The sequence below is a fragment of the Caballeronia sp. ATUFL_M2_KS44 genome (assembly GCF_023630965.1).
Lineage (GTDB): Bacteria > Pseudomonadota > Gammaproteobacteria > Burkholderiales > Burkholderiaceae > Caballeronia > Caballeronia concitans.
Map to the genome: position 1 here is coordinate 453,348 of NZ_JALQEA010000006.1, position 115,343 is coordinate 568,690.

General features: G+C 64.0%; 95 protein-coding genes and 1 pseudogene (2 of these 96 cut by a window edge). 45 read left to right on the plus strand and 51 right to left on the minus strand.

The features are described 5' to 3' along the window. The 4 genes from NCR39_RS02160 to NCR39_RS02175 form a co-directional block, all read left to right on the plus strand. A protein-coding gene (locus tag NCR39_RS02160; protein ID WP_250450440.1) for a phosphoribosylaminoimidazolesuccinocarboxamide synthase crosses the window boundary here: on the plus strand, nt 1-493 show its 3' portion. 398 nt of this gene lie to the left of the window's left edge; only the last 493 of its 891 coding nucleotides appear in the window; the start codon falls outside the window, past its left edge; its stop codon occupies nt 491-493. A gap of 72 nt (nt 494-565) precedes the next feature. Further along, nucleotides 566-1,087, plus strand: a complete 522-nt coding sequence (purE, locus tag NCR39_RS02165) for a 5-(carboxyamino)imidazole ribonucleotide mutase (protein ID WP_250450441.1) — start codon at nt 566-568, stop codon at nt 1,085-1,087. Nucleotides 1,088-1,117: 30 nt separating this feature from the next. Next, on the plus strand, nt 1,118-2,314 hold the full coding sequence (locus NCR39_RS02170) for a 5-(carboxyamino)imidazole ribonucleotide synthase (RefSeq protein WP_250450442.1): 1,197 nt from the start codon (nt 1,118-1,120) through the stop codon (nt 2,312-2,314). Nucleotides 2,315-2,334: 20 nt separating this feature from the next. Then, nucleotides 2,335-3,366: an L-threonylcarbamoyladenylate synthase gene (locus tag NCR39_RS02175; RefSeq protein ID WP_250450443.1), complete on the plus strand. Its 1,032-nt coding sequence runs from the start codon at nt 2,335-2,337 to the stop codon at nt 3,364-3,366. Nucleotides 3,367-3,446: 80 nt separating this feature from the next. Here the strand turns inward: NCR39_RS02175 and NCR39_RS02180 are convergent, their stop codons facing one another. Together NCR39_RS02180 and dacB are read right to left on the minus strand one after the other, a co-directional pair. Further along, on the minus strand, nt 3,447-4,553 hold the full coding sequence (locus tag NCR39_RS02180) for an SGNH/GDSL hydrolase family protein (protein WP_250450444.1): 1,107 nt from the start codon (nt 4,551-4,553) through the stop codon (nt 3,447-3,449). Between the two features lie 297 nt (nt 4,554-4,850). Then, entirely contained in the window at nt 4,851-6,449 is a 1,599-nt protein-coding gene (gene dacB, locus NCR39_RS02185; RefSeq protein ID WP_250450445.1) for a D-alanyl-D-alanine carboxypeptidase/D-alanyl-D-alanine endopeptidase, read from the minus strand. A gap of 221 nt (nt 6,450-6,670) precedes the next feature. Here dacB and NCR39_RS02190 point away from each other — a divergent pair, with 221 nt between their 5' ends. The 8 genes from NCR39_RS02190 (at nt 6,671) to NCR39_RS02225 (ending at nt 14,951) form a co-directional block, all read left to right on the plus strand. Further along, entirely contained in the window at nt 6,671-7,333 is a 663-nt protein-coding gene (locus NCR39_RS02190) for a response regulator (protein ID WP_040051669.1), read from the plus strand. Beyond that, nucleotides 7,333-8,634, plus strand: a complete 1,302-nt coding sequence (locus NCR39_RS02195; protein ID WP_250450447.1) for an ATP-binding protein — start codon at nt 7,333-7,335, stop codon at nt 8,632-8,634. Before NCR39_RS02190 ends, NCR39_RS02195 begins: the two co-directional genes overlap by 1 nt. 669 nt (nt 8,635-9,303) lie before the next feature. Further along, nucleotides 9,304-10,542 (plus strand): YadA family autotransporter adhesin, encoded by a 1,239-nt coding sequence (locus NCR39_RS02200; RefSeq protein WP_250450449.1) that lies wholly within the window; start codon nt 9,304-9,306, stop codon nt 10,540-10,542. 169 nt (nt 10,543-10,711) lie between these two features. After that, entirely contained in the window at nt 10,712-12,220 is a 1,509-nt protein-coding gene (locus tag NCR39_RS02205; protein ID WP_250450451.1) for a DegQ family serine endoprotease, read from the plus strand. 138 nt (nt 12,221-12,358) lie between these two features. Then, entirely contained in the window at nt 12,359-12,865 is a 507-nt protein-coding gene (locus NCR39_RS02210; RefSeq protein ID WP_250451442.1) for a carboxypeptidase regulatory-like domain-containing protein, read from the plus strand. Nucleotides 12,866-13,023: 158 nt separating this feature from the next. After that, nucleotides 13,024-13,398, plus strand: coding sequence for a DUF427 domain-containing protein (locus NCR39_RS02215; RefSeq protein WP_250450452.1), 375 nt, complete (start codon nt 13,024-13,026; stop codon nt 13,396-13,398). 86 nt (nt 13,399-13,484) lie between these two features. Then, complete coding sequence (locus tag NCR39_RS02220; protein ID WP_250450454.1) at nt 13,485-14,282, plus strand: SRPBCC family protein; 798 nt, start codon at nt 13,485-13,487, stop codon at nt 14,280-14,282. Nucleotides 14,283-14,330: 48 nt separating this feature from the next. Beyond that, a complete protein-coding gene (locus tag NCR39_RS02225) occupies nt 14,331-14,951 on the plus strand; it encodes a cysteine hydrolase family protein (protein ID WP_250450456.1) in 621 nt (206 codons plus the stop codon). Between the two features lie 17 nt (nt 14,952-14,968). On the opposite strand, the gene NCR39_RS02230 is transcribed toward NCR39_RS02225, so the two are convergent. Beyond that, entirely contained in the window at nt 14,969-15,610 is a 642-nt protein-coding gene (locus NCR39_RS02230) for a TetR family transcriptional regulator (RefSeq protein ID WP_250450458.1), read from the minus strand. A gap of 383 nt (nt 15,611-15,993) precedes the next feature. Between NCR39_RS02230 and NCR39_RS02235 the strand changes: the two genes are divergently transcribed. The 6 genes from NCR39_RS02235 to NCR39_RS02260 all read left to right on the plus strand — a co-directional run bounded on the left by NCR39_RS02235 (nt 15,994) and on the right by NCR39_RS02260 (nt 28,251). Beyond that, nucleotides 15,994-17,223, plus strand: coding sequence for an efflux RND transporter periplasmic adaptor subunit (locus NCR39_RS02235; protein WP_250450460.1), 1,230 nt, complete (start codon nt 15,994-15,996; stop codon nt 17,221-17,223). A gap of 17 nt (nt 17,224-17,240) precedes the next feature. Next, a complete protein-coding gene (locus tag NCR39_RS02240; protein ID WP_250450462.1) occupies nt 17,241-20,432 on the plus strand; it encodes an efflux RND transporter permease subunit in 3,192 nt (1,063 codons plus the stop codon). A 1-nt stretch (nt 20,433) separates the two neighbouring features. Next, on the plus strand, nt 20,434-21,957 hold the full coding sequence (locus NCR39_RS02245) for an efflux transporter outer membrane subunit (RefSeq protein ID WP_250450463.1): 1,524 nt from the start codon (nt 20,434-20,436) through the stop codon (nt 21,955-21,957). Between the two features lie 417 nt (nt 21,958-22,374). Further along, nucleotides 22,375-23,577 (plus strand): efflux RND transporter periplasmic adaptor subunit, encoded by a 1,203-nt coding sequence (locus tag NCR39_RS02250; protein WP_250450464.1) that lies wholly within the window; start codon nt 22,375-22,377, stop codon nt 23,575-23,577. Between the two features lie 17 nt (nt 23,578-23,594). Beyond that, on the plus strand, nt 23,595-26,783 hold the full coding sequence (locus tag NCR39_RS02255; RefSeq protein WP_250450465.1) for an efflux RND transporter permease subunit: 3,189 nt from the start codon (nt 23,595-23,597) through the stop codon (nt 26,781-26,783). Between the two features lies 1 nt (nt 26,784). After that, a complete protein-coding gene (locus tag NCR39_RS02260) occupies nt 26,785-28,251 on the plus strand; it encodes an efflux transporter outer membrane subunit (RefSeq protein ID WP_250450466.1) in 1,467 nt (488 codons plus the stop codon). Between the two features lie 66 nt (nt 28,252-28,317). Here the strand turns inward: NCR39_RS02260 and NCR39_RS02265 are convergent, their stop codons facing one another. Next, nucleotides 28,318-29,721 carry a nucleobase:cation symporter-2 family protein gene (locus tag NCR39_RS02265; protein ID WP_040051681.1) on the minus strand — a complete coding sequence of 468 codons (1,404 nt, stop codon included), beginning with the start codon at nt 29,719-29,721 and terminating at the stop codon, nt 28,318-28,320. Between the two features lie 345 nt (nt 29,722-30,066). Between NCR39_RS02265 and NCR39_RS02270 the strand changes: the two genes are divergently transcribed. The 4 genes from NCR39_RS02270 to fghA all read left to right on the plus strand — a co-directional run bounded on the left by NCR39_RS02270 (nt 30,067) and on the right by fghA (nt 34,815). Continuing rightward, complete coding sequence (locus tag NCR39_RS02270; RefSeq protein ID WP_250450467.1) at nt 30,067-31,479, plus strand: xylulokinase; 1,413 nt, start codon at nt 30,067-30,069, stop codon at nt 31,477-31,479. A gap of 122 nt (nt 31,480-31,601) precedes the next feature. Then, entirely contained in the window at nt 31,602-32,816 is a 1,215-nt protein-coding gene (locus NCR39_RS02275) for an AGE family epimerase/isomerase (RefSeq protein ID WP_250450468.1), read from the plus strand. Between the two features lie 34 nt (nt 32,817-32,850). After that, complete coding sequence (locus NCR39_RS02280) at nt 32,851-33,957, plus strand: S-(hydroxymethyl)glutathione dehydrogenase/class III alcohol dehydrogenase (RefSeq protein WP_035961252.1); 1,107 nt, start codon at nt 32,851-32,853, stop codon at nt 33,955-33,957. A gap of 15 nt (nt 33,958-33,972) precedes the next feature. Beyond that, a complete protein-coding gene (gene fghA, locus NCR39_RS02285; RefSeq protein WP_250450469.1) occupies nt 33,973-34,815 on the plus strand; it encodes an S-formylglutathione hydrolase in 843 nt (280 codons plus the stop codon). 61 nt (nt 34,816-34,876) lie between these two features. Here fghA and NCR39_RS02290 read toward each other — a convergent pair whose 3' ends face one another. The 13 genes and pseudogenes from NCR39_RS02290 to NCR39_RS02350 all read right to left on the minus strand — a co-directional run bounded on the left by NCR39_RS02290 (nt 34,877) and on the right by NCR39_RS02350 (nt 47,546). Further along, a complete protein-coding gene (locus NCR39_RS02290; RefSeq protein ID WP_250450470.1) occupies nt 34,877-35,665 on the minus strand; it encodes a metal ABC transporter permease in 789 nt (262 codons plus the stop codon). An 8-nt stretch (nt 35,666-35,673) separates the two neighbouring features. Further along, on the minus strand, nt 35,674-36,561 hold the full coding sequence (locus NCR39_RS02295; protein ID WP_502800151.1) for a metal ABC transporter ATP-binding protein: 888 nt from the start codon (nt 36,559-36,561) through the stop codon (nt 35,674-35,676). Beyond that, on the minus strand, nt 36,558-37,463 hold the full coding sequence (locus NCR39_RS02300) for a metal ABC transporter solute-binding protein (protein WP_250450474.1): 906 nt from the start codon (nt 37,461-37,463) through the stop codon (nt 36,558-36,560). The genes NCR39_RS02295 and NCR39_RS02300 overlap by 4 nt, the downstream gene beginning before the upstream one ends. Before the next feature lie 26 nt (nt 37,464-37,489). Beyond that, complete coding sequence (locus NCR39_RS02305) at nt 37,490-37,954, minus strand: Fur family transcriptional regulator (protein WP_250450476.1); 465 nt, start codon at nt 37,952-37,954, stop codon at nt 37,490-37,492. Between the two features lie 115 nt (nt 37,955-38,069). After that, nucleotides 38,070-38,324: a hypothetical protein gene (locus NCR39_RS02310; RefSeq protein WP_250450477.1), complete on the minus strand. Its 255-nt coding sequence runs from the start codon at nt 38,322-38,324 to the stop codon at nt 38,070-38,072. 197 nt (nt 38,325-38,521) lie between these two features. Continuing rightward, a complete protein-coding gene (locus NCR39_RS02315; RefSeq protein ID WP_250450479.1) occupies nt 38,522-39,331 on the minus strand; it encodes a hypothetical protein in 810 nt (269 codons plus the stop codon). 162 nt (nt 39,332-39,493) lie between these two features. Further along, nucleotides 39,494-40,204: an enoyl-CoA hydratase/isomerase family protein gene (locus NCR39_RS02320; protein ID WP_250450481.1), complete on the minus strand. Its 711-nt coding sequence runs from the start codon at nt 40,202-40,204 to the stop codon at nt 39,494-39,496. Between the two features lie 230 nt (nt 40,205-40,434). Continuing rightward, a complete protein-coding gene (locus NCR39_RS02325) occupies nt 40,435-41,301 on the minus strand; it encodes a TauD/TfdA dioxygenase family protein (RefSeq protein ID WP_250450483.1) in 867 nt (288 codons plus the stop codon). 85 nt (nt 41,302-41,386) lie between these two features. Beyond that, nucleotides 41,387-42,580 (minus strand): bifunctional glutamate N-acetyltransferase/amino-acid acetyltransferase ArgJ, encoded by a 1,194-nt coding sequence (argJ, locus tag NCR39_RS02330; protein WP_250450485.1) that lies wholly within the window; start codon nt 42,578-42,580, stop codon nt 41,387-41,389. Then, nucleotides 42,577-43,461, minus strand: a complete 885-nt coding sequence (locus NCR39_RS02335) for an enoyl-CoA hydratase/isomerase family protein (RefSeq protein WP_350029647.1) — start codon at nt 43,459-43,461, stop codon at nt 42,577-42,579. Before NCR39_RS02335 ends, argJ begins: the two co-directional genes overlap by 4 nt. Beyond that, nucleotides 43,376-44,872 (minus strand): asparagine synthase C-terminal domain-containing protein, encoded by a 1,497-nt coding sequence (locus NCR39_RS02340; protein WP_250450489.1) that lies wholly within the window; start codon nt 44,870-44,872, stop codon nt 43,376-43,378. The genes NCR39_RS02335 and NCR39_RS02340 overlap by 86 nt, the downstream gene beginning before the upstream one ends. A 748-nt stretch (nt 44,873-45,620) precedes the next feature. Beyond that, a pseudogene (locus NCR39_RS02345) lies at nt 45,621-46,788 on the minus strand (transposase); the annotation flags it as partial. Between the two features lie 224 nt (nt 46,789-47,012). Then, nucleotides 47,013-47,546: an Lcl C-terminal domain-containing protein gene (locus NCR39_RS02350; RefSeq protein ID WP_350029648.1), complete on the minus strand. Its 534-nt coding sequence runs from the start codon at nt 47,544-47,546 to the stop codon at nt 47,013-47,015. A gap of 262 nt (nt 47,547-47,808) precedes the next feature. Between NCR39_RS02350 and NCR39_RS02355 the strand changes: the two genes are divergently transcribed. The 7 genes from NCR39_RS02355 to NCR39_RS02385 all read left to right on the plus strand — a co-directional run bounded on the left by NCR39_RS02355 (nt 47,809) and on the right by NCR39_RS02385 (nt 54,910). Beyond that, nucleotides 47,809-48,591, plus strand: a complete 783-nt coding sequence (locus NCR39_RS02355; RefSeq protein ID WP_250450491.1) for an L-iditol 2-dehydrogenase — start codon at nt 47,809-47,811, stop codon at nt 48,589-48,591. Nucleotides 48,592-48,829: 238 nt separating this feature from the next. Next, the gene (locus NCR39_RS02360) at nt 48,830-50,128 is read left to right on the plus strand and encodes an ABC transporter substrate-binding protein (protein WP_250451443.1); all 1,299 of its coding nucleotides are present in this window, start codon (nt 48,830-48,832) and stop codon (nt 50,126-50,128) included. A 104-nt stretch (nt 50,129-50,232) separates the two neighbouring features. Beyond that, complete coding sequence (locus tag NCR39_RS02365; RefSeq protein WP_244285534.1) at nt 50,233-51,135, plus strand: carbohydrate ABC transporter permease; 903 nt, start codon at nt 50,233-50,235, stop codon at nt 51,133-51,135. A gap of 56 nt (nt 51,136-51,191) precedes the next feature. Further along, nucleotides 51,192-51,983, plus strand: a complete 792-nt coding sequence (locus NCR39_RS02370) for a carbohydrate ABC transporter permease (protein WP_502800171.1) — start codon at nt 51,192-51,194, stop codon at nt 51,981-51,983. Nucleotides 51,984-52,038: 55 nt separating this feature from the next. Continuing rightward, nucleotides 52,039-52,707 (plus strand): HAD family hydrolase, encoded by a 669-nt coding sequence (locus NCR39_RS02375; RefSeq protein ID WP_250451444.1) that lies wholly within the window; start codon nt 52,039-52,041, stop codon nt 52,705-52,707. Between the two features lie 46 nt (nt 52,708-52,753). Continuing rightward, entirely contained in the window at nt 52,754-53,905 is a 1,152-nt protein-coding gene (locus NCR39_RS02380; RefSeq protein ID WP_250450493.1) for an ABC transporter ATP-binding protein, read from the plus strand. 141 nt (nt 53,906-54,046) lie between these two features. Then, the gene (locus tag NCR39_RS02385) at nt 54,047-54,910 is read left to right on the plus strand and encodes an MOSC domain-containing protein (RefSeq protein WP_250450494.1); all 864 of its coding nucleotides are present in this window, start codon (nt 54,047-54,049) and stop codon (nt 54,908-54,910) included. Nucleotides 54,911-54,931: 21 nt separating this feature from the next. Here NCR39_RS02385 and NCR39_RS02390 read toward each other — a convergent pair whose 3' ends face one another. The 4 genes from NCR39_RS02390 to NCR39_RS02405 form a co-directional block, all read right to left on the minus strand. Beyond that, the gene (locus NCR39_RS02390) at nt 54,932-55,879 is read right to left on the minus strand and encodes a sugar-binding transcriptional regulator (protein WP_250450495.1); all 948 of its coding nucleotides are present in this window, start codon (nt 55,877-55,879) and stop codon (nt 54,932-54,934) included. Nucleotides 55,880-56,592: 713 nt separating this feature from the next. Continuing rightward, the gene (xylB, locus tag NCR39_RS02395; protein ID WP_250450496.1) at nt 56,593-58,074 is read right to left on the minus strand and encodes a xylulokinase; all 1,482 of its coding nucleotides are present in this window, start codon (nt 58,072-58,074) and stop codon (nt 56,593-56,595) included. A 114-nt stretch (nt 58,075-58,188) separates the two neighbouring features. Beyond that, a complete protein-coding gene (gene dalD / locus NCR39_RS02400; protein ID WP_250450498.1) occupies nt 58,189-59,589 on the minus strand; it encodes a D-arabinitol 4-dehydrogenase in 1,401 nt (466 codons plus the stop codon). A 444-nt stretch (nt 59,590-60,033) separates the two neighbouring features. After that, nucleotides 60,034-60,855 carry an EAL domain-containing protein gene (locus NCR39_RS02405; protein WP_250450499.1) on the minus strand — a complete coding sequence of 274 codons (822 nt, stop codon included), beginning with the start codon at nt 60,853-60,855 and terminating at the stop codon, nt 60,034-60,036. Nucleotides 60,856-61,046: 191 nt separating this feature from the next. Here NCR39_RS02405 and hmgA point away from each other — a divergent pair, with 191 nt between their 5' ends. Continuing rightward, on the plus strand, nt 61,047-62,384 hold the full coding sequence (gene hmgA, locus NCR39_RS02410) for a homogentisate 1,2-dioxygenase (protein WP_250450501.1): 1,338 nt from the start codon (nt 61,047-61,049) through the stop codon (nt 62,382-62,384). Continuing rightward, complete coding sequence (fahA, locus tag NCR39_RS02415) at nt 62,381-63,667, plus strand: fumarylacetoacetase (protein ID WP_250450503.1); 1,287 nt, start codon at nt 62,381-62,383, stop codon at nt 63,665-63,667. Before hmgA ends, fahA begins: the two co-directional genes overlap by 4 nt. A 16-nt stretch (nt 63,668-63,683) precedes the next feature. On the opposite strand, the gene NCR39_RS02420 is transcribed toward fahA, so the two are convergent. Then, on the minus strand, nt 63,684-64,874 hold the full coding sequence (locus NCR39_RS02420; RefSeq protein WP_250450505.1) for an MFS transporter: 1,191 nt from the start codon (nt 64,872-64,874) through the stop codon (nt 63,684-63,686). A 28-nt stretch (nt 64,875-64,902) separates the two neighbouring features. Next, nucleotides 64,903-66,075: an MFS transporter gene (locus tag NCR39_RS02425; RefSeq protein WP_250450507.1), complete on the minus strand. Its 1,173-nt coding sequence runs from the start codon at nt 66,073-66,075 to the stop codon at nt 64,903-64,905. 277 nt (nt 66,076-66,352) lie between these two features. Between NCR39_RS02425 and NCR39_RS02430 the strand changes: the two genes are divergently transcribed. Then, complete coding sequence (locus NCR39_RS02430) at nt 66,353-66,802, plus strand: hypothetical protein (RefSeq protein WP_250450509.1); 450 nt, start codon at nt 66,353-66,355, stop codon at nt 66,800-66,802. A 15-nt stretch (nt 66,803-66,817) separates the two neighbouring features. Here the strand turns inward: NCR39_RS02430 and pdeM are convergent, their stop codons facing one another. The 5 genes from pdeM to NCR39_RS02455 all read right to left on the minus strand — a co-directional run bounded on the left by pdeM (nt 66,818) and on the right by NCR39_RS02455 (nt 73,605). After that, on the minus strand, nt 66,818-67,486 hold the full coding sequence (gene pdeM, locus NCR39_RS02435; RefSeq protein ID WP_250450510.1) for a ligase-associated DNA damage response endonuclease PdeM: 669 nt from the start codon (nt 67,484-67,486) through the stop codon (nt 66,818-66,820). A 2-nt stretch (nt 67,487-67,488) separates the two neighbouring features. After that, nucleotides 67,489-68,088, minus strand: coding sequence for a hypothetical protein (locus NCR39_RS02440; RefSeq protein WP_250450511.1), 600 nt, complete (start codon nt 68,086-68,088; stop codon nt 67,489-67,491). 113 nt (nt 68,089-68,201) lie between these two features. Next, the gene (locus NCR39_RS02445; RefSeq protein ID WP_250450512.1) at nt 68,202-70,892 is read right to left on the minus strand and encodes a ligase-associated DNA damage response DEXH box helicase; all 2,691 of its coding nucleotides are present in this window, start codon (nt 70,890-70,892) and stop codon (nt 68,202-68,204) included. Then, nucleotides 70,889-72,544 carry an ATP-dependent DNA ligase gene (locus tag NCR39_RS02450; protein WP_250450513.1) on the minus strand — a complete coding sequence of 552 codons (1,656 nt, stop codon included), beginning with the start codon at nt 72,542-72,544 and terminating at the stop codon, nt 70,889-70,891. The genes NCR39_RS02445 and NCR39_RS02450 overlap by 4 nt, the downstream gene beginning before the upstream one ends. Then, the gene (locus tag NCR39_RS02455; RefSeq protein WP_250450514.1) at nt 72,541-73,605 is read right to left on the minus strand and encodes a ligase-associated DNA damage response exonuclease; all 1,065 of its coding nucleotides are present in this window, start codon (nt 73,603-73,605) and stop codon (nt 72,541-72,543) included. The genes NCR39_RS02450 and NCR39_RS02455 overlap by 4 nt, the downstream gene beginning before the upstream one ends. Nucleotides 73,606-73,815: 210 nt before the next feature. Here NCR39_RS02455 and NCR39_RS02460 point away from each other — a divergent pair, with 210 nt between their 5' ends. After that, nucleotides 73,816-74,313: a plasmid fertility inhibition factor family protein gene (locus NCR39_RS02460; RefSeq protein ID WP_250450515.1), complete on the plus strand. Its 498-nt coding sequence runs from the start codon at nt 73,816-73,818 to the stop codon at nt 74,311-74,313. Nucleotides 74,314-74,375: 62 nt separating this feature from the next. On the opposite strand, the gene NCR39_RS02465 is transcribed toward NCR39_RS02460, so the two are convergent. Further along, a complete protein-coding gene (locus NCR39_RS02465) occupies nt 74,376-75,383 on the minus strand; it encodes a LysR family transcriptional regulator (protein WP_250450516.1) in 1,008 nt (335 codons plus the stop codon). A 513-nt stretch (nt 75,384-75,896) separates the two neighbouring features. Here NCR39_RS02465 and aspT (NCR39_RS02470) point away from each other — a divergent pair. From aspT (NCR39_RS02470) to NCR39_RS02480, 3 genes are read left to right on the plus strand one after another with little or no spacing between them, the layout of a single operon-like run. Further along, nucleotides 75,897-77,579, plus strand: a complete 1,683-nt coding sequence (gene aspT / locus NCR39_RS02470) for an aspartate-alanine antiporter (RefSeq protein ID WP_250450517.1) — start codon at nt 75,897-75,899, stop codon at nt 77,577-77,579. Nucleotides 77,580-77,608: 29 nt separating this feature from the next. Further along, the gene (gene aspT, locus NCR39_RS02475) at nt 77,609-79,300 is read left to right on the plus strand and encodes an aspartate-alanine antiporter (protein ID WP_250450519.1); all 1,692 of its coding nucleotides are present in this window, start codon (nt 77,609-77,611) and stop codon (nt 79,298-79,300) included. Between the two features lie 54 nt (nt 79,301-79,354). Continuing rightward, nucleotides 79,355-80,200, plus strand: a complete 846-nt coding sequence (locus NCR39_RS02480) for an aldo/keto reductase (RefSeq protein WP_250450521.1) — start codon at nt 79,355-79,357, stop codon at nt 80,198-80,200. 13 nt (nt 80,201-80,213) lie between these two features. On the opposite strand, the gene NCR39_RS02485 is transcribed toward NCR39_RS02480, so the two are convergent. From NCR39_RS02485 to NCR39_RS02530, 10 genes are all read right to left on the minus strand, one after another. Further along, nucleotides 80,214-80,645: a hypothetical protein gene (locus NCR39_RS02485; protein ID WP_250450523.1), complete on the minus strand. Its 432-nt coding sequence runs from the start codon at nt 80,643-80,645 to the stop codon at nt 80,214-80,216. A 79-nt stretch (nt 80,646-80,724) separates the two neighbouring features. Beyond that, nucleotides 80,725-82,809, minus strand: coding sequence for an ABC transporter ATP-binding protein (locus NCR39_RS02490; protein WP_250450524.1), 2,085 nt, complete (start codon nt 82,807-82,809; stop codon nt 80,725-80,727). Then, nucleotides 82,806-83,663 (minus strand): ABC transporter permease, encoded by an 858-nt coding sequence (locus tag NCR39_RS02495; protein WP_250450525.1) that lies wholly within the window; start codon nt 83,661-83,663, stop codon nt 82,806-82,808. Before NCR39_RS02495 ends, NCR39_RS02490 begins: the two co-directional genes overlap by 4 nt. Next, nucleotides 83,660-84,667, minus strand: a complete 1,008-nt coding sequence (locus NCR39_RS02500) for an ABC transporter permease (RefSeq protein WP_250450526.1) — start codon at nt 84,665-84,667, stop codon at nt 83,660-83,662. Before NCR39_RS02500 ends, NCR39_RS02495 begins: the two co-directional genes overlap by 4 nt. Next, entirely contained in the window at nt 84,668-86,329 is a 1,662-nt protein-coding gene (locus NCR39_RS02505; RefSeq protein ID WP_250450527.1) for an ABC transporter substrate-binding protein, read from the minus strand. A gap of 116 nt (nt 86,330-86,445) precedes the next feature. Then, nucleotides 86,446-86,937 carry a cupin domain-containing protein gene (locus NCR39_RS02510; protein ID WP_250450528.1) on the minus strand — a complete coding sequence of 164 codons (492 nt, stop codon included), beginning with the start codon at nt 86,935-86,937 and terminating at the stop codon, nt 86,446-86,448. A 99-nt stretch (nt 86,938-87,036) separates the two neighbouring features. After that, nucleotides 87,037-89,142, minus strand: a complete 2,106-nt coding sequence (gene fusA, locus NCR39_RS02515) for an elongation factor G (RefSeq protein ID WP_250450529.1) — start codon at nt 89,140-89,142, stop codon at nt 87,037-87,039. 261 nt (nt 89,143-89,403) lie between these two features. Continuing rightward, nucleotides 89,404-89,877 (minus strand): DUF192 domain-containing protein, encoded by a 474-nt coding sequence (locus NCR39_RS02520; protein WP_502800152.1) that lies wholly within the window; start codon nt 89,875-89,877, stop codon nt 89,404-89,406. A gap of 263 nt (nt 89,878-90,140) precedes the next feature. Next, nucleotides 90,141-90,356, minus strand: coding sequence for a hypothetical protein (locus NCR39_RS02525; RefSeq protein ID WP_084593006.1), 216 nt, complete (start codon nt 90,354-90,356; stop codon nt 90,141-90,143). A gap of 367 nt (nt 90,357-90,723) precedes the next feature. Further along, the gene (locus NCR39_RS02530; protein WP_250450530.1) at nt 90,724-91,299 is read right to left on the minus strand and encodes a pseudouridine synthase; all 576 of its coding nucleotides are present in this window, start codon (nt 91,297-91,299) and stop codon (nt 90,724-90,726) included. Between the two features lie 213 nt (nt 91,300-91,512). On the opposite strand from NCR39_RS02530, the gene icd reads away from it, so the two are divergent. Next, nucleotides 91,513-92,769, plus strand: a complete 1,257-nt coding sequence (gene icd, locus NCR39_RS02535) for an NADP-dependent isocitrate dehydrogenase (RefSeq protein ID WP_250450531.1) — start codon at nt 91,513-91,515, stop codon at nt 92,767-92,769. 189 nt (nt 92,770-92,958) lie between these two features. On the opposite strand, the gene cspD is transcribed toward icd, so the two are convergent. Further along, complete coding sequence (gene cspD, locus NCR39_RS02540) at nt 92,959-93,165, minus strand: cold shock domain-containing protein CspD (protein WP_008351201.1); 207 nt, start codon at nt 93,163-93,165, stop codon at nt 92,959-92,961. A gap of 515 nt (nt 93,166-93,680) precedes the next feature. Here cspD and clpS point away from each other — a divergent pair. Beyond that, nucleotides 93,681-93,995 carry an ATP-dependent Clp protease adapter ClpS gene (clpS, locus tag NCR39_RS02545; protein ID WP_040051721.1) on the plus strand — a complete coding sequence of 105 codons (315 nt, stop codon included), beginning with the start codon at nt 93,681-93,683 and terminating at the stop codon, nt 93,993-93,995. Then, nucleotides 93,992-96,295 carry an ATP-dependent Clp protease ATP-binding subunit ClpA gene (gene clpA / locus NCR39_RS02550; RefSeq protein WP_040051722.1) on the plus strand — a complete coding sequence of 768 codons (2,304 nt, stop codon included), beginning with the start codon at nt 93,992-93,994 and terminating at the stop codon, nt 96,293-96,295. The genes clpS and clpA overlap by 4 nt, the downstream gene beginning before the upstream one ends. 70 nt (nt 96,296-96,365) lie before the next feature. Here the strand turns inward: clpA and NCR39_RS02555 are convergent, their stop codons facing one another. The 7 genes from NCR39_RS02555 to NCR39_RS02585 form a co-directional block, all read right to left on the minus strand. Further along, nucleotides 96,366-97,757, minus strand: coding sequence for a DUF3472 domain-containing protein (locus NCR39_RS02555; RefSeq protein WP_250450532.1), 1,392 nt, complete (start codon nt 97,755-97,757; stop codon nt 96,366-96,368). Nucleotides 97,758-97,940: 183 nt separating this feature from the next. Beyond that, nucleotides 97,941-98,387 carry a dUTP diphosphatase gene (dut, locus tag NCR39_RS02560; RefSeq protein WP_250450534.1) on the minus strand — a complete coding sequence of 149 codons (447 nt, stop codon included), beginning with the start codon at nt 98,385-98,387 and terminating at the stop codon, nt 97,941-97,943. 3 nt (nt 98,388-98,390) lie between these two features. Next, nucleotides 98,391-99,398, minus strand: a complete 1,008-nt coding sequence (locus tag NCR39_RS02565; protein ID WP_250450535.1) for an LLM class flavin-dependent oxidoreductase — start codon at nt 99,396-99,398, stop codon at nt 98,391-98,393. A 4-nt stretch (nt 99,399-99,402) separates the two neighbouring features. Beyond that, complete coding sequence (coaBC, locus tag NCR39_RS02570) at nt 99,403-100,614, minus strand: bifunctional phosphopantothenoylcysteine decarboxylase/phosphopantothenate--cysteine ligase CoaBC (protein ID WP_250450536.1); 1,212 nt, start codon at nt 100,612-100,614, stop codon at nt 99,403-99,405. A gap of 54 nt (nt 100,615-100,668) precedes the next feature. After that, entirely contained in the window at nt 100,669-101,163 is a 495-nt protein-coding gene (gene lspA / locus NCR39_RS02575) for a signal peptidase II (protein WP_502800153.1), read from the minus strand. A 14-nt stretch (nt 101,164-101,177) separates the two neighbouring features. After that, the gene (gene ileS, locus NCR39_RS02580) at nt 101,178-104,009 is read right to left on the minus strand and encodes an isoleucine--tRNA ligase (protein WP_250450538.1); all 2,832 of its coding nucleotides are present in this window, start codon (nt 104,007-104,009) and stop codon (nt 101,178-101,180) included. Nucleotides 104,010-104,112: 103 nt separating this feature from the next. Continuing rightward, complete coding sequence (locus NCR39_RS02585) at nt 104,113-105,108, minus strand: bifunctional riboflavin kinase/FAD synthetase (RefSeq protein ID WP_250450539.1); 996 nt, start codon at nt 105,106-105,108, stop codon at nt 104,113-104,115. Between the two features lie 178 nt (nt 105,109-105,286). On the opposite strand from NCR39_RS02585, the gene purN reads away from it, so the two are divergent. The 6 genes from purN (at nt 105,287) to nadC (ending at nt 112,171) form a co-directional block, all read left to right on the plus strand. After that, nucleotides 105,287-105,937 carry a phosphoribosylglycinamide formyltransferase gene (gene purN / locus NCR39_RS02590; RefSeq protein WP_250450540.1) on the plus strand — a complete coding sequence of 217 codons (651 nt, stop codon included), beginning with the start codon at nt 105,287-105,289 and terminating at the stop codon, nt 105,935-105,937. Then, nucleotides 105,934-107,229, plus strand: coding sequence for an RsmB/NOP family class I SAM-dependent RNA methyltransferase (locus NCR39_RS02595; protein WP_250450541.1), 1,296 nt, complete (start codon nt 105,934-105,936; stop codon nt 107,227-107,229). The genes purN and NCR39_RS02595 overlap by 4 nt, the downstream gene beginning before the upstream one ends. A gap of 12 nt (nt 107,230-107,241) precedes the next feature. Next, on the plus strand, nt 107,242-108,597 hold the full coding sequence (locus tag NCR39_RS02600; protein ID WP_250450542.1) for a mechanosensitive ion channel family protein: 1,356 nt from the start codon (nt 107,242-107,244) through the stop codon (nt 108,595-108,597). A 272-nt stretch (nt 108,598-108,869) separates the two neighbouring features. Then, nucleotides 108,870-110,069 carry a DesA family fatty acid desaturase gene (locus NCR39_RS02605; protein ID WP_250450543.1) on the plus strand — a complete coding sequence of 400 codons (1,200 nt, stop codon included), beginning with the start codon at nt 108,870-108,872 and terminating at the stop codon, nt 110,067-110,069. Nucleotides 110,070-110,180: 111 nt separating this feature from the next. Then, nucleotides 110,181-111,308: a quinolinate synthase NadA gene (gene nadA / locus NCR39_RS02610; RefSeq protein WP_250450544.1), complete on the plus strand. Its 1,128-nt coding sequence runs from the start codon at nt 110,181-110,183 to the stop codon at nt 111,306-111,308. Beyond that, nucleotides 111,308-112,171 carry a carboxylating nicotinate-nucleotide diphosphorylase gene (gene nadC / locus NCR39_RS02615; RefSeq protein ID WP_250450545.1) on the plus strand — a complete coding sequence of 288 codons (864 nt, stop codon included), beginning with the start codon at nt 111,308-111,310 and terminating at the stop codon, nt 112,169-112,171. Before nadA ends, nadC begins: the two co-directional genes overlap by 1 nt. 9 nt (nt 112,172-112,180) lie before the next feature. Here the strand turns inward: nadC and nadB are convergent, their stop codons facing one another. The 4 genes from nadB to radC all read right to left on the minus strand — a co-directional run. Continuing rightward, complete coding sequence (gene nadB / locus NCR39_RS02620) at nt 112,181-113,779, minus strand: L-aspartate oxidase (RefSeq protein WP_250450546.1); 1,599 nt, start codon at nt 113,777-113,779, stop codon at nt 112,181-112,183. A gap of 241 nt (nt 113,780-114,020) precedes the next feature. Continuing rightward, nucleotides 114,021-114,188 carry a 50S ribosomal protein L33 gene (gene rpmG / locus NCR39_RS02625; protein ID WP_006050116.1) on the minus strand — a complete coding sequence of 56 codons (168 nt, stop codon included), beginning with the start codon at nt 114,186-114,188 and terminating at the stop codon, nt 114,021-114,023. An 11-nt stretch (nt 114,189-114,199) separates the two neighbouring features. Beyond that, nucleotides 114,200-114,433: a 50S ribosomal protein L28 gene (rpmB, locus tag NCR39_RS02630; protein WP_008351171.1), complete on the minus strand. Its 234-nt coding sequence runs from the start codon at nt 114,431-114,433 to the stop codon at nt 114,200-114,202. A gap of 234 nt (nt 114,434-114,667) precedes the next feature. Beyond that, nucleotides 114,668-115,343: the 3' portion of a RadC family protein gene (gene radC / locus NCR39_RS02635; RefSeq protein WP_250450547.1), read on the minus strand. It continues 53 nt past the right edge of the window; the window shows 676 of its 729 coding nt (coding positions 54-729); its start codon lies off the right edge, out of view; the stop codon is at nt 114,668-114,670.

The window sequence follows — 115,343 nt, forward strand, 5'->3', positions numbered from 1 at the left end:
GGAACTGCCGCCGGGCCTGCAAAACGCGCAGAAGCTGCCCGAGCCGATCTTCACGCCGGCGGCGAAGGCCGAAATGGGCCATCACGACGAAAACATCACCTACGATGACATGGAGCGCCGCATCGGCACGGAGCTGTCGGCCACGATCCGCCGCATCTCCATCCAGTTGTACAAGGAAGCCGCCGAGTACGCGGCGACGCGCGGCATCATCATCGCGGATACGAAGTTCGAATTCGGCCTCGACAACAAGGGCGAGCTGTATTTGATGGACGAAGTGCTCACCGCCGATTCGTCGCGCTTTTGGCCCGCCGACGGCTATCAGGTCGGCACGAATCCGCCGTCGTTCGACAAGCAGTTCGTGCGCGACTGGCTCGAAACGCAGCCGTGGAAGAAGGAGCCGCCCGCGCCGAAGCTGCCGGACGACGTGATCGCGAAGACATCGGAAAAGTATCAGGAAGCGCTGCAACGCCTGACGGGGCAGACGCTCGCGTAAGTTGGCATCGCGCGTTTTCGTCCGTTGGGCGACACGCGCGCGTTCGATAGAAAGCACAAGGAAAGCAGCGAAATGAGCGAAGTACAGACCGGAGCGCACGCGCACGACGCGCCGCTCGTCGGCGTGCTGATGGGTTCCAGTTCCGACTGGGACGTGATGAAGAACGCGGTCGCGATCCTGCAGGAATTCGGCGTGCCGTACGAGGCGAAGGTCGTGTCCGCGCACCGCATGCCCGACGAGATGTTCGACTACGCCGAGCGCGCGCGCGAACGCGGCGTGCGGGCGATCATCGCGGGCGCGGGCGGCGCGGCGCATCTGCCGGGCATGCTGGCGGCCAAGACCACGGTGCCGGTGCTGGGCGTGCCGGTGGCGAGCAAGTATCTGAAGGGCGTCGATTCGCTGCATTCGATCGTGCAGATGCCGAAGGGCGTGCCCGTCGCGACATTCGCGATCGGCGAGGCGGGCGCGGCGAACGCGGCGCTGTTCGCGGTATCCATTTTGAGCGTCACCGATGCGCGTTTCGCCGACGCGCTCGCCGCCTTCCGCGTGAAGCAGAACCAGGCGGCGCGCGACATGGCGCTGCCGCCGCTTTGATCCGGCTTTCTCCGACACACGCACGCATCGATGAATCCACAATCTTCCCCAATCTCTCCCATCCTGCCGGGCGCGTGGCTCGGCATGGTCGGCGGCGGCCAGCTCGGCCGCATGTTCTGCTTCGCCGCGCAGTCGATGGGCTATCGCGTCGCCGTCCTCGATCCCGATGACACGAGCCCGGCGGGCGCCGTCGCGGATCGCCATATCCGCGCCGCCTACGACGACAAAGCCGCGCTCACCGAACTCGGCCGGCTGTGCGCGGCGGTATCGACGGAATTCGAGAACGTGCCCGCCGCGAGCCTCGAATTGCTCGCCGGCTGCACGTTCGTCAGCCCCGCCGCGAGTTGCGTGGCGATTGCGCAGGATCGCGTCGCGGAGAAGCGCTTCATCGCGCAGGCGGGCGTGCCGGTCGCGCCGCACGTGGTGATCGAATCGCCCGAGGCGCTCGCCGCGCTTCCCGACGACGAAATCGCCGCCGTGCTGCCTGGCATTCTCAAGACCGCGCGCCTCGGCTACGACGGCAAGGGGCAGTTGAGCGTGCGCAACGTGCAGGAAGTGCGGACCGCGTATGCGTCGCTGTCGGGCGTGCCGTGCGTGCTGGAAAAGCGCATGCCGCTGAAGTACGAAGTGTCGGTGCTGATCGCGCGCGGCGGCGACGGCAAGTCGGCCGTGTTCCCGCTCGCGCAGAACACGCACGTCAACGGCATTCTCGCGAAGACCATCGTGCCCGCGCCGGATGCGTCCGCTGCGCTCGTCGCGCAGGCGCAGGACGCGGCGCTGACCATCGCGGCGAAGCTGGGCTACGTGGGCGTGCTGTGCGTCGAATTTTTCGTGCTGGAAGACGGCTCGCTCATCGCGAACGAAATGGCGCCGCGCCCGCACAATTCCGGCCACTATACGGTCGATGCCTGCGCCACCAGCCAGTTCGAGCAGCAAGTCCGCACGATGACCGGCATGCCGCTCGGCGACACGCGCCAGCATTCGCCGGCCGCGATGCTGAATCTGCTCGGCGATATCTGGTTCGACGGCCCGCAAAAGGACAAGGCGCGCGCGCCCGCTTGGATCGAGGTCGCGGCGATGCCGTCGGCGCGGCTGCATCTGTATGGCAAGGAAGAAGCGCGTCCGGGCCGCAAGATGGGCCACATCAATTTCACGGCGGCGACGCTCGAGGAAGCGCGCACGGCGGCGCGCGACTGTGCGCGCATGCTGCACATTCCGCTGGATTGAGTTTTTAAGCAGTAGAAGCGATGACCATCATTTATCCGAGCGCCGCGCAGATCGACGAGGCCGCGGCCCTGCTCGATGCGGGCGAACTCGTCGCGTTCCCGACCGAAACGGTGTATGGCCTGGGCGGCGATGCCGAGAATCCCGAGGCGATCGCGCGCATTTACGCGGCGAAGGGACGGCCGGCGAATCATCCGGTGATCGTGCATCTCGCGCCCGAAGCCGATCCCGGCTACTGGGTGCGCGAGTTGCCCGCCGACGCGCAGAAGCTCATCGATGCGTTCTGGCCCGGGCCGCTCACGCTCATTCTCAAGCGCGCATCGCATATTCCGGCGGCGGTGAGCGGCGGGCAGGATTCGGTGGGCATTCGTTGTCCTTCGCATCCGGTCGCGCAGCAGCTGCTGTCGGCGTTTCATGCGCGCCGGCTGGGCACTGGCAGGCAGGGCGGCGTGGCGGGGCCGTCGGCGAACCGGTTCGGTCATGTGAGCCCGACCACGGCGCAGCATGTCCGCGATGAATTCGGCGGCGCGGTGCATGTGCTCGATGGCGGCGCGGCGGACGTGGGCATCGAATCGACGATTCTGGATTTATCGCGCGGCTTTCCGGCGTTGCTGCGCCCGGGGCATGTGAGTCCGCAGGAGATCGCGGATGTGATCGGGCAAGCGCCGCGTCTGCCCGATGGCAGCGATGCCACCGCGCCGCGCGCATCGGGCACGCTGAAGGCGCATTACGCGCCGCGCACGCCGCTCGCGTTGCTGCCGTTCGCATCGATCGAGCCGATGCTTGCCGCGCGTCATGCCGCCGGCGGCAAGAAGATCGCGCTGGTGGCGCGGGCGTCAAGCGCGGGCGAATGGGCGCGCGCGCCGCATGTGCATTTCATCGCCGCGCCGGAAGATCCGCAGGGTTACGCGCGGGCGCTTTATGGATTGCTGCGGGCGCTGGATCGCGCGGATGTCGAGCGGATTCTCGTCGAGAAGCTGCCGGAATCGGTGGAGTGGATCGCGGTGAACGATCGGCTGGGACGGGCGGCGGCGGCGTTCGAGGGCGAGGGCTGATCGGCTCGCGCTCGCATGCCGCAGACGCAAAAAGCCCCGCTGAAGCGGGGCTTTTCAAATTCCAGCGGCTACGTTCGACCTTACTTCCCCAACCCCGTCTTCGCGATCAACTGCTCCGTCGCCTGCGCCCAGACCGCGTGCAGATGCGTCGTCGGATGCACGGTGTCCGCATACATATACGTCTGATCCGCGCCGGCGACCGTCAACGTCTGCGGCGAGCAGAACAGCGACGTGGCGAACGCACTCGGATTCGGCTCGCCGAACTTCGCGGCCGCCGTCGCCATCGCCTGAAGATTGCACGCCGTCCCGGTGTTCGACACCGCAAAGCCGTACTGCCCGTAATTCGCGGTCACGTTGGCCAGGAGCGGCACCACGTCGAAATAAATGACCTTCGACATCAATCCCGCCTGCGTCAGCGCGCCAGCCAGCACCTGATTGAAGCCCGCCGATGCCTGCGTGAGCAGCGCGCGATTCGCGGCCGAACTCATCAAACCCTGCGGCGTCGTTCCGATGTCCGGCACATTCGACACCAGCACGTGCGTCGCGCCATGCTGCACGATCGTGCCGATGATGCCCGTCAGATCGATCGCCGCCTTGCCGATCGCCGCGCTCGCCTGCGCGGGCGTGATCGCGCCGGCCACCGCCTGCTGGAAGTTGTACAGGATGTCGTTCGCGCCGCCGTTGATGATGACGAGCTGGTTCGAATTGAAGCTGCCGTGCGCGGTCAGATAGTTCTGCACCTGCGTGACGACCGGCACCGTCAGCGCGCCCGCGTAGTTCGCCGGATCGGTCGATACGTGGTTGATGCCGATCGGACTCGTCACCAGCGCGCCGCCCTGCGCGTAGCCCAGGCCGGATTGCGCGACGGGCGGCGAGCCGAAGCCGCCGGTCATCGCCGGGGTGAGCGTGTCGCCGTAATACTGCGCGATGTTCTGCACCCACACTTGTCCGGGATTCGTCGTGAAGCGTCCGCCGCCGAAGTTGGCCGCGGCCACGGGCGAATACGTGCCGACATCCGAAAGACTGTCGCCGAACGAAACGACTTGCAGCTTGATGCCGCCGGCCGGCGTCGAATTGTTGTTGTCTGAACCGCCGCCGCATGCGGCGAGCAGCGCGAACGCCGCGCTGGCAGTGGCGATGCGGGCGTGGCGCACCAGGGCGGCGCGCGTCGAGCGATGCTTCTTCATGGACCTCGTCTCCGTTCTTCGGTGTTTTCTATTTGTTTCGCGGCGCGTCGGGGCGTCGCGTGTGCTGCTGCATCGAATTGTGCCGCAAGCGGTGCGAATGTCGAGCGACGCGATGCATTCGCGACCGCCGCGTTCGACAGCGTACACGGCGCGCGCGCCTTATCGGGCGCGGCGCGGTAGAAGAAATCTTCGGTCGCGGGCACGCGGTTCGTGCCCACAACGCGGGTTTTGCTCGATTGCCGCCCGCGCGCCGCCGTGCTCGACCGCACGCGCTCAGGCTCGCCCTCACCCTCGCGCTTACTGTTCGCGCGCCGCCGTGCCCGCGCCTTCGTAGACCCATTCGAGGAGCGCATCGTGGGCGGCGCGGGCCGCTTCGGCGCGCGGATCGTTGATGAAGCTCACGACGACATAGCTTTGCCCGTCCGCCGCGCCGACATAGCCCGCGATCGCGCGCACGTCGCGCAGCGTGCCGGTCTTGATGTGCGCGTTGCCGCCCGCGCCCGCGTTGGCGAGACGGTTGCGCATGGTGCCGTCGACGCCCGCGATCGGCAGCGATTCGACGAACACCTGCGCGACCGGACTCGCGTTCGCCGCCTGTAGAAGATCGGCGAGCGATGCCGCCGCGATGGTTTCGTCGCGCGAAAGCCCCGAGCCGTTGTCGAGCGACAGGCCGTTCATCGGCAGGGCACTGCGGCGCAGGAACGTCTGGATGGCCTGCGCGGATTTCGCGGTCGTCGCGGGCGGTTTCAGTTGCGCCGCGCCGACGGTCAGGAACAGGTTGCGCGCCATCACGTTGTTGCTGTACTTGTTGATGTCGCGCACGATGTCCGACAGCACCGGGCTGCGATGCGTGCCGACGAGCCGCGCGCCGGAAGGCGTCGGGCCTTCGCGCGTCGCGCCCTGGAACGTGCCGCCCGCCTGCTTCCACAACGCGAGGAAGCCGCCCGCGAAGAACGTCGAGTGATCGAGCGCTGCGACGTTGATCGTGCGCGCGCCGCAGCGCAGCGGATAGTCGCCGATGAACGACGCCTGCACGAAGCCGCCCTGCGTCTGCGCCACGCTCGGCGACGCAGCCGGCAGCGTGCCCGCGCATGCGCCGCGCGTCACGCGCAGTTCGTTGTCGATCTGCAATTGCGCGAGTTGCGGCAACACGTCGATCGACACCTGCCCGTCCGGGTTCGGCGTCAGCGTGAACGAGAGCGACTTGAACGCGTACAGCAGCGGATCGGGACCGACGTTGTAGGGCGCGGCGTCGTCGTTGTCGAAGGCGGGAAGATCGCGCGTGGAGGCGTCGAAATAGCGCTTGTCGAGCACGAGCGCGCCGTCGATGCCGGTGATGCCGCTCTTGCGGATCTGGTCGACGAGGTCGATCAATTCCTCGGGCACGAGCTTCGGGTCGCCGGTGCCCTGAATGTACAGATTGCCGTGCAGCGTGCCTTGCGTGTCGACGTCGCCGTCGGCGTAAGCGGTCGTTTTCCAGCGATAGTCCGGCCCGAGCATCGAGAGCGCGGAGTACGTGGTGACGAGCTTCATCGTCGAGGCGGGAAGCATCGGGCGTTCGGCGTTGATCGACACGAGCGGCGTCGGCGCGCCGATGCGCTGCACGACCACGCTCATCGACGAAAGCGGCACGTGCGCACGCGCGAGCGCCGTCATGACCGATGCCGGCAGCGGTCCGGCCGGCGCCACGACGCGCGCAGGCTTGGCCGCCTTCTTCGACTTCGCGCCGCCGAAAGCCGCGCGCTCCGGTGCGTGCTTCTGCGACTCGGAGCGCGTGCCGCCGCGCGCTTGCGCATCCGGTGCATGGGAGAGGGCGGCGCAGGCGAGCGCCGTGGCGAGCGCGAACGTCGAAAGACGCGCGGAAACGGAACTGAACAGCGGAGAAAAAACCAGCATACGAGCTTGCGTTCTTGGAATGAGTTCTGGACTGCACCGCGATGCCGGGCCGGGGCCGCCGCGGGCGAAGCGGCTATTGTAGACAAGCTGGCTTGCGGGAATCGTACGGATCGCCGGATCGCCGGAACGCGCCGCGCGGTTAAGTCCGGTTTAAGCCTGCCGCGTGGCCGCGCGGCTAAAATGGACCGGATCCCATGTCCTAACCATTCATACACGATGCCATGCGTATCCTGTTAGTCGAAGATGACCGGATGATCGCCGAGGGCGTGCGCAAGGCGCTGCGCGCGGACGGCTTCGCGGTCGATTGGGTGCAGGACGGCGAGGCCGCGCTCACGGCGGTGTCCGGCGAAGCGTACGACCTGATGCTGCTCGATCTCGGCCTGCCCAAGCGCGACGGCCTCGACGTGCTGAAGACGCTGCGCGCCCGCGCGAATGCGCTGCCGGTGCTGATCGTGACCGCGCGCGATGCCATCGCGGATCGCGTGAAGGGCCTCGACGCCGGCGCGGACGATTATCTCGTCAAGCCCTTCGATCTCGACGAACTCGGCGCCCGCATGCGCGCGCTGATCCGCCGTCACGCGGGACGCGGCGAATCGCTCGTGCGCCACGGCAACCTGACGCTCGATCCCGTCGGCCATCAGGTGACGCTCGCGGGTGCGCCCGTCGCGTTGTCGGCGCGCGAATTCGCGCTGCTCGAAGCGCTGATGGCGCGGCCCGGCGCGGTGCTGTCGAAGAGCCAGCTCGAAGAAAAAATCTACGGCTGGGGCGAGGAAATCGGCAGCAACACCGTCGAGGTGTATATCCATTCGCTGAGAAAGAAGCTCGGCGCCGACCTCATCCGCAACGTGCGCGGCCTCGGCTACATGGTCGCGAAGGACGCCTGATGCGGTCGATCCGCCGCCAATTGCTTATTTGGCTGCTCGCGCTCGTGATCGTCGGCGTGGGCTTCGCCGGATGGCTCATCTACCGGCAGGCGCTCGCCGAAGCCAACGAACTCTTCGATTACCAGCTTCAGCAAATCGCGGCGGCGCTGCCGTCGGAACCGTTTTCGTCGGTGCTGACCTCGCGCAGCGAGAGCGACGAAGGCGTCGTCATCCAGATATGGAATCGCAACGGCGTGCTGATGTACTACTCGCATCCGCGCGTGCCGCTCGCGCCGCATGCCGAACTCGGCTTCTCCACGGAAATGACCGCGCGCGGCGAATGGCGCGTGTACAGCGCGATCGTCGGCGATAACGTCGTGCAGCTCGCGCAGCCGCTGTCGATCCGCAATCGCGTGGCGGCGGGCGTCGCGTGGCGCACGCTGTGGCCGCTCGTGCTGCTCTTGCCGCTGCTCGGGCTCGCGATCTGGCTGATCGTCGGGCAAGGGCTCGCGCCGTTGCAGCGCGTCGCGCGCGCGCTCGACACGCGGCATCCGGAGGCGCTCGATCCGCTGTCCGATCAGCGTTTGCCGCAGGAAGTGCGGCCGCTCGTGCGGGCGCTGAACGCGCTGCTTTCGCGGCTGTCGACTGCGCTCGACACGCAAAAAGCCTTCGTCGCCGATGCCGCGCACGAATTGCGCACGCCGCTCGCCGCCGTGAAGATCCAGGCGCAGCTCGTCGGACGCGCACAGGACGACGCGACGCGGCGCGAGGCGCTGTCCGATCTGAACGAAGGCATCGCGCGCGCCACGCGGCTCGCGGAGCAATTGCTCGCGCTCGCGCGGTCGGAACCGGATGGCAAGGCGGTCGCGAAGGCCGTCGATCTGCGCGCGCTGCTCGACGACTGCGTGCGCGCCTACGTGCTCGTGGCCGAGGAGCGCGGCGTGGATCTGGGCATCGAGGCGAGCGAGGCGGCGACGGTCATCGGCGATCCGGATTCGTTGCGCGTGATGTTCAACAATCTCATCGACAACGCCACGAAATACACGCCGAAGGGCGGACGGGTGGACGTCTGCCTCAAGCTGCACGACGGGCATCCGGTCGTGGAAATCGCGGACACGGGGCCGGGCATTCCGGCGGAAGAGCGCGAGCGCGTGTTCGACCGGTTCTATCGCGTGGGCGAAGGCGCGCATCGCGCGCGTACCGATGTCGCGGGGAGCGGGCTGGGGCTCGCGATCGTGAAGCGCATCGCGGATCAGCATGGGGCGAGCGTCGAACTGGCGGAATCGGCGGCGGGCGGGTTGAAGGTGACCGTTCGGCTTTGAGTCGCGTGATTCGCTTGAAACCGGTCGGTAAGGAATAAGAAAGGAAGGCTTTCTCTGCGCGATGCAGGGATTAACTGCGTCCGCTCGATTTGAAACTTGTCGAATCGAATATAAGGAATGCGATTCGATGGCGTCAGACAATTTAAATGCGAGTCAAAAGCCGCTGTTTCGTCGAACCGATTGCCGCATGTCTATTGGTATTGGGGTAAAAATCCGAGAAGTTACTGTTGCCTATGAGTTTCGGATTAATCGCGTACGTTTGATTTGGATCGCTGAATAACCTACGCCGTTTCACGTTTTCCAAAAGGAGATGGCGTAATGAACAACGCGAGGCGTGTGCTCAGAAAATATGGCCGTAATGATTTGCGATCGATGGTCGCAGGCCGCTTGAAAATAATCGTCGCGGCAGTCGTCGTGATGATGGGAAGTACGGCGGCGCTGGCTGGGTCTCCGCAGATCACGTTGTGCGATACGTCGGGGTTCAGCAGCGCATACACCTACACGGGGCCGGCAACTGGACTGCCATCAACAAACGGATGCAGCACCGGCACAACGAACTTCGTGCATATCACGAGCGATGGTACAAACCCGCAAGATCAAATCAGCCTCAGCAACGGCTCGGTCACCATTCAGGCCACCAGCGGCATCCAGATGAAAGGCGCCGTGGATATGGCCAATAACACGATCGATGGCCTCGCTCCCGGCCAGCTATCGGACAGCAGCAAGCAAGCAGTCAACGGCTCCCAGCTCTACGCCACCAACCAGCAAGTCACGGACAACACGAACGCCATCAACGCGCTGACCGGCGCGATCGGCCTCGTCAAGCAAGACCCGACGACGCGCAACATCAACGTCGGCGCGGACACCGACGGCACCGTCGTCGACTTCAAGGGCACGCAAGGCGCGCGCGTCCTCGAAAGCGTCGCCAATGGCGCGGTCAACGCAACGAGCCAGCAAGCCGTCAACGGATCGCAGCTCTACGCCGTATCGAGTTCGACGGCGCAGGCGCTCGGCGGCGGCGCGGCCGTGAATCCCGACGGAACCATTTCCGCGCCGACCTACACGGTCAACGGCCAGGCCGTGAACAACGTCGGCGACGCGATCACGAATCTCGATAGCCGCGTCGCGCAGGCCGGGGCGGGCGTCGCCAACCTGACCAACGCGATCAACAACGGCACGATCGGCCTCGTCCAGCAGGACCAGACGACGCGCACCATCACGGTGGCGAAGGACACCGACGGCACCGTCGTCGACATCACCGGCACGAGCGGCGCGCGCCAGTTGACGGGCGTGGCGGCGGGTTCGCTCAGCGCGACCAGCACCGACGCGGTCAACGGTTCGCAGCTCTACGCAACCAACGTCCAGGTCGATGCCCTGAACCAGCGCGTGCAGAACATTTCGATCGGCGGCAGCTCGGTCGTGGCGTCGCAGGCCAACGATACGCCCGCCACCGCGACGGGCGCGAACTCGACGGCCATCGGCAACGGCGCGCAGGCGACGGCGGCGAACTCCGTTGCGCTCGGCGATCACTCGGTGGCGTCGCAGGACAACACGGTGTCGGTCGGCTCCGCGGGCAACGAACGCCGCGTGACGAACGTCGCGGCGGGCGTCGCCGGAACGGACGCGGCCAACATGAACCAGTTGAACGCAGTGCAGAACAACGTCAACACGGTTGCGCGCGAGGCGTTCTCGGGTGTCGCCGCCGCGATGGCCATGCCGAACCTCACGCCGATGCAGCCGGGCCGCACGGTCGTCGCGGCGGGCGTGGCGAACTATCGCGGCTATACCGCGATCGGTCTGGGCGGCACGTATCGCTCGGAAGACAGCCACTGGCTCGTGAACGCGGCGGCATCGGTCACGCCGCATGGCGATGCAGGCGTGCGCGGTCAGGTCGGCTACGAGTTCTGATCCTGTCGTCAGGAAGGCAGCAAAGCGAAGGGCGGCTATCCGAAAGGGCAGCCGCCCTTTTCCTATCGCTTTCGCGCGGCTTTTAAGAAAGTTTTAAGCGACGCCCCGTAATCTTGCTTCATCCGTAGAGCCTGCTCTACTCAAGCGCACACGTTATCTGGAGCACACGATGAAAGCGAAGATTCTCACCCGCAGCGCCGTCGCAGCCGCCGTTGCCGTGGCCTTGTCGGCGGGCTATGTCGCCGGTCATAACAACGTTCCCGCGCCGCAGGTCATCGCGCCCGCGCAAGCCGCGATGATGCCTGCCGAAGCCGCCGCCAAGACGGGCATTCCGGACTTCTCCGGCCTCGTCGAGACGTACGGCCCGGCCGTGGTGAACATCAGCGCGAAGCATGTCGTGAAGCAGACGTCCGCGCGACGCGGCGGCGCCAACCAGTTGCCGATGGATCCCGACGATCCTTTCTATCAGTTCTTCAAGCGCTTCTACGGCAACGTCCCCGGTTTCGGCGGCGGCGATGGCGGCCCGGGCGCGGATCGTCCGAGCGAAGGGCTGGGCTCGGGCTTCATCGTGAGCAGCGACGGCTACATTCTGACGAACGCGCATGTCGTCGATAACGCGAACGTCGTCACCGTCAAGCTCACGGACAAGCGCGAGTACCGCGCGAAGGTCATCGGCTCCGACAAGCAGTCGGATGTCGCCGTGCTGAAGATCGAAGCCAAGAATCTGCCGACGGTCAAGATCGGCGATCCGAACGGCAGCAAGGTCGGCCAGTGGGTCGTGGCGATCGGCTCGCCGTATGGCTTCGACAACACGGTGACCTCGGGCATCATCAGCGCGAAGTCGCGCGCGCTGCCGAACGAGAACTACACGCCGTTCATCCAGACCGACGTGCCGGTGAATCCGGGCAACTCGGGCGGGCCGCTCTTCAACCTGCAGGGCGAAGTCATCGGTATCAACTCGATGATCTACTCGCAGACGGGCGGCTTCCAGGGGCTGTCGTTCGCGATCCCGATCAACGAGGCGATCAAGGTCAAGGACGCGCTCATCAAGACGGGCCATGTGGATCGCGGTCGCATCGGCGTGACGGTGCAGGGGATGAACCAGACGCTCGCCAATTCCTTCGGCATGACTTCGCCGCAGGGCGCGCTCGTGAGTTCGGTCGAGCCGGGCGGACCCGCCGCGAAGGCCGGTCTCCAGCCGGGCGATGTGATCGTCGCGCTCAACGGCGTGCCGGTGACGGATTCGACTTCGCTGCCGTCGCAGGTCGCGGGACTCGCGCCGGGCAGTTCGGCGAAGGTGCAGGTCTGGCGCGACAAGAGCACGAAGGACATCAACGTGACGATCGGCGCGCTCAAGGACACGAAGACCGCGAGCGCCAACGTGAACGGCGACGCCGGCGGCGCGGCGCAGGATGCGCGGCTCGGCGTCGCGGTCCGGCCGCTCACGCCCGAGGAGAAGCAGTCGGGATCGCTGTCGCGCGGGCTCGTCGTGCAGCAGTCGAACGGCGCGGCGGCGAGCGCGGGCATCCAGGCGGGCGATGTGATCCTCGCGGTCAACGGCCAGCCGGTGACGTCGGTGCAGCAACTGAAGACGATGGTCTCGCACGCCGGCGACAGCATCGCGCTCCTGATCCAGCGTGACGACGCGCAGATCTTCGTGCCGGTGGATCTCGGCTGAAGCGCGCGCGTTGGCTCCGGGCACGCGGCATGCTTGAACGCCGGACGGTGCCCAATCGCGCGAACGCTGCGCATCGGGCGTGACGCTGCCGGCGCTCGACGCGCGGCGGCATCGAAAAAGGAGCGAACAACGATGACGATGACGAGCACAACGGGAAAGCTGGCGGCGACGCTCTTGGCAACGGCGCTCTCGGCGGGTCTTGCGAGCGGCGCATGGGCACAGACGGCGGGCGGCGCGAGCGGAGCGAACCCCGCGAGCGCCGGCACGAGCGACACCGGCAGCGCGGGCAACAGCAACGGCGGCGGCCTGCCGCAGATCGAGCAGCAAGGCGACGTGTCGTACACGTCGGGCGGCGTCGGCCTCGACGAATCGCACGCGTTGATACGCGAACAGGCGCACTGGCCGCTGTCGCTGCGCTTCACCGGGCCGACCGCCGATTATCTGTCGGGCGTGCGCGTGCGCATCGTCGGCGGAAAGGGCGGGGAAGTGCTGAACACGGAATCGATGGGTCCGTACATGCTCGTCAAGCTGCCGCCGGGCAGCTATACGGTCTACGCGAAGTACAAGGACCAGGAAAAGAAGCAGGCCGTCAGCGTGTCCGGTCCGGGCAAGGCGAAGGCGGCGTTCCACTGGAACATTCAATGACGCGGTGATCCGCGCATCAGAACTGCCGCCCCTCGCGACGGGCGTTTTGTCTCATAATCAAGCCACGAGCCGACGTCAGCCAGCTCGTGGCTTTTTTGTGGACGGGGCGCGCGGCCGCGCCTCGCGATTCTCTGAACCGCAGCGCGGAGGACAGCACGATGAGCACGGATCTGAACGACGGGCACGCGACGCACCGCATCGAGATTGCGCCGAACGCCCGGCGCTGCCGCGTGATCCACCAGGGCGTCACGTACGCCGATACGCACGCGTCGCTGACGCTCACCGAAACGGGGCACGAGAACGTTCACTATTTTCCGCGCGCCGACGTCAACATGGCGCGGCTCGAACGCTCGATCCACACGTCGCATTGCCCGTTCAAGGGCGACGCCACCTACTACCATCTGCTGACCGAGGACGGTCCGGTCGAAAACGCCGTCTGGAGCTATGAAAGCCCGTTCGATGCCGTGATGCAGATCAAGGGCTATCTGGCGTTCTACGCGTCGCGGGTGGATCGCATCGACGAGACTTCTTAGCGAGCCGCCGCACAGACGCGCGTCGCCCGGCGTGCCAAAAACAAGCGAAACGACAAGCGAAAGGCGTTCTGGTCCCGGAGGCCCGGATGGAAGTCACGGAAGCGTTGCGCGTGCCGCTCGACCCGGCGCATGTCCGGGAGGCGCTCGGCGATCTCGCGCTGTTGCGGGCGAGCCTCGACAATTGCGAATCGTTCACGCGCACGCCGGCGGGCGAATACGCGCTCACGCTCGTCGTGCCGCTCGGCGCGCTCAGGGCGCGTTACGACGTGCGCGCGCATCCGGCGGGGCAGACGCGCCAGGGCGCGAGCGCGCCGTCGCACGATCACGCGGAATCTGCCGCCTACGCCGCCACGCTGAGCTTCAAGGCGCGCGGCGAGGGCGTCGGCTCGTTGCGCGGGCAGATCGCGGTCGCGCTCAATCCCGACGACGACGGCGACGCCACGTGGATCGACTACACCGTCTGGGCGACGGTCACCGGCCCGCTCGCCGGCTTGCCGCCGCGCCAAATCGAGAATGCGCTGCGCGAAGGCGCCGACGACTTCTTCGCCGAATTATGCGAAGTCGTGCGCGCGAAGCACGGCTTGCCGTCGATGCGCGCGGCGGGCGAGCGCACGCGCCGCCACGTATTTCTGCGGCCCGGCGCGATGTCGGCGGCGTTCTCGCGTCGCACGGGATCGACGGCGCGCGCGATGCATCACGCATCCGGCGACGCCGCCGCGAGCGGCGTGCTGCGGCATCGGCTGGGCGGGCACGTGTTCGGGCATCGCGAGCGGGATCATCGGCACGATTCGCATCCGTTCGGATTGCCCGCCTGGGCGTGGGCGGCGATGCTCGTCTGCATCGCGATATTCGTGTTCGTGGCGCAGCGCTCGGGACTGCAATAGCGGGCGATCAGCGCTACAGTCTCTCGTTCAACCTTAACGAGGACCGCCATGCCGCGCCGCGCCCTGATCGTCATCGACGTGCAGAACGAATACGTCACCGGCAATCTGCCGATCGAATATCCCGATGTGAACGTGTCGCTCGCCAATATCGGCCGCGCGATGGACGCCGCCGACGCGCACGGCGTGCCGATCATCGTCGTGCAGAACTTCGCGCCCGCCACCGCGCCGATCTTCGCGCGCGGCTCGGCGATGGCGGAACTGCACGAATCCGTCGCGTCGCGCGAGCGGGCGCATTACGTCGAAAAGGCGCTGCCGAGCGCGTTCGCCGGAACGGATCTCGCCGAATGGCTTGCCGCGCATGACATCGACACCATCGTGATCGCCGGCTACATGACCCACAATTGCGACGATTCCACCGTGCGTCACGCGGTCCACGCGGGCTTGTCGGTGGAATTTCTCGTCGATGCGACCGGCTCCGTGCCCTACGAAAATCGCGCGGGCCGGGCGAGCGCGGAGGAAATCCATCGCGTGTTCACGGTCGTCATGCAGTCGCGCTTCGCGGCCGTGCTCACCACGGACGAATGGATCGCGGCGCTCGAAAGCGGCGAGCCGCCCGCGCGCGACAACATCTACGCATCGAATCAGCGCGCGCGATCCGGCGAGCGTTGAAGGCGCGGATGGAACGTTCAGCGCGCCGTCGTCAGCAGCGCGGGACTCGTGCGCAGCGCATCGAAACAGGCGTCGATGAGCGCTTCGGAATCGTGCGCCGGATCGACGCTGTCGGGCAGCATCAGCGAGTCGTGCAGGATGCCGGTGAAAAGTGCGTGCAGCAGCGTGGTGGCGCGGCGCGTATCGAGCGCGGCCGGCAGTTGATGTTTCTCGATGGCGTTGCGCAGCGCCCGCTCGATGCGTTCCATGCCGTCGCGCATGTTGTTCTGATGGCGCTCGCGTACCGGTCCCATCTCCTCGACGAACTCGCATTTCAGAAACAGGATGTCGAACACGCGGCGGCGCTGCTCGTCGGCGGTGATGTTGCGCATGCACCAGACGAAGATTTCGCGGATATGCGCGAGCGGGTCCGGCTCCTTGCCGTCGAGCGTCGCTTCGATGAGTTCGTCGAGCGGCAGCAGGCTGCGCTCGAACATCGCGTTGAAGAGATCGCCCTTGTTCGCGAAATGCCAGTAGATCGCGCCGCGCGTCACGCCCGCCGCCTGCGCGATATCCGCCAGCGACGTCCGCGATACGCCCTTTTCATAAAAAACGCGCTCGGCGGCGTCCAGAATGCGGTTGCGCGTCTCCAGCGCTTCTTCCTTGGTTCGTCTGACCATGTTCGTGATGACGGCGCGCCGCGGGCGGCGGGGTCGCCGCGGGTAGTGCGAAAGGGGATTGATAAGGAGCGATCGGGCTTGTCAAGCCGAGCGCGAGGAACGTTTGTTACGTCCGTAATCCGCGCTGTAGCAGATTTTTACATTCATTCGTGAATGTATTTATAATACCACCCCACACGACGTCAAGACCCTGCAAGTCGCTTACAGGTCAAATTTCGTCACCATCGATGTTCAGATTCGCTCGCGGCGCGAGTGTCCATTCGCAATCAGGACGCGCGCCGCGGCTCACAGATGCGCACGTCGGCATTTAAGCGACGAGTTGCATCTCACTTTTGAGATGCACGCGTTTTTTTTCGCTACCAGTCACGAACAGAGGTCGCTCCATGCGCTTCGAAAGGGTTCCCTATCAACTCGTCAGTGCCGCAACGGCTGCCATGCTGCTCGCGGCATGCGGACAAAAACAATCGGCACCGCCGCCGCAGACGCCCGAAGTCGGCGTCGTGACGCTGCAGCCGACCGCCGTGCCGGTCACGACCGAACTGCCGGGCCGCACGAGCGCGTACCTCGTCGCGCAGGTGCGGGCGCGTGTCGACGGCGTCGTGCTGCGCCGCGAATTCACCGAAGGCAGCATCGTCAAGGCGGGTCAGCGGCTCTACAAGATCGATCCGGCGCCCTACATCGCGCAGTTGAACAACGCGAAGGCTTCGCTGGCGAAGGCGCAGGCGAACCTCGCATCGACGACCGCGCAGGCGAATCGCTACAAGGTGCTGGTGGCCGCGAACGCCGTCAGCAAGCAGGACTACGACAACGCCGTCGCCTCGCAAGGCCAGGCCGCGGCGGACGTCGCGGCAGGCAAGGCCGCCGTCGATACCGCGCAGATCAACCTCGGCTATACCGATGTCGTGTCGCCGGTGACGGGCCAGGTCGGCATCTCGCAGGTCACGCCGGGCGCGTACGTGCAGGCGAGCCAGGCGACGCTGATGGTCACCGTGCAGCAGCTCGATCCCACTTACGTCGATCTCACGCAGTCGAGCCTCGACGGTCTCAAGCTGCGTCGCCAGATTCAGGAAGGCCGGCTCCAGACGAGCGGCCCGAACGCCGCGAAGGTGTCGCTGGTGCTGGAAGACGGCCGCGTCTATTCGGAGAAGGGCAAGCTGCAGTTCACGGACGTCACCGTCGATCAGACTACCGGCTCCGTCACCGTGCGCGCGATTTTCCAGAACAAGGACCGCGTGCTGCTGCCGGGCATGTTCGTGCGCGCGCGCATCGACGAAGGCGTGAACCCGAACGCGCTCGTCGTGCCGCAGATCGGCATCACGCATGACCAGAAGGGCACGCCGACGGCGCTCGTCGTCGGTCCGGACAACAAGGTGGCGCTGCGCCAGCTCGTGACGTCCGGCACCTACGGCCAGAACTGGGTCGTGGATAGCGGCCTCAAGGCGGGCGACCGCGTGATCGTGCAAGGCGTCGACAAGGTTCGTCCGGGCGCCGAAGTCAAGGCAGTGCCCGCGCAACTGCCGGCCGCAGCCGGGGATGCCTCGCAGGCGAGCGACGCGCAAGCCGCGCAACCCGCATCGAGCGCGCAACCCGCATCTGCTGCCTCGGGCGCGTAAAACCAGGAGCCCGCCTCATGGCAAAGTTCTTTATCGATCGCCCGATTTTCGCGTGGGTGATCGCCATCGTCCTGATGCTCGCGGGTATCGCGGCCATCTTCACGCTGCCGGTCGCGCAGTATCCGACCATCGCGCCGCCGGGCGTCCAGATCAGCGCGACGTACCCGGGCGCATCGGCGAAAACGGTCGAAAACACCGTGACGCAGGTGATCGAGCAGCAGATGAGCGGTCTCGACCACTTGCTGTATCTGTCGTCCACGTCCGATGACTCCGGCACCGCGACCATCACGCTGACGTTCGCGCCGGGCACGAATCCGGACATCGCGCAGGTGCAGGTGCAGAACAAGCTGCAGCTCGCGACGCCGCTTCTGCCGCAGGTCGTGCAGCAGCTCGGCACCAAGGTCACGAAGTCGAGCAACAGCTTCCTGCTCGTGCTCGCGTTCGTGTCGCAGGACGGCAGCATGTCGAAGTACGACCTCGCGAACTACGTGGCGTCGCACATTCAGGATCCGGTCAGCCGTCTCGACGGCGTCGGCACGGTCACGCTGTTCGGCTCGCAATACGCGATGCGCATCTGGCTCGACGCGAACAAGCTGACCAACTTCGGCCTCACGCCGGTCGATGTGCAGGCGGCGCTGCAAACGCAGAACGTGCAGGTCGCGGGCGGCTCGCTCGGCGGCACGCCTTCGGTGCCGGGGCAGATGCTGCAGGCGACCATCACCGAGGCGACGCTGCTGTCCACGCCCGAGCAGTTCGGCAACATCCTGCTGAAGGTGAATCAGGATGGCTCGCAGGTGCGGCTGAAGGACGTGGCGCGCATCGAGCTGGGCGGCGAAAACTACAACTTCGACACGAAGTACAGCGGCCAGCCGGCGGCGGGCTTCGGTATTCAGCTCGCGACGGGCGCGAACGCGCTCGCGACCGCGAAGGCCGTGCGCCAGAAGATCGACGAGTTGTCGAAGTACTTCCCGAACGGGCTCGTCGTGAAGTATCCGTACGACACGACGCCGTTCGTGCGCCTGTCGATCGAGGACGTGGTCAAGACGCTGATCGAAGGCATCGTGCTCGTGTTCCTCGTGATGTATCTGTTCCTGCAGAACCTGCGGGCCACGCTGATTCCGACCATCGCGGTGCCGGTCGTGCTGCTCGGCACGTTCGCGATCATGGCGGCGGTCGGCTTCTCGATCAACACGCTATCGATGTTCGGTCTCGTGCTCGCGATCGGCTTGCTGGTGGACGATGCGATCGTGGTCGTGGAGAACGTCGAGCGGGTGATGGCCGAAGAAGGCTTGCCGCCACGCGAGGCGACCCGCAAGGCGATGGGCCAGATCACCGGCGCGCTGGTGGGCGTGGCGCTCGTGCTGTCGGCGGTGTTCGTGCCGGTGGCGATGTCGGGCGGATCGGTCGGCGCGATCTATCGCCAGTTCTCGCTGACGATCGTCTCCGCGATGGTGCTGTCCGTGCTCACCGCGCTGATTTTGACGCCCGCGCTGTGCGCGACCATCCTGAAGCCGATTCCGCAGGGCCATCACGAAGCGAAGAAGGGCTTCTTCGGCTGGTTCAACCGCACGTTCGACAAGAGCCGCGACAAGTATCACTCGGGCGTCTATCACGTGATCAAGCGTTCGGGACGCTGGCTTCTGATCTATCTCGTGGTGATCGTCGCGGTCGGCTTGCTGTTCGTGAAGCTGCCGAAGTCGTTCCTGCCGGATGAAGACCAGGGCACGATGTTCGTGCTCGTGCAGACCCCGGCCGGCTCGACGCAGGAAACCACGGCGCGCGCGCTGAAAGACGTGTCCGACTATCTGCTGAACGACGAAAAGGCGATCGTCGAATCGACGTTCACGGTCAACGGCTTCAGCTTCGCGGGCCGCGGCCAGAACGCGGGTCTCGTCTTCGTGCGGATGAAGGACTACTCGCAGCGTCAGAAGGGCGACCAGAAGGTGCAGGCGCTCGTCGGCAGGCTGTTCGGGCGCTTCTCCGGCTACAAGAACGCGGTGGTGTTCCCGGTCAATCCGCCGTCGATTCCGGAACTCGGCACGGCAGCGGGCTTCGACTTCGAGCTGCAGGATCGCGCGGGCGTGGGCCACGATGCGCTGATGAACGCGCGCAACCAGTTGCTCGGCATGGCCGCGAAGGATCCGTCGCTCGCGCAGGTGCGTCCGAACGGCCTCAACGACACGCCGCAGTTCAAGGTCAACATCGACCGCGAAAAGGCGCTGGCGCTGGGCGTGACGGCATCGGCGGTGGACCAGACGTTCTCCATCGCGTGGGCATCGGCGTATGTGAACAACTTCCTCGATACCGACAGCCGGATCAAGAAGGTGTACCTGCAGGCCGACGCGCCGTTCCGTATGACGCCCGAGAACCTGAGCGACTGGTACGTGCGCAACACGGCGGGCGGGATGGTGCCGTTCTCCTCGTTCGCGACCGGCGAATGGACCTACGGTTCGCCGAAGCTCGAACGCTACAACGGCATCTCGTCGGTCGAAATCCAGGGCGCGGCCTCTCCCGGCAAGTCCACCGGCCAGGCGATGCAGGCCATGGAAGCGCTCGCGGCGAAGCTGCCGGCGGGGATCGGCTACGAATGGACGGGCTTGTCGTATCAGGAAATCCAGTCCGGTTCGCAGGCGCCGATTCTCTACGGCATCTCGATCCTCGTCGTGTTCCTGTGTCTCGCGGCGCTGTATGAAAGCTGGTCGATTCCGTTCTCGGTCATCATGGTGGTGCCGCTCGGCGTGATCGGCGCGCTGCTCGCCGTGACCTTGCGCGGACTGGAGAACGACGTGTTCTTCCAGGTCGGTCTTCTGACGACCGTCGGCTTGTCGGCGAAGAACGCGATTCTGATCGTCGAGTTCGCGCGGGAGTTGCAGATATCGGAGAAGATGGGGCCGATCGAAGCGGCGATGGAAGCGGCACGCCTGCGCTTGCGCCCGATTCTGATGACGTCGCTCGCGTTCGTGCTCGGCGTGATGCCGCTCGCGATCAGCAACGGCGCGGGATCGGCGAGCCAGCACGCGATCGGCACGGGCGTGATCGGCGGGATGCTGACCGCGACCTTCCTCGCGATCTTCATGGTGCCGATGTTCTTCGTCGTGATCCGCGCGCAGTTCAGCGGCGAGAAGGAAAATCCGGAAGTCGCGCTCGAACACTACGAGCAGCATCATCCTGAACAGCAGCATCCGCGCGATGGCAACGAAGGACACTGAAATGCGTAGACTTTCTTTGATTGCGGCGGCCATCGCGGTTCTGGCCACAGGCTGCACGATGGAGCCGAAGTACGAGCGTCCGGCCGCGCCCGTGTCGCAGACGTTCCCGACCGGCGGCGTCTACGCGACGCAGCCGGGCGCGGCGGACGCGGGCGCGCGCAGCGCGAAGGACGTCGCGGGCGCGGATATCGGCTGGCGCGAGTTTTTCGTCGATACGCGGCTGCAGCGGCTCATCGATATCGCGCTCGCCAACAATCGCGATCTGCGCACGTCGGTGCTGAACATTCAGGCGGCGCAGGCGCAGTACCGGATCGTGCGTTCCGAGCTGTTCCCGACGATCTCGGCGCGAGCCGATCAGTCGAAGCAGCGCACGCCGCGAAATCTGTCGTTCTTCGACCAGACGATCTCGAACACGTATTCCGTGGGGCTGAACGCGTCGTGGGAAATCGACTTGTTCGGGCGCGTGCAGAGCCTGAAGGATCAGGCGCTCGCGCAGTATTTCTCGACGGCGTATGCACGCAAGGCGTTCGAGATTTCGCTGATTTCGCAAGTGGCGGCGCAATATCTGCAAGTGCTGCAGGCGGACGATCTGCTGACGGTCACCGAGTCGACGCTTAAGACGGCGCGCGAATCGTACGACATCGTCAAGCTGCAGTTCGACAACGGCACGGCGTCCGAGCTGGATTTGAGCCAGTCGCAGACCGTGGTCGAAAACGCGGCGGCGAACTATCAGGCGCAGCAGCGCGCGCGGGCGCAGGCGGTCAACGCGCTCGTGCTGTTGCTCGGCGAGCCGATGCCCGACGATTTGCCGACCGGCATGCCGCTGAACGAGCAGGACTTCCTCACGGACATTCCCGCGGGCTTGCCGTCCGACTTGCTGACGCGCCGTCCCGACATCATGGAAGCGGAGCAGAATCTGCGCGCGGCGAACGCGAATATCGGCGCGGCGCGCGCGGCGTTCTTCCCGACCATTTCGCTGACGGGCAGCTTCGGCACGCTCAGCCCGACGCTCGGCGGCTTGTTCAAGCCGGGTTCGGCCGCATGGAGCTTCGCGCCGACGATCACGCTGCCGATTTTCCAGGGCGGCCAGAATCAGGCGAATCTCGATCTGGCGAACATCCAGAAGAACATCCAGATTTCGCAGTACGAGAAGGCGATTCAGTCGGCTTTCCGCGAGGTCGCCGACGGTCTCGCCGCGCGCGGCACCTACGATCAGCAGATTCAGGCGCTCGAACGCGACACCGCCGCGCAGCAGCGTCGTCTGGATTTGTCGACGATGCGTTACCGGCAAGGCGTCGACAGCTATCTCGGCGTGCTGACCGCGCAGCAGGATTTGTATTCGGTCCAGCAGACGCTGATCACCGCGCGCACGCAGCGGCTCGCGAACCTGGTGACGCTGTATCAGGCGCTGGGCGGCGGATGGATCGAGCACACCGGCGACGCGCCGCGCCCCGCCGACGCGCCCGCCGATGTCGGATCGGCCAGCGCGCCGCAGGCGGCATCGTCGGCTGCGGCAGCGGGATGATTGCCCGTCGTCAGTAAGTCAGTATCAGCGTCACAGCCCGGCCATCGCGCCGGGCTTTTTTTCGCCCGTTCCGCCGAGGCTTCGACAAATTTGGTTCGACCTCGTCAAATTTCGTTGAATCCGCGCATCTATTAGCGATCCTCATAAAAGGCGCTACCTATAATCGCGTCGCCTGAGACGGCCGCGTAGCCGCCCATTGGAGCATTCGGGCATTCGGGCATTCGGGCATCCAGGCATCCGGCAGTTCAAGGCCGCGCCGCTTCGTCTGTCAGCGCGGCAGACAGCCGTCACTCAACGCGCTTTTCCGCATTCGGCACCCAGGTGCATCGATCGATGTCCGCGCACGCGGGCATTCGCGTTCCCAATGGCGGGCGCGCGCATCTTCCATTTTCCAGTCATCAAAGAGGTCCTCGCTTCATGCGCTTCGAAAGGATTCCAAACCGACTCATCCGTGTCGTGACGGCTACGACCGCCGCCATGCTCGTGGCCGCCTGCGGGGACAAGCATCCGCCGATGACGCCGCCCACGCCCGAAGTCGGCGTCGTCACGCTCGCGCCCGTCGCGGTGCCCGTGACGAGCGAATTGCCGGGGCGCACCAGCGCGTTCGTCGATGCGCAAGTCCGCGCACGTGTCGACGGCATCGTGCAGCGGCGCGAATTCACCGAAGGCGCGCTCGTGAAGGCCGGCCAGCGCCTCTACAAGATCGATCCCGCGCCGTATCTCGCGCAACTCGACAGCGCGAAAGCGTCGCTCGCGAAAGCCCAAGCGAATCTCGTGTCGACATCGGCTCAGGCCGAGCGATACAAGGTGCTCGTCGCCGCGAACGCGGTCAGCAAGCAGGACTACGACAACGCGGTCGCCGCGCAGGGCCAGGCGGCGGCGGAAGTGGCTGCGGCGAAGGCTGCGCTGCGCACGGCGCAGATCGACGTCGGCTATACGGATGTGACATCGCCCGTCACCGGCCAGATCGGCATATCGCAGGTCACGCCGGGCGCGTATGTGCAGGCGAGCCAGGCCACGCTGATGGCGACCGTTCAGCAGCTCGACCCGATGTACGTCGATCTCACGCAATCGAGTCTCGACGGCCTCAAGCTGCGTCGTCAGATGCAGGAAGGGCGGCTCGCGAGCGCCGGTCCGAACGCCGCCGAAGTCACGCTGATTCTCGAAGACGGCCGTGTCTATCCCGAGAAAGGCAAGCTCCAGTTCAGCGACGTGACCGTGGACCGCTCGACCGGCTCCGTCACCGTGCGCGCGGTGTTCCCGAACCGCGACCGCGTGCTGTTGCCGGGCATGTTCGTGCGCGCGCGCATCGCCGAGGGCGTCAATGAGCACGCGCTGCTCGTGCCGGTCGCGGGCGTCACGCACGATCAGAAAGGCACTGCCATCGCGATGATCGTCGACAAGGACAGCAAGGTCGCGCCGCGTCCGCTCGTGACATCGGGCACCGCGGGGCAGAACTGGATCGTCGAGAGCGGCGTGCAGGCGGGCGATCGCGTGATCGTCGAAGGCACGGACAAGGTTCGGCCGGGGATGGTCGTGAAGGCCGCGCCGGCTGCTTCCGCTTCCGCCGCTTCGGCCGCTTTCGCAGCTTCGGCCGCTTCCGGCGCTTCCGGCGCATAAGGACGGAGGCACGCTCAATGGCCAAATTTTTCATCGATCGCCCGATCTTCGCGTGGGTGATCGCCATCATCCTGATGCTCGCGGGCCTCGCGTCGGTATCGACGTTGCCGGTCGCGCAATATCCGACCGTCGCGCCGCCGTCCGTCCAGATCACCGCGATGTTCCCCGGCGCGTCCGCGCAAACGGTCGAAAACACCGTCACTCAGGTGATCGAGCAGCAGATGAGCGGGCTCGACCACTTGATGTATCTGTCGTCGAGTTCGGACGATTCGGGCACCGCGACCGTCACGCTGACGTTCGCGGCGGGCACGAATCCCGACATCGCGCAGGTTCAGGTGCAGAACAAGCTGCAGCTCGCCACGCCCAGCCTGCCGCAAGTGGTGCAGCAGCTCGGCCTGAGCGTGTCGAAGGCGAGCAACAGCTTCCTCGTCGTGCTCGCGTTCGTGTCCGAAGACGGCAGCATGAACCGCAACGACCTCGCGAACTACGTGGCGTCGCACGTGCAGGAACAGATCAGCCGTCTCGACGGCGTCGGCACGGTCAACCTGTTCGGCACGCAGTACGCCATGCGCATCTGGCTCGATCCGAACAAGCTGATGAAGTACGGCCTCATGCCCGGCGACGTGCAGCAGGCCTTGCAAGCGCAGAACGTGCAGGTCGCGGGCGGCCAGCTCGGCGGCACGCCCGCGACGCCCGGCCAGGCGATGCAGGCCACCATCACCGAAGCGACGCTCCTGCGCACGCCCCAGCAGTTCGGCGACGTGCTCCTGAAGGTCGACGCGGACGGTTCGCAGGTGCGCGTGAAGGACGTCGCGCGCGTGGAGCTGGGCGGCGAGAACTACAACTTCGAGACGCATTACAACGGGCATCCGGCCGCGGGCTTCGGCGTGAGTCTCGCGACCGGCGCGAATGCGCTCGCCACGGCCGAGCGCGTGCGCAAGAAGATCGACGAGTTGTCGAAGTACTTCCCGCACGGGCTCGTCGTGAAGTATCCGTACGACACCACGCCGTTCGTGCGCCAGTCCATTTCGGACGTGATCAAGACCTTGTGCGAAGCGATCGTGCTCGTGTTCCTCGTGATGTATCTGTTCCTGCAGAACATCCGCGCGACGCTGATCCCGACCATCGCCGTGCCGGTCGTGCTGCTCGGCACGTTCTCGATCATGTCCGCGCTCGGCTTCTCGATCAACACGCTGTCGATGTTCGGCATCGTGCTCGCCATCGGTTTGCTCGTGGACGATGCGATCGTCGTCGTGGAAAACGTCGAGCGCGTGATGAGCGAAGAAGGCCTGCCGCCGCGCGAAGCCACGCGCAAGGCGATGAGCCAGATCACCGGCGCGCTGATCGGCGTGGCGCTCGTGCTGTCGGCGGTGTTCGTGCCGGTGGCGTTCTCGGGCGGATCGGTCGGCGTGATCTATCGCCAGTTCTCGCTCACCATCGTTTCCGCGATGGTCCTCTCCGTCTTCACCGCGATGGTCCTCACGCCCGCCATGTGCGCGACCATCCTGAAGCCGCTGCCGAAGGGCCACGCGCAGAAGTCGACCGGCTTCTTCGGCTGGTTCAATCGCACGTTCGACAAGAGCCGCGACACGTACCACACGGGCGTGACGCACGTCATCCGCCGCTCGGGACGCTGGCTCGTCATTTATCTCGCGATCATCGCGGTGGTCGGGCTGCTGTTCACGAAGCTGCCGAAGGCGTTTCTGCCCGACGAAGATCAGGGCACGATGTTCATCCTCGTCGCCGGTCCGGCCGGATCGACGCAGGAAACCACGCAGCGCGCGCTCGACGATGTCGCCGCCTACTTGCTGAAGCAGGAGAGCGCGGTCGTCGAGTCCGTGTTCACGGTGAACGGCTTCAGCTTCGCGGGACGCGGGCAGAACTCGGGCCTCGTGTTCGTGCGCCTGAAGGACTACGCGCAGCGTCAGCGCGCGGACGCGAAGGTGCAGGCGCTCGTGGGCCGCACGTTCGGGCGCTTCGCGGGTTATCGCAACGCGATGGTCTTCCCGGTGAATCCGCCGTCCATTCCCGAACTCGGCACGGCGGCGGGCTTCGACTTCGAATTGCAGGATCGCGCGGGCCTCGGTCACGACGCGCTGATGGCCGCGCGCAACCAGTTGCTCGGCATGGCGGCGAGCGATCCGTCGCTTGCGCAGGTGCGTCCGAACGGCCTCAACGACACGCCGCAGTTCAAGGTGAACATCGACCGGGAAAAGGCGCTGGCGCTGGGTGTGCCGGCATCCGCGATCGATCAGACCTTCTCGGCGGCGTGGGCGTCGATGTACGTGAACAACTTCCTCGATACCGACAACCGCATCAAGAAGGTCTACCTGCAAGGCGACGCGCCGTTCCGCATGTCGCCCGAGAACATCGACGGCTGGTTCGTGCGCAATGCGTCGGGCGGCATGGTGCCGTTCTCCGCGTTCGCGACGGGCGAGTGGCGCAACGGCTCGCCGAAGCTGGAACGCTACAACGGCATGTCGTCGATCGAAATTCAGGGCGCGGCGGCTCCCGGCAAATCCACCGGCCAGGCGATGCAGGCCATCGAAGCGCTGGCCGCGAAGCTACCGGCGGGCATCGGGTATGAATGGACGGGCTTGTCGCTTCAGCAACTCCAGTCCGGCTCGCAAGCGCCGGTTCTCTACGGCATCTCGATCCTCGTCGTGTTCCTGTGTCTCGCGGCGCTCTACGAGAGCTGGTCGATTCCGTTCTCCGTGATCATGGTCGTGCCGCTCGGCGTGATCGGCGCGTTGCTCGCCGTGACCTTGCGCGGACTCGAAAACGACGTGTTCTTCCAGGTCGGCTTGCTGACGACGGTCGGCTTGTCGGCGAAGAACGCCATTCTGATCGTCGAGTTCGCGCGCGAGTTGCAGCTCGGACACGGCATGGGACCGGTCGCGGCTGCGCTCGAAGCGGCGCGCCTGCGTCTGCGTCCGATTCTGATGACGTCGCTCGCATTCATTCTCGGCACGTTGCCGCTCGCGATCAGCAACGGCGCGGGATCGGCGAGCCAGCATGCGATCGGGACGGGCGTGATCGGCGGGATGCTCTCCGCGACCTTCTTCGCCATCTTCATGGTGCCGATGTTCTTCGTCGTGGTCCGCGCGCGCTTCGGCGGCGACAAGGAAGACACGGAAGCCGCGATCGCGGATTACGAGCGGCAGCGTTCCGGCGCGCGCGACGGCTCAGGCAAGCAGAGACATTGACATGCTCAAGACTTCTTTGATCGCGGCTGCGGTCGCGGTTCTGGCCACAGGCTGCACATTGGAACCGGCGTACGAGCGGCCCGCCGCGCCGGTATCGGCGAGTTTTCCGGCAGGCGGCGTGTATGCGGCGCAGCCGAACGTGGCGCCGAGCGCGCGCAGCGCGGAAGGCGTGGCGGCGGCGGATATCGGCTGGCGCGCGTTTTTCGTCGATGCGCGGCTGCAGCGGCTCATCGATATCGCGTTGAAAAACAATCGCGATTTGCGCGTGTCGGTGCTGAACATTCAGGCGGCGCAGGCGCAGTATCGGATCGTGCGTTCGGAGCTGTTTCCGGCGATCTCGGCACAAGCGGATCAGTCGAAGCAGCGCACGCCGCGAGGCTTGTCGTTCTTCGACAAGACGATTTCGAACACGTATTCCGTGGGGCTGAATGCGTCGTGGGAAATCGACTTGTTCGGGCGCGTGCAGAGTCTCAAGGATCAGGCGCTCGCGCAGTATTTTTCGACGGCGTACGCGCGTAAAGCGTTCGAGATTTCGCTGATATCGCAAGTGGCGTCGCAGTATCTGCAAGTGCTTCAGGCCGATGATCTGTTGCGCGTCACCGAAAGCACGCTCAGGACGGCGCGCGCGTCGTACGACATCGTCAAGCTGCAGTTCGACAACGGCGCGGCTTCCGAACTCGACTTGAGTCAATCGCAGACGGTGGTCGAGAACGCCAGCGCGAGCTATCAGGCGCAGCAGCGTGCGCGGGCGCAGGCGGTCAATGCGCTCGTGCTGTTGCTCGGCGAGCCGATGCCCGGCGATCTGCCCGCCGGCATGCCGCTGAACGACCAGCACTTCCTCACCGATATCCCGGCGGGCTTGCCGTCCGATCTGCTGACGCGTCGCCCGGACATCATGGAAGCCGAGCAGAACCTGCTCGCCGCGAACGCGAATATCGGCGCGGCGCGGGCGGCGTTCTTCCCGCGCATTTCGCTGACGGGCAGCTTCGGCACGCTGAGTCCGACGCTCGGCGGTCTCTTCAAGGCGGGTTCGGCTGCATGGAGCTTCGCGCCGACGATCACGCTGCCGATCTTCGAAGGCGGCGAGAATCAGGCGAATCTCGATCTCGCGAACGTCCAGAAGAACATCCGGATCGCGCAGTACGAGAAGGCGATTCAGTCGGCTTTCCGCGATGTCGCCGATGGTCTCGCCGCGCGCGGCACCTACGATCAGCAAATTCAGGCGCTCGAACGCGACACGGCCGCGCAGCAACGTCGGCTGGATTTGTCGACGATGCGTTACCGGCAAGGCGTCGACAGCTATCTGGGCGTGCTGACCGCGCAGCAGGACTTGTACGCCGCGCAGCAGTCGCTGATCGTCGCGCGCACACAGCGGCTCGCGAATCTGGTGACGCTGTATCAGGCGCTCGGCGGCGGATGGATCGAGCGCACCGGCGATTCTCCGCGCGCGGCCGACGCGGCATCCTGACGTCAAGAAAAAAGCGCCGCGGCTCACACCGCGGCGCTCAAGGCAAGCACACCCGCCAACACTTCCTTATTGCGCTTCCGACGCCCGCGCGGTGCCGTCGAACTCATGTCCGGCCTGGCGGATGTCGCATCGCGCCTCGCGCTCCTTGCGCACGCCGTTGAACACGATGTTCAGCAGCACCGCCGACACCGACGCCAGCAGAATGCCGCTGTGAAGAATCGGTTCGAGCGCGTGCGGCAGTTGCGAGAAGAACTTCGGCGCGACCACCGGCACGAGCCCGAGTCCCACGCTCACCGCGACGATGAACAGGTTGTGGTGATTCTTCGCGAAGTCCACCTTCGACAGCACCTTGATGCCGTTCGCCGCGACCATCCCGAACATCACGATGCCCGCGCCGCCCAGCACGAACGGCGGCACCGACGCGACCACCTGCGCCATCTTCGGAAAGAGGCCGAGCAGCACGAGAATCACGCCGCCCGTCGCGCAGACGAAGCGGCTCTTCACGCCCGTCACGCCGATCAAGCCGACGTTCTGCGAAAACGACGTATGCGGGAACGAGTTGAACACGCCGCCGATCAGCGTGCCGAGACCGTCGACGCGCAGGCCGCGCACGAGCGCTTTCTGATCGACCGGACGCTCGACGAGATCGCCGACCGCGAGGAACATGCCCGTCGATTCGATGAACGTCACGAACATGACGATGACCATCGTCGCGACGGAGAGCGCATCGAAGTGCGGCAGGCCGAAGTGGAACGGCATCACGATGCCGACCCACGGCGCATGCGCGACGCCGTCCATGCTGACGCGGCCGAGCATCGCGGCAATGACGAAGCCCGCGACGATGCCGAGCAGCACCGAGATATTCGCGATGAAGCCGCGCGCGAACTTGTTGATGAGCAGAATGAGCGACAGCACGACGAGCGACAGCAGCAGATAAACCGGATTGCCGTAGTCCGGATTGCCGACGCCGCCCGCCGCCCAGTTGATGCCCACGCCCATCAGCGAGAGGCCGATCACCGCGATCACCGTGCCGACCACGACCGGCGGGAAGAAGCGCAGCAGCTTGCCGATCATCGGCGCGAGAAAGATGCCGATCACGCCCGCCGCGATGGTCGCGCCGAAGACATCGAGAATGCCGAGCGACGGATTCGTGCCGATGGCGACCATCGGTCCGACGGCGGCGAACGTGCAGCCCATGATCACGGGCAGGCGAATGCCGAAGATCCACAGGCCGAGCGTCTGGATGAGCGTCGCGACGCCGCATGAAAACAGATCGGCGCTGATGAGGAACGCGACCTGATCCTTGGTGAGATGCATCGCCGCGCCGAGAATCAGCGGCACCGCGACGGCGCCCGCGTACATCACGAGGACGTGCTGGATGCCCAGCGTCAGAAGTTGGCCGGTGGGCAGCCGCTCGTCGCACGGATGAACCTTTGCATGCGCGTTCGCGCTGCTCGTACTCGATGCCATGTCTCTCTCCTTGAAAAGCCTTTCCACTTGAATGGCCTCCAAGGTAAGTGCGTCAAAAAGCCCTAACAAGACCACGCGACGCTATACGACGCGTTCGCATGCCGATATGAAAAACCCGCGCGGCATGCGGCAAGATGGCGTCGAAGCCTTTGCAGCAAGGGGTTTGACGCACGCACGGCGATTCATGTCGTGTGAAGAAAGGCCGCGTCATTGCGGGCATCGTTATGATGTTCATCACGCGGACCGTATAGTCCATTTTTCGCCTGTTGCGCGCGACGGCGGGGTTAACCCGCGAATCGAGCGTTTTCCCTGACGCGTTTTCACACGACACGGAGAAGTCATTTCATGCGTTTTCTTGGCATCGATCTCGGCACCGGTTCGATCAAGCTCGCCATCGTCGATGAAGCCGCGCGCGAGGTCGCATCGTCGAGCGCGGCGTATGCGGTGACGAGCGCGCATCCCGGCTGGGCCGAAACGTCCGCCGATGCGTGGCACGCCGCGCTCGTCGATGCCGCCGCGCGTTTGCCGTCGGGCGAACGGCAAGCGGTGAGCGCGATCGGTTTTTCTGGGCAGATGCACGGCGTGGTTCCGACCGCCGCCGATGGCCGCGCGTTGCGTCCCGCGATGCTCTGGCCCGACACGCGCGCGCGCGCCTTGCTCGATGCATGGCCCGAGCCGCAGCCGAATCCGGTCGCGCCGGGCATGGCCGGACCGCTCTTGCGCTGGCTCTCGATGAACGAACGCGCGGTGGCCGCCGAAATGCGATGGGCGTTGCAGCCGAAGGACTGGCTGCGCGTGCGTCTGGGCGGCGCGTTCGTCACCGATTCATCCGATGCCTGCGCGACGGCGCTCGCGCATCCTTCGGGCGCGTGGGACGACGCGCTCATCGACAGGCTCGGCTTGCCGCGCGATTGGTTCGCGCCGGTCGCGGCATCGCATGGAGAAGGCGGCGCGTTGTCGGCGCAGGCGGCTGCGGAACTCGGCTTGCGCGCGGGCGTTCCGATGGCCGCCGGCGCGGGCGATACGCCTTGCGCCGCGCTCGGCAGCGGCCTGCACGCGGACGGCGACGCGCTGCTCACCACAGGCAGCGGCGGCCAGATCGTCGTGATGTGCGAAGACGCGCCGCCGTCCGTGCGCGGCCTGCATGCGTATCGCGCGGCGACGGACACGTGGTATCGCATGGCCGCGATGCAGAACGTCGGCGTGGCGCTCGAAGCGGTGCGCGGCTGGCTCGGCTATGCGACGTGGCCCGCCGCCTACGACGACGCCTTCGCCGCCGGCGCGAGCGCCTCCGTCACCTTCCTGCCGTACTTGAGCGGCGAACGCTCGCCGTGGATGAACCCGGCGGCGCGCGGCGGATGGCTCGGACTCGGCCTCGACGACACGCGCGGCTCGATGATGCGCGCCGCGTTCGAAGGCGTGGCATTCGCATTGCGTGCGGGTCTCGACGCGATCCGGACGAGCGGCACGCCGTTGACCGCGATGCGACTCGCGGGCGGCGGATCGATCGATGCGCGCTGGCGTCAATTGCTCGCCGATGCGCTCGATGTCGAGCTGAACGCCGTCGATTGCCCGAACGCGGCGGCGCGCGGCGCGGCGATGCTCGGCGGCATCGCGGCGGGGCATTGGCGGACGAGCGAACTCGCATCGCTCGCGCCGGCTGCGACGCGCGTGGCCGCACCGCGAGGCGACGCCGCGCTCCAACGAAGGCACGCGCGTTTCATCGACCTGTACGGACGCGTCGAAGGCTGGTTCTGACGCCGCGCGCGATAGCCCTTACACTTTGGGCTCCGCAGCACGTCCTTCATGTTTCGTCACGTTCGTCACGTCCATCGCGCACGGCATCGTCCGGCGCATCACAACAACATCGACATTCCGCTATGTCCGCTTCCGCCCCGACGCAACCCGACTTCCGCTCGCGCCAGTTCCTGCTGGACCACGCGCTGCGCACGATGATCTTCTATCACCCGCACTGCATGGACCCCGCAGGCGGCTTCTATCACTTCTACAAGAACGACGGCACGATCTACGACCGCAAGTCGCGCCATCTCGTGTCGAGCACGCGCTTCGTGTTCAACTATGCGATGGCCTACAAGCACTACGGTCTCGACGAGTATCGCGGCGGCGTGCGGCATGGCATCGATTATTTGCGGGAGGTTCATCGCAATCCGCAGACGGGCGGCTATGCGTGGACGCTCGAAGGCCGCGACGTGACGGATGCGACCAACCATTGCTACGGCCTCGCGTTCGTCGTGCTCGCGTATGCGAAGGCGCTCGAAGCGGGTTTCGACGAAGCGCGCGCGTATCTCGACGAAACGTGGCACGTGATGGAAACGCACTTCTGGGACGCGGCGCACGGCCTTTACAAGGACGAAGCGAGCGCGGACTGGAACGTCTCCGACTATCGCGGGCAGAACGCGAACATGCACGCGTGCGAAGCGTTTCTCGCCGCGTTCGAAGCGACCGGCGAAGCGCGGTATCTCGACCGCGCCGCGCTCCTAGCCGACAACATGGTGAACCGTCAGGCGTCGCTCGCGGGCGGCCTCGTGTGGGAGCACTACAAGCCGGACTGGTCCATCGACTGGGACTACAACAAGGGCGATCGCAGCAACATCTTCAGGCCGTGGGGCTTTCAGCCGGGGCATCAGACCGAATGGGCCAAGCTGCTGCTGATTCTCGACCGGCATCGGCCGGACGCGTGGCATCTGCAACGCGCGCGCGAACTGTTCGACCGCGCGCTGGAATTATCGTGGGACGGCGAGCACGGCGGCATGGTCTACGGCTTCGACACGGAAGGCAAGTTCTACGACGAAGACAAGTATTTCTGGGTGCAGGCGGAATCGCTCGCGGCGGCGGCGTTGCTCGCGGATCGCATGCAGCGCGAAGGCGACACGGAAGCCGCCGCGCGCTACTGGAACGACTACGACCGCCTGTGGACCTATAGCTGGGCGCATTTCGTCGATCACAAATACGGCGCGTGGTATCGCATTCTGACGCGCGACAACCGCCAGTACAGCGACGAGAAAAGCCCCGCGGGCAAGACCGACTATCACACGATGGGCGCTTGCTACGAAGTCCTGAATATCATTCGCTGACACCATCAATCCGAAGAAACCGAGGAACTGGACGATGAAGACAAAAGCCGCAATCGCATGGAAAGCCGGTCAGCCGCTCACCATCGAGGAAGTCGATCTCGAAGGCCCGCGCGCCGGCGAAGTGCTGATCGAAGTGAAAGCGACGGGCATCTGCCACACCGACTACTACACGCTGTCGGGCGCGGACCCCGAAGGCATTTTCCCGGCGATTCTCGGCCACGAAGGCGCGGGCGTGATCGTCGATGTCGGTCCGGGCGTCGGCACGCTGAAGAAGGGCGATCACGTGATTCCGCTCTACACGCCGGAATGCCGCGAGTGCAAGTTCTGCCTGTCGCGCAAGACGAATCTCTGCCAGAAGATTCGCGCGACGCAAGGCAAGGGCCTCATGCCTGATGCGACCTCGCGCTTTTCGCTCGACGGCAAGCCGCTCTTTCACTACATGGGCACGTCGACGTTTTCGAACTACATCGTCGTGCCGGAGATCGCCGTCGCGAAGGTGCGTGAAGACGCGCCGTTCGACAAGATCTGCTACATCGGCTGCGGCGTGACGACGGGCGTCGGCGCGGTCGTGTATTCGGCGAAGGTGGAAGCGGGCGCGAATGTCGTCGTGTTCGGGCTGGGCGGCATCGGACTGAACGTGATTCAGGGCGCGAAGATGGTCGGCGCGGACAAGATCATCGGCGTCGATATCAATCCGGGCCGCGTGGAACTCGCGAAGAAGTTCGGCATGACGCACTTCATCAACCCGAACGAAGTGGAGAACGTCGTCGATCACATCGTGCAGTTGACCGATGGCGGCGCGGACTATTCGTTCGAATGCGTCGGCAATGTGAAGCTGATGCGTCAGGCGCTCGAATGCACGCACAAGGGCTGGGGGCAGTCGTTCATCATCGGCGTGGCGGCGGCGGGCGAGGAGATCAGCACGCGTCCGTTCCAGCTCGTCACGGGCCGCGAATGGAAAGGCTCGGCGTTCGGCGGCGCGCGCGGGCGCACGGATGTGCCGAAGATCGTCGACTGGTACATGGAAGGCAAGATCAATATCGACGATCTCATCACGCATCATCTGAAGCTCGACCAGATCAACGACGGCTTCGACCTGATGAAGAAGGGCGAGTCGATCCGTTCCGTCGTCATTTATTGAGCGAAGGAGAACGCCATGCTCGAACTCATCGAGGAGCATCGTTGTTTCGATGGCGTGCAGCGCATCTATCGGCATGATTCGAAGTCGATCGGCCTGCCCATGCGCTTCTCCGTCTTCCTGCCCGCGCAGGCGGCGTCGGGCAAGGTGCCGGCGCTGTTCTATCTCGCGGGCCTCACGTGCACCGAGGAGACGTTCCCGATCAAGGCGGGCGCGCAGCGTTACGCGGCGGAGCACGGCATCGCGCTGATCGCACCGGATACGAGTCCGCGCGGCGCCGATATTCCCGGCGAGAAAGACGCGTGGGACTTCGGCGTGGGCGCGGGCTTTTATGTCGATGCGACGCGCGAGCCGTGGAGCGAGCGGTATCGCATGTATTCGTACGTGACGCAGGATTTGCGCGAAGCGGTGCTGGCGGAATTGCCGGTGCGCGAAGACCGGCTCGGCATCTTCGGGCATTCGATGGGCGGGCACGGCGCGCTCGTGCTCGCGTTGCGCAATCCGGATATCTATCGGAGCGTGTCGGCGTTCGCGCCGATCGCGGCGCCGTCGATGTGTCCGTGGGGCGTCAAGGCGTTCACCGGCTATCTCGGCGACGATCGTTCGGCATGGGCTCAGTACGATGCCAGCGAACTCGTGAAGACCGCATCGCGCGTCGAAGGCGGGATTCTGATCGATCAGGGTCTGGCGGATCAGTTCCTCGCCGAGCAGCTTTATCCCGATGTGTTCGAGCGCAATGCGCGCGAAGCGGGACATGATGTGACCGTGCGCCGGCACGAAGGCTACGACCACGGGTACTTCTTTATCTCGACGTTCGTCGCGGACCATATCGCGCATCACGCGCGCGTGCTCTTGCGATAAGCGTGTGTTAAGCATGTGGCGATGCCGGCCGTGCCGCGTGCACGCGCCGGCATCGCGACGATCAATGCCCGCGCCTTCCCAGCAAACTTCCCGCATACACCACCGCCGCGAGCATCGTGATCCAGAAGCTCGTCGGCCAGTCGGTGTAATAGGCGAGCGTCAAGCCGATCCACGCCTGCGCGAGCGCGAACAGCGCCGCGAGCATCAATCCCGCCGATAAGCGCGTCGTCACGTTCTGCGCGGCGGCGGCCGGACCGACCATCAGCGCGAACACGAGCAGCACGCCGACGATCTGCGTGCATGCCGCCACCGCGAGCGCCGTGATCGCGAGAAACAGCACCGACACGAGCCGCAGCGATACGCCTTTCGCCTCGGCCAGTTCCGGCTGCAGCGACGCGAACAGCAGCGGCCGCATGATGACGCCGAGCGCGACGAGACTCACCGCCGCGAGTCCCGCGAGCAACACGAGCGTTGCGTGATTCACGCCGAGCACGTTGCCGAAGAGCAGCGCGGTGGCCTGCGTCGCGTAGGCGGTGAAGAAGTGCAGAAACAGCAGACCGAAGCCGAGCGATAGCGAAAGAATCACGCCGATGGCGACATCGCGGCCCGATAGCTTTTCGCCGAGCGCGCCCATGCCGACGCCCGCCGCGAGCGTGAAGCCGACCATTCCCCAGATCGGCGGCATGCCGAGCAGCACCGCGCCCGTCGCGCCGGTGAAGCCGACGTGCGATAGCGCGTGGCCCGCGAACGTCTGTCCGCGCATCACGAGAAAATAGCCGACGATCCCCGACAGCACCGCGACGATCCCCGACGCCGCGAATGCATTCACCATGAAGTCGTATTCGAACATTGTGCTTTCTATTTGACGTGGCTGTGGCTGTGGCCGTGACTGCGCGCATGGCCGTGATCGTGTTCATGCTCGTGTTCGTGCTCGCCGCCTTCCTCGTGCGCGTGGTCGAGCTTGTCGATCTCGACGTCGCCCGACATCACGAAGATGCGGCCGTTCACGCGCATCACGTCGATCGGCGAGCCGTAGAGACGCGAGAGCACGGGCTTCGTGATGACTTCGTCGACGGTGCCGAGCGCCGCGCGCCCGTTGCCGAGATACAGCACGCGATCGAGCGAATTCAGAAGCGGATTCAGCTCGTGCGCCGAAAACAGCACGGTGATATTGAGTTCGCGCTGTACGCGCCGCACGAGTTCGACCACGCCCGTCTGATGACGCGGATCGAGGCTGATGAGCGGTTCGTCCAGCAGCAACAGACGCGGATTGCCGAGCAGACATTGCGCGAGCAGAAGCCGCTGACGCTCGCCGCCCGATAGCTCCGAGAGCGGCCGCGCCGCCAGTTGCCGCGCGCCGACGAGATCGAGCACGCGTTCGACGTCCGCGCGAATTCGGGCATTGCGATGCGGCAAGCCCCAGCGATGCCCGTCCGCCGCCATCGCGACGAAATCGCGGCCCAGCACGCGCCGGCCCGCGAGTCCGCTGCGAATCTGCGGCATATAGCCGATGGATGCGTTGCCGCGCACCACCGCTTCGCCGTTCACGCGGATCGCGCCGGACGCGACGGGCACGAGGCCGAGCAGCGCGCGCATCAGCGTGGTCTTGCCCGCGCCGTTCGGCCCGAGCACGCCGATGAATTCGCCCGTGTTCACGGTGAAGCTCGCATCGTTCAGGATCGCGCGGCCGCCGAGTTCCAGCGTCACGCGATCGACTTCGAGCGCGGGTTGCGGCGCGTGCGTCATCGTTGCCATCCTTGCAGTGCGCCCGCGAGCGCGTCGAGTTGCGACTGCATCCATTGCTGATACGTCTTGCCGGCGGGCAGCGTCTCCGTCACGCTGATGCTCGGCACATGCGAATCCTTCGCGACATCGAGCAGACGCCGCGTGAGCGCGCCCGTCGCCTGGCTGTTGTATATGAGCACGTGAACGCGGCGTTCGCGCAAGTCTTTCTCGAAGGCAGCGATGTCGGCGGGGCTCGGCTCCGTCTCGTTCATCTGCGCGGTCTGGAAGCGCGTGTTGCGCATCTCGAAACCGATGGCGTCGGCCATATAGCCGAACACCGGCTCCGTCGCGGTCACGGGCACGCCCTTGTAATGCGATTTCATCACCGCGATGCGCGCGTCGATGGGCTTCAGCGCCTGAAGGAACGTGGCGAGGCGCGCATCGTAATCGCTCTTGTGCGCCGGGTCCGCGCTCGACAAATAAGCGCTCACCGCTTTCGCGACGGCGGGCATCGTCGGCGGGTCGTACCAGAGATGCGGATTGTCGCCGGGCTTCTTGCCCGTCAGTTGCGCCGCGACGATCACGGTGCGCTTGCCGTCGCTCTTCGTCGCGCCGAGGAGCTTGTCCATCCACGGATCGTAGTTGGCGCCGTTATAGACGACGAGCGCCGCGTGCTGAAGCGCGCGCGCGGTCTTCGGGCTGGCTTCGAACAGATGCGGGTCTTCGTCCGGATTGTTGAGGATGCTCGTCACCGTCACGCGATCGCCGCCGAGCTGGCGGATCACATCGCCATAAAAATTCTCCGCCGCGACGACGGGCACGCGCGTGGCTTGCGCCGAAGTCTGCGCCGATGTTTGCGCGAGGGCAGGCTGGCAAAAGGCGAACGCAGCGGCGATGCACGTCAGGACATGCGCGAGTTTCATGGTTTTCCTTATGTCGATGCGAGATCTCATGCGCCGTGTTCCCCGCGATGCTTGAACTGGCAATCGCTGCACAGCCCGCTCAGTTCGACGACCTGATGGCGCAACTGAAAGCCGTGCGCGGGCGGGCTCGCGGAGAGCGACGACGCGAGTTCGCGGCCCTGGATTTCGAGCGTCGCGCCGCATTCGTCGCAGATGAGGAACTGGCTTTCGTGCGGCTTGCCGGCGTCGCAGCACGCGACGAACGCGTTCTTCGATTCGATGCGATGCACGAGCCCGTTTTCGACGAGGAAATCGAGCGCGCGATAAACGGTGGTCGGCGGCACGCGCGCGCCGCGCTTGGGTTCCATGGCGTCGATGAGGTCGTACGCGCCGATGGGCTTGTGCGCCTTCAGCACGAGTTCGTAGACGTGCCGGCGCAGCGGCGTGAGGGCGAGGCCGCGCTCGTCGGCGAGCGCCTCGGCACGGGAAAGCATGATTTCGACGGATGGCATGTCGTCGCCGCCGCGAGTGCGCGGCGTCCTTCGATATGATGGTTTCGCGATGATATAACGTATCAACGGAAGTTGCATCAGCGAAATTCGCTTGAGAAGCGCGTGGGTATCGGCGTCAGCGTTTGAACAAATAGCCCGCGCGGGCGTCCTGCATGATCGCGAAGATCAAAGGATCGTTCGTCACGCGGATGCGACCGGTGTGCGTAAGTTTCCCCTCGATCATCGTGGCGCCTGACACGAACTGACAGTCGTCATAGCAAGCGAGCGTTCCACTGCTTGTACCGTCCTGGTAGCGAACAACAGGCTGATTGCCCTGACGAACTTTCAGAAGCCACACTAGGACACGCGATTCGGAATCGGCGCCGTCCACCGGAACCTTGGCGTACTCGAACGCATCGCCTCGCCTATCGACATAGTTGTGGTGAGCTTGATACGCAGGCCGATCAACTAGCTGCGCAGAATGGCTCGGCTCTGAAGCGAACGGGCCCGGAGTCGCGAGTAAGGGAATCGTCGCAAGGCAGAGCGGCACTCTTGCTGCGGACAAGCGACGACGAAAAGCACGCATTGTCAACGCAGCGGGTTGGCGCCAGCGGCCGAAGCAGCAGTCCCCGCGAGACTCGTCGCGTCCAGGTCGATGTGCTCTGCCTTGAAGAACGCTTCCTTGGTTGGCCATTTGGCCTCACCGTTCGGTAATCCGAATATGAGATCGCCGTCGCCTGGTGCATCATATTTATCGGGCGCGGCCATGAAGCGCTTCTTGCGCCACGCCAACGCGACGAGCGTTCTCTTCCCGGCACGCGACGTCTTGAACACGCGTATCCATGCCGGATGGTCACCGAGCGCCGTCGCGTCTGTCGTGTCATCGTCCTCGGTAGAAACGGCTCGCGCCCAACCGACTACGATGACTTCTACTGCCTTTCCAGTTCGATCGAGCCGTTCCTGCCGCTGCACCTGTTTGCCAAGCAACTGGAACCGTGCAGAGGGCACGTGCGAGCCGGCTCGAAAATATTCCGCGATAACCCAGTCGCCGCCCGAAGAAACGATGGGAACGTCGCGCCGACGGTCGTAGCGGTAAAGATCGGTCAGGCGCGTCAACACGGATTTCGGCACGCGGGCACCGGGAAATGCATAACGCGCGGGCTTGAAGTCGCCCGTTTCGGATCGGATCGAGTTCGACGGATTCATATCGAGCGGTAATGCCTGAGGCTGAAGAGCGATTGAAACGAGTTGCCCATTCGATACCTTGGCGAAGTAGGAAGGATGAGCGGATTGAATCGTCTCGACGTTGCGCGTCGTCCCTGAAAAGGCAGAAGCGCTTACTACGATCGACGAGAGGGCATATACGATTGAGATCAGCGGCGCTTTTTTGCAGTGCATGAGAAGTTCCCTTGTGCACGTAGATTAACCAATTTTCTACCTGCGCCTGATTAACAAGCCCTTACTTACGATATGCTCCTACGATCAGGAAAAGAGCCAACGAACCGGTACTTAGTTAGGCGCCGAGATTGAGCCCTTCGAGCAACGCATGCGAACTGGCAGTCACTGTGCCGATTGAGCAGTTCCGAAACCTTTGCCGGTTACGAACAGCTGCTTGTGCATCGTCCGGGCGGCAGGAAGGCACGAGATCAGTTCCATCTCCATATTTCGAGCGATGACGCGTTTCGTATGCGCAAAGGCTCCTGCTGAATAGGTAGCGAGGCGTTGCGCCCAGTGCAGTGCAAGGGGCATAAGTTCCTGCTCACGAACCGCAGAGTTAATCAAGTTATATTCCAGTGCGGTTATCGCTCCGACCTCTCTGCAACCATATACCATCTCCGTAGCGATGCCATAAGAGACGAACTGACGCAAAATGGTCGCGCCGACGGCGCAACCAACGCCTTGTGTTAGTTCTGGTTCGGCGAAATGAGCTCCGTAGGCAGCCACGCGTACATCGCAGAGCAATGCGAGCTGCAAGCCCTGCCCTCTCGCCTGACCTTTTATAGCCGCAACAACCGGTTTTGGGCAGTGAAGCAGGGCCAAATAAAGCTCGACAATACTGTCCAGCCATACGTCAACGTCGGCTTCACTCCGAATCCGAGCTATCTCCGTAGCGTCGCCTCCTCCGCAAAAGGCCGCTCCAGAGGGACCTAAGACAACCAACGCTGAGATCGCTGGATCGTGTCCAGCTGCGCGAATTGCAGTGACTGCCTTTTGCCGTGCCTGCATGTCCAAGTAATTGCTTGCGGTAGCACCATCGAGAGTCAGTTGCATGACTGTCGAATACGGTACTCCAATTGACATTAGATTGTTCATCAAACTGACGCCTCCCACTGCCATCTTCAGATAATCCGCGTTAGCTCAGCAAGCGCACATCGATTTGATACGATTGCGGTAAAGGCGCATGACTGAGTATGCTTGGATAGGATAGTGAACGCAGCGTTTCATATGGGTGAAACGCTGCGAGCGGCTACACGATCAACATCGACATGAACCTCAGTCGATCAGCCAAGTCCGACATCGCGGATTGGTCCGCTACTTGCGGTATCGGCTGTTTGGCCCCGCCACAAAATCCGCTCGATCGCGGGATCGTTGAACTCTTCGCGCTCGTGGATGGTACGCCTGTTGTCCACAATGAGAAGGTCACCTTCGCGCCAGTAGTGCGTGTAGGTGTAGCGCGGATTCTTGAAGAAGGCGGATAATTCCGAGAAGAACTTCTTAGTTTCATATGGGGTGAACCCGACGATGCGCGGTTCCCAACTGGGGCGTTGACCATCATCGAATGGAAAATAAAGGAGCATTTTTCGCACCCATCCGAGATCCGTGAAGACCGGCACCTTGAACCAGCCCTCGGGAGAAACGTCAACGTAATATCCGCGCTCGGTGACGCGGACTTCAAACGTTTCGGTCTCAAGTACTTCGCGAAGATGATTTGGCATTTCCGCGCAAGCGAGCACGTGATCAGTGACCAAAGTACCGCCCCGATATTTCATGTTCTTAATGCGAGCCCCGTAGAGAAAGACCAGATCTACCTGACTTAGTAGCAGGCCGCCATCCGCGTGGTAAGGAAGTTGGCCACGCCCAGTGACGATTTTTTTCTGGTCGCCATCAAGCTCGAGAGTGTCGCGATAACCATAGCCTACCTTCTCACGTTCGTTCACGTAAGCGACTACGTTACCGTAGGATGAATACAGCTTTAGGAAATCCTCTTTCGTGAAGTCAAGGCCACGGATAACGGCGAACCCTTTAAGCTTCAGAATGTCTTTTATTTCAGCAGGGGCGGCCCCCATGAAGGCGTCGCGGTACATCATCGTTCCGAATCCAGAGGGCAACAGCGATTCTGTTTCGTACAGTCGTACTCGTGTATCCAATTCGTGCTCCTTACTAAATGAAGGCGTTGAAGAAAACCTCAATAAGAGGATCGGGGGGGGCTACGACGACAATCGAACAATCATGCTAGGTGGTGTAATGGCTGTTCAACTCAACATATCCAGGAGAAAGATCGCAACCTATCACCTCGGCACGTCCGGCCGCGACGCAAAGGTCAACCGCGATCTCCAGGTTGGACGAGCGACGCATCGCATCCTCAAGGAGGTGCACGCATTTTTCGTCGATCTCGGGATAGACTTTGATGCCGCAAATGGAGATTCGGACGCGTTCGGGCTCAATGCGGTAGCGCCTATCGCACTTTCCGATCGCCATTGCGACTCTGCCCCAGTTGGGATCGTGGCCATGGATGGCTGTCTTCACGAGCGGAGAATTTGCGATCGACTTTGCGACAGCCTTGGCGACTACGTCGGATTCCGCGTGGTCGACGATGACCTGGAAAACCTTTGTTACGCCTTCACCATCGCTCATGACCAGAGTCGCAAGGTGCGACGCCACGTCGAGAAGCGCATCGGCGAAGGCTTGCCGGTCTACCGCGCCCGCCAGACCGTTCGCAAAAATCACACAGCTATCGCTGGTGGATGTATCCGAGTCGACCGTAATGCAGTTAAAAGTCTTATCGACCACCGAGAGGAGCATGGACTGTAACTGCGATTGTTCGATTCGTGCGTCAGTGAAGAAATAGACGAGAAGAGTGGCCATGTCGGGCTCGATCATACCGACGCCTTTCGCTATCCCAATAAGGACGCTATCACCCACGCGGATGCTTACAGCTTTGGATTTCGTATCGGTAGTCTTTATCGCTTCGGCGACGGACCGAAAGTTCGCTGGACTGTCCATCCATTCTTTCCCGCAGGGAAGCGCTCGTAAGATCCGCTCTACGGGCAGCCGCCGGCCGATAACACCAGTCGCAGCGGTTTGCACTTCGGAAGGTGAAATGCCGAGTTGGTCCGACAATCGGTTGATCAGCACGTCGACATCCGCCGCGCCCGGGCGTCCCGTTGCCACATTGGCATTTTTCGAAATGACCAAAAGTGCACGCGCCGCGCCGTTGGCTAGTTGTTTGCGAGATGCCAAGACCGCCGGACTCGCGAAGTGATTGCGCGTGTAGACGCCCGCCACTGCGCATGGCACATCGGAATACGCCACCGCCACATCGCGCGAGTCATCTTTGATTCCTGCTGATGCAACAAACGTTCTAAAGCCTTTTGGCATGGCTGACTCGTCAACGAGCGGAAGGGAGGTGAAATTCTGAACCTTCATCGTGCGTGTCCGATTGGATCCGATTCCTTCAGCACGCGGGCGAAATGACCGTGTGGACTACGCGTGGAGAAAGCCTCCTTATGCACCCGTTTGGAGGCGTCGGCTGACTTCAGCAATACATCGCGCATGCTTTCGACGATCGTCCGTTTAGTGGCCCGGTATGGCGCCGTTGGGTAAGTAGCCAAGTCCTCAGCACGTTCAATTGCGTCGGTCATTAATCGCCCCGGTGCCGACAAGCGATTTGCGATGCCATAGGCTACAGCTTTTTCTGCGGGAATCGATTCGCAAGCGAGGACAATCTCTTGCATGACAGTGTAACCAACCGCGTGTCGCAGAATCGCGGCACCCACTGAGCAGCCGATTCCATGTCGCAACTCCGGCATGCGAAACTCCGCTGATGTTGCGGCTTGCCGCCAGTCGAACATCAAAGCGAACTGAAATCCCATGCCTATAGCGTACCCGTCGATCGCCGCTACAGTAGGCTTATCGACTAATAGAACGCTTGTGTAAAGATCGATGATTCTATCAATCCAGCGATCAACTTCCTTTCCGCCTTTCATCATTTTGACTTCATTGAAATCGCCGCCGGCGCTAAACGAACGATCAGCTCCGCCGCTCAATACGATAGCGGTCACTGAGGAATCGCTGTTAGCTCGCGCGAGCGCTACCTTTATGCTTTCCTCTAACTCCTCGCTGAAGGGGTTCATTCGGCTTGCATGATTTAGCGTGAGGACGCGAACACTTCTGATATCCGTTTCTACAACTAGCGACATAAATTTCCTCTTGGTTCCTGTTTCAGACATTATCTCCAGCGTCGGGCGCGTCTTCGGCAGACATGTATGCCCGAAACTTCGCGTATGTGTATCTTGTTTTCGCGGCATAATCGCCGGGTGCAACGCCGATGTGTGATGCGAAGATGCTGTTGACGGACGAGCCTTCGTGAATGCCAATCTTACGCCGCCAGACGATCTCTTCTGGAAGCAGCGCATTCTCAGCTGCGCATTCGCGAAGCATTACCTTCACCTCGTCCACAGAAACTTTCATTTCGGGTGCGAGGCTTAGAGCGAATCCCATGAGACGCGGAGTCCAAAATGGATGATGCACTTCGAAACCGTAGCGATTCGCACCAAATTGCGAGAACTCGCCAGTCCAACGGGTCCGGTAGATCTGCCTCCACAATTCGGCATTCGCATCGTTTGGTGCGCTGCCTGGCCGTAGCACCCCGCCAAAAAGAAGGTCTGATCCATATCCGGTCACGATTCGGCCACCGGTGCCCTCAAGTGAACGATAGAGGCATAAAAGGCTCGCCTGAATTTCAGCCGATAGCCCGTCGAAAATTTCATTGTAGAAAATCGCTTCGTGCGCGCCCTGCAGAATCGCATCGTCGCCGAAAGTCAAATCGTGATGGGCCGTCCTCACGTGGTGCGCGACGGTTTGCGCAAATTCGAATTCATTGCTCACCTCTGTTCCAATAGCGAAGGTCTTAATGTCCGCGCGGCATTGTGCCGCGAGGGCGGTCACCAAACTTGAATCTAAGCCACCAGAGAGCGGAATTGAAATCGAGTCCTTAACGTCGGCGACGTTCCTGATCGAAGCCGATAACAGCGAGTAGGTCGCGAGGCGGGCTTGTTCACGTTTGATTCGCTGCGGGATCGCCAACCTGAATGTCACGTATTGCGAGCAATTGACCACCGAGTGACCACGGCCATCGAATGAAAACGAGCAGATTGATCCTGGGCGAATACGTTCCGCGTTGCTGATTGGAAGAAAACTATCGGGGCGGTTGTCGTGCGCTACCACATCTTCTTCGAGCATGAACTTGAACTCACCGGGCCCACACAGGCCAATGTTTTTCAGTTCCGAGCTAATCCACAGACAGCGACCGCGAACCGTATGTACGGGTTGCAAGCCCAGCGCATCCGTAACGACCGTGAGCTTGCCACGGGGTCCGAAAGTTAGAACGGTGAACGGTCCTTCGACGAGGGAAAGCACTGCGTCGCCAAAGGCTTCACGGAGAATAACCAGAATGTGAACGCTGCTTGCGGACAAGGCTTCGGCGGTCGCCAAGGTCGCGAGAGAACGCAATTCTTCTATGTTCGTTGGCGCACCAATTAAGACGTGCGTCCGACTGTTCTCGACATGCAGGATTTCCGTGATCCTGGTACGGCCCCATGACTTCAGCCAAAGCTGCCAGCCCGACAGCTCGAGTATCTCTCCCCGACTTTGCAAGGGGGCTAATGAAGCAGTGAGTGGGCGCGCTGCATTAGGCGTGGCAACGAAGGAAAATGTCATGTCGATTCCTGCAGTTTCTATGGCTGGTTTAGATGTATTAGGGAAATGCTCTTGGATTTTCTTTCGCGGTGCCTGCCTAAGCGCTTCCTGCTATCTGAAATAGGTGCTATATCAATGCCGTGACTTGTCAGTCATTTATCGGCCCTGAGTTTCTTCACTGGCGCGACGGAGCACGCAATGCTCCATTCGGTGAGCGAAGAACTTGGCGGTTGTTTTCCTAAACCGTCGCAGGGACGCATTATTGTTGAAAAATTAAAGCATAGTTTTAGGTCTGTTTTGCTGTTTTTGAATGAAAACTTTTGTGTCGACTAGCACTAGTGATTTTAATGTGAGGCGTCTTATTTTTAAGATTGATATGAAAGAGCGGAAGCTGCGATCACATAAGTTAAAGTTAGTCTTGCGTGCGATAAATAACTGCGTATAGTTTTGCGGAAAATAGCACTGTTCAAGTGCTGGATGGATCGATATCAATGCTGTTAATTTGAAAGATGGCACTTGCAGTCGATGCGGCGTGGTTGAGAAATAAGAGCCTCCCGTAAATAGGCTCGTAGCTGGAGTAATAGTGTTTCGTCTGAGATTGAGCAGCGAATGGGCCGTGATAGCAGTCGTATATTTCCGTTTAAGACGCGGCGAAAAGGGGGAACTAGCCGGATCGGGACTTGCCTTTTCCGTTTGAAACTGGCTAGTCGAGCCTGGATGATCCTTTTGCGCGCGTGCCGTTTCCCTCAGGAGGAAGGGGCGCTGCAAGTGAACCTTTGAGTAAAGCGTTAAGAACAAAGCTGCCTTTGAGCCAATTTCATCGTGCTTGCCATCCGCCTTCGAGTGGCCAATGGCCGCCTCGACGGCGCTGCGCTTTCGGGTGCTGGCTCGTGGACCGCGCGTGATACCGCACCGCGAATCCGGGCGATGATCTTCACGCCGTCGGTAGTCACTCGGTGTAGCCGCGATCAGCGATGGCGACCGCCGACCTCAGATCGCTTGAGATCGCCGCCTGCTCTAAGGCCGCGGCCAGCGTGTGGCCGTCGTAGAGATTTTCCGGCATCGAACGAACGCCGACGACGAGGCCTTCTTCTTTATGGATCGTCGTGATCGACACTTTCAAGCCCAACTCGTAAGAAGGAGCGTGGAGCGCGTCCACTTCGTTCTTAGGCTTTTGCTACAGAATGTGTCTTGCTACCAATCAAGTCTTGCAACGGCTTTGGCTGCTTTCGCTGACCGAGGCGAATTGGCGTTCGACGTCACGCATCACGCAGCCCGCCCGCGAGCGCAACGTGCGTAGCGCCTTCTTCGCGTGCTTGTAGTGCTCGGCATGTGCGGAACGGCTGTTTGAGCTCACTGACTGTGGTGTTACGCGATTGTGGTTCTGCCGTAATTTCACAACATGACGGGCCGCAGCCTTCACGAGATGTTCACGACACCGCTCGAAAGACGCGAATCGGTTGGGTTGGCCAACGCTTTTTTCCAACATCGTCGTGATTGACGATTACCTGCTTCGGGCTCAAGACTTCGATTACGCCCGCGCGCTTGGCTGCCTCGATCTTTTCGGTCAACAATTCTTCGACCCCGGCTTCGCCCATGCGCTTCCTCCAACGCGTAAGGCTCGACGGGTCGATCGACGGCTCCGTTCGCAGATACGTCTCGCCCGCGAAGACCTGCGAATATTGGTTATCTACCCATTGCCACACGACCTCTTCATCGGAGAGACCAAACGCATGTTGGATATAGGACGGATCGGCCATCAATCGTGATGAAATGGCTGGGCGTCCTCTTCTCCAAACGAAGCTCCCACTCATCAAACGACTAAACCGTCCCGGTCGATCAGATAAGCCGAGCCGACCCAACGGATGCTTCATGTTGATCTGTTCACGCAGTAAATGCCGGGAAGAAATTCCGGTCATCGGCGTCTTCGGAGCCACCGCACCGCGTCTTTGACGTTCAATGTGGCACGCCGCGGCGGGATTGCAGTCCACATAGCGGGTCGCGCTTGCCTGGTCGCGAATCTTTCCGTCCCGGCGCGGTCGCTCTATGGCAAATTAGTCCTTCACCACCTTCGACGATGTAGCCAAAGGCGCTGTCTCCAAGACTCGTGATGCCAGTACCGATTACTTGGGAAAGTACGATGATTTCAAACCCACAACACTCATCGATCTCCCGGCGCATTGCGGACCAATATCGTTGATAAGAAAAAGCCTGCGCTATGAAAGTCCACAGAACCGTCTGCGAAGTTGACGAAATAAAAGGTTCCCGGCAGGGCTTCAGTCGAGGTCCAGAAATTAGCGCCTTCTCCGAATTCAGACGACGCCACGTTCGGAAATACCTTTGCATCGATCTTCGGGCCTACACACGAATCGACGCGAAGCGTGCTGAGTTCATACGCTGTCGGGACATGCCACCCCGGACCAGCTTGTGTTGCCGCCTTGCGAGCTTGATCTTGCCTCAGGCCGGTCGGTCGGCCAATGCATTGCTGCCGCTGCGTATCCCAGTGCATGCCGATTGCGCATCGGATCCACGTTAGATGAGTCCTGCGATCAGTCGCCAGACCGTCTTGAAGTAGAAACGCTCGTTCCATCGGCCGAGTGCATGTCGCAGAGGACAGAAGCGGCAGGGCAAGTGCGAGAAGGGACGTCAGTGTCAATGCGCACTTCAAATGCCGGTCTTTAACTCGTGAATTCATTTTCGGCACTGGCCAAATGTCTCATAAGAGCGATCGATAGAACCGATACTATTCAAGCATAGGAAGGAGTCCGTCAACACGACAGCTCCTAGAAAGACCGACGTTCCTCGATCGATAACCTTCCGCGCCGCAGCATCGAAACCGTACTTCCCCACCTTGACATCGCTCGTTCGAGCACCGATCATTCGATCACACAGAGAGCAATTGTTCGGCGGCAGAGCGTTCGCTCGCATCGCTGGACAGCAAAAATCCGGAGACATCGGTGAGACTGAAAGACAAGGTCGCGGTCATCACAGGCGCCGCGAGCGGGATCGGCGAGGCGGTCGCGCGGCGCTATCTCGACGAAGGCGCGAAGCTCGTCATCGTCGACGTCAAGGACGAGCACGACATGGCCGCGCGCTATGCCGACATCGTCGACGCATCCGCCCGCGTGCTCGCGCTCAAAGCCGACGTCACGCGCCGCGAAGACATCGAGCGCATCGTGGCGCGCGCCGTCGAACGCTTCGGCGGCGTCGATATCCTGTTCAACAACGCGGCGCTCTTCGACATGCGCCCGATCCTCGACGAATCCTGGGACGTCTACGACCGGCTGTTCGCGGTCAACGTCAAGGGCATGTTCTTCCTGATGCAGGCGGTCGCCAAACGCATGGTGGAACAAGGGCGCGGCGGCAAGATCATCAACATGTCGTCGCAGGCGGGGCGGCGCGGCGAGGCGCTCGTCTCGCATTACTGCGCGACCAAGGCGGCGGTCATCAGCTACACGCAATCGGCGGCGCTCGCGCTCGCGAAAGAGCGCATCAACGTGAACGGCATCGCGCCGGGCGTCGTCGATACGCCGATGTGGGAACAGGTCGATGCGCTCTTCGCGCGCTACGAAAACCGGCCGCTCGGCGAAAAGAAACGCCTCGTCGGCGAGGAAGTGCCGCTCGGCCGCATGGGCGTGCCGGCCGATCTGACCGGCGCGGCGCTCTTTCTGGCCTCCGCCGACTCCGATTACATCACCGCGCAGACGATCAACGTCGACGGCGGCAACTGGATGAGCTGACCGCGCGCGTGCGCCTTGCAGCATCGGGCGCACCGTCTATATTGAAACGGCGTCGCGGAACGATAACCCGCGCGATCCGATCGCGCATCGACACAAGCAGACAGGCGGTCCGAAAGGACCATCCGCTGCGCCCGTGCTAACGAAAAAGGAGACGAACCCAATGAAACGCACCCAACGCATCGTTCCCGCACAGCCGCGCGCGCGGCGTTCCAGCAGCGCATTGCTGTCGCTATCGGCGATGTCCGCGGCGCTCGCGGCCTCGGTTTTCGTGCCGCTCTCGGCGCAGGCCGCGACGACCATCACCATCGCCACGCTGAACAACCCGGACATGATCGAGCTGAAAAAGCTCTCGCCCGCGTTCGAGAAGGCCAATCCCGACATCCAGCTGAAATGGGTGATCCTCGAAGAAAACGTGCTGCGCCAGCGCGCGACGACCGACATCACCACGAACAGCGGCCAGTTCGACGTGCTGACCATCGGCACGTATGAAGCGCCGCAGTGGGGCAAGCGCGGCTGGCTCTCGCCGATGGCGGGCCTGCCCGCGAACTACGATCTCGACGATGTCGTGAAGACCGCGCGCGACGGCCTCTCGTACAACGGCCAGCTCTACGCGCTGCCGTTCTACGTCGAAAGCTCGATGACGTATTACCGCAAGGATCTCTTCCAGGCCGCCGGCCTGAAGATGCCCGACCAGCCGACCTACGACCAGATCAAGCAGTTCGCCGACAAGCTCACCGACAAGTCGAAGGGCCAGTACGGCATCTGTCTGCGCGGCAAGGCGGGCTGGGGCGAGAACATGGCGTTCGTGTCGACGGTGGTGAACACGTTCGGCGGCGAATGGTTCAACGAGAAGTGGCAGGCGCAGCTCGATTCGCCCGAGTGGCACAAGGCGGTGTCGTTCTACGCCGATCTCTTGAAGAACGACGGCCCGCCGGGAGCCAGCTCGAACGGCTTCAACGAGAACCTCACGCTGATGTCCTCCGGCAAGTGCGCGATGTGGATCGATGCCACCGTCGCGGCGGGCATGCTCTACAACAAGTCGCAATCGCAGGTGTCGGACAAGATCGGCTTCGCGGCCGCGCCGGTCGCCGTCACGCCGAAGGGCTCGCACTGGCTGTGGTCGTGGTCGCTCGCGATCCCGAAGACGTCGAAGCAGCAGGACGCCGCGAAGAAGTTCGCCGCGTGGGCGACGTCGAAGGAATACATCGAGATGGTCGGCAAGGACGAAGGCTGGGCGTCGGTGCCGCCGGGCACGCGCAAGTCGACGTACGCGCGCCCCGAGTACAAGCAGGCCGCGCCGTTCGGCGACTTCGTGCTGAAGGCGATCGAAACCGCGGACCCGAACGACGCGACGCTGCACAAGGTGCCGTATAGCGGCATCCAGTTCGTCGGCATTCCGGAGTTCCAGTCGTTCGGCACGGTGGTCGGGCAGTCGATCGCGGGCGTCGTCGCGGGTCAGACGAGCGTCGACAACGCGCTGAAGGCAGCCAATGCCGCAGCGGATCGCGCGGTGAAGCAGGCCGGCTATCAGAAGTAAATCTTCCGCGGTACGCGGGCCGCGTCGTCTGATGCGGCCCGCCGGCATCATCATCGAGAGGTGACACGATGAGTCAACTGAATCCCCCCATCACCGATCATCCCATGCAGGAATCCGCCGCCGAGCGCGACAAGCGGCGCGCGAAGTCGGTGCGATGGCTGATCACGCCATCGAGCGGACTGCTCTTTCTGTGGATGGCCATTCCGCTCGCGATGACGATCTGGTTCTCGTTCTCGCGCTACAACCTGCTCAATCCCGATGTCAAAGGATTCGCGGGCTTCGACAACTTTCAGTTCCTCGTCACCGATCCCGCGTTCGGGCCGTCCATCGGCCACACGCTGACGCTGATCGGATCGGTGCTCGCGATCACCGTCATCGGCGGCGTGCTGCTCGCCGTGCTGTTCGACCGCAAGTTCATCGGTCAAGGCATCGCGCGTCTGCTCGTGATCGCTCCGTTCTTCGTGATGCCGACGGTCTCCGCGCTCATCTGGAAGAACATGATCCTGCATCCGGTGTACGGCCTCGTCGCTTCGCTGATGCGAACGCTCGGCATGCAGCCGATCGACTGGTTCGCCGAATTTCCGCTCTTCGCGGTCATCGTGATCGTCGCGTGGCAATGGCTGCCGTTCGCGTTCCTCATCCTGTTCACCGCGATTCAGTCGCTCGATCAGGAGCAGAAGGAAGCGGCGCGCATCGACGGCGCGGGTCCGTTCTCGATGTTCTTCTTCATCACGCTGCCGCACCTGAAGCGCGCGATTGCCGTCGTCGTGATGATGGAAACCATCTTCCTGCTCTCGATCTTCGCTGAAATCTATACGACGACCGGCGGCGGTCCCGGCACCGCGACCACGAACCTGTCGTACCTGATCTACGCGCTCGGCCTGCAGCAGTTCGACGTCGGCCTCGCATCGGCGGGCGGCATTCTCGCGGTCATTCTGGCGAACGTCGTTGCGTTCTTCCTCGTGAGAATGCTCGCGAAGAACCTCAAAGGGGAGTACGAGTCATGAGCACGCAATCGGTCAACGTCCGTCCGCGGACCACCGCGCTCGGCCATGCGAAGAACATCGTGCCCGGCATCGTCGCGTGGATCGTCTCGATCCTGCTGTTTTTCCCGATCTTCTGGATGACGATCACCGCGTTCAAGACGGAGCAGCAGGCGTATTCGTCGTCGCTCATCTTCACGCCGACGCTCGAGAGCTTTCGCGAAGTGTTCGCGCGCAGCAACTACTTCGGCTTCGCGTGGAATTCGGTGCTGATCTCCGTGGGCGTCACGGTCATCTGCCTGATTCTCGCGGTGCCGTGCGCCTACGCGATGGCCTTCTTCCCGACGCGAAAGACGCAGAAGCTGCTGCTGTGGATGCTCTCCACGAAGATGATGCCGTCGGTCGGCGTGCTGGTGCCGATCTATCTGCTGTGGAAGAACGCGGGCCTGCTCGATACGGTGAGCGGTCTCGTCATCGTGTACACGCTCATCAATCTGCCGATCGCCGTGTGGATGGCCTTCACGTACTTCAACGAAGTGCCGAAGGACATTCTCGAAGCAGGGCGCATCGACGGCGCGACGACGTGGCAGGAGATCGTCTATCTGCTGATGCCGATGGCGCTGCCCGGTCTCGCATCGACGGGACTGCTGCTCATCATCCTTTCGTGGAACGAGGCGTTCTGGAGCATCAATCTGTCGAGTTCGAACGCGGCGCCGCTGACCGTGTTCATCGCGTCGTATTCGAGTCCGGAAGGCTTGTTCTGGGCCAAGCTGTCGGCGGCTTCGCTGCTGGCGGTCGCGCCGATCCTGATCGTCGGCTGGCTCTCGCAGAAGCAGCTGGTGCGCGGTCTCACGTTCGGCGCGGTCAAGTGAGGGCGGGCTCGTGACATCAAGTTCATTTCAAGCGGCCAATCTCGAAGATCGTCTGATGATCTGCGATTGCGACGGCGTGCTCATCGACAGCGAAGCGGTAGCAGCGCGGATGCTCGTCACCGAGTTGCAGGCGCTGTGGCCGGGCGTCGATGTCGAACCGGTCGTGATGCCGCTGCTCGGCTTGCGCATCGAAGCCGTGCTCGCGAGCGCGGCCGATACCGTGAATCGCACGCTCACGCAGGAACAGGTCGGCGCGATCCGCACGTCGGTCGAAGCGGCGGCGGTGCAGGCGCAGCCGGTGGCGGGCATCGAGGCGGCGCTGGCTGCCGTGCCGCTCACGAAGGCGTGCGCGAGCAACAGCTTTTCGTCGTACGTCGATGCGGTGCTGCAGCGCACGGGCCTCGTGCGCTTCTTCGAGAACCGGCGTTTTTGCGCGGACATGGTGGCGAATCCGAAGCCCGCGCCGGACGTGTATCTGGCGGCGGCGCGCGCGATGCGCGTCGATCCGCTGCGCTGCCTCGTCGTGGAAGACAGCGTGACGGGCGTGACGGCGGCGAAGGCGGCGGGCATGCCGGTGCTCGGCTTCATCGGCGGCGGACACGCGACGGAAGGACAGATCGGCGCGCTCGAACGCGCGGGCGCCGAGATCGTGTTCGACGACATGGCGCGCTTGCCCGCGCTCGTCGATCACTGGCTGCAACACGCGACGTTCGAGGCGAAGTAGCGCGCGTGCGTGACCTAAAGAATGCATCGATGCATGGAGACACATCATGGCTAGCCTGACCCTACGCAACATCAACAAGCGATACGAAGACACCGAGGTGATGAAGAGCGTCAACCTCGATATCGACGACGGCGAGTTCGTCGTGTTCGTCGGACCGTCGGGCTGCGGCAAGTCCACGCTGATGCGCATGATCGCGGGTCTCGAAGACATCAGCGGCGGCGAGCTGATGATCGACGGCACGCGCGTGAACGAATTGCCGCCCGCCAAGCGCGGCATCGCGATGGTCTTTCAGTCGTATGCGCTCTATCCGCACATGACGCTCTACGACAACATGGCCTTCGGCCTCAAGCTCGCGGGCGAGAAGAAGCCCGCCATCGACGCCGCCGTGAAGAACGCCGCGAAGATCCTGCACATCGATCATCTGCTGGATCGCAAGCCGAAGCAGTTGTCGGGCGGGCAGCGTCAGCGCGTCGCGATCGGCCGCGCGATCACGCGCAAGCCGAAGGTCTTTCTCTTCGACGAACCGCTCTCCAATCTCGACGCCGCATTGCGCGTGAAGATGCGCCTCGAATTCGCGCGCCTGCACGACGACCTCAAGACGACGATGATCTACGTCACGCACGATCAGGTCGAAGCAATGACGCTCGCGGACAAGATCGTCGTGTTGTCGGCGGGCAATGTGGAGCAGGTCGGCACGCCGAACATGCTGTATCACGCGCCGGCGAACAAGTTCGTCGCGGGTTTCATCGGCTCGCCGAAGATGAACTTCCTGTCCGGCACGGTCGCGCAGATTCGCGACGGCGGCGTGCTCGTCAAGTATGCGACCGGCGAAACGCAGCTCGTCGGCGTGCTGCCGGGCAACGCGAAGCCGGGCGATGCGGTGACCGTCGGCATCCGGCCGGAGCATTTGCAGCCGGTGGAGGCATCGAGCGAGTATGGCGTTTCAGTATCGACGATGACGGTGGAAACGCTCGGCGACGCCGCCTATCTCTACGCGGAAACGCCCGTCGCGCCCGATGGCCTCATCTCGCGCATTCCGCCGCTGGAAAAGCACGCGCGCGGCCAGAAGCTGAGGCTCGGCAGCGAGCCGGATCACTGCCATATGTTCGATGCGGAAGGGCAGGCGTATCGGCGCAACGCGGTGCAGGCGTATCTGACGGAGCATCCCGAAGTGGTGACGCAGGCGGCGCGCGCCTGAGGTCGCAACGCGGCACGGGCTACGCGCGACGTGCCGCTTCCTTTCTCACCTCGTCGATGCCGCCGGGCGTGTCGTGCTCATAGCGTGTCGATTGGCGCGATAATCGCGGTTCGTCCGGCCCGCCAATCCATCGACACGCCCATGCACGTCATCCACGAACTCTTCGTCTATCCGATCAAGTCTTGCGCGGGCATCGCCCTGCAGCGCGCGATGCTGCTCGAAACCGGCCTCGAATACGATCGCAACTGGATGGTCACCGACGCCACGGGCGGCATGATCACGCAGCGCACGCATCCGCGCATGGCGTTGATCGAGACCGCGTTCGACGGCGGCGATCTCGCGATCCGCGCGCCCGGCATGCCGGCGCTGCGCACGCCGCTCGACGCGCGCGCGTTGACGGGCGCGGAACGCATGCGCGCGACGGTATGGCGCGACACCGTGGATGCGCTCTACACGGGCCGCGAGGCATCGCAATGGTTCAGCGACTTTCTGGGCGTGCCGGCGAAGCTCGCGCGGTTCGCGCCGGAAATGCGCCGCGATGTCGACGAGAAATGGACCGCGCCGCTGCGCACGCACACGCGCTTCGCCGATGGTTTCCCGCTGCTGGTGGTCGGCCAGGCATCGCTCGACGATCTGAACGCGCGGCTCGCGCAAAAGGGCGCGCCGGCGATCGCGGCGGACCGGTTTCGTCCGAATCTGGTGATCGGCGGGCTGGATGCGTTCGAGGAGGATTATGTCGGCGACATGCGGATTCGCGCGACGAGCGGCGATGTCGCGCTCAGGCTCGTCAAGCTCTGCACGCGCTGCCCGGTGCCGACGATCGATCAGCGCACCGGCGCGCCGAATCCCGCGTGGCCGCACGAGCCGCTCGACACGATGAGCACGTATCGCGCGAGCGAGCAGCATGACGGCGCGCTGACGTTCGGCAAGAACGCGGTGGTCGTGAACGGCGAGGGCATCGCGCTGGAAGTGGGGCAGGCGGTCGAAGCGGAAATCGCGTTCTGAACGCCGGCCGCGTCGGGCGCGTCAGGCTTCGAGCGCGGCGCGCGCGCACAGTTCGTCGGTGACGAGACCGGACAGCCATTGACCTTTCAGCGCGGCGATCAATGCGTCGCGCTTGCGTTGGCCGCCTGCGAAGCCGATGGTCGGCCGCTTCGGCGGCGAATCGAGCTTGAGGCTCGTGACGCGCGCGCCGGTTTTCGACACGACGCGTTTGCCTTGCGCGTCGATCGGCAGTCCGAGCCATTCGGCGACGGCGCCGCCGTGCATCATTTCTTCGACTTCGCTGCGTGTGATGAAGCCGTCTTCGTGCAGCGGGCAGTTGATGCCCACGTTGCCGATGCCGACGAACGCGACATCGGCTTTCTGCGCGAGTTCATCGACGATGCGGTAGAGCCGGTGATTGACCCATTGCGCGCGTTCGGCTTCGCTGTCGGCCATGAGCGGCGCGGGCAGCATGAAGTGCTTGCCGCCGGTTTTTTCCGAGAGTTGCTGGGCGACGTCGTAGCGATTGGACGATCCGTCCTGCGCGATGGCGCCGACCATGGACACGAAGCGATGCTGTGGCCGGTCGATCTGTCCGATTTGCGCGACGACGGCCTTGAGCGTGCGTCCGCTGCCGATAGAGACGACGATGGGTTTGTCGCTGGCGAGATAGCGTTCCATGACTTGGGCGCCTGCGACGGCGAGCTTGCGGTCGACTTGCTCGGTGGTGTCGCCGTCGATGGGCACGACTTCGCACAGTGCGAGGCCGTAGCGGTCGCAGAGTTGTTGGGCGAGCGACAGGCAATCGGCGATGCGATGGTCGACTCGCACGCGGATCAGGTTCTTTTCCACGGCGAAGGCCACCAGCCGTTGCGCGACGGGACGCGAGATTTGCAGCTTCTCGGCGATCTCGTTTTGCGTATTGCCGGCGACGTAGTACAGCCACGCTGCGCGGGTTGCCAAGTCGAGCTTTTCGTTTGATTTCGGCACTTTTTTTCGTCGATTTTTTTTGCGCTTGTTTCCTTCGGAGCGGACGGGTTTTTTTTTTGCTGCGCGGTTTGGGGGTGCTTTATGTTCGTGTCGGTCTATTAGCACGCCCCTCCCCGGGGCGGGGGTCACTTTCTTTGCTGCTGCAAAGAAAGTAACCAAAGAAAGCAGCTTTTCTGGCCCGATGCACTGACTGTGTGATCACTCCGTAGAACAAGATTGGCACTCAGCTTGAATCAACCTTGAACACCTTCCGCGCCCACTGAGCGCCACCCCATGCGAGCCCCCGGGCTCGACAAAACCATCGGGGCACCACGCACCACGCAGCCATGACTCCCCAACAATGTACGCGGTCCTGAGCATGTTCGCACACCGTGTATCGTTAAATCGGCCGGTGACGGTGGTGTTCCGCAGCAGGTTCCGTTTTTTAGTGTTGCGCCTTGTGCTCAGACGGTTTTGTCGAGCCCGGGGGCTCGCATGGGGTGGCGCTCGGCGGGCGCGGAAGGTGATTCAAGGTTGTGTCAAGCTGAGTGCCAGCGTGGGTCTACGGAGTGGCCCGATAGTCAGTGCTTCGGGCCGAGAAAGCTGCTTTCTTTGGTTACTTTCTTTGCAGCAGCAAAGAAAGTGACCCCCGCCCCGGGGAGGGGCAGCCTAATAGACCGACGCGAAAAACTCAAAACCGCAAGCCCAACCCCAAGTCCATCGTGCAAACGATATCAAACCAGCCTTGGCCGCGAAACATCGAACAACGGCCGTACGTGCTGATACAACTCGCGGAATCCTTTGAGCCGTTGGCGCAACACCCGATGCCTCTCGCTATCCGGCGAGAACTCCTGCTTGATAGCAGGCTTAGCAAGCACGACCGCAGGATCGCCCCCAGCGGCAAGCCATCCCAACCGTGCAGCCCCGAGCGCCGCTCCGGTCTCCCCACCGCCGTGCGTCCGCGTCGGCGTATCGAAAGCATCGGCGAACATCTGCCCCCAGTACGCGCTGCGAGCGCCGCCGCCCAGCATCGACAAAGCCCGCGTCTGCGTTCCCGCCGACTGCAGCGCATCGAAGCCGTCCGTGAGCGCGAGCGTCACGCCTTCGAGCACCGAATAACCGAGCAACGCACGATCGGTCGCATGCGTCATGCCGAAGAAGACCCCCTGCGCGTAAGGATCGTTGTGCGGCGTGCGCTCGCCGCTCAGATACGGCAAGAACAACGGCGCCGTCGATAAAGCCTCGCGCGGCAGCGCCTCGATTTCAGCGAGCAGCGTCGGCTCGTCGGTCGACGTCAGCTTGCACACCCAGCGCAGGCAACTCGCCGCCGACAACACCACGCTCATCTGATGCCATCTGTCCGGAATCGCATGGCAGAACGCATGCACCGCCGACGCCGGATTCGGCCGGAAACGATCGCCGACCACGCACAGCACGCCCGATGTCCCGAGCGACAGAAAGCCGTCGCCCGGCTCCGTGGCGCCGATGCCCACCGCACTCGCGGCATTGTCGCCGCCGCCCGCCGCGACGATCACGTCATCGCCCAAACCCAACTCGCGCGCAACCGACGGCAACAGCGTGCCCGAAGGCTCGCTGCCTTCGGCCAGCGCCGGCATCTGCTGACGCGACATCCCGCACGCTTCGAGCAGCTCGTCCGACCAGTCGCGCCGCGCGACGTCGAGCCAGAGCGTGCCCGCCGCATCCGATGGATCCGACACCTTCGTGCCCGTCAGATGCATCCGCAAATAATCCTTCGGCAACAGCACGCACGCCGTCTGCGCGAAGATGGCCGGCTCGTTGTGCCGCACCCAGAGCAGCTTGGGCGCGGTGAAGCCGGGCATCGCCAGATTGCCAGCGATCTCGTGCAAATGAGGCGCACGTTCGTATAACTCGGCGCACTCCTTGTCGCTGCGCATGTCGTTCCACAGGATCGCGGGACGCAGCACGCGATCCGTCGAATCGAGCAGCACCGCGCCGTGCATCTGCCCCGACAGGCCGATGCCGCGCACCTGCGCGAACTCCGACGGATATTGCTCGCGCAGCTTGAAGAGCGCGGCGCGCGTGCCTTCCCACCAGTCGAGCGGATTCTGCTCGGACCAGCGCGGCTTCGGGCGCGAGACGGTGAACGGCGTGCCCGCCGTGCCGACGACGCTGCCGTCGCTCGCGAGCAGCAGCACTTTAACTTCGGAGGTGCCGAGGTCGATGCCTAAGTACATGAAGGGTGCCTTGGGTCATGGCCGGGACTCGTCCGGCGGAAACAGGAAATGTAACGCCGTGCGCGGCGCCGCGCCATGGGCACAACACCGGAGCGGCGCGCAACGACGTTCTGGCTACGGACGATTCGCGAGCCACGCATCCACACGCGCGATCGCCGTGCGCATCACGCGTTCGAGGTGCTCGGTCTGCGCCATGCTGCCCCACAGCAGCTTGTCGGCGACGAACGCCTTGACCGGATCGTCCGATGTGAAATAGCCATGCGCGACGGCCGGTTCCATCACACCGTCCTGATACGCATACGGCAGCTTGTTCTCGTGCCAGCGTTCGAGAAAGCGGAAGAAGAGCGCGGGCAGAACGGCGGTCGCGTCCGGATCGACGTTGCGCGCGAAGCATTCCGACAGCGTCGGCGCGATGAAACCCGGCAGCTTCGAGAAGCCGTCCGCCGCGACGCGCTGGTTCGTATCCTTGATATACGGATTGCTGAAGCGGTCGAGCACCACGTCGCGATATTTCGCGAGATCGATCGGGCTCGGCGTGAGGCACGGAATCACGTCCTCGGTGACATAGGCTTCCGCCAGCGCGCGGATTTCCATGTCCTGCGTGCCTTCGTGAATGTATTGCAGGCCGACGAGCGTCCCCGCCCACGCGATGCAGCTGTGGCTCGCGTTCAGAATGCGAATCTTCGCTTCCTCGTACGGATGCACCGATTCGACCATCTCCGCGCCGACTTTCTCCCACGCCGGCCGCCCCGCGATGAAGTTGTCCTCGATCACCCACTGGATGAACTTTTCGCCCATCACCGGGGCCTGGTCGTCGAAGCCGGTCGCGGCCTTCACGCGCTCCGCGACATCGGGCGTCGGGCGCGGCGTGATGCGATCGACCATCGCGTTCGGGCACGACGTGCTCGCGATCATCCAGTCGCGCAGCGCCGTTTCGCCGCGCAGTTGCAGGAATTCGAGCATGCCCGCCTTGAAGCGGTCGCCGTTGCTGCGCAGGTTGTCGCAGTTTTGCAGCGAGACCTTGCCCGCGCCGTTCTTCATGCGCGCATCGAGAATGGCCGCGAGCGCGCCGTAGATCGTGGTCTTCGCGCCCTTGAGGTCGGCGGCGAGATCGGCGTTGGACGTGTCGAGCTTGTCGTGCTCGTCGAGGTAATAGCCGCCTTCCGTGACGGTGAAGGAGACGATCTTCGTCTGCGGGTCCGCGCCCGTCGCGATCAGTTCGCCCAGATCGGCGGACCACGGCACGACCTTTTTGATGGACCGCACCGTTTCGTATTCGCGCTCGCCCTGCGGCGTGACGGTTTCGAGCGTGTAAGCGCCGTCTTGCGCCGCGAGCGCGTCGAGCACGGCGTTCATGTCGCCGCGAATATTGCCGACGGCCAGCGACCACGACGCATCGCCGGATTCGATCAGCCGGTGCAGATACCACGCCTGATGCGCGCGATGAAACGATCCCGCGCCGATGTGCAGGATCACGTTGGCGCTCGCCTTCTCAACGTTAGCTTGGGTGCTCATATCGTCTCTTCCCTTGATGGCTGTGGCGTCCGTTCTGCGCGGACGGCTAAGTGAACATTTGCTCTGTTGGTGGTCGAATGATCGTATTCGCTATCGCGAAAGTCAAGGTACGCGCAAGGCGCCTGATCGTTGCGATGCGGTGCGATTCGGAGGCGATGCGCCGCGCTGGGCTTGGCGGGCGGCGGCTTACGACGCGCGCTGCAGCGCACCATTCGATGCGCACGGGCCGATCGGGAAATACCCGGATAGCGAGCGCGGCGCGGATCGGCGGAAGGTGCATGCGGTTTCGCCATGACAAGATAGACCGCAAAGGAACACGCAAACGAGGACGCAGCGCAGACGCGAATGGACGACGTGCTGGAAGGCGTCGCGTTCGTGCTCAGGCACAACATGAAGGTCGAACGCGCCACGCCGGATGCCGGTCGGCCGCGCGCGAAGTAGGAATCAGCGGGCAGCGCCCGCGTGGGCATCGAACACCGGGCCCTGGACGAAGTGCACGTCGAACTGTTGCAGCGCGTTGAACTGCGCTTCGTCCGACACATTGCAGAAGATCAGCGGAATCTTCAGCCGATGCGCGTAGCCGACGAGATGCTTCACCACGGAATCGCGCAGCGCGGCGGCTGCATCCATCTTGATGAAATCGAGCCGCGCCATTTCCGACACCGCCATGATCTGCCCCGCGTTGGGCAGATTCCCCGCCACCTTGAAGCCGTAGTGCTGATAGCTCTTCGTCAGATAGCCGAGAAACGTCTTGTGCGCGACGGCCGCCGCCGGCAGTTCGATCACCACGCGCGACGGATTGATCCCGAACTCCAGCAGCACCGACGAAAAGTGCAGCCCGTGATCGTACTTCACGCTTTTCAGCAGCCGCTCGTGCACGCGCAGAAAGAGCAGGCCCGCGCGCTGCCGCCCGAAGAAATTGAACGCATGCAGCGCGCGCGATAACCGGTCGAGCGCGACCAGTTCGCGGTCGTCGTCGAGATGCGCGAAGGGATCGCGCGGAATGTCGCCTTCGATCAGCGTCAGCGCCTGCAAGCCCAGTTCGTCGCCGAAACGCTCGGCGCTTTCCGGCGATGCGGAGAGCGTTTGCGGAAAGCTGTGCGTGCCGACATCGAAGATCGGTTCATACGCGCTCGCCACGGTCAGATCGCGGTAATGCGCGATAGCCTGCTGCGCGCGCTCGCCTTCGCCCAGGACGATATGCGCGCCGAGGAACGGATGTTCCGCAGCCCGGGCGACGAGTTCTGGCAAGGACGGGGCGATCATGGAATGACGGGTGTAAGCGGGGATCGTTGGAGTTGTGATGTCGATGGTATCAGCGCGCAGCCGGACGCCTTCCACCAAATCGACATATTGATGTGCGCGGCGCGCGGCGTCGAATCAGGGTTTACGATCTATTTTCACTAAACGTAATCGGTTTAACATTCGTGAATCACGCCTTGTCGAGGACCGAAGCGATGTCCCATTTCGAAACGCACACCGACGCGAGCCGTCAGTATCAATCCGGCTTCGCCAACGATTTCGCCACCGAAGCGCTGCCGGGCGCGCTCCCGCTCGGGCGCAATTCGCCGCAGCGCGCGGCCTATGGCCTGTACGCCGAGCAGCTTTCCGGCACCGCGTTCACCGCGCCGCGCGCGCACAACCGGCGGTCGTGGCTGTATCGCATCCGGCCGGCGGCGGTGCACAAGCCGTTCACGCGCATGACCGGCGACACGCTGCGCGCGAAGCTCGTCGCGAATTTCGCCGATACGCCGCCGACGCCGCCGAATCAGCTACGCTGGGATCCGCTGCCGATGCCCGCCGCGCCGGCCGATTTCATCGACGGCTGGGTGACGATGGCCGGCAACGGCGCGGCGGAATCGATGTCGGGCTGCGCGATTCATCTGTACGCCGCGAACCGTTCGATGCAGGACCGCTTCTTCTACGATTCCGACGGCGAACTGCTGATCGTGCCGCAGCAAGGACGCCTGTCGATCGCGACCGAGATGGGCAAGCTCGATGTCGCGCCGTTCGAGATCGCGGTCATTCCGCGCGGCGTGCGCTTTTCCGTGGCGCTGCCGGATGGCGAAGCGCGCGGCTATGTGTGCGAGAACTTCGGCGCGCTGCTGCAACTGCCGGATCTCGGGCCGATCGGTTCGAACGGCCTGGCGAATCCGCGCGATTTCCTCACGCCGCACGCCGCTTACGAGGACCGCGAAGGCCGGTTCGAACTCGTGACGAAGCTGAACGGCGCGTTGTGGCGCGCGGATATCGGCCATTCGCCGCTCGACGTCGTCGCGTGGCACGGCAACTACGCGCCGTACAAGTACGATCTGCGCCACTTCAACACCATCGGTTCGATCAGCTACGACCATCCGGATCCGTCGATCTTTCTCGTGCTGCAATCCCCGAGCGATACGCCGGGCGTCGATTCGATCGACTTCGTGATCTTCCCGCCGCGCTGGCTCGCCGCCGAGGACACGTTCCGCCCGCCGTGGTTTCACCGGAACGTGGCGAGCGAGTTCATGGGCCTCGTGCACGGCGTGTACGACGCGAAAGCCGAAGGCTTCCTGCCCGGCGGCGCGAGCCTGCACAACTGCATGTCGGGTCATGGGCCGGACGCGGAGACGTTCGAGAAGGCATCGAAGAGCGATACCTCGAAGCCCGCGAAAGTCGGCGACACGCTCGCATTCATGTTCGAAACGCGCACGCTCATCAAGCCGACGCAGTTCGCGCTCGAAACCGCGCAACTGCAGGCCAACTATTACGAGTGCTGGCAAGGCCTCACGAAACACTTCAATCCGGAGCAACGATGAACGACGCGCTGAAGGCGACGCTCGCCCCCACGCTCAAGAGCTGGATCGATTCCGCGAACGATCCGGCGAGCGACTTTCCGATTCAGAACCTGCCGTTCGGCGTGTTCAGCGATGCCGTGAATGAACGTCCGCGTGCGGGCGTGGCGATCGGCGACTGGATCGCCGATCTGGCCGTGCTGGAAGACGCCGGCCTCATCGATGCGCACGGCACCTTCGCCGCGCCGCGCCTGAACGACTTCATCGCGCTCGGACGCGACGCGTGGCGCGCGGTGCGCATCGCGCTTTCCGGACTGCTCGCGAAGGACACGCCGACGTTACGCGACGATGCCGCGCTGCGCCGCCGCGCGCTCGTCCCGCGCAAGGACGCGACGATGCACTTGCCCGTCGAGATTCCGGGCTACACGGACTTCTACTCGTCGAAGGAACATGCGACGAACGTCGGCTCCATGTTCCGCGATCCGAAGAACGCACTCCTGCCGAACTGGTCGGAGCTGCCGGTCGGCTACAACGGACGGGCGTCGTCGGTGGTGGTGAGCGGCACGCCGGTGCGTCGCCCGAACGGCCAGATCAAACTGCCGAACGAGGATCGGCCGGTTTTCGGCGCGTGCCGCAAGCTGGATATCGAGTTGGAGACGGGCTTCATCATCGGGCGCGGCAATGCGCTCGGCGAGCCGATTGCGTGCGAGGAAGCCGAGGCGCATATCTTCGGCATGGTGCTGCTGAACGACTGGAGCGCGCGCGACATCCAGCAATGGGAATACGTGCCGCTCGGGCCGTTCAATTCGAAGGGTTTCGCGACGACGATTTCGCCGTGGATCGTCACGCTCGATGCGCTCGAACCGTTCCGCACCGCGACGCCCGCGCAGGAACCGCAGCCGTTGCCGTATTTGCGTCATGCGGGCGATCATGCGTTCGATATCGCGCTGCAAGTGGATTTGCGCGCGGAAGGCGCATCGAAACCGACGACGATTTCGCGCACCAACTTCAGCCTGATGTACTGGTCGATGGCGCAGCAGCTCGCGCATCACACGGTGAGCGGCTGCAATACGCGCGTCGGCGATCTGATGGGCTCGGGCACGATCAGCGGACCGACGCCGGATTCGTGCGGCAGTCTGCTGGAGAGCACGTGGAACGGGCAGCGTCCGATCAAGCTGGAAGAGGGCGGCGAGCGCGCGTTTCTTCAGGACGGCGATGAGATCACGCTGCGCGGATGGTGCCAGGGGGAGGGGTATCGCGTGGGGTTTGGGGAGTGCGTCGGGCGGATATTGCCGGCGCGGGGGTGAGGCGCGGCGTCAGCGTTCAGTCGCCGGCGGCATCTGATTGCCCGATTCCCCCGCCGACGCGCCGCTCGCACCAGACGGCCACGAGAAACAACGCGGCCGCTACCACCAGCACGCCGATCAACGCATCGGCGCCGACTCGCCGCATCAGCGTTCCCGCGACGATCGGCCCGCCGAAGCTCGCCGCGCTCCACGACGCGCCGACGATCGCCGTCGCCGACACCAGCATCGCGCCGCGAAAGCGCTCGCCGCACGCGACGATCGACAGCGTATAGATGCTGCCCGCCGCCGCGCCGATCACGAAGAGCAGCGGCCAGCATAGCCACGGATACGCGACCGCCCACGGCAGCATCGGCAGCAGCGCGACCACCACCACGCCCGCGCCCGCATGCACCTTCGCGCGCCCGACGCGATCCGCGAGCCAGCCGATGGGAAACTGCATCGTCGTGTCGCCGAGCAGGATCGCCGATGCGAACAGCACGCCGACTTCCGCGCTCACGCCATGCGACATCGCGAAGAGCGGCATCAGCGAAAGCGCGAGCGTGTCGAAAAGCGCGAAGAATCCCGTGCCGACCACGAGCGCCGGCATGCGCGGCAGCACGCGCCGCCAGTCGCCGTGCGCGCCATCGCCATCGCCATCGCCCGAGGATTCGAGCGCATGCGGCGACACGCGGATCGTCGCGAGCGCGGGCAGCGCCAGCAGAAAGATCGCGCCGCAGACGGCGAAGCGCGTCGATTGCCAGCCGCCGATCACGCTCACGAGCACCGGCCCCGCCATCTGGAACAGCGTGAAGTTGGTCGCGTAGATGGCGACGACGCGGCCGCGCGTCGAATCGTCGGCGAGCTGCGTGACCCACGCTTCGCCGATGGTGAACAGCAGCATCAGCGCCGCGCCGCACAGGAAGCGCAGCACGGCCCACAGCCACAGATCGATGGAAAACTGCATCGCGATGGTCGCGAGCGCCGCGACGATCACCGTGCCGATAATCGTCTCGCGTGCCCCGGCGCGCGCCGCGATCCGGCTCGCGAACGGCGCGATGACGAGGCCGCCGCCGGCCTGCATCGCCGTCATCAGGCCGACGATGTCGGTGCCGCGGCCCGCCTGCGTGAGTGCAAGCGCGGTAAGCGGCAGCGTCGCGCCCAACCCCAGGCCGACGACCGCGACGCTCAGGATCAGCGCCAGAAAATCACGCGAGAGAACGGCCTTCATTCCCGAACGATGCCATCCGGCGCGGAAATCAGGCCGCCTGCCCGATGGCAAGCCGCCGCGCGCGCTTGTCGAGCGTCGCCGAGAGCAGCGTGAGCGCGAGCGCGCCGCACGCCATCGACACGCCGACCCACGGCAGCGACGTCAGCGGCGCACCGGCGCTGATCGCGCAGCCGCCGAGCCACGCGCCCGTCGCGTTGCCGAGGTTGAACGCGCCCTGATTGAGCGTCGAGGCGAGGTTCGGGGCATCGCTCGCGCGGTTCACGATCAGGATCTGCAGCGGCGGCACGATCGCGAACGCGAGCACGCCCCACAGGAAAATGGTGACCATCGCGGCAACGGGCTCGTGCATCGTCGCGGCGAAGATCGTGAGAATCACGACGATCGACGCCAGGAACGACAGCAGCGAGCGCAACAGCTTCCAGTCCGCGAGCTTGCCGCCGAGCGTGCTGCCGACCGTCAGCCCGAGACCGAACAAGAGCAGCACATACGTGACCGCGTGCGGCGAAAAGCCCGTGACGTCCTCGAGGATCGGCGTGATATACGTGAACACCGAAAAGAGACTCGCCGACGCCAGCACGCTAATGCCCAGCACCATCAGCACTTGCGGATTCTTGAGCACGTCGAATTCGCGCAGGATGCTGGTTTCGCGCATCTCGATGTGCTTCGGCAGGCACACGGCGAGCGCGCCCGCCGCCGCAATGCCGATCAGCGTGACGACCCAGAAGGTCGCGCGCCATCCGGCAGCCTGACCGAGCGCGGTGCCGAGCGGCACGCCGAGCACGTTCGCGAGCGTGAGACCGGTGAACATCAGCGCGATGGCTTGCGCGCGGCGGTTCGGCGCGACGAGATCGGCGGCGACCACCGAGCCGATCCCGAAAAACGCGCCGTGACAGAACGCCGTGACGATGCGCGCGCCCATCAGCACCCAGTAATTCGGCGCGAGCGCGCACAGCGTATTGCCGACGATGAACACGCCGATCAGCCCCATCAGCGCTTTCTTGCGCGGCATTTTCGCGGTGACGACGGCGAGAATCGGCGCGCCGACGGTCACGCCCAGCGCGTAGCCGGACACGAGCATGCCGGCGGCGGGAATCGACACGGCGAGATCGCGCGCGACGTTGGGCAGAAGGCCCATGATGACGAATTCGGTCGTGCCGATGCCGAACGCGGCAATCGCAAGAGCTAGGAGAGGCAAGGGCATGGCGGGCGGCGGGCAGAGTGGCGCGTCGGCGAATTCGGACGCAACGAAGGCTCGAATTCTACCGAAAGGTCAATTTTGATGCTGGTGGAAACCCTGACATCCGCCGGTCCGGACAATGCCGGATGATGAGCGGACTTTTTTTTCATCGACGCCCGCCGCGCACGAATTTCATCGCGCCGGAACGCGCCATGCGGCGGGCGTTTCGCATAGAGCGCCCGCGCGCGCGGATCATTGCGCGGCGCGGGTGTTGGAAAAACACAGCAATTACTGAACAGACATGTCTTCAATCACCAACCGTCTGCGCGCGGGAATCGCGTGCGCCGTGCTTTTCGCCAGTTGCCTGCACAACGCCCACGCGCAGAGCGACGCATCCGGCCCCATCGCCACGAAAGCGGGCACGGTGTACTTCCTGCGCGACGAATCCGGCTTTGCCGCGATGCTCGGCACACAGGCGTTCGACCGTTTCGACGCGCGCCGCCTCGCCCATTTCGACGAAGCCGACGCCAACGGCGCGCTCACGCGCTCGCTGATGCAGACCGATGTCGGCCCGGTGCTCTACGACTTCCGCCGCAATCCGCCGCTCGTGCAGCGCTCCGGCAAGCGCATGACGGTGCAGCGCGTGTTCTGGCAAGGCGATGAAGTCGTGATGCAGACATCGCTCGGCTGGTACAAGCTCGAACGCGGCGCGCTCTCGAAGCTGCAGGCATCGACGAAGACGTATCACTGAGCGAAGTTCGACCGCTCAAACGCGCACGCCGAACACGCGTTCGCCCGCGACCACGTACACCGCTTCGCGCGCGCGGCGCACGTCGTCGTTGACTTCGAAGCCGCCCGTGAACGCGCCGAACGCCGGCAGCACGCCCGCGCGCGCGCCGAGGCGAAAGCACGGCAGCCGCACGCTCTCGATGCGCGTCGCGAGCCGATACACCGGATGCTCGTGTCCGGCGAGCGCGTAGGCGTCGTCCACCAGTTGCGGATGATGGCAAAGCGCCCACGGCCCCAGCCGATACGGCTCCTTCACCAGCTCGACGCCAAAGCGCGCCGGCAACTCGCCCGCGTGCCGGTCGTGATTGCCTTCGACGAGCACGAGCCGGAGCGCGGCGTGCCTGCCGCGCCAGGCATCGAGTGCGGCGAGGGTTTCGTCGGCGTGGGATTCGCGCGCGTGCAGCAAGTCGCCGAGAAAGACGACCGACTCGGGCCGATGCGTCGCGATCAGCGCATCGAGGCGCGCGAGGTTTTCGCCGGTCGCGCCCGCCGGCACCGGAATGCCGCGCGCGCGAAACACGGCGTCCTTGCCGAAGTGGGCATCGGCGATGAAAAGCGCTTTTTCCAGCGGATCGAATGCCGCGCGTTCCGCCGAAAGCAGCAGCGCGCGGCCGTTCACGTCGATTGTCAGTGCTTCTACTGCCATCGTCAGGAGTTGGGTTGCAGATGCAGGCCCGGCGCCGCGCGCAGCGTTTCGCCGAGCACCTTGCCCATTGCCGCGCCGCATTCCTTCGCGTGCCGCACGGTGGAAAAGCACGCGTCGCCTTCGGCGCGGATTTCGTAGGTCGGGATGGTCTTGACGCTGGTGCCGGAGGGTCTTCCGTAGGCGGCCGGGAATCGGGTGATCGACACGTCGGCCAGTTCGAGCGTCCAAGTGTAGCTGACGGGCAGTCCGTTCACCGAGCCGGCTCCTGCCGGCACGAGGCGGATGAGATGGCTCGGGCGCAATTCCAGCAGCTTGCCGCCGGCCGGACGGCTCGTCGCGGTCGCGGTGATATCGAGGAACTGCGCGGGAATCGGCGCGAGCGCGTCTTGCACGGCCGCGGCCATTCCCGTCGTGTACGCCTCGATTTCGTCGCGCACGCGCGGGTCGGCCAGCGCTTTGCTATCGACGACGATGAGCATCTTGCCCGGCGGCGTCGCCGATGCTTCTTCGAACGGATGCTGATCCAGTACGCGCGGATCGCTGGCGCAGGCCGTGGATGCAGCGACGAGGAACGCAAGTGCGAGGACGGTTCGTGTTTTCATGCTGGAGTGGGTTGGGTCGTGATGGATGCGCTCGCGCGTTGGCGCGCGAAACGCGCAGCAGCGTAGCCGCGCATTCGACCGGAAGTCTTTCGATGGAATGTGAAACTGGCCGCTTACACGCCCGCCGCTTTCTCCAGATCCGCGAGCATGCGCTCGACGCGATCCGACAGCTTCTCCGTGCTCACCTTCTCCCGCAGCCGCGCGACGATCAGCGGAAACGCGAAAGGCGTCGGCTTCTTCGGATGCGTGAACGCGAGCCGGCTTTCGCTCATGCGCACGAGCGCATCGCGCAGACGACGCATTTCCAGCTCTTGCAGCATCACTTCCTGATCGGCCTGGGCGAGCAGCAGATTGTCGCGATCGTGCTTGCGGAACACTTCGTAGAAAAGCCCGCTCGACGCCTGCAACTGGCGCGCGCTTTTCTGCTGCCCCGGATGACCCTGATAGATGAGCCCCGACACGCGCGCGATCTCGCGAAACCGCCGCGCCGACAGTTCCGACGCGTTCAGGCTCGCGAGAATGTCGTGCTCCAGATTTTCGGGCGAGAAGAGGCCGTCGGCGATCAGCGTTTCCCAGTCGAACGGCTTGGCCGACAGGAGTTCGAAGCCGTAATCGTTCATCGAAATGGAAAACGTGCTCGGCTGATCGCGCGCCACGCGCCAGCCGATCAGCGATCCCAGCCCGATATGCGCCATGCGTCCCGCGAACGGATAGCAGAAAAAGTGATGCCCTTCGCGCGAACGCACCGCCTCGACGACCAGCACGCCCGGCCCCGGCAGCGCGGACCACTTCGCCTGCAAATCGAGCAGCGGCCTGACGGCCTGCATTTCGGGCTCGTCGTAGATGCCGTCGTTCGCGCGCGCGAGCATCACGAGCGCCGCTTCCGCCAGTTCCGACGACAGCGGCATCTTGCTGCCCGCCCATTGCGGCATCGCGCCGCGCGATGAGGTCGCGCGCTTCACGTAAGCGGTCATGTCGCGCACGCGGACGAGTTCGAGCGCGCGGCCGCCGAACGTGAAGACATCGCCCGGTTTCAGACGCGAAACGAACGATTCCTCCATCGCGCCGATGCGTCCGCCCGTCATGTACGCGACGTTGATGGCCGCGTTCGCGACGATCGTCCCGACGTTGTTCCGATGCCGTCGCACGAGGTCTTCGCGCGGCACGCGATACACGCCGTCATCGCCCGCGACGACGCGGTGATAGTCCGGATACGCCGAAAGCGACGCGCCGCCGCGCTCGACGAACGCGAGCGCCCAGTCGAATTCCGCCTGCGTCAGATCGCGATACGCGTACGCCGTGCGCACTTCGCCGAGCATGTCGGAGGCCGTGAAACCGCCGCCGATCGCCACCGTCACGAGATGCTGCACGAGCACGTCGAGCGGCTTTAGCGGCATGTCGCGCCCTTCGATGCGATGCTCTTCGATCGCCCAGCGCGCCGCCGCCGCTTCGACGAGTTCGAGCGCGTGCGTCGGCACGATCGTCACGCGCGACACGCGGCCCGGCGCGTGGCCGGATCGTCCGGCGCGCTGCATGAGACGCGCGACGCCCTTCGGCGAGCCGATCTGGAACACGCGGTCCACCGGCAGAAAATCGACGCCGAGATCGAGACTCGACGTACACACCACCGCCTTCAGTTGCCCGTTTTTCAGCCCGAGTTCGACCCAGTCGCGCACTTCCTTGTCGAGCGAACCGTGATGCAGCGCGATCAATCCCGCCCACTCGGGCCGCAAGTCGAGCAGCGCGCGATACCAGATTTCCGACTGCGAGCGCGTGTTCGTGAAAACGAGCGAGCTTTGCGCGTGCTCGATCTCATCGGCGACCGGCCCGACCTGGCGCACGCCGAGATGCCCGCCCCACGGAAAGCGCTCGATGGTGTCGGGAATCAGCGTATCGACGACGAGCGTTTTCGGCTGCGCGCCGCGCACGACGACACGCGGCGTCGCCACGGAATGCAACAGCGCGTCGTGCGCGAGCGCGAGATTGCCGAGCGTCGCGGACAAGCCCCACACCTGCAGTTCGGGTCGCCAGCGGGCAAGGCGGGCGAGCGCCAGTTGCGTCTGCGTGCCGCGCTTGTTGCCGAGCAGTTCGTGCCATTCGTCGATGACGACGAGCCGCACATGCGATAGCTCCTCGCGGGCGTTCGCGCGCGTGAGCATCAGCGTGAGGCTTTCGGGCGTGGTGACGAGCGCGGACGGCATGCGGCGGTTTTGCCGTGCGCGTTCCGTCGACGATGTATCGCCGGTGCGCAAGCCGACGGTCCACGGCACGGACAGCGCGGTGACGGCGGTTTGCAGCGCGCGGGCGGTATCGGCGGCGAGCGCGCGCATCGGCGTGATCCAGAGGACGGTCAGCGGTGCGGGGAGCGGGGCGTTGTCCGCGCTTGCGTCGGCGTCGGCGTCGGCGTTGGCGGTTCGCTTGCTGCGCTTCGGCTTCGGCGGTCCCGCGAATGCGGCCAGCGCGCCGAGCCAGATCGCCCACGTCTTGCCCGCGCCGGTCGTCGCGTGAAGGAGGCCGCTCGCGCCGCGTTCGACTTCGCGCCAGACCTCGCGCTGAAACGGAAACGGCTGCCAGCCGCGTTCGCCGAACCATCGCGCGATGCGATCGGGCATCGGCTTCGCGGCCTCGATCGGGTCGTAGACGAAAGGCGCGGGCTTGAACAGCTCGGCGGCGGCATCGAGTTTCGCTTGCGCGGCCTGCGTGCGCGGGATGCGGCGCGGGCGGGGCGCGCGGCGTCGTGCGCGGCTCGCGATGTCCTGCTCGCTGGCTTCGTTCGCTTCGTCGGCTTCGTCGGCGGCGCTCATGCCGTCGCCTCGTTCAGGAATCCTTTGAGCAGATCGAGCGTGTCGGCATCTTCTATCGACTTGTCCGTGCGCCAGCGCAGCATGCGCGGAAAGCGCACCGCGATGCCCGACTTGTGCCGCGGACTCGCCTGAATGCCCTCGAAGCCGATCTCGAACACGAGCGTCGGCGTGAGGCTGCGCACCGGCCCGAATTTTTCGACGGTCGTCTTGCGCACGATGGCATCGACCTTGCGCATTTCTTCGTCGGTGAGGCCGGAGTACGCCTTCGCGAACGGGACGAGCGTGCGCACGCCGTCGGCTTCGTCCCAGACGGCGAACGTGAAATCAGTGTAGAGACTCGCGCGCCGTCCGTGGCCGGGCTGCGCGTAGAGCAGGACGGCATCGACGGAATACGGATCGATCTTCCACTTCCACCACGTGCCCGACGCCTTCGTGCGGCCGACGCCGTACATCGACGCGCGCTCCTTCAGCATCAACCCTTCGACGCCGCGCGCGCGGCTTTCCTCGCGCAACGCGGCGAGCGCCGCCCAGTCCGATGCCTCGACCACCGGCGACACGCGCAGCAGATCGACGGCAAGATCGCTCGCGAGCGCATCGAGCATCGCGCGGCGCGCATGCAGCGGCTCGGTGCGCAGATCGCGGCCATCCGCTTCGAGCAGATCGTAGGCGAGCAGCGCGGCGGGAGAATCGGCGAGCACTTTCTTCGTCAGCGACTTGCGCGTGATGCGCGGCTGAAGGCGCGCGAACGGCAACGGCATCGTCGCGCCCGGTTCCCACGCGAGAATCTCGCCGTCGATCACGGTGCCGTCCGGCAGCGCCGCGCCCAGCGACGCGAGTTCCGGAAAGCGCTCGGTCAGCAGGTCCTCGCCGCGCGACCAGATCCACACGCGGCCGCCGCGCTTGACCAGTTGCGCGCGAATGCCGTCCCACTTCCATTCGGCGATCCAGTCGGAAGGCGCGCCGAGCGTCGCCGGATCGGCCTGCAACTGATGCGAGAGAAAAAACGGATACGGCAAGCCGATATCGCTTTCGTGCGGGGTATCGACGTCATCGCCTTCGGCTGCGGGCGCGATGAGCCGCAGATAGCGCGCGGCGCTCGGCGCCTGCCGCGAATCGGTCCAGCCGACCATGCGTTGCGCGATGCGCTTGTGATCGACGCCCGCCACCTCCGCGAGCGCGCGCACCACCAGTTGCCGCGCGACGCCCACGCGAAAGCCGCCGCCGATCAGCTTCGTGAGCAGAAACCGCTCGCTCCAGTTCAGTTCGTTCCAGTAGCCGAGGAGCCGCTCGCGCAACTCGTCCGGATTCGCACCGCGCAGCGTCAGCACGCGATCCTCGATCCATTGCGCGAGTCCCAGTTCCGATTCGCGCTCGGGCGGCGGCAGCACATGCGCGATGGTTTCCGCGAGATCGCCGACCGCCTGATACGACTCCTCGAAAAGCCACTCCGGCAAGCCCGCGCGCTCGCGGGCGAATTCGATCATGAGGCGCGTCGGCACCGACTGGCGCGGCTTGCCGCCCGCGAGGAAATACGACGCCCACGCCGCGTCTTCCGGTTCCGCGTCCGAAAAATACGTGATCAGCGCTTCGAGCTTTTCATTGGTCGATGTCGTCGCGTCGAGCGCGGCGTAGAGCGTCGCGAAGCGTCTCATGGCGATGGCGTCTCCGCGGAAGGCTCGCTTGCGGCGGCATCGGTCACGGTATCGGCTTCGATCGCGTCGTCGCCGTATTCGGTCTTGAACGCGCCCGCGTCGAGGCCTTGTTCACAGAGCCATCGCACCATCGAATCGATCTGGCCGTGCGTGACGATCACGCGTTCCGCGCCCGTCGCGCCGATCGCCAGTTGCAGGCCCGGCCAGTCCGCGTGATCCGACAGCACGAAGCCGCGATCCACGCCCTTGCGGCGCCGCGTCCCGCGCAGGCGCATCCAGCCGGAGGCGAAGGCGTCGCTGTAATCGCCGAAGCGGCGCATCCACGTGCTGCCTTGCGCGGAAGGCGGCGCGACGATCAGCGCGCCCTTGAACGCGGCCTTGTCGCGCGCGGCGATCTCGCTCACGAGCCGCGTGTCCGGCAGCGCGACGCCCGCCTCGCGATACGCGCGATTGAGCGGTTCCACCGCGCCGTGACAGAAGATCGGCCCGATGCCCGCGTCGATGCCCGCGAGCAGACGCTGCGCCTTGCCGAACGAATAGCAGAAGAGCACCGACGCGCGGCCCTGGCTCGCGTTGTGCCGCCACCATGAGTCGATGCCGTCGAACACGGCTTGCGACGGCTCCCATCGATAGATCGGCAGGCCGAACGTCGATTCGGTGATGAACGTATCGCAGCGCACGGGCTCGAACGGCGCGCAGGTCGGATCGGGCTCGACCTTGTAATCGCCCGATGCGACCCACACGCGCCCGCCGTGCTCCACGCGCACTTGCGCCGAGCCGAGCACATGCCCCGCCGGATGCAGCGAGACGCGCACGCCGTTCACGTCGATGGTTTCGCCATAAGGCAAGCCCTGCACGTCGATGCCCGGCAGCCGCGACAGGAGCACGCTCACGCCGGCTTCGGCCGCGAGATAGCGCGCATGACCGAAGCGCGCGTGATCCGCGTGCGCATGCGTGATGACCGCGCGCTCGACCGGCCGCCACGGATCGATATAAAAGCCGCCCGGCGGGCAATACAAGCCTTCGGGACGCGCGACGATGAGATCGGAAGAAGTGTCCACGATTCGTCGTGCTCGCTCTGTTGCCTGCACGTTGCTCCTCGAAGTGTCCAATTGAGGCAACAAAGCACGTGACATGCCCGTCATGCCGCTTTCACGAAGAGCGGCTACGGTGTAAAAGTTTGTTTTATCGATGTGCTAATGGATGCGCATCGTTTCGCGCGGTTCAGTCGATCTGACGCGCGCCGTTATCCAGTATTTCTGGTGCTGAACATGGACACGATGGTTGCGCCGATCGCGGCGGAAGCAGTCTGGATCGTCAGGCTGAGAAGTCACCCGCAGTACGACTTCGTGCGCCTGAAGCGGGTATTCGCCAATGCCGGTTCGCGCCATCAGGTTGTGCTCGTCGACGTGAGGAAGCTCCTGCAATGCGCCGACCGCGACGACACGGATTACGTGCTCAAGGCCGTCGATGACTGGCACGCGGGCAAGGTCCGCGGCATCCGCGAGTTTCTCGATCCCGATAATCCGCGCGTGCCGGAGATGCCGTACGTGACCATTACCGTGCGGCGCTCGGGCGGGCTGCTGGGGCTTTTGGGCGTGCATCGCGAGGGGGTCGTCGCGTTTCGCAACGGGCAGCATCGCGCGCGATATCTGGCGCACGCGGGCGCGCTGTGCATGCCGGTGGAAGTGCACGAGCGCGAAGCCGATCTGCTGCGCGCGATGTGCGCCGCGCCCGGCGAGTCGAGCGCGGAATACGGCGAGATCTGACGCGGCTTCGTGCGGCTCGTGAGTGCGGCCTGATGGCGAGCCGCGCGAGCCGCACGCGGGCGTCAGTGCGTCCTCACCGCGCCGGCAACGGCGCCGCCATTGGCAGCGGCGGGCTGAAAGCCGGTCGGCGGCTGGCGGAAGATCTCGTCCGGCTTGCTCGCGCCGGTGTTGATCTCCTTGGTGAGCTTTTCCAGCGCATAGTCGATGAAAAAGCGCGTCTTCGCGGGCAGATACTGACGCCCCGGATAGACGATCGACAGCTTCATCTCCGGATCGTCGACGGAATAGTCGGGCAGGAGACGCACCAGCGTGCCGTCGTTGAGGTCGTTCGCCACGATGCCTTCGGGCAGCACCGAAAAGCCCATGCCGCGCAGCGTCGCGAGCCGGACCATCAGCGCGCTGTTGACCGAGTAGACGGGCGTCAGCGTCACCTGTTCCGATGGGCCGTGTCGATGTCGGAAGTGCCACGACGAACTGCGTATGTCGTTCGGCAGCCCGACGGAGGGCATCGTCTGCAAGTCGGACGGCGCGGCGGGCATGCCGTATTCGGCCACGAACTCGGGCGTCGCGACCGGTATCAGCGCATTCACGCCGATGGGCCGCTCGACGAGCGCCGTGCTCGTCACCATGAACGCGGCGACGATGCCGACGTCGTAACCGTCTTCGACAAGATCGACGTGACGTTCGGCCAGCGTCAGGCGCACGTTCACCTTCGGATACAGCTTGCGAAAACCGTCGATGAGCGGCGTCAGCGTGAGCAGCGACAATGCGCTCGACGCCACCACGCGCAGCGTCCCGCTCGGTTCGCCTTCGGTATGCGTGACTGCGGATTCGAGATGATCCAGTTCTTCGAGTAATGCGCGGCAGCCCTCCAAATAACGCGTGCCGGCTTCAGTCAAAGAGAGATTGCGAGTCGTCCTGTTAATCAACCGGGTTCTAAGGTGCGCTTCGAGCATCGCAATTGCACGCGTGACAAGCGCATTTGAAACGTCGAGTTGCTGTGCGGCACGCCGAAAACTCTCCGTGTCCGCGACGCGAACAAAGACGCGCATTGCATGGATTTGATTCATTGTGTTGCCCTCTCAGGTTGTGCCGCGTTGAATGTGGGCGTCGCACGGCCCCGGGTGGAACGCCCACTTTTTGAGATGCTTACACGCATAATATTGACACCTTGAAGATTTTGCAATATCAGAATAACAAATCATCAACGTGTGGGAATACTTGCCGAATGGGGTTGCTGTATCACCTGAAACGGCTCTTATGCGTGGTTTTATCTCATAAGAGGCAGAAATGTAGAGGAATTTTTGGCTTTGACGGTATGGTTTGCATGACTAAAAGCGTTTCCTAAATGCTTAACATCAGATCAAAGCGCTCGTTCGATTAATGGTTAATCCGCTTAATTAGACGCTCCTGATTCTTTGAATTAGGGGCGTAAAGTGCTATTGCTTTACCACGGGCGATAAGTGCTATATCGACGGTGAACAAAAACGATTCAAGGTGATGAGATAGAAGTGGTGGCTCACTAGCATTTCAGCGTGCGCGTTATTGCGCGCCATAATGGGGAATCGATAGGGGGCGTCACCATGCTTTGGCATCTGCTCGCGGCACAGCCGGAAATAGCACTATTTGCCAGCCTGGCAATCGGCTTTTTTATCGGATCGCTGAAGTTCGGGCCGATTCAACTCGGCGGCGTTTGCGGCACGCTTATCGTCGCGCTGCTTCTCGGACAAAGCGGCGCGCGCGTTTCGCCGGATCTCAAGAACATCGCGTTTGCGCTTTTCATCTTCGCCCTCGGCTTCACCGGCGGGCCGCAGTTCTTCGCCAACATCGGGCGCGGATGGCGCTACGGCGCGCTGTCGCTTGTCGAGGTCGTCGTCGTGGTCGCGCTCGTGCTCGGCATCGCGGCGGCGCTCAGGCTCGATGCCGGCACCGCCGCCGGACTGCTCGCGGGCGGCGCGACCGAATCGGCGGTGATCGGCACCGCGTCGGAAGCCGTGGCGCGGCTCGGCCTGCCTGCGGCGGAGATCGCGCGGCTGCAGGCGAACATCGTGACGGCGTACAGCGTGAGCTATCTGTTCGGGCTCGTGGCGATCGTGCTGTTCGCGAGCCAGGTCGCGCCGATCCTTCTGCGGGTCAATCTGCGCGACGAAGCCGAGCGCGTCTGGCGTCAGCTCGGCGGCGACGGCGCGCTCGCCGAAGGGCAGACGCCCGCCGTCTCGCCGCTCGCCGCGCGCGAGCTGGAAGTGACGCGGGCTGCGGGCATCGGCATCGGCGAACTGGAGAAGCGCTTCGGGCACAACCTGAGCGTGCAGCGCGTGATCCGCGATCGCTCGGTGCTGAAGGCGCAGCCGGCCACGGCGCTCAAGGCGGGCGACCGGATCGTGATCGCGGGGCGGCGCGAGGCGCTGGTGGAAGCGATTCCGTTCATCGGCGAAGAAGTGTTCGGCAACGGCGGGGCGGACGTCTACGTCGAAAAGCTCGACGTGATGCTCACGAACCGCGCGATGCACGGACTCACGCTCGCGCAGGCGCGCGCCCGCGCGAATCCCGCCGATGGGCGCGGCGTGTACGTCGCCGCCGTCACGCGCCTCGACAGCACCATTCCCGCGCTGCCCGGCACGCGGGTGAATCGCGGCGACGTGCTCACGCTCGTCGGCAACAAGGAAGACGTGACGCGCGGCGCGGCGAAACTCGGCTACGTGATCCCCGCGACGCAGAAGACGGACTTCGTGTTTCTCGGCATCGGCGTGCTGGTGGGCATCGCCATCGGGCGATTGTCGGCGCATATGGGCGGCATCGAGTTGTCGCTCGGCACGGGCGGCGGCTGTCTGCTCGCGGGCCTCGTGTTCGGCTGGATCCGCTCGCGCTATCCGCTGGTCGGATCGATGCCGTCGGCGGCGGCGCAGATCCTGAAGGACTTCGGCCTGTGCACGTTCATCGCGGCGGTCGGCCTGTCGGCGGGCGCCGATGCGGTGCGGCTCGTCCGCGAATTCGGCATCGCGCTGCCGGTTGCGGGCATCGTCATCACGCTCGGGCCGGCGATCGCGTCGCTCTTCATCGGACGCATGCTGCTCAAGCTCGAAGTGCCGATGCTGCTCGGCGCGATCGCCGGCCAGCAGTGCAGCACGCCGGCGATCAGCGCGCTCGTCGGCGTCACCGGAAATTCGACGCCTGTCATCGGCTACACGATCACCTACGCCATTTCGAACGTGTTGCTGCCGCTGCTCGGCCCGCTCGTCGTCGGGCTCGTGAGCAAGCTCGGCTGAGCGATTCGGCCGCTACCTGCGAGGACGCCATGGAATGGCTCCATCACGTGTTTCAGAAGTCACCGGAGACGGCGCTCTTTCTGTCGCTGGCGGCGGGTTATCTGATCGGCCAGATCAATTTCGGGAAGTTTCAGCTGGGCGGCGTCGGCGGGTCGCTGCTCGCGGCGGTCGTCGTGAGCCAGGTCGGCGTGCAGATCGACAACGGCGTGAAGTCCGTGATGTTCGCCGTGTTCATCTACGCGGTCGGCTACGACTCGGGGCCGCAGTTCTTCAACTCGCTGAATAGAAGGACATTGCGCGAGATCGCGATGGCCGTGTTTCTCGCCGTCACCGCGCTCGTCACGGTGATCGTCTGCGCGAAGGCGTTCGGGCTGAACAAGGGGCTCGCCGCCGGTCTCGCGGGCGGCGCGCTGACGCAATCGGCGATCATCGGCACGGCGGGCGACGCCATCGCGCGGCTCGGGCTGTCCGCCGACGAGACGAAGGCGCTGCAGGCCGATGTCGCGATCGCGTATGCGGTGACCTACGTGTTCGGCTCGCTCGGCGCGATCATCGTGTGCGTGAACGTGCTGCCGAAGTTCATGGGGCAGGGGCTCAAAGAAGCGTCGATCGAAGCGGAAAAGTCGCTCGCGGGCGGCGGCGCGGGCGGACCGGGCGCGGGGCAGATATCGGCGCTGCCGTCGCTCGTCGGGCGGACGTATCGCGTGACGGCGGACGTCGCGGGCCGCACGGTCGGGGATATCGAAACGCGCGAGCAGGACGCGATCACCATCGAGCGCATCCGGCGCGCGGGCCACGCGATCGAGCCGCAGCCGGACATGGCGCTCGCGCCGGGCGATTTCGTGCTCGTGGTCGGACGGCGCGACGTGATGGCCGGCGCGGCGGGGCAGCTCGGCGAGGAAGTCGCGGATACGAACGGCGTGAGCATCGTCATGCAGAAGCGGCAGGGCGTGTTCGCGATGCGCGGCATGAATCACTGGACGATGCGTGCGGTGCGCGCGAGCGTCGATCGAGGCGTGCGGCACGGCGTCTACGTGCAGGACATCACGCGCGCGGGGATGCCGCTGCCGGTGCTGCCCGAAACGCGCCTCGAACACGGCGACGTCATCACGTTCTACGGCTCGCCGCAGGACACGAAGCGCGCGGTCGAAGCCGCGGGCTACGAGCTGCCGTACTCCAACAAGACCGACTTCATCTACATGGGCGTGGGCATCGTGATCGGGCTGCTGATCGGGCTCGTGGTCGTGCGCGTGGGCGGCATTCCGGTGACGCTCGGCTCGGGCGGCGGCTGCCTGCTCGCGGGCCTCGTATTCGGCTGGATGCGCGGCAAGCATCCGATGTACGGCGTCATGCCGCCCGCCGCGTCGCAATTGCTGAAGGACTTCGGGCTCGCGGCGTTCGTCGCGGTCGTCGGACTGAATTCGGGCTTGCAGGCCGTCGTCACCGTGAAGCAAAGCGGCCTCACGCTCTTTCTGCTCGGCGTGTTCGTGACGCTGTTTCCGCTTCTTTTGACGATGCTCTTCGGCCGCTACGTCCTGCGCTACGACAACGCGGCGGTGTTCGCCGGCGCGCTCTCGGGCTCGCGCAGCGCGAATCCCGCGTTCGGCGGCGTGCTGGACCGCGCGGAAAGCCCGGTGCCGACGGCCGCGTTCGCCGTCACGTATGCGCTCGCGAACGTGTTGCTGACGCTGCTCGGGCCGCTCATCGTCGGGCTGGTATGAAGGTTCGATATTGCTCCTTGCGCCATAATCGGCGAGCGAACAAGGAGGCTTTTCATGGCGAACACCGATTCCACCGTTCAACTACCGGACGGCGAAGCGATTCCGAAGCTCGGTCAAGGCACCTGGGAAATGGGCGAGCGCCCGAACGCGCGCAAGGCGGAAATCGCCGCGCTGCGTGAAGGCGTCGAACTAGGAATGACGCTCATCGATACCGCCGAAATGTACGGCGACGGCAAGAGCGAGCAGCTCATCGCGGAGGCGCTCGGCGATGTGCGCGACGACATTTTCATCGTCAGCAAGGTGTATCCGCACAACGGCAGCGAGCGCGGCGTGCAGGCCGCGTGCGAGCGAAGCCTGAAGCGGCTGGCGACCGATCGCATCGATCTTTACTTGCTGCACTGGCGCGGCGGCGAAGACTTGCAGGGCGTGGTCGCGGGCTTCGAAAAGCTGAAACGCGACGGCAAGATCCGCCATTGGGGCGTCAGCAATTTCGATACGGACGACATGGAAGAACTCTTCGCACTCGATGGCGGCGATGCCTGCGCGACCGATCAGATTCTGTACAACGTCGCGCGACGCGGCTCCGAGTTCGATTTGTTGCCGTGGCTGCGCGAACATCGGCTGCCCGCGATGGCATATAGCCCGGTCGATCACGCGCGTCTGCCGCGCGGCGGCGCGCTGGAAGCAATCGCGTCGGCGCGCGGCGTGTCGGCGTTTCAGGTGGCGCTCGCGTGGGTGCTCCAGCAGCCCGGCGTCTTCGCGATACCGAAGGCCGCGGATGTCGCCCACGTGCGGGAGAATCGCGCGGCGCTCGACATCCGCTTGTCGGCGGAAGAACGCGCCGATATCGATCGGCAGTTCAAGCCGCCGACGAGAAAGCGCGGGCTGGAGATGCTTTAAGCGCCGAAGCCGCTCACGAGCACGCGTGATGCGCGTGCACGGAGCCGAGCACCGCGACTTCCGCCGGCGTGCGGCGCAGATCGGCTTCGTTGACCTGCTTCGCGTCGGCGAGGAAGTCATCGACGATCGACGACACCGGCGTGTTCGTCAGGCACAGCGAAACGCGCTTCGTGTCGGCATCCGCCAGCGACGCGCGCTGCGACAGGAACAGCACGCCGTATTGATAGCCGCGCACGATGCCGCGCACCGCGCCCACGCATTGGCCTTGCGCGGCGTTGTCGCTCTTCTGGCCGCATTGCTGCGCGAGCGACCACGCTGAGAAGGACGGATCGGATGCGCCGGGCGCGGGCGTCGACTGAGCGTGGGCGGCGGCGGCGGCGCAAAGCGTGAACGAAGCGGCAAGTGAAGCGGCAAGCGAAGCGGCGAGCGAGAGAGCGAGTTTCATCGGGTGCGTCCTCATTGTTGTGGTTTCGATGAGAGGCGCGAGCGCTTCTTTGGTTCCGGCATGCGTCGTTTCAGGCAAGCTAGGCCGCCTTTTCCTGCGATTGCAGCGCGCGCAATTCATCGACGGGAATGTGGCAATGAATCGCGTGGCCGTTGCCCGCGTCGCGACAGGGCGGCGCTTCGCGTTCGCAGATGTCGCCGATCTTGCGCGGGCATCGCGTATGGAACACGCAGCCCGACGGCGGATTCGCCGCGCTCGGCAAGTCGCCCGACAGCCGGATGCGCGCGCTCGCTGCGTGCGCTTCGTCGAGCGACGGCGCCGACGAAAGCAACGCTTCGGTGTACGGATGCTGCGGGCCGTCGAAAACATCGGCGGCGCGGCCGATCTCCATGATGCGCCCGAGATACAGCACCGCGATGCGATCCGACAGATAGCGCACCACGTTCAGATCGTGCGAGATGAACACGTAGCTCACGCATCGCTCGCGCTGGAGATCGGCGAGCAGATTGAGGATCGCGGCCTGCACGGAGACATCGAGCGCGGACGTGGGTTCGTCGCAGACGACGACGCGCGGATCGCCCGCGAACGCCCGCGCAATCGCCACACGCTGCTTCAGCCCGCCCGACAACTGCCGCGTGCGCGAGCCGAGATAGCGCTCCGGCAAGCGCACGGCTTCGGTCAGCGCATGCAGCCGCGCTTCCTTCGCTTCGCCGCGCAGCGCCGCGAGCTTCGAGAGCGACCGCGCGATCAGCCGCCGCACCGAATGCGCGCGATTCAGCGCCGAATCGGGATTCTGGAACACGATCTGCAGCGACTTCACCTGCTCGCCGCTGCGCCGCGTGACGCGCTCGGGCAGATTCTTGCCGTCCAGTTCGAGCGTCGCGCCCTTGTCCGGCTCGACGAGGCCGAGCAGCAGTTTCGCGAGCGTCGTCTTGCCGCTGCCCGATTCGCCGACCAAGCCGAGCGTTTCGCCCTGCACGAGATCGAGCGAGACATCGTGGACGGCGCGCACGTCTTCATCGCCGACGCGGAAGGTTTTCGAGAGATTGCGCGCGGACAACGCGAACGCCGGATCGCCGCCGCCGCATTCGACGGGCGCGGGCGCTTCGGCCGTCGATCGCGGCAAGGTGTGCGCGCGCTCGTGGTAATGGCAGCGCGCCATCTGGTCGCCGTGCAGCGACGCCACGCGATACGGCGGCGGCGCGTCCTTCAGGCATCGCTCGTCGGCGAGCTTGCAGCGCGGCGCGAAGATGCAGCCCTGCGCCACCGATCCCGGCAGCGGCAGCGAACCCGGAATGGTGTCGAGACGGCCGTGCGCCTTGCTGCGGCCACGCGTCGGCAGGCATCGCAGCAGGCCGACCGTGTACGGATGACGCGGCTTCGCGAAGACATCGGCGGTCGCGCCTTCTTCCACGAGCTTGCCCGCGTACAGCACGCCGACGCGGTCGCACATGCGCCCGATCACCGCGAGGTTGTGGCTGATGAAAAGCACCGCCGTGCCCGTCTCCGCGCGCAACTGCGCGATCAGATCGAGCACTTCGGCTTCGACGGTGGCGTCGAGGCCGGTCGTGGGTTCGTCGAGAATCAGTAGCTCGGGATTGCACGCGAGCGCCATCGCGATGACCACGCGCTGCTGCATGCCGCCCGACAACTGATGCGGATAGCTGTCCATCACGCGTTCCGGCGATGCGATCCGCACGCGGCGCAGCATGTCGGCGGTGCGGGAGAGCGCTTCGTTCGCCGACACGCCCGCCGCTTCGAACGCTTCGGACACCTGCCGCGCGATGGTCAGCGACGGATTCAGCGCGCGGCCGGGATCCTGATAGACCATCGATACGGCGTTCGCGCGCAGATCGCGCAGCGCGTCGGCGGGGAGCGCGGCGACATCGCGGCCGCCGATGGTGATGCGGCCCGCCTTCACGCGTCCGTTGCGCGGCAGGTAGCGCAGCATCGCGAGCGCGGCCGTCGACTTGCCGCAGCCCGATTCGCCGACGAGCCCGTACGCTTCGCCGCGCCGCACGCGCAGCGTGACGTCCTGCAGCACTTCGCGCTCGGACCCGCGCGAGCGGTACGCGACGGTCAGGCCGACGACCGCGAGCGCGTCGGCCTGATCGCCCTTGGCCGCGCCGAACGCGGGAAATGTGGATGGCGGCGGTCCGTTCATCGGTCGAGCACTCCCTGAACGGCATCCGCGACGAGATTGACGGCGACCACCAGCGACGCGATCGCGGCGGCGTCGAACACGACGGTCCACCACGCGCCGCCCGCCATCAGCGTGTAGCTCTCGGACAGCGCGAGGCCCCAGTCGGCGGACGGCGGCTGAATGCCGAAGCCGAGAAACGAGAGCGTCGCGACCGCGAAGATCGCATAGCCGAGCCGCACCGTCGCCTCGACGACGATCGGCGGCAGCACGTTCGGCAAAATCTCCGCGAACATGATGTAGAACGCGTTCTCGCCGCGAAGCTGCGCCGCGAGCACGTAATCGAGATGGCGCTCGCCGAGCACGGCGGCGCGCACGGTGCGCGCGGTGATCGGCGCGAAGGTCAGGCCGATCACGAGAATCACGGTCGCGTTGCTCGCGCCGACCGCCGCGAGCGCGAGCAGCGCGACGATCACGAGCGGCAATGCGAGCAGCGCATCGGTGATCCGGCCGATGACCGCATCGACCCAGCCGCCGAAGTAGCCGACGATCAGCCCGATGGCCGTGCCCGCCGCCGTGCCGATGAGCGTCGCGAGCGGCGCGATGGTGAGGATGTCGCGCGAGCCGACGATCACGCGCGCGAAGACGTCGCGGCCGAGCTGGTCCGTGCCGAACCAGTGATCGGCGGTAGGCGGCGCGAGCGAGTTGAGCGGGTCGGACGCGTACGGATCGACCGGCACGAACCAGTGGCCGAAGAGCGCGCACGCGACCCAGAACAGCAGGATCAGCACGCCGAAGTCGAACGTGCCGGAGCGCAGGAGCGCGCCGAGCGCTTCGAAGCGGCGCGGTTTCGGGGCGGAAGCGGTCGCGGTGCTCATCGCGAACCTCCGGTGCGCAGTCGCGGATTCAGCACGACATAGAGCGCATCGGCAATCAGATTCGCCGCCGTGTAGATCACGCCGATGGTCAGCACGCCGGCTTCGAGCATCGGAAAATCCTTGGCCTTCGCGGCGTTGTAGATGAGCGAGCCGATGCCCTGATAGTGAAACAGCGTCTCCACGACGACGAGCCCGCCGATCATGTAGCCGAGCTGCGTCGCGGCGACGGTCACGGTCGGCAGGAGCGCGTTGCGCAGCACATGGCGGAAGATCACGACGCGGCGCGGCAAGCCCTTGAGGATGGCGGTGCGCGTGTAGTCGGCGTCGAGCGCTTCGACGGTGCCCGCGCGCGCCATCCGCGCGATATAGCCGAAGAACACGAAGACGAGCGGCAGCACCGGCAGGATCAGATGTTCGAGCTGCACGAGCACGCCGGCGTTCGCGGGCGCGGTGGCTTCGATCGGCAGCCATTGCAGCCACACGCCGAAGATCAAAATCAGCACGATCGACGAGACGAATTCCGGCACGACCGTCGCCGTCAATCCGCCGATGCTGATGACGCGATCGACGAAGCGCCCCGCGTGCAGCGCCGCATACACGCCGCCCGCGATGCCGAGCGGCACCACGACCACGAACGCGAGCGCGCCGAGCTTCGCCGAACTCCACAGCGCGCCGCCGATGAACGGCGCGACCGGCGCGCGGAACGCGTAGGACTCGCCCATGTCGCCGCGCACGAAATGCGTGATCCAGCCGATGTATTGCGTGAGAAGCGGCCTGTCGACGCCCAACTGATGATTGAGCGCCGCGACCGCGCGCGCATCGGCGAGCGGACCGAGGATCGCGCGGCCGACATCGCCGGGAAGCAGCTGGCCGCCGGCGAAGACGATCATCGAAAGAAGCCACAGCGTGACGAGCGCGAGCAGCACGCGCACGCCGACAAAGCGCACGATGCGTTTCAGTTTGGCGAAGTCGGCGACGTGCGCCGTCGGCGTGATCGTGCTCATTTATGCCGATACCGTCGCGCGGTCGAACCACATCTGCGAGATCGCGTTGAAGCGCACGCCGGAGACATTCGAGCGCGTGACGATCAACTGGTCGTAGAAGTACGGAATGACGACGGGCGTTTCGTCGAGCAGAAGGCGCTGGATTTGCGCGGAGAGTTTCTTCTGCGAAGCGACATCGAGCGCCGCGACGAAGTCCGCGACGAGCTTGTCGTACTGCGGATTCTTGAAGTGCGCCGCGTTCCACGTTCCGCTGCTCGTGAGCGGCGCGTTGAGGAACACGTTCGGCACGCCGCGATGCCCGTAATCCGTGATGCCGAGCGGCGAATCCAGCCAGTCCGACTTGCCGAACGTGCCCGAGCCGTAATACAGGTCCTGGCTTTCCACTTTCAGTGTGATGCGAATGCCGATCGCCTTCGCCGCGTTCTGCACGACGACCGCGAGATCGGGAATCTCCATGTACTTTTCGGTCGTGAGCGTGACGTCGAAGCCGTTCGCCACGCCCGCTTCGCTCATCAACTGCTTGGCCTTGGCGATGTCGATCTTTCGCTGCGGCACGGAAAGATCGCTCGACGGAAACACGGGCGCGAACGGACTGTCGTTGCCGACGACCGCGCGCCCGCGAAACAGCCCCTTCACGATGACTTCGCGATTGATCGAGAGCGCGAGCGCCTGACGCACGCGCTTGTCCTTGAACGCGCCGGTGTCGCATCGCATGTGAATCTGCCGATGCGAGCTGGACTTCGCGCCCAGCACCTTGAACTGCGGATTCGACAGCAGCGAGACGCCGCCCTGCACGGTGAAGTCGCCCATCACGTCGGCCTGGCGGCCTTGCATCGCGAGAAGCTGCGCCTGATGGTCCGCATAGAACGAGAAGTTGACGCGCTCGGGCAGCGCCTTGTCGCCCCAGTAGTCGGGGTTGCGCACGAACGACGCGCCGACCTTTGGCGTGTACTTTTCGAGCTTGAACGCGCCCGTGCCCATGAACGACTTCTCGTACGAGCCGCTGAAGTTCGCGGGCAGGATCACCGCGTTGTAGTTGTCGGACGAAACGTAGTAGGGGAAATTGCCGTTCGGCGCATCCAGATGGAATTCGACGGTGTGATCGTCGGTGGCTTTCGCCGAATCTTTCGAGAGCACGCCCTTCAGCACCGAGAGCGCCGCCGACCCCGCGCCCGGATCGGCGAGACGGTTGAAGGTCGCGGCGACGTCTTTCGCGGTCATCGGCTGGCCGTCGTGGAATTTCACGTTCGGGCGCAGCTTGAACGTCCAGACATCGCCCTTTGCATTCGACGACCACGACAGCGCGAGCGCCGGCCGTAGCGTGAGCGTTTCGCTGTCGTCGTCGATCAGGAATTCGCCCGTCTGGTTGATGAGCACGAGACCGGCGGCGTCCGTGACGGTGAGCGGATCGACCGCGCCGGCCGGCGTCATGTGCGCCACGCGGATGGTGCCGCCCGGCTTGCCCGCGCCCTGCGCGCGCGCCGCCGGCATGCCGAAGAGTCCGCCCGCCGAAAGCGCGATGCCGAGCACGCCCGCATGCCGCAGCAGTTCGCGCCGCGTGAGCCGGCCGGCCTTGAATTCGTCGATCGCGTGATTGCCGAGTTCGCCCGCGTGCGTGCGCGCGAGGTCGATCTGATGCGCGTCGGTCGATTTCTTTGTCATCGTTGTCGTTCCGTGTAGTAGTTGTCCGGCGTAATCGTCAGGCAAGGCCCCGCGTCGCGCGTCAGGGCGCGGGAGCAAGGAACGCGCCGCATGCGGGTTTTTTCCCGCTGCGGCTTTTAATGATCGTGCGGATCTTTGTGCGGGTCTTTGTGAATAGGATCGACCCAATACACATCCTCGGGTTCTTCGACCGCGTCGATATTCAGATTCACCACGACCGCTTCGTTGTCGCTGCGCACGAGCACGCATTGCAGCGGTTCGTCGGTGCTCGCGTTGATTTCCTGATGCGGCACGTAAGGCGGCACGAAGATGAAATCGCCCGGACCGGCTTCGGCGGTGAATTCCAGCTGCTCGCCCCAGCGCATGCGCGCCTGTCCGCGCACGATGTAGATCACGCTTTCGAGCGCGCCGTGATGGTGCGCGCCGGTCTTCGCGTTCGGATGAATGGTGACCGTGCCCGCCCAGATTTTCTGCGCCCCGACGCGCGCCGCGTTGATGGCCGCCGCGCGGTGCATGCCCGGCGTCTGCGGCGTGTTGGTGTCGAGCTGATCGCCCTTGATGACCCTGACGCCGTTCTCGCGCCAGTCGATATGATGTGCGTCGCTCATGGTTCGGCCCGTGGACGAAAAAAGTCCGTTGCCGCCACCAGCACGGGCGAGCAACGGACTTCCGATATTACACGCGTATCCGGCAACGGTACGCGCGCGTCATTTCCCTTTCGAGTTGATGATCGCTTCCGACACGTTGTTCGGCGTTTCCGCGTAGTGCTTGAACTCCATCGTGTAGGTCGCGCGGCCCTGCGTCAGCGAGCGAAGCGACGTCGAGTAGCCGAACATTTCGGCAAGCGGCACCTCGGCGCGCACGATCTTCCCGCCGCCGCCCGCGATGTCCTCCATGCCCTGCACGATGCCGCGCCGGCTGGACAGATCGCCCATCACGTTGCCCATGAATTCCTCGGGCGTTTCCACTTCGACGGCCATCGTCGGTTCGAGCAGCACCGGCTTCGCGCGGCGCATCGCTTCCTTGAAGGCCATCGATCCGGCCATGCGGAACGCGTTTTCGTTCGAATCGACATCGTGATAGGAGCCGAACGTCAGCGTCACTTTCGTATCAACGACCGGGTAGCCCGCCAGCACGCCCGCTTTCAGCGTTTCCTGAATACCCTTGTCGACCGCCGGAATGAACTCGCGCGGAATCACGCCGCCCTTGATGGCATCGACGAATTCATAGCCCTTGCCCGGATCCGGTTCCAGCGTGATGACCGCGTGACCGTACTGGCCGCGCCCGCCCGACTGCTTGACGAACTTGCCCTCGACGCCTTCGACCTTGTTGCGCACCGTCTCGCGGTACGCGACCTGCGGTTTGCCGACCGTCGCCTCGACGCCGAACTCGCGCTTCATCCGGTCGACGAGAATTTCGAGGTGCAGTTCGCCCATGCCGGAGATGATCGTCTGGCCGGATTCCTCGTCGGTCGCGACGCGAAACGACGGATCTTCCTGTGCGAGACGATTCAGCGCGATGCCCATCTTTTCCTGGTCCGCCTTCGTCTTCGGCTCGACGGCCTGCGAAATCACCGGCTCCGGGAAGATCATGCGTTCGAGAATGATGATCTTGTCGGGATCGCAGAGCGTGTCGCCGGTCGTCGCTTCCTTCAGGCCGACCGCCGCCGCGATATCGCCCGCGCGCACTTCCTTGATTTCCTTGCGCTCGTTCGCGTGCATCTGCAGGATGCGGCCGAGCCGTTCCTTCTTGCTCTTCACCGGGTTGTAGACGGTATCGCCCGAATTCACGACGCCCGAGTACACGCGGAAGAAGATCAACTGGCCGACGAACGGATCGGTCATGATCTTGAAGGCGAGCGCGGAGAACGGCTCGTCGTCGCTCGGATGACGCTCGGCTTCCTGATCGTCCTCGGTGTGGCCGAGAATCGCGGGGACATCGACGGGCGAGGGCAGATAGTCGATCACCGCGTCGAGCATCGCCTGCACGCCCTTGTTCTTGAACGCGCTGCCGCAGAGCATCGGCACGATTTCGTTCGCGATCGTGCGCTTGCGGATCGCCGCCTTGATCTCGTCCTCGGTCAGGCTTTCGTGATCTTCGAGGTACTTTTCGAGCAACTCTTCGCTCGCCTCGGCGGCGGCCTCGACCATCTTCTCGCGCCATTCGTGCGCGACGTCCTTCAGATTGTCGGGGATGTCCTCGTAGGTGAACTTGATGCCCTGGCTTTCGTCGTCCCAGACGATCGCCTTCATCTTCACGAGATCGACCACGCCCTGAAAATGCTCTTCCGCGCCGATCGGAATCTGGATCGGCACCGCGACGCCCTTCAGGCGCTCGCCGATCTGCCGCTGCACGCGGAAAAAGTCCGCGCCGACGCGGTCCATCTTGTTGACGAACGCAATGCGCGGCACCTTGTACTTGTTCGCCTGGCGCCACACGGTTTCGGACTGCGGCTGCACGCCGCCGACGGAGTCGTAGACCATGCACGCGCCGTCGAGCACGCGCATGGAGCGCTCGACTTCGATCGTGAAATCGACGTGTCCCGGCGTATCGATGATGTTGATCCGGTGCTCCGGATAATTGCCGGCCATGCCTTTCCAGAACGCGGTCGTGGCGGCCGACGTGATCGTGATGCCGCGCTCCTGCTCCTGCTCCATCCAGTCCATCGTGGCCGCGCCGTCGTGGACCTCGCCGATCTTGTGGGTCACGCCGGTGTAGAAAAGGATGCGCTCGGTAGTCGTCGTTTTGCCGGCATCGATGTGAGCGCTGATCCCGATATTCCGATAGCGCTCGATGGGGGTCTTGCGGGGCACGTGAACCTCCTGTGGAAGATGTCATGGCGGCGCGGCGCAGGTGATGCGCGTCGCCACGCGGCCGCCGCCGAACGTCGCGGCGGCATCGCGCCAACCTTTTCAGGATAGCGCGTCGGCAGTCTCTTTGCAGGAATCTTGCCAGGTCGCGCCGACGCGCTGAAACCGGCATCGCACGGCGCGCGCGGACGAAAAAAAAGCGCGTCGGAGGACGCGCCTTTGTCGATTGCACCGGCAACGGTTCATTGCCCGCTCATTGACCAATTACTGAGCGCCCGGCAATCCCTTGATCTTCACGCCCGGCTTGATGCCCTTCGCCGCGAACCAGCCCTTGCTCATCTCCAGCGCGTAGGCGCCGTTGTTGCGCGGGCAGTGGTTGTTCTCGGTTTCGGCCTGCATCTCGTCGATATCGGTGATCGTGCCGTCCGCGCGGATGAACGCGATCGACAGCGGGATCAGCGTGTTCTTCATCCAGAAGCAGTGCACGGCGTTCTCGTTGAACACGAAGAGCATGCCTTCGTTCGCGGCGAGCTGCGTGCGATACATGAGCCCCTGTTCGCGATCCGCGTCGTTCGCGGCGACGGCGGCATCGATCACGTACATGCCGGCGGTGAGCTTCGCGCGCGGAAATTCGGACGGCTGTTTCGCGCCGGGCGGCATGGTCTGCGCCTCGGCAAGCGGAACGGATGCGAGCGGCAGCAGCATCGCGATGAACAAGGCGCGCGCGGCGCCGATCATGCGCGAACGCGTGAAAGATTCAGGCGATGAAAACCGGAAGCGCAAGGCGCGAAGAGAAAGCAACAGCGGATTCACACGATGCTCCTTTGAAAACGAGGGATTGCGGATTTGCCGGATAACCGGCAGGCCCGCGCATGTTACTCGAAGCGCGAAGCGGAATACAAAAACAAAAAGGCAGATGCCTTTCAGCGATCTGCCTTTTAACGCAGCAAGCGGCGGTAATGCTCGTTATTGACTTCGCTTTACCGCCTCTTACAACGAACTTACTGAGCTGCGGAAGCGGCTTCCGGTGCCGAAGCGGCAGCCTTGTGCGACTTCTTGTGCGAAGCCTTGTGTGCGTGCTTCTTCGACGACTTGTGTGCCTTCGCCGGAGCAGCAGCCGAAGCAGCGGCCGGAGCAGCAGCTTCCGGAGCCGAAGCTTGTGCGAATGCAGCCGTTGCGAACAGGCCAGCGACGAGAGCAGCGATCAGTTTGTTCATTTGTGAATCCTCAGCTTGAGTTGATTAACCAACGACCCGGTCAATGAGTCATGTCGGTAAACGAGCCATCCACCTTTCGGTTGACAGTCTTATCGACAAAAGAAGTCGATATGGCTGTGAACGCTTTTCCTTTCAAATAGCCTGGAGCACACAGGTCATCGAAAGGCTAATTCGCTCATGCCGGATAGCTTTTGCACGGCATCTGTGGCGCTTAACGCATCGTGCAAACGGTCGGTTGACGCGTTTTTTCAGAGAATCGCGCAGCGGATGAAAAAAACGTTCGCAGTGCAAGCGGCCTTGCATATTTGGATGTCGTCGACATGAAACGGCACCGCGAAAATCGCATCGGCGAATGTGATGCAATGGTTCATCGAGCACGCTGCCACGGCGCACGGTCCGGCACTTCGACCGTCTCGCCGGGCGCGAGACCGAGCGCGAAGATATCGAGCGCGCCGATCGCGACGCGCACGAGCCGCAGCGTCGGAAAACCGACGGCGGCGGTCATGCGCCTGACCTGCCGGTTCTTGCCTTCGGTGATCGCGAGTTCGATCCACGTCGTCGGAATCGCGGCGCGATAGCGGATCGGCGGATTGCGCGGCCATAGCGCCTCGGTCTGTTCATCGGCGATGAACAGCGTGCTGCACGGACGCGTCACGAAATCGCCGAGATCGACGCCTTTCGCGAGACGCGCGAGCGTGTCTTCGCCGGGCGCGCCTTCGACTTGCGCCCAATAGCGCTTGACGAGCTTGTGACGCGGTTCGGCAATGCGCGCCTGCAGCGCGCCGTCGTCGGTGAGGAGCAGCAGCCCTTCGCTGTCGGCGTCGAGACGGCCCGCGGGATAGACGCCCGGCGTCTTCACCCAGTCGCCGAGCGAGGCGCGCGTCTCATGCGCCGAGAACTGGCAGATCGTGCCGAAGGGTTTGTTGAGAGCGATGAGCGGCATCGGGAAGCGGGGAAGGTTGGAGCGGCATCTTAATGCATAATGATTCGCGAACCGTTTTCGCTGGATCGAGGGCCCTGGCCGGCACGCGGGGCATGGTTAGAATGATGTCCTGGCCATCCCCGCGGGCCGACGCTTATCCGTCTTCGCGCGATCCGGTCAGCTTTCGTTAGCGCCAATAGAGCCATTAGAGCTCGACCTTCTCTGGAGTCGACCATGCCGTATCAGCACATCAAGGTACCGGCGGACGGTGGAAAAATCACCGTCAACGCGGATTTCTCGCTCAACGTCCCGGATCAGCCAATCATCCCGTATATCGAGGGCGACGGCACGGGCGTCGACATCACGCCCGTCATGATCAAGGTGGTCGATGCGGCGGTCGAGAAGGCCTACGGCGGCAAGCGCAAGATCCACTGGATGGAGATCTTCGCGGGCGAGAAGGCGACGCGCGTCTACGGTCCGGACGTCTGGCTGCCGGACGAAACGCTCGATGTGGTGAAGGAATACATCGTGTCGATCAAGGGTCCGCTGACCACGCCGGTCGGCGGCGGCATCCGTTCGCTGAACGTCGCGCTTCGCCAGCAGCTCGATCTGTATGTGTGCCTGCGCCCGGTGCAGTACTTCAAGGGCGTGCCGTCGCCGGTGCGCGAGCCGGAGAAGATCGACATGGTCATCTTCCGCGAGAACTCGGAGGACATCTACGCGGGCATCGAGTGGCCGGCCGGTTCTCCCGAAGCGAAGAAGGTCATCGAATTCCTGCGCGATGAAATGGGCGTGAAGAAGATCCGCTTTCCGGAGTCGTCGGGATTGGGCATCAAGCCGGTGTCGCGCGAAGGCACGGAGCGGCTCGTGCGCAAGGCCATTCAATATGCGCTCGACAACAATCGCCGGTCGGTGACGCTCGTGCACAAGGGCAACATCATGAAGTTCACCGAAGGCGCGTTCCGCGACTACGGCTACGCGCTCGCGCAGAAGGAGTTCGGCGCGGAACTGATCGACGGCGGTCCGTGGATGAAGGTGAAGCATCCGAAGACGGGCGCGGAAGTGGTCGTGAAGGACGTGATCGCCGACGCCTTCCTGCAGCAAATCCTGCTGCGCCCCGCCGAATACGACGTCATCGCCACGCTGAACCTGAACGGCGACTACATTTCGGACGCGCTCGCGGCGCAGGTGGGCGGCATCGGCATTGCGCCGGGCGCGAACATGTCGGATTCCGTTGCAATGTTCGAAGCGACGCACGGCACGGCCCCGAAATATGCCGGCAAGGATTATGTGAATCCCGGCTCCGAAATTCTGTCCGCCGAAATGATGCTGCGCCATCTCGGCTGGACGGAAGCGGCGGATCGCATCATCGCGTCGATGGAGCGGTCGATTTTGTCGAAACGCGTCACTTATGACTTCGCCCGGCTCATGGAAGGCGCGACGCAGGTGTCGTGCTCGGCGTTCGGCGACGTGATGATCGAGAATATGTGAGCGCTCGCGCCTCGCTTGCCATCACGCATATTTCCCGATATTGAATAACCCCGATGGACTCCGGTCTTTCGGGGTTTTTTAATTTTGCCGACGAGGGTCGCCGCGTTGCCGTTCATGCGTGAAAATGGGGGACGAAAAAAAACCCGGCACGATGGCCGGGTTTCACGAGGCAAAAATGCAACCGACCGGTCAGGCAGCGTCCTGGATGTTCGATGCCTGTTTGCCCTTCGGTCCCTGGACGATCTCGAAAGAAACCTTCTGGCCTTCCTTGAGCGTCTTGAAACCGTTCATTTGAATCGCCGAGAAATGTGCGAACAGATCCTCGCCGCCTTCATCGGGCGTGATGAATCCGTAGCCTTTCGCGTCGTTGAACCACTTGACCGTACCAGTAGACATTCGTACTTCCCCTCTAACTCTCGTCGCAACCCGAGCACGTTCGAAAAGCTCGACGGCTCACCCCTCAAGCCAACCGCTCCTCCTCACTAGCTCACCTCGGCCATTTTTGCCCGGAGGCCCCCGGAAAAAAGTGCCAGTTTGATTGTTGAATCTCTTAAATCGAGTGTCAAGATTTTTTTAGGATAGAGCTTATGCTCGTTGCAGAGATCACATTCGTAGGGTAATTCCTGCTTTGCGTGTGCGCCTCCGTCCAAGCAAGTCATCTTGAAAAGTCGCATAATCGACTCACTTGTGTGATACGCCCGGCAGCCCGCCACGGTGTTGCGGTTTGTTTTTTTTGAAGCTGTGCGATACTGGATTCGACGAGAAGCAAGCGGGCCGCGCCGAACCGTTGGGCGCCGGCAGGATTCGATGGACGGTAGCTGCGTAACGCGCGTTTCAGTAACCCTTTCCGGTCGTTTGGCCGGTGCTGGAGCGGCAATTGCGACAGCGCCCGTGTTGTTTAGAATGGGTGTATGGCGATTAATCCCAACAAGCAGGATGGCACGGTACTCGAGCGGCAGGAGCAGAAGCTCAAGAAGCCGTCGATGTACAAGGTGGTGCTGCTGAATGACGACTTCACGCCGATGGAATTCGTCGTGATGATCGTGCAGGAATACTTCAATAAGGATCGTGAGACTGCGACGCAGATCATGCTGAAGGTTCATCGCGAGGGCAGGGGAGTTTGTGGGGTCTACACGCGGGACATTGCGTCGACCAAAGTTGAGCAAGTCGTTAGCCATGCACGGCAGGCGGGGCATCCGCTGCAGTGCGTGATGGAGGAAGCATGATTGCCCAGGAACTGGAAGTCAGTCTGCACATGGCGTTTATGGAAGCACGTCAGGCGCGGCACGAGTTCATTACGGTCGAGCATCTTTTACTGGCCTTGTTGGACAATCCGACCGCCGCTGAGGTGTTGCGCGCCTGCGCAGCAAACATCGAAGATTTGCGTCAGAACCTGCGCAATTTCATTCATGACAACACGCCGACCGTGCCCGGCACGGACGACGTCGATACTCAGCCGACGCTTGGTTTCCAGCGTGTGATTCAGCGCGCGATCATGCATGTGCAGTCGACGTCGAACGGGAAGAAGGAAGTGACGGGCGCGAACGTGCTCGTCGCGATCTTCGGCGAGAAGGACTCGCACGCGGTCTACTACCTGCAGCAGCAGGGCGTGACGCGGCTCGATGTCGTGAATTTCATTTCGCATGGCATCGCGAAGACGAACAGCGGCGATGCCGCGAAGGCGAACAGCGAAGCGAATCCGGAATCGGAAGACGCCGCCGCTCAGAAGGAAACGCCGCTCGCGCAGTTCACGCAGAACCTGAATCAGCAAGCGAAGGACGGCAAGATCGATCCGCTGATCGGCCGCGAGCTCGAAGTCGAGCGCGTGGTGCAGGTGCTCTGCCGCCGCCGCAAGAACAATCCGCTGCTCGTGGGCGAAGCGGGCGTGGGCAAGACGGCGATCGCCGAAGGTCTCGCCTGGCGCATCACGCGCGGCGAAGTGCCGGACATCCTCGCGGATGCGCAGGTCTACTCGCTCGACATGGGCGCGTTGCTCGCGGGCACGAAGTATCGCGGCGACTTCGAGCAGCGTCTCAAGACGGTGCTGAAGGAACTGAAGGAGCGTCCGCACGCCATTCTGTTCATCGACGAAATTCACACGCTGATCGGCGCGGGCGCGGCATCGGGCGGCACGCTCGACGCGTCGAATCTGCTGAAGCCGGCGCTGTCGTCGGGGCAGTTGAAGTGTATCGGCGCGACGACGTTCACCGAATATCGCGGCATCTTCGAGAAGGACGCGGCGCTCTCGCGGCGCTTCCAGAAGGTCGATGTCACCGAGCCGTCCGTCGAGCAGACGGTCGCCATTCTGCGTGGCCTCAAGTCGCGCTTCGAAGAGCATCACGGCGTGAAGTACTCGTCGGGTGCGCTGTCGGCGGCGGCTGAACTGTCGGCGCGCTTCATCACGGATCGTCATTTGCCGGACAAGGCCATCGACGTGATCGACGAAGCGGGCGCGGCGCAGCGCATTCTGCCGAAGTCGAAGCAGAAGAAGACCATCGGCAAGAGCGAGATCGAAGAGATCATTTCGAAGATCGCGCGCGTGCCGGCGCAAAGCGTGTCGCAGGACGACCGCAGCAAGCTGCAGACGTTGGATCGCGATCTGAAGGCCGTCGTGTTCGGGCAAGACCCGGCCATCGATGCGCTGTCGGCATCGATCAAGATGGCGCGCGCGGGCCTCGGCAAGACGGACAAGCCGATCGGCGCGTTCCTGTTCTCGGGGCCGACGGGCGTCGGCAAGACCGAAGTGGCGAAGCAACTGGCGTTCACGCTGGGCATCGAACTGCTGCGCTTCGACATGTCCGAGTACATGGAGCGTCATGCGGTCAGCCGGCTGATCGGCGCGCCGCCGGGTTATGTCGGGTTCGATCAGGGCGGTTTGCTGACCGAGGCCGTCACGAAGAAGCCGCATTGCGTGCTGCTTCTGGACGAAATCGAGAAGGCGCATCCGGACATCTACAACGTGCTGCTGCAGGTAATGGATCACGGCACGCTGACGGACAACAATGGCCGCAAGGCGGATTTCCGCAACGTCATCATCATCATGACGACGAACGCGGGCGCCGAGGCGATGGGCAAGGCGGTGATCGGCTTCACGTCGCGGCGCGAATCGGGCGATGAAATGGCCGACATCAAGCGCATGTTCACGCCGGAGTTCCGCAACCGTCTGGACGCGATCATCAGCTTCCGCTCTCTGGACGAGGAAATCATCCTGCGCGTGGTCGACAAGTTCCTCATGCAACTGGAAGATCAGCTGCACGAGAAGAAGGTCGATGCCGTCTTCACCGACGCGCTGCGCAAGCATCTCGCGAAGCACGGTTTCGATCCGCTGATGGGCGCGCGTCCGATGCAGCGTCTGATTCAGGACACGATTCGCCGCGCACTCGCCGACGAGCTTCTCTTCGGCAAGCTGCTCAACGGCGGCCGCGTGACCGTGGACGTCGATGCGGACGACAAGGTGCAGCTCACGTTCGACGAGAACTCGGCTCCGCCGCGCAATCCGAATCCGGAAGCGATCGAAGTGGATTGATGTTTCGGCAGCACGAATGAAAAACGGCGCGGTTTCGACCGCGCCGTTTTTTTATCCGCTACTCGCCTGTCTAGCTGTGGTAACCGACAAACTGCCACCAGTCATTGTCGCTAGGAGTCGTCGGGAAGTACCAGTATTGGCCGTCGGTTTTCTTGATGAAATACATCGTGGGATTGCCCGGGTACACATAGAGCGATCCCTTTCTGCCGTTTCTGTTCGGATCTTCGTTCCAGGTGTGCACAGGCATGGTCGGAACCGCTTCGTTCTTGCGCGGGTAACGGCCCACGTAGGTCCAATAGGCGTTGCTGGTGCGGTCCGTCGGATAATACCCAGCTCCGGCTTTCGCCAGCTTGAAGAACTCCACCTCGCCGCCAACGTAGGGATTCGTGTAGACGAAATAATCGCCGATCTTCACGTACGAAGCACCTCGCTCGCTCCACTCATACAGGCGCTGATTGCGGAAGAACAGATCGTTGATGATCGGATAACCCGTTCCGACCGATTTCCAGTCCGCGTTGTTGGCGCCGGCTGCCGGGAAATACCAGTACGCGCCATCGTGCACGGCTCGGTAAATGTAGGGATAGTCGTCCGATGTATTCGCGACGTACATCATCCCGGCCTTGGCCTGGGTCGAGAACGCTCCCCAATTGAAGATGCCGCGATAGTTGTTGCCCAGCAGCGTGATCGTGTTGTTGCCGTCGACTTTCGACGACGAACCGAAGTCCTGCGGGGTCATTCCGTACAAGGTCGAGGTGGACGGGCAAACATCGGGGTCCCCGTAGGAGTCGCCATTCGAATAAGAAAGGGCGGTCGCCTGGCCGTAGTTTCCGCGCGGCGAGGCTTCCGTGGCCTTCGCGTGCCTCAGCGTGTTGCACTGGTACGGGCCCCAGAAGTATTCGAGGAAAACGCCGTTCGACCGGGTCAAGCCACCCGACTTGGGCGTTTTGAGTTCGCCAAGAATGTCGATGGTGCCGGTGGTCAGATCCGCCAGCGTGATCTGCCACCAGTTGCCCTGAGCGTCTGACGGGGTTCTCGGGCTGAGTTCCACGCGAAAGCGATATTGATGGCCGACCTTCCAGTCATAAGGTCCGCCGACGCTGACACAAGGCCCGTTTTCGTTACAGGGCTTGACTGGCAGGACACCTGCCTTGGCGTCGAGACCGCTCCAGATCGAGACCAGCGCGAGCTTCGCCCCGTCGCCGCGCTGAAGTCCCAGGTAGCCGCCGAAATTACCGTTGAACTGCACATACTCCGCCCAGTACACGCTGGAAGGTGCGAACCCGCTGGCGCTGTATTTCTCGCCAGGATCGACGTCGATTCGCATGAAATAGTCTTTGCTGTTTGAGGAATCGTTCGCGAGGGTCCAACTGCCGGAGGGCGTGATCGCATGTGCAACATTAAAAAAAAGGACAACGAAATATAAGAAGCCGGCGAATAATTTCCTAAAAGTTTTTCCGTTCATTTTGGTCTCCTGACTATTTATTAAGAACCTGCCTGTACTGAGAGGCATGGATTAAATCCTAGTCAGTATAGGTCAGGCTTCTATTGGTGATTTAGTCGGAACTGTAAAAAATACGCAGTCAATTACGCACCTGAAAGGAAGCCTGTCGGCTGACTGCGCGTGAAGGCGGAACGAAAAAGAAGCTCAGTGCTTGCCCGTGCTGCCGAAGCCGCCCGCGCCGCGCTCGCTCGCTTCGAAGTCGTCGACGATATTGAACGCCGCCTGCACGACCGGCACGATCACGAGTTGCGCGAGCCGCTCCATCGGATTGAGCGTGAACGCGATATCGCTGCGATTCCACGTCGAGACCATCAACTGGCCTTGATAATCCGAATCGATCAGCCCGACGAGATTGCCGAGCACGATGCCGTGCTTATGGCCGAGGCCCGAGCGCGGCAGGATGAGCGCAGCGTAGCCGGGATCGGCGAGGTGAATGGCGAGGCCGGTCGGCACGAGCACCGTCTGATGCGGCTCGATGACGAGCGGTGCATCCAGACACGCGCGCAGGTCGAGTCCCGCGCTGCCGGGCGTCGCGTAGGCGGGCATGAAGTCGCGCATGCGCGCGTCGAGAATCTTGACGTCGAGTTTCATGGTTCAGGCTTGGGCGCCGAGCGCGAAGGCGTCGGCGAGAAGTTGATAGGACCGCGTGCGTGCGGCGTAGCTGCCGGCGACTGTCAGCACGATCAGTTCGTCGGCGTTGAATCGTTCCTGCAATGCGTGCAGTTCCTCGGTCACGCGTTCCGGCGTGCCGATGATGCTGCGCGCTTTCTCATGCGCGATGACCGCGCGTTCGCGCTCGCCATATTGCTGCGCGGCGCCTTGTGCGATGGACGGAATCGGCTGATTGAGGCCGTACGCCATCTGCACGCGTCGCAGATCGACGGCCTTTTCCAGCGCTTCGGCTTCTTCGTCGGTATCGGCGCAGATCACGAACACGGCTGCCGCGAGATACGGCTTCGCTTCATGGCCGGCGGTGAAGCGCTCGCGATACGCCTCGGCCACGCGATGCCCGTACTGCGCGTTGATGAAATGCGCGAACGCATAGCGAATGCCGAGTTGCGCCGCGAGCAGGCCGCCGAAATCGCTCGATCCGAGCATCCACAGTTCGGGGCGCGTATCGATCCGCGGTTGCAGCAGCACGCCTTTGGCGAGCGAATCGTCGGGGACGTTGCCGTCGAAGAGCGCGATCAGTTCGGCGACTTGCTGTGGAAAAATATCGCCGCGATTGTACGAACCCGACGCGACCGCCTGCGCGGTGCGCATGTCGCCGCCCGGCGCGCGCCCGACGCCCAGATCGACGCGATTCGGAAACAGCGCTTCGAGCATCAGGAATTGCTCGGCGACCTTGAACGGCGAGTAGTACGGCAGCATGACGCCGCCCGAGCCGATGCGGATGCGCGTCGTCAGGCTGCCGATGCGCGCGAGCATCACTTCCGGACACGGATTCGACACGCCATGCAAGCCGTGATGCTCCGCGCACCAGTAGCGCGTGTAGCCGAGATCGTCGGCGAGTTGTGCGAGATCGAGCGTGGCCGCGATGGCATCCGCGACCGTGTGGCCGTGGATGACCGGCGTTTGATCGAGAACGGATAGCTTCGTCATGGATTCAGGAGAAGAGCATGCCGCCGCCGCGCGGCGCGCGTTTGGCGATTTCCGCGATCAGCGTGCGCGCGAGGCTCTGCTTGTCGGCGCGCGGCAACGGCGTCGTGCCCGATGCTTCGAACAGCACGACTTCGTTGTCGTCGCGGCCGAAGGTGAGCGGACCGAGATTGCCGATCAGAAGCGGCACGTTCTTGCGCTTGCGCTTCTCTTCGCCGTGCAATTCGAGGTCGCCGCTTTCGGCCGCGAAACCTACGCAGTACGGCGGATTCGGCAGCTTCGCCACCGAGGCGAGAATGTCCGGATTTTCGACGAAATCGAACGTCGGCAGCGGCTGGCCCGGCGTCTTCTTGATCTTCTGCGCGCTCGCGTGATCCACGCGCCAGTCCGCCACCGCCGCCACCGCAATGAAGATGTCTGCATCCGACGTGGCTTCCATGACGGCGTCGTGCATTTGCTGCGCCGTCTGCACGTCCTCGCGATACACGCCCCACGGCGTCGCCAGCGATACCGGCCCGGCGACGAGATGCACGTCCGCGCCCGCCTGCGCCGCCGCGCGCGCGAGCGCGAAGCCCATCTTGCCCGACGAGCGATTCGTGATGCCGCGCACCGGATCGAGCGGCTCGAACGTGGGACCGGCGGTGATCAGCACGCGCTGGCCGCGCAGGATCTTCGGCTGGAAGAACGCGCAAATGGCTTCGAACGTGACCGACGGCTCCAGCATGCGGCCATCGCCGACTTCGCCGCACGCCTGCGAGCCGGAATCCGGCCCGAGCACTTCGATGCCGTCATCGCGTACTTGCGCGACGTTGCGCTGCGTCGCCGGGTTTTGCCACATCTGGCGATTCATCGCCGGGACGACGAGCAGCGGGCAGTCGCGCGCGACGCAGAGCGTGGAGAGCAGGTCGTCGCACATGCCGTGCGCGAGCTTCGCGATGAAGTCGGTGGACGCGGGCGCGATGACGATGGCATCCGCCTCGCGCGACAAATCGATGTGCGCCATGTTGTTCGGCATGCGCGCATCCCATTGCGAGACGTACACCGGTCGGCCCGACAGCGCCTGCATGGTGACGGGCGTGATGAACTGCGTGGCCGCTTCGGTCATCACGATCTGCACGGTCGCGCCGGCCTTCACGAGCAGACGCGTCAGCTCCGCGATCTTGTAGCACGCGATGCCGCCCGTCAGCCCCAATACGAGATGTTTGCCAGCGAGTTCCAACTTGCCTCCGTCGCAAAGAAGCGCGGCTCCCGAAAAGGAGCCGCGCCGTGAACATCATCGCGATCCGCGCACGCGCCGCAGTTCGTCGAAGATCAAGAGCACTGCGCCGATGGTGATCGCGGTATCGGCGAGATTGAACGCGGGCCAGTGCCACGCGTTCACGTGAAAGTCGAGGAAGTCGATCACGTGGCCGTAAGCGAGCCGGTCGATCACGTTGCCGATCGCGCCGCCCATGATGAGCGCGAGCGCCGTGCAGAAGAGCCGCTGCGTCGCATTCTTCTTGAGCAGATAGCAAATGACCGCCGCCGCCACGACGCCCAGCGCCGTGAACGCCCAGCGCTGCCAGCCGCCCGCCGCCGCGAGGAAGCTGAACGCCGCGCCGCGGTTATAGACGAGCAGCAGGTTGAAGAACGGCGCGAGCGCATGCGGCTCGCCATACGCGAACACCTTCTGCACCGCGATCTTCGTCAACTGGTCGAACAGAATCACGATCAGCGCGACGCCCAGCCACGGCGCGAGCGATCCACTCGAGGAAGTTTGTTTCGCCATCGTCCTGGTTGCCATTATGCTGCGCCTCGTGTTTCACCAGCGCCGAAGAGATTGGAGAAGCAGCGGCCGCACAGGCCCGGATGCTCCGCGTGCGAGCCGACGTCCGCGCAGTAGTGCCAGCAGCGCTCGCACTTCAGATAGCTCGATGCCGTCACGTCGACGCCTTCTTCCGCTTCGCTCGCCACGTGCTCGACTTTCGCCGATGACGTGATCAGCACGAAGCGCAGCGCATCGCCGAGACTGGACAACGCGTCATGACGCGCGCCGCTCGCCCGCACGACGACTTCCGCCTGCAGCGACGAGCCGATCTGGTTCGCCGTGCGCGCTTCTTCCAGCGCCTTCGTCACGTCGCCGCGCGCGCTACGGATGAGCGTCCACTTGTCGAGCAGCTCGCCGCCGTCGGCGATGTCCGGATACGTCGCGAAGACTTCGGTGAAGATGGTGTCCTGACCGGGCTTCAGCACCTTGTACGCCTCTTCCGCCGTGAACGACAGATACGGCGCGACGAGCCGCAGCAGACCGTGCGCGATGTAATACAGCGCGGTCTGCGCGCTGCGGCGCTCGCGCGAATCCGGCTTCATCGTGTAGAGACGGTCCTTCAGCACGTCGAGATAGAAGCCGCCCAGGTCTTCCGAACAGAACGTGGCGAGCTTCGCGACGACCGGATGGAACTCGTACTTCTCGTAATGCGCGAGGGCGTCGTCCTGCAGATTGCGCGTGAGCGCGATCGCGTAGCGGTCGATTTCGAGCCAGTCCTGAACCGGCACGGCATTCTTGTCGAAGTCGAAATCCGACAGGTTCGCGAGCAGGAAGCGCAGCGTGTTGCGAATCCGGCGATACGTCTCCGTCACGCGCTTCAAAATTTCCTCGGAGATGGCAAGCTCGCCGGAATAATCCGTCGATGCGATCCACAAGCGGATGATTTCCGCGCCGAGGCGGTTCGCCACTTCGTGCGGATCGACGCCGTTACCGAGCGACTTCGACATCTTGCGGCCTTCGCCATCGACGGTGAAGCCGTGCGTGAGCAGCGCGTCGTAGGGCGGGCGGCCGTCGAGCATCGATGCCGTAAGCAGCGACGAATGGAACCAGCCGCGATGCTGGTCCGAGCCTTCGAGATACAAATCGGCCGGGAACTGCAGCTCGTCCTTGTGCGAGCCGCGCAGCACGTGCCAGTGCGTCGTGCCGGAATCGAACCACACGTCGAGCGTGTCGCGGTTCTTTTCGTACATGTTGGCGTCGTCGCCGATCAATTCGCGCGGATCGAGCGATTGCCACGTTTCGATGCCGCCTTGCTCCACGCGCTTCGCCACTTCCTCCAGCAATTCGAGCGTGCGCGGATGCAGCTCGCCGGTTTCCTTGTGCACGAAGAACGCCATCGGCACGCCCCATTGGCGCTGACGCGAGAGCGTCCAGTCCGGGCGATTCGCGATCATGCTGTACAGACGCTGCTTGCCCCACGACGGATAGAACGCCGTGTTCTCGACGCCTTCCAGCGCCGTTTCGCGCAGCGTCTTGCCGCCGTCCGCCGGCTTCACGTCCATGCCCGCGAACCATTGCGACGTCGCGCGATAGATGATCGGCGACTTGTGGCGCCAGCAGTGCATGTAGCTGTGCGTGTACTTTTCGGTCTTGAGCAGCGATCCGGCGCCACCGAGCGCCTCGACGATCTGCGGATTCGCCTTCCAGATCGACAGCCCGCCGAAGAGCGGCAGCGATTCGATATAGCGGCCATCGCCCATCACCGGATTGATGATGTCCGAATCCGCCATGCCGTGCGCCTTGCACGACACGAAGTCTTCCACGCCATACGCCGGCGACGAGTGCACGACGCCCGTGCCGCTTTCGGTCGTCACGTAATCGCCGAGATAGACCGGCGACGTGCGCTTGTAGCCCGGATGCGCCGCCGCGAGCGGATGATGGAAGCGCAGGTTGGCGAGCTTCTCGCCGGTCGTCGTCGCGATGATCTCGCCCGGCAGGCCGTAGTTCTGCAGGCACGCTTCCACGCGCTCCTGCGCGAGGATCAGCAAGCCGCGCGGCGTATCGACGAGCGCGTACACGATCTCCGGATGCACGTTGAGCGCCTGGTTCGCGGGAATCGTCCAGGGCGTCGTCGTCCAGATGACGATGCCGCCCTCGGTCTTCGGCAGCGCGGGCAGGCCGAACGCCTGCGCGGTCTTTTCCGGTTCGGCGAACGCGAACAACACGTCGATGGTCGGATCGGTCTTGTCCTTGTACTCGACTTCCGCCTCGGCCAGCGCCGAGCCGCAATCGAAGCACCAGTTCACCGGCTTCAGGCCACGAAACACGTAGCCCTTTTCCATGATCTTGCCGAGCGCGCGGATTTCGCCGGCCTCGTTGACGAAGTTCATCGTCTTGTACGGATTGTCCCAGTCGCCGAGCACGCCGAGCCGGCGGAAGCCGACCTTCTGCTTTTCGATCTGCTCGCTCGCGTACGCGCGCGCCTTCTGCATCACTTCGGCGGCGGGCAGCGACTTGCCGAACTGCTTTTCGATCTGGATCTCGATCGGCATGCCGTGGCAGTCCCAGCCGGGCACGTAGACGGCGTCGAAGCCCGCGAGATTGCGCGCCTTGACGATCATGTCCTTCAGGATCTTGTTGACGGCGTGGCCCAGGTGGATGTCGCCGTTCGCATACGGCGGGCCGTCGTGCAGGATGAACTTCTTGCGGCCCTTCGAGGCGGCGCGGATCTTCTCGTAGATCTTGTTGTCCTGCCATTCCTTGACCCACGACGGCTCGCGCTTCGGCAAGTCGCCGCGCATGGGGAAGGGCGTATCGAGCAGGTTGACCGGATACTTCGAGGAGGCTTTCTCTTTCTTGTCGCTCATGAGTGACTCAGTGAATTCGGTGAGACGGCGCTTGCAAACTACGCGCGATGATTCGAAGGCGGGGCAGCGGGCGATGCGCTTTTCTCAAAGCGGCACCGCGCGCTCACCTAATTCGGTCGGTGGCCGAAATGGCGAAGCCCGTGGCGCGGCTGCCGGCGTTGCTCGCGGGCGGCAGGCCGAAATAGGCGCGCGTGTCGTCGACATCCTTCGCGATGGCGGCGGACAGCGTTTCGAGGTCCACGTACTTTTCCTCGTCGCGCAGCTTCTTCAGGAACTCGACGCGCACGAGCTTGCCGTACGCGTCGCCGTGCCAGTCGAGCACGAAGACTTCGAGGAGCACGCGGCCGGAATCGTCGACGGTCGGACGCAGCCCGAGACTCGCGACGGCGGGCAGCGGTTCGTCGGCGAGACCGTGCACGCGCACGACGAAAATGCCCGACGCCGCCGGCCGCTTGTGCGCGATCGGCAGGTTGAGCGTGGGAAAGCCGAGATCGCGGCCGAGCTTCGCGCCGTGCACGACATGACCGCTGATCACGTACGGACGCCCGAGCGCGACATGCGCGGCGTCGAGGTCGCCCGCGACGAGCGACGCCCGCACCGACGACGACGAAATGCGCGCGCCGTTCGGATGCGCGACCGTGGCCATCTGCTCGACTTCGAAGCCGTACTTCTCGCCGGCGGCTTTCAGCGAATCGAAATTGCCCGCGCGCTTCGCGCCGTAGCAGAAGTCGTCGCCGACCATGACCCAGCGCGCGTGCAGGCCGTCCACGATGACGTTCTTCACGAACGTATCCGGCGACTGGCTCGCGAACGTGTGATTGAAATGCTCGACCACCACGCGATCCACGCCGTTCGTGCGCAGCGCTTCGAGCTTGTCGCGCAACATGGCGATGCGCGGCGGCGCGCCCGCCGGATTGAAGAACTCGCGCGGATGCGGCTCGAAAGTCATGACGCAGACCGGCAGCCCGCGCGCGTCGGCGGCGGCGCGCACGCGCGCGAGCAGCGCCTGGTGGCCGCGGTGGACACCATCGAAATTGCCGATGGTCAGTGCGCAGGGCGCGCGGCTTTCGGCATTGGGGAGGCCGCGAAAGACTCTCACGATAGGCGTTGGTCGGTGGGAGGGCTGATGCTGCAAAGCGTTCGATTATAAACGCTCGCACGCGGCGACGGGCGCGCCCGGCCGGGCGGGCGTCCGGATGGCGCGCGGCGGCGGGCTTCGCGCGAGCTTGCTGCCCTTTGGCACGATTTTCGCCGCCGCCGAATGATAAAATCGGCGGATGAAAAAAATCGTTATTCTGATTTCCGGACGCGGGAGCAACATGGAGGCCGTCGTGCGCGCGTGTGCGCGTGACGGCTGGCCGGCGCGCGTCGCGGCAGTCGTTTCCAATCGGCCCGATGCCGCCGGACTCGGTTTCGCGGCCGCGAACGGCATCGAAACCGCGGTGGTCGATCATCGCGCGTTCGACGGCCGCGAAGCATTCGACGCGGCGCTCGCCCGCGAAATCGATCGCTTCGAACCCGATCTCGTCGTGCTGGCAGGCTTCATGCGCGTGCTGACAGACGCGTTCGTCGAACGTTACGCGGGCCGCATGCTGAATGTGCATCCGTCGCTGTTGCCGTGTTTTCCGGGCTTGCGCACGCATCAGCAGGCGCTCGACGCCGGCGTGCGCGTGCATGGCGCGAGCGTCCATTTCGTGACGCCCACGCTGGATCACGGGCCGATCGTCGCGCAGGGCGCGGTGCCGGTCATCGCCGGCGACGATGCCGCCGCGCTCGCGGCGCGCGTGCTCGCTGTCGAACACACCATTTACCCGCGCGCGGTGCGCTGGTTTATCGAAGGGCGTTTAACTATCGAGGGCGAACGTGTCGCCCTCACGCCGTCTGAGCCGCAATGGCTCTTTGCCGACATTGCCGGGGAGGGCGCATGAGGCTGCATGGATTTCTGATTGGTCAAACCGAAACGCTGCTGGCGGACGTGCTGCGCTTCGCCGGTCCCGCCGATGCCGCGACGAGCCGCTTTTTCCGCGCGCATCCGAAGCTCGGCCACGGCGAGCGCGGCGTGATCGCCGAGGCGGTGTTCGCCGTGCTGCGCCGGAAGATGGAGTTCTCGCATCTGGCGGAAAGCGGCAGCGGCAACCAGGCGCGCCGTCTCGCGCTGCTCGGGCTGATGCAGACCGCCGGTCTCTCGGCGCTCAAGCCGCACGTGTCCGCGGACGAATATCAATGGCTCGCGCAAGTGTCGAAGATCGATCCGGCGAGCCTGCCGGTGCGCGTGCGCACGAACCTGCCGCAGTGGATTTACGAGGCGATGGGCAAGCGCTTCCCGCCCGAGGAACTCGCGCAACTCGCGGCCGCGCTGAACTATCCGGCGCCGCTCGACCTGCGCGCGAACCCGATCAAGGCGACGCGCGAAGCGGCGCTGAAGGCGCTCGTGGAAGCGGGCATCGACGCGGGCGAAATGCCGTTCGCGCCGTTCGGCATCCGCGTGGAAGGCAAGCCCGCGCTCACGCGCCTCGCGCCGTTCCAGGAAGGCTGGATCGAAGTGCAGGACGAGGGTAGCCAGCTTCTGTGCTCGCTGATGGCGCCGCGCCGTGGCGAGATGATCGTCGACTTCTGCGCGGGCGCGGGCGGCAAGACGCTGGCGCTCGGCGCGATGATGCGCTCCACGGGCCGTCTCTATGCCTTCGACGTCTCCGATCGCCGGCTCGCGAAGCTGAAGCCGCGTCTCGCGCGCAGCGGTTTGTCGAACGTGAATCCGGTGCTCATCGACAGCGAGCACGACGCTAAGATCAAGCGCCTCGCGGGCAAGATCGACCGCGTGCTCGTCGATGCCCCGTGTTCCGGCCTCGGCACGCTGCGCCGCAATCCTGACCTCAAGTGGCGGCAATCGCCCGCGACGGTCGCGGAACTCACGCCCAAGCAGTTGTCGATTCTCACGAGCGCCGCGCGTCTCGTGAAAACCGGCGGCCGTCTCGTTTACGCGACGTGCAGCATGCTCCAGGCGGAAAACGAAGACGTCGTCGCGCAGTTTCTGGAGACGCATCCGAACTTCCGCGTCGTGCCCGCGCGCGATGTGCTCGCCGAGCAACGTATCGATCTCGATACCGGCGATTATCTGTCGCTCTGGCCGCACAAGCACGGCACCGACGGCTTTTTCGCCGCCGTGCTCGAACGCGTGCCGGAAGCGAAGGGCGAAAAGCCGGCTGACGAGAACGCGTAACCGCGCACGCCGATGCAGAATCGCTTTCTGACGCATCTGTCGGAGCGTCTTTTCCGCGATTTCGGCGAGCCCGAAGTGCTCTGGCAGGTCGGCGCGCTCCTCGGGCTGCTCGCCGTCGCCTGGTGGTGCGCGCGCGTGCTGCGCAAGAAGCTCGACGCGCGCCGCCAGTCCCGCTTCGAAGCCGTGCGCTTCGGCGCGGAAAGCCTCAACAAGGCGCTGTTTCCGCTGCTCGGCATGGTGTTCGTGGCCGTCGCGCAACTGGCGCTCGCGCCGTTCATCCACACGGCGCTGCTGCGGCTCGCGCTGGTGCCGCTGTGCGGCATCACCGTGATCTACATGATGTTCTACGCGGTGCGCCGCGTGTTCCGCACGAGCGGCAGCGGCGGCGCGGAACACGAAGCGCATGCGCTGCTTTTTCTCTTCGAAAAGCTCGTCACGGTGATCGTCTGGCTCGCGATGCTTCTCACCGTCATGGGCATTCAGGACGACGTCGTGCGCTGGATGGCGAGCGTGCGTTTCAACATCGCCAACGCGCACATGACACTTCTGTCGCTCGCGTCGGGCGTGCTGTGGGTCTGCGTGACGCTGATCGTGGCGATGTGGGCCGGCGCGCTCATCGACGACCGCCTGATGCGCGCCCGCTCGCTCGACGCCAACCTCAAGGTCGTGCTCGCGCGCGTCTCGCGGGCGCTGATGATTCTCGCGGCGATTCTCGTGAGCCTGTCGATTGTCGGCATCGACATCACGGTGCTCGGCGTATTCGGCGGCGCGCTCGGCGTGGGGCTCGGCTTCGGCTTGCAGAAGATCGCGAGCAATTACGTGTCGGGCTTCATCATTCTGCTCGACCGGTCGCTGCGCCTCGGCGACATGATCAACGTCGCGGGATCGCAGGGCACCGTCACGCAGATCCGCACGCGCTACACGGTGGTGCGCGGGCTCGACGGCATCGAAACGCTGATTCCGAACGAAAAGCTCATCACCGATGTCGTGCAGAATCATTCGTCGTACCTGACGCGCGGGAACGCAAAGGTCGCCGTGCAGGTCAGCTATAAGTGCGACGTGGAACGCGCGATGCAACTGCTCGTCGAAGCCACACAGGGCGTCGAGCGCGTGCTGCAGGATCCCGCGCCCGCCGCGCTTCTGGCGAGCTTCGGCGCGGACGGCATCAACCTCGAACTGAGCTTCTGGATCGAGGACGCGGCGAAGGGAACCGGCGGCGTTAAGTCGCAAGTCAACCGGCGCGTGTGGCGGCTATTCTCCGAGAACGGAATCGAGATTCCGTACGCGCAGCGCGAAGTCAGAATCCTTCATGGCGCGGCGCCCGATTCGGTACGAAATGCCGACCCGCGCCCCGGCGACGCCGCCTGAGCGGCGCGCAACGCCTCGTAAGCCGTCGCGCGTGCGTCATTCCTTCCGTTTTCGAAAGGAAACAGCCAGAAAGCGACGCGTGAGATTTTTCTCGTTTAGGAAGTATCCAAAAAAATTCACCTTTACGACAAAGACTTGGAACGACTGCAGTAGAATGCGATCGAACCCGCGCGCACACCTTTCACGTGCCCGACAAGCTGGCCGCAACGTATTTCGAATCAGTTTTGACCGGCCATTTTTTCCGAATTTCACAGCTACACAGGTAAATCGCCTTGCTGAATTCTTCCCTTGAATTTCTCGCCAACGGATTGCTCGACTTTTCTTGGTGGCAGATTCTGCTGTTCACGCTGGCAGTGACGCACGTCACCATCGCCGGCGTCACCATCTATCTGCATCGCTGCCAGGCGCATCGCGCGCTGGACCTGCATCCGATCGCAAGCCATTTCTTCCGCTTCTGGCTGTGGATGACCACGGGCATGCTGACCGGCCAGTGGGCGGCCATCCATCGCAAGCACCACGCCAAGTGCGAGACCGAAGAAGATCCGCACAGCCCGCAGACGCGCGGCATCTGGAAAGTGCTGCTCGAAGGCGCGGAACTCTATCGCGCGGAAGCGAAGAACGAAGAAACGCTGCGCCGCTTCAGTCACGGCACGCCGAACGACTGGATGGAGCGCAACGTCTACACGCGCTATCCGATTCTCGGCATCAGCGTGATGATGGTGATCGACGTCGCGCTGTTCGGCATCGTCGGGCTGTCGGTGTGGGCCGTGCAGATGATCTGGATTCCGTTCTGGGCGGCGGGCGTCGTCAACGGTCTCGCGCACTTCTGGGGCTACCGCAACTTCAATTCCGCCGATGCGAGCACGAACATCTTCCCGCTCGGCATCCTGATCGGCGGCGAAGAACTGCATAACAATCACCACACGTACGCCACGTCGGCGAAGCTGTCGAGCAAGTGGTACGAGTTCGACATCGGCTGGCTGTACATCCGCATTCTGTCGGCGATCGGCCTCGCGAAGGTGAAGAAGCTCGCGCCCACGCCGCGTCTGTCGGAAAGCAAGGCAGTCGTCGATCACGACACGCTGCAGGCCGTGCTGGCGAACCGCTACGAAGTGATGGCGCGCTACGGCAAGGCGCTGAAGCACGCCTACGCGCAGGAGCTGGCCAAGCTGAAGGAAGCCGGCGCGCGCGAGAAGTATCAGCTGATGCGCGGCGCGCGCAAGTGGTTCCACAAGGAGGAAGACGGCCTGAACGAACCGCAGCGCAAGCAGTTGCCGGAACTGTTCTCGGACAACCAGAAACTGCGCACGTATATCGAGCTGCGCAAGGATCTGTCGGCAATGTGGGACCGTTCGAACGCGTCGCGCGAGCAGTTGCTGGCGCAGTTGCAGGACTGGTGCCATCGCGCGGAGCAGAGCGGCATCAAGGCGTTGCAGGACTTCGCGCTGCGTCTGCGCCGCTACGCTTTGTAAGCGATATCCGCTAAGATTCAAAGACGTCACAAGACCCCGCTCTGGCGGGGTCTTTGTTTTTTGGCGACGAATTTCCGCGTTGGTTTTGTTCGAAGGGCAGGGACAGGAGACATGGAAGCGATCAAAAGCGTCGAATACGACCGGCCGCATGGCCTGACGTGTGGAGTGGGCGAGGCGTGGGCGAGAGTGCCGAACGCGCCGTCGCCGGAAGAGAAGCGCGCATTGAAGGAGCGCATTCGCGCACTCTTGCGGCGCGAAGAGGCGGTGCTGGTAGCGCACTATTACGTCGATGCCGAATTGCAGGAACTCGCCGACGAAACCGGCGGCTGCGTGGCCGATTCGCTCGAAATGGCGCGCTTTGGCCGCGACCACGCCGCGAAGACGCTGGTCGTGGCGGGCGTGCGCTTCATGGGCGAGACGTCCAAGATTCTGAGCCCGGGCAAGCGCGTGCTGATGCCCGACCTCGACGCGACCTGCTCGCTCGATCTCGGCTGCCCAGCCGACGAATTCTCCGCTTTCTGCGATGCCCATCCCGACCGCACCGTCGTCGTGTACGCGAACACGAGCGCCGCAGTGAAGGCGCGCGCGGACTGGATGGTGACGTCGTCGATCGGGCTGGAAATCGTCGCGGATCTGCATGCGCGCGGCGAAAAGATTCTGTGGGCGCCGGACCGGCATCTCGGCGGCTACATCCAAAAAAAGACCGGCGCGGACATGCTGCTGTGGCAGGGTTCGTGTCTCGTGCATGACGAATTCAAGGGTATCGAACTGGATTTGCTGCGCGCCGAATATCCGGACGCGAAGATTCTCGTCCATCCGGAATCGCCGGAAGCGGTCGTGGGGCTCGCGGATGTCGTCGGTTCCACGACGCAGCTCATCGACGCCGCCGTGCGGCTGGATGCGCAGCGCTTCATCGTCGCGACCGACCTCGGCATTCTGCACAAGATGCGGCTCGCCGCGCCGGCCAAGACGTTCATCGCGGCGCCGACCGCCGGCAACAGCGCGACGTGCAAGAGCTGCGCGCATTGTCCGTGGATGGCGATGAACGGCCTCGCGAATCTCGCCGACGTGCTCGAACGCGGCCACAACGAGATTCACGTCGATGCGGCCATCGGCGAGCGGGCGCGCGTGCCCATCGACCGGATGCTCGATTTCGCCGCGCGCCACAAGAAGCGCGTGCAGACGAGCGGCGATCTCGCCCGCGACGCCGCGCTGTTTTCGAATGTCGGAGCCGCCTGATGTCGATTCTCGAAGAAGTCCGCGCGCAATACGGCGAAGCCTTCGACGCGGCGCTCGCCCGCAATGTCGCGGATGCGCTCGCCGAAGACATCGGCAGCGGCGATGTCACCGGCCGTCTCGTTCCCGCCGATTCGCGGCGCACCGCGCGCATCCTCGTGCGCGAGGAAGCGGTGCTGTGCGGCGTGCCGTGGTTCGTCGAAGTGATGCGGCGCGTCGATCCGTCCATCGAGATCGAATGGCAGTATCGCGAAGGGCAGCGCATGGCGGCGGATTCGCCCGTCGTGCTGCTGCACGGCCCGGCGCGTTCGCTGCTGACCGCCGAGCGCAACGGCCTCAACTTTCTGCAACTGCTTTCGGGCGTGGCGAGCGCGACGCGCCGTTATGTCGATGCCATCGAAGGCACGCGCGCGCGCATCCTCGATACGCGCAAGACGCTTCCCGGCCTGCGGCTCGCGCAGAAGTACGCGGTGCGCGTGGGCGGCGGCGCGAATCAGCGGCTCGCGCTGTACGACGGCATTCTGATCAAGGAAAACCACATCGCGGCGGCGGGCGGCGTGGGCGCGGCGATGGATGCGGCGCTCGCCCTGAATGCCGGCGTGCCGATTCAGATCGAAGTGGAGACGCTCGCGCAGCTCGAGACGGCGCTGGCGCATCGCGCGGAATCGATCCTGCTCGACAACTTCGCGCTCGACGCGATGCGCGACGCCGTGCGCATCGCCGCCGGCCGCGCGTTGCTCGAAGTGTCGGGCGGCGTGAATTTCGAGACGGTGCGGGCGATCGCGGAAACGGGCGTCGACCGCATTTCCATCGGCGCACTCACGAAGGACGTGCGCGCCACCGATTTCTCCATGCGTATCCTGTAAGCCCGGCCGTCAGACGCCGCGCCGCCGCTTGGCGGGCGGCATCAGCACGGTCGGCAGCGCCTTCGGCAAAGTCTGCGGCCAGTCGCGGCTGAAGTGGAGGCCGCGGCTTTCGCGCCGCGTGCACGCGCTTTCGACGATCAGCGAAGCCACATCGACGAGATTGCGCAGTTCCAGCAGATCGCGGCTTACTTTGAAATTCGCGTAGTACTCGTGGATTTCGTCGCGCAAAAGGGCGATGCGATGCTGCGCGCGCGCGAGCCGCTTGTCCGTTCGCACGATGCCGACGTAGTTCCACATGAGCCGCCGCAACTCGTCCCAGTTATGGGCGACGACGACTTCCTCGTCCGGATCGGAGACGCGGCTCTCGTCCCAGTCGGGCAACTCGGCGTGGCAGCCCGAGGAAAAGCCATCGGCTTCAATCGCTTCCGCTGCCGCGCGCCCGATCACGATGCATTCCAGCAGCGAATTGCTCGCGAGCCGGTTCGCGCCGTGCAAGCCTGTGCACGCGGTTTCGCCGACCGCGTACAGTCCGGGCCGATCCGTGCGCCCGGCGAGATCCGTGACGACGCCGCCGCAGGTGTAATGCGCGGCGGGCACGACGGGAATCGGCTCCTTCGCGATATCGATGCCGAATTCGCGGCAACGCGCGAGGATCGTCGGGAAATGCTCTTCGAGGAACGCGCGCGGCTGGTGGCTGATATCGAGATACACGCAGTCGATGCCGCGCTTCTTGATCTCGAAATCGATCGCCCGCGCGACGATATCGCGGGGCGCGAGTTCGGCGCGTTCGTCGTGCTCCGGCATGAAGCGCGTGCCGTCGGGCAGACGCAGGAGGCCGCCTTCGCCGCGCACCGCTTCCGAAATGAGGAACGACTTCGCGTAAGGGTGAAAGAGGCACGTCGGATGGAACTGGATGAACTCCATGTTCGACACGCGGCAGCCCGCGCGCCACGCCATCGCGATGCCGTCGCCGGTCGCGGTGTCCGGATTCGTCGTGTAGAGATAGACCTTGCCCGCGCCGCCCGTCGCGAGGACGGTGTGCGGCGCCTGGATCGTCACGGTTCGGCCGCTTTCCAGATCGAGCGCATACAGCCCGTGACAGCGATGACCGGGCAAGCCGAGCCGGTCGGACGTGATCAGATCGATCGCGTAGTGATCTTCGAGAACGGTGATGTTCGGGTGATTGCGCACGCGCTCGTTGAGCGTGGTGACGACGGCGTGGCCGGTCGCGTCCGCCGCGTGAATGATCCGGCGATGACTATGGCCGCCTTCGCGCGTCAGATGGAAGCCGAGTTCGGCGGAGACGTCGCGCGTGAAGGGCACGCCTGCTTCGATCAGCCATTCGATCGCCGCGCGCCCGTTTTCGACGATGAAGCGCGTCGCGGCTTCGTCGCACAATCCGCCGCCGGCGACGAGCGTATCGGCAACGTGATTGTCGATGCTGTCGGCCGAATCCAGCACCGCCGCGATGCCGCCCTGCGCCCAGTCGCTCGCGCCTTCGCTGACCGCGCGCTTCGCGATGATCGCCACGCGGCGCGTCTCGGCCAGATTCAGCGCCACGCTCAGGCCCGCGAGGCCGCTTCCCACGATTGCTACGTCGAAATTCATGCTGCCGTGTCTCCGGTTCGATGCCTGCGTAGCCGGCAAGCATAACGCGCGGGACGCAGCGGAAACAACGAAAACCGGCGCACGGGCGCGTGACACGCCTGTGAATCCGGACAATTCCCGGCCGGAAAAACAAAAAGCCCCGCGTTGGCGGGGCTTTCTGCTGTCTTCGTTCAGGCACTCAATATCAAGTGCGGTGCTGGTTCTGTCCTGTCGTCATGCGGCGGAAAGAACCGACCGGAATTTACTTGATCTTGGTTTCCTTGTAGTCAACATGCTTGCGGACGACGGGATCGAACTTCTTGATCAGCATCTTTTCCGGCATGTTGCGCTTGTTCTTGGTCGTCGTGTAGAAGTGACCCGTGCCTGCGGTCGATTCCAGCTTGATCTTGTCGCGTGCGCCTTTGGCCATGTGCGTGCTCCTTAGATTTCACCGCGTGCGCGCAGGTCTGCGAGCACGGCGTCAATACCGTTCTTGTCGATCAGGCGCAGACCGGCGTTCGAGACGCGCAGACGGACCCAGCGGTTTTCGCTTTCAACGAAGAAACGGCGGTTCTGCAGGTTCGGCAGGAAACGACGCTTGGTCTTGTTGTTTGCGTGGGAAACGTTGTTGCCCGACATCGGGCCTTTCCCAGTTACTTGGCATACGCGTGCCATGGTGACACTCCTAATACACGTTGAGTCTGAGTCGAACGCTCGAATGAAGGGGCTTCCTTCATGCGATGCCTCTAATCGCCCGATTTGCCGATCGGGGACTTGGCAGCACGGTTATGCCAATGAGGACTGCGTTGGTCAGATTAGGCGGGTTGAAAAAACGAAACGAGGATTCTAGCAGGAAAAACAGTGTGTTATCAAGTTTTCCGACGCCGTGTTGTCCGCGCGCCGAACGTTTCAGAGCCAGCCTTCGCGGGCGAACGAAAAAATGTCATTTGACGCGACGACCATATGATCGAGCAGTTTCACGTCGATCAGACCGAGCGCGTCCTGCAGCGTGCGCGTGAGCTTGCGGTCGCTGGCGCTCGGATCGACGCCGCCGGAAGGATGATTATGCGCGACGATCAGCCCCGCCGCGTTGACCGCGAGCGCCCGCTTCACGATCTCGCGCGGGTACACGGCCACGCGCGTGAGCGACCCGTGCGCCTCCTCGCAGATATCCAGCAACTGATGACGCGCGTCCAGATAGATGCAGACGAACACTTCGTTCGGCCGCGTGCCGATCTTCAGCCGCAGAAAGTCTTCGACCGCGCCCGGCGAGTTCAGCAGCATCCGGTCGCGCGCCTTTTCCGCGAGCGCGCGCCGGCATAGCTCCGATACAGCGAGTAGCGTCGCCGCGCGCGCCTCGCCGACGCCGCGCTCGTCCTGCAATTCGGATGCGGATGCGTCCAGCACCGCGCGCAGCGAGCCGAATCGCCGCAGCAGCGCGCGGGCGACATCCACGGCGGTCCGGCCTGTCACGCCGGTGCGAAGGAACAGCGCGAGCAATTCGGCGTCGGAAAGCGTGGCCGGCCCGGCCTTGAGCAGGCGCTCGCGCGGCCGGTCGGCTTCGTCCCACTGCGGGATCGACAGG

Excerpts from the sequence above, each read along its gene's own strand:
- aspT (WP_250450517.1), top strand. The coding sequence starts at position 75,897 with ATGCTTTGGCATCTGCTCGCGGCACAGCCGGAAATAGCACTATTTGCC.
- NCR39_RS02275 (WP_250450468.1), top strand. The coding sequence starts at position 31,602 with ATGTCCGCTTCCGCCCCGACGCAACCCGACTTCCGCTCGCGCCAGTTC.
- NCR39_RS02305 (WP_250450476.1), bottom strand. The coding sequence starts at position 37,954 with ATGCCATCCGTCGAAATCATGCTTTCCCGTGCCGAGGCGCTCGCCGAC.
- NCR39_RS02230 (WP_250450458.1), bottom strand. The coding sequence starts at position 15,610 with ATGGTCAGACGAACCAAGGAAGAAGCGCTGGAGACGCGCAACCGCATT.
- NCR39_RS02205 (WP_250450451.1), top strand. The coding sequence starts at position 10,712 with ATGAAAGCGAAGATTCTCACCCGCAGCGCCGTCGCAGCCGCCGTTGCC.
- purE (WP_250450441.1), top strand. The coding sequence starts at position 566 with ATGAGCGAAGTACAGACCGGAGCGCACGCGCACGACGCGCCGCTCGTC.
- NCR39_RS02375 (WP_250451444.1), top strand. The coding sequence starts at position 52,039 with ATGATCTGCGATTGCGACGGCGTGCTCATCGACAGCGAAGCGGTAGCA.
- dalD (WP_250450498.1), bottom strand. The coding sequence starts at position 59,589 with ATGAGCACCCAAGCTAACGTTGAGAAGGCGAGCGCCAACGTGATCCTG.
- pdeM (WP_250450510.1), bottom strand. The coding sequence starts at position 67,486 with ATGGCAGTAGAAGCACTGACAATCGACGTGAACGGCCGCGCGCTGCTG.
- NCR39_RS02430 (WP_250450509.1), top strand. The coding sequence starts at position 66,353 with ATGTCTTCAATCACCAACCGTCTGCGCGCGGGAATCGCGTGCGCCGTG.
- clpS (WP_040051721.1), top strand. The coding sequence starts at position 93,681 with ATGGCGATTAATCCCAACAAGCAGGATGGCACGGTACTCGAGCGGCAG.
- NCR39_RS02270 (WP_250450467.1), top strand. The coding sequence starts at position 30,067 with ATGCGTTTTCTTGGCATCGATCTCGGCACCGGTTCGATCAAGCTCGCC.
- NCR39_RS02200 (WP_250450449.1), top strand. The coding sequence starts at position 9,304 with ATGGCCAATAACACGATCGATGGCCTCGCTCCCGGCCAGCTATCGGAC.
- NCR39_RS02465 (WP_250450516.1), bottom strand. The coding sequence starts at position 75,383 with ATGAATCAAATCCATGCAATGCGCGTCTTTGTTCGCGTCGCGGACACG.
- NCR39_RS02520 (WP_502800152.1), bottom strand. The coding sequence starts at position 89,877 with ATGATCGGCGCCGCGCGCGCCTTGTTCATCGCGATGCTGCTGCCGCTC.
- NCR39_RS02490 (WP_250450524.1), bottom strand. The coding sequence starts at position 82,809 with ATGAACGGACCGCCGCCATCCACATTTCCCGCGTTCGGCGCGGCCAAG.
- NCR39_RS02500 (WP_250450526.1), bottom strand. The coding sequence starts at position 84,667 with ATGAGCACGATCACGCCGACGGCGCACGTCGCCGACTTCGCCAAACTG.
- NCR39_RS02485 (WP_250450523.1), bottom strand. The coding sequence starts at position 80,645 with ATGAAACTCGCTCTCTCGCTCGCCGCTTCGCTTGCCGCTTCACTTGCC.
- fahA (WP_250450503.1), top strand. The coding sequence starts at position 62,381 with ATGAACGACGCGCTGAAGGCGACGCTCGCCCCCACGCTCAAGAGCTGG.
- NCR39_RS02250 (WP_250450464.1), top strand. The coding sequence starts at position 22,375 with ATGCGCTTCGAAAGGATTCCAAACCGACTCATCCGTGTCGTGACGGCT.
- NCR39_RS02505 (WP_250450527.1), bottom strand. The coding sequence starts at position 86,329 with ATGACAAAGAAATCGACCGACGCGCATCAGATCGACCTCGCGCGCACG.
- NCR39_RS02280 (WP_035961252.1), top strand. The coding sequence starts at position 32,851 with ATGAAGACAAAAGCCGCAATCGCATGGAAAGCCGGTCAGCCGCTCACC.
- rpmB (WP_008351171.1), bottom strand. The coding sequence starts at position 114,433 with ATGGCACGCGTATGCCAAGTAACTGGGAAAGGCCCGATGTCGGGCAAC.
- NCR39_RS02340 (WP_250450489.1), bottom strand. The coding sequence starts at position 44,872 with ATGACATTTTCCTTCGTTGCCACGCCTAATGCAGCGCGCCCACTCACT.
- NCR39_RS02420 (WP_250450505.1), bottom strand. The coding sequence starts at position 64,874 with ATGAAGGCCGTTCTCTCGCGTGATTTTCTGGCGCTGATCCTGAGCGTC.
- lspA (WP_502800153.1), bottom strand. The coding sequence starts at position 101,163 with ATGGCGAAACAAACTTCCTCGAGTGGATCGCTCGCGCCGTGGCTGGGC.
- NCR39_RS02290 (WP_250450470.1), bottom strand. The coding sequence starts at position 35,665 with ATGTTCGAATACGACTTCATGGTGAATGCATTCGCGGCGTCGGGGATC.
- NCR39_RS02240 (WP_250450462.1), top strand. The coding sequence starts at position 17,241 with ATGGCAAAGTTCTTTATCGATCGCCCGATTTTCGCGTGGGTGATCGCC.
- NCR39_RS02460 (WP_250450515.1), top strand. The coding sequence starts at position 73,816 with ATGGACACGATGGTTGCGCCGATCGCGGCGGAAGCAGTCTGGATCGTC.
- NCR39_RS02265 (WP_040051681.1), bottom strand. The coding sequence starts at position 29,721 with ATGGCATCGAGTACGAGCAGCGCGAACGCGCATGCAAAGGTTCATCCG.
- fghA (WP_250450469.1), top strand. The coding sequence starts at position 33,973 with ATGCTCGAACTCATCGAGGAGCATCGTTGTTTCGATGGCGTGCAGCGC.
- purN (WP_250450540.1), top strand. The coding sequence starts at position 105,287 with ATGAAAAAAATCGTTATTCTGATTTCCGGACGCGGGAGCAACATGGAG.
- NCR39_RS02525 (WP_084593006.1), bottom strand. The coding sequence starts at position 90,356 with ATGAACAAACTGATCGCTGCTCTCGTCGCTGGCCTGTTCGCAACGGCT.
- NCR39_RS02225 (WP_250450456.1), top strand. The coding sequence starts at position 14,331 with ATGCCGCGCCGCGCCCTGATCGTCATCGACGTGCAGAACGAATACGTC.
- rpmG (WP_006050116.1), bottom strand. The coding sequence starts at position 114,188 with ATGGCCAAAGGCGCACGCGACAAGATCAAGCTGGAATCGACCGCAGGC.
- NCR39_RS02360 (WP_250451443.1), top strand. The coding sequence starts at position 48,830 with ATGTCCGCGGCGCTCGCGGCCTCGGTTTTCGTGCCGCTCTCGGCGCAG.
- ileS (WP_250450538.1), bottom strand. The coding sequence starts at position 104,009 with ATGAGCGACAAGAAAGAGAAAGCCTCCTCGAAGTATCCGGTCAACCTG.
- NCR39_RS02220 (WP_250450454.1), top strand. The coding sequence starts at position 13,485 with ATGGAAGTCACGGAAGCGTTGCGCGTGCCGCTCGACCCGGCGCATGTC.
- NCR39_RS02510 (WP_250450528.1), bottom strand. The coding sequence starts at position 86,937 with ATGAGCGACGCACATCATATCGACTGGCGCGAGAACGGCGTCAGGGTC.
- NCR39_RS02600 (WP_250450542.1), top strand. The coding sequence starts at position 107,242 with ATGCAGAATCGCTTTCTGACGCATCTGTCGGAGCGTCTTTTCCGCGAT.
- NCR39_RS02170 (WP_250450442.1), top strand. The coding sequence starts at position 1,118 with ATGAATCCACAATCTTCCCCAATCTCTCCCATCCTGCCGGGCGCGTGG.
- NCR39_RS02495 (WP_250450525.1), bottom strand. The coding sequence starts at position 83,663 with ATGAGCACCGCGACCGCTTCCGCCCCGAAACCGCGCCGCTTCGAAGCG.
- icd (WP_250450531.1), top strand. The coding sequence starts at position 91,513 with ATGCCGTATCAGCACATCAAGGTACCGGCGGACGGTGGAAAAATCACC.
- NCR39_RS02195 (WP_250450447.1), top strand. The coding sequence starts at position 7,333 with ATGCGGTCGATCCGCCGCCAATTGCTTATTTGGCTGCTCGCGCTCGTG.
- clpA (WP_040051722.1), top strand. The coding sequence starts at position 93,992 with ATGATTGCCCAGGAACTGGAAGTCAGTCTGCACATGGCGTTTATGGAA.
- NCR39_RS02190 (WP_040051669.1), top strand. The coding sequence starts at position 6,671 with ATGCGTATCCTGTTAGTCGAAGATGACCGGATGATCGCCGAGGGCGTG.
- NCR39_RS02380 (WP_250450493.1), top strand. The coding sequence starts at position 52,754 with ATGGCTAGCCTGACCCTACGCAACATCAACAAGCGATACGAAGACACC.
- dacB (WP_250450445.1), bottom strand. The coding sequence starts at position 6,449 with ATGCTGGTTTTTTCTCCGCTGTTCAGTTCCGTTTCCGCGCGTCTTTCG.
- NCR39_RS02255 (WP_250450465.1), top strand. The coding sequence starts at position 23,595 with ATGGCCAAATTTTTCATCGATCGCCCGATCTTCGCGTGGGTGATCGCC.
- nadC (WP_250450545.1), top strand. The coding sequence starts at position 111,308 with ATGTCGATTCTCGAAGAAGTCCGCGCGCAATACGGCGAAGCCTTCGAC.
- NCR39_RS02365 (WP_244285534.1), top strand. The coding sequence starts at position 50,233 with ATGCAGGAATCCGCCGCCGAGCGCGACAAGCGGCGCGCGAAGTCGGTG.
- NCR39_RS02245 (WP_250450463.1), top strand. The coding sequence starts at position 20,434 with ATGCGTAGACTTTCTTTGATTGCGGCGGCCATCGCGGTTCTGGCCACA.
- NCR39_RS02385 (WP_250450494.1), top strand. The coding sequence starts at position 54,047 with ATGCACGTCATCCACGAACTCTTCGTCTATCCGATCAAGTCTTGCGCG.
- NCR39_RS02440 (WP_250450511.1), bottom strand. The coding sequence starts at position 68,088 with ATGAAAACACGAACCGTCCTCGCACTTGCGTTCCTCGTCGCTGCATCC.
- NCR39_RS02445 (WP_250450512.1), bottom strand. The coding sequence starts at position 70,892 with ATGAGCGCCGCCGACGAAGCCGACGAAGCGAACGAAGCCAGCGAGCAG.
- NCR39_RS02350 (WP_350029648.1), bottom strand. The coding sequence starts at position 47,546 with ATGAATTCACGAGTTAAAGACCGGCATTTGAAGTGCGCATTGACACTG.
- NCR39_RS02595 (WP_250450541.1), top strand. The coding sequence starts at position 105,934 with ATGAGGCTGCATGGATTTCTGATTGGTCAAACCGAAACGCTGCTGGCG.
- xylB (WP_250450496.1), bottom strand. The coding sequence starts at position 58,074 with ATGTACTTAGGCATCGACCTCGGCACCTCCGAAGTTAAAGTGCTGCTG.
- dut (WP_250450534.1), bottom strand. The coding sequence starts at position 98,387 with ATGAAACTCGACGTCAAGATTCTCGACGCGCGCATGCGCGACTTCATG.
- NCR39_RS02210 (WP_250451442.1), top strand. The coding sequence starts at position 12,359 with ATGACGAGCACAACGGGAAAGCTGGCGGCGACGCTCTTGGCAACGGCG.
- NCR39_RS02300 (WP_250450474.1), bottom strand. The coding sequence starts at position 37,463 with ATGAAACTCGCGCATGTCCTGACGTGCATCGCCGCTGCGTTCGCCTTT.
- NCR39_RS02295 (WP_502800151.1), bottom strand. The coding sequence starts at position 36,561 with ATGACGCACGCGCCGCAACCCGCGCTCGAAGTCGATCGCGTGACGCTG.
- aspT (WP_250450519.1), top strand. The coding sequence starts at position 77,609 with ATGGAATGGCTCCATCACGTGTTTCAGAAGTCACCGGAGACGGCGCTC.
- NCR39_RS02180 (WP_250450444.1), bottom strand. The coding sequence starts at position 4,553 with ATGAAGAAGCATCGCTCGACGCGCGCCGCCCTGGTGCGCCACGCCCGC.
- NCR39_RS02565 (WP_250450535.1), bottom strand. The coding sequence starts at position 99,398 with ATGACGAAGCTATCCGTTCTCGATCAAACGCCGGTCATCCACGGCCAC.
- NCR39_RS02175 (WP_250450443.1), top strand. The coding sequence starts at position 2,335 with ATGACCATCATTTATCCGAGCGCCGCGCAGATCGACGAGGCCGCGGCC.
- cspD (WP_008351201.1), bottom strand. The coding sequence starts at position 93,165 with ATGTCTACTGGTACGGTCAAGTGGTTCAACGACGCGAAAGGCTACGGA.
- nadA (WP_250450544.1), top strand. The coding sequence starts at position 110,181 with ATGGAAGCGATCAAAAGCGTCGAATACGACCGGCCGCATGGCCTGACG.
- NCR39_RS02555 (WP_250450532.1), bottom strand. The coding sequence starts at position 97,757 with ATGAACGGAAAAACTTTTAGGAAATTATTCGCCGGCTTCTTATATTTC.
- hmgA (WP_250450501.1), top strand. The coding sequence starts at position 61,047 with ATGTCCCATTTCGAAACGCACACCGACGCGAGCCGTCAGTATCAATCC.
- NCR39_RS02320 (WP_250450481.1), bottom strand. The coding sequence starts at position 40,204 with ATGCAACTGACTCTCGATGGTGCTACCGCAAGCAATTACTTGGACATG.
- NCR39_RS02530 (WP_250450530.1), bottom strand. The coding sequence starts at position 91,299 with ATGCCGCTCATCGCTCTCAACAAACCCTTCGGCACGATCTGCCAGTTC.
- nadB (WP_250450546.1), bottom strand. The coding sequence starts at position 113,779 with ATGAATTTCGACGTAGCAATCGTGGGAAGCGGCCTCGCGGGCCTGAGC.
- NCR39_RS02450 (WP_250450513.1), bottom strand. The coding sequence starts at position 72,544 with ATGAGACGCTTCGCGACGCTCTACGCCGCGCTCGACGCGACGACATCG.
- NCR39_RS02480 (WP_250450521.1), top strand. The coding sequence starts at position 79,355 with ATGGCGAACACCGATTCCACCGTTCAACTACCGGACGGCGAAGCGATT.
- NCR39_RS02215 (WP_250450452.1), top strand. The coding sequence starts at position 13,024 with ATGAGCACGGATCTGAACGACGGGCACGCGACGCACCGCATCGAGATT.
- argJ (WP_250450485.1), bottom strand. The coding sequence starts at position 42,580 with ATGAAGGTTCAGAATTTCACCTCCCTTCCGCTCGTTGACGAGTCAGCC.
- NCR39_RS02235 (WP_250450460.1), top strand. The coding sequence starts at position 15,994 with ATGCGCTTCGAAAGGGTTCCCTATCAACTCGTCAGTGCCGCAACGGCT.
- NCR39_RS02405 (WP_250450499.1), bottom strand. The coding sequence starts at position 60,855 with ATGATCGCCCCGTCCTTGCCAGAACTCGTCGCCCGGGCTGCGGAACAT.
- NCR39_RS02260 (WP_250450466.1), top strand. The coding sequence starts at position 26,785 with ATGCTCAAGACTTCTTTGATCGCGGCTGCGGTCGCGGTTCTGGCCACA.
- NCR39_RS02425 (WP_250450507.1), bottom strand. The coding sequence starts at position 66,075 with ATGCCCTTGCCTCTCCTAGCTCTTGCGATTGCCGCGTTCGGCATCGGC.
- NCR39_RS02335 (WP_350029647.1), bottom strand. The coding sequence starts at position 43,461 with ATGCCGCGAAAACAAGATACACATACGCGAAGTTTCGGGCATACATGT.
- NCR39_RS02315 (WP_250450479.1), bottom strand. The coding sequence starts at position 39,331 with ATGCACTGCAAAAAAGCGCCGCTGATCTCAATCGTATATGCCCTCTCG.